Here is a 112855-nt window from a genome sequence, read left to right on the forward strand (position 1 = left end):
CACGGCTGTCGCCTCGCCCGGAATATTGACGAGGATCGCCGTGGTCGAGCCGCCGTACTGCGCCCCGTAATAGATGCCGGCGAGCATGATGAGCGCGCCGATCGGGTCGATGCCGAAGGTGATCGGCAGCAGCATGGTGATGGTGGCGATCGGCCCGACGCCGGGCAGCACGCCGACGAGCGTGCCGATGAGGCAGCCGAGAAGGCAAAGGCCGACATTCTGGAAGGTCAGCGCGGTCGAGAATCCGAGCGCCAGATGATCGAAGATCTCCATTGTCCGCCCCTCAGTAGTAGATGACGCCGGGAATGATCAGGGCGGGTATCGGCAGATTGAGCGCGTATTTGAACAGGCCGATGGAGAACAAGGTCACGAGGATCGCGAAGATGATCAGCTCCTTCAGGCGCGTTTCCGGCGAAGCGAAGCCGGAGATGACGGCCAGCAGCGGGCCGGCAAGCGCCAAGCCCACGGTGCGCACGGTGACCGCGAAGGCGAGAAGCCCCAGGCAGATGAAGAAGGGCCCGCGCAGATGCCAGCGTTCCAGTGGATCGCCGTGCTTGATGAAAGAGATGACGACGAGCGCCACGCCGCAGAGGCCGAGAAGGACGGCGACGGCGCGCGGCATCATGCCCGAGCCCATCGCTCTGAGCGAGCCTTGCGACAGGTCGCTCCCGGCCCACAGCGCGAAGAGCGCGATCGCGATCAGGCTCAACCCGCCCGCGAAATTTTGCGGGCCGCGGATCAATTGATGTCGTGATTCGGTGGCCGATTCTTCTTGCTGGGCCATTACCCCCCCTTCACACGGGTCAATTCTTCGTCCTCTTGCCGACGATGGTCTGCCGACGGCGCACCTTCCTCTGCAGTGAACCTGCCTTCCGCAAGTGAACCTGACCCGGAACAGGCAGGATAGACCTGTCTAAGTGATTTTCACAAAGATTCACTACGACCTTTGTCGGAGATGATCGTCAATGAACCGGAGCGATTTGCGCCCGACGAGCGCCACACGGAGACGATATCCCGACCGTAGCAGCCACCACCATGTAGCGGAGCATTTCGAAGACGGAGGTGTAACGCGTGCCGACATGGGTGCCAGGAACGCATGACGCAGCGCCTGGCCGTCACCCGGCAACCCGCTCGCCGCCGATCCACACGCCGCGAACGTCAAGATCGTCACCGAGATGCAGGATGTCGGCGCGACGGCCGGGCATGAGCCGGCCGTAGCGGGTCGAGATGCCGAGCGCCATGGCCGGATAGAGCGATGCCATGCGCAGCGCCTCCTCGAGCCCGACGCCCACCGTCTCGACCATGAAGCGCACGGCGCTCAGCATGACGAGATCGGAGCCGGCGAGCGTGCCGTCTTCCAGCGTCAGCCGGCCGTCCTTGCGCGTCACCTTGCGGCCGTTCAGCGTGAAGCTGTTCTTCTCCGAGCCGGCCGTTGCCATGGCATCGCTGACGAGGAAGAAGGGCAGGCCGCGTTTGGCCCGCATGGCAGCGGCCAACGTCGCCGGATGAACGTGATGACCATCGGCGATGATGCTGCACCAGAGCTGTTCGCTGGCGAGCGCCGCGCCGACGACGCCCGGCTCGCGGCTGGTGAGTGGGCTCATGGCGTTGAAGAGATGGGTAACGCAGCGCGCGCCGGCGGCGGCCGCTGCCATGACCTCGTCATAGCCCGCATTGCTATGGCCGATCGAAACCGTGATGCCGGCCGCGACGAGCGCGGCGATCTGCTCCGGGCCGACCACCTCCGGCGCGACGGTGACGAGAAGATGCGGCAGGCCGGTGCGCGTCAGGCGCAGCTGCTCGCCCTCGTTCAGTGACCTGAGATGCGCGGGGTCATGGGCGCCCTTGCGCTCCGGCGAGAGGAACGGCCCTTCCATATGGAGACCGAGGCAGCCCGGAACGCCCTCGTCGATCGCCTGGCGTACGGCCGTTACCGCGCCATAGGTCACGACCGGATCATCGGTGATGACGGTGGGCAGCAGGGCCGTCGTGCCGTGGCGGGCGTGAGCGGCGGCGATGGCGCGAATACCTTCGGCGGTCGGCTTGGCATTGAGCTGCACGCCGCCGCCGCCATTGACCTGGAGATCGACGAAGCCCGCCGTGAGCAGGCCTCCGTCGAGGTCGACGGTGGTGAAGTCGGCGGGAATGTCGCGCGCTGGGCTCAATCCCAGGATCTGCCCGTCCTCGACTATCAGCGCCTGGTCGTGGTGACGCGTTCTGCCGTCGAAGACTTCGGCACCGATAAGGGCGAAACGGCTGGAAGCGGCCGTCATGGATAAACTCCGATGATCTAACTGTGGATGCGCGATCACCGACCGCCCGTCAACAGAAAGGGCGTTTCTTGCCTGACAGGCGACCACGGCACGGATGACATCACCACAGGAAAGTTGAGATACTCATGCCGCAGACGCTTAAAGCACGGCATGCTACGACGGCGGCGTGAATCGCTATTCGGTAGGAGGCGACAGTGGCGGTGATCGAGCTTGAACCGAGGCAGGCCTCCATGATTCTGCGCCTGAACAGGCCGGAGGCTCTCAACGCGCTCAACGCCGAGACGCTCCTTGCCCTCGGCGATGCCATCGACCAGGTCGCCGGCATGGACGAGATCAGGGCCCTCGTCATCACCGGCGCGGGTCCCAAGGCCTTCTGCGCCGGCGCCGACATCAAGGAATTCGTCGGCCGGACGGCGATGGACATGCGCCGCGCCGCCGAGCGCGGCCAGACCACGTTCGCCAAGCTCACCGCACTGCGCATTCCCTCCATTGCGGCGATCAACGGCTTCGCCTTCGGCGGAGGACTGGAGCTCGCACTCGCCTGCACCTTCCGCGTCGCTCACGTGTCGGCGCGGCTCGGGCTGCCCGAGGTGAAGCTCGGCCTGCTTCCGGGCTTCGGCGGCACGCAGCGCCTCTCCCGCCTCATCGGCGAGGCGCGCGCTCTGGAGCTCATTCTAAGCGGACGCTTCGTCGAGGCGGCGGAGGCGGATCGCCTCGGTCTCCTCAACCGCCTGGTCGACGACGACGTGGTCGAGGCAGCCGTCGCCTTCGCCGGGGAATTCACCGGCCTGAGCCTTATGGCGCAGGCACTCGCCCGGGCTGCCGTCGTGCGCGGCGCAGCGCTTCCCCTGGACGAGGGATTGCGCATCGAGGCGGAGCTCTTCGCACTCGCGGCCACCACCGAAGATGCCCGTGAGGGCTGCACGGCCTTCGTCGAAAAGCGGCCGGCGGTTTTCAAGGACCGCTGAGGTTGTATTGTTCCGTTCCAGCAGCGTCCGCTTCATCGTTCCAGGGGTGACCATGACATCGTTTCTGCACCGACTGTCCGGCGGTTGTCGTGCCGCCATCCTGGGCCTTGCCCTTGCCGGGGCAGCGACTGCGCCCGCCTGGGCGGACGACGGCTTCAATCTTCAAGCCAAGGCCTTTCTCGCGGCCCTCAATGGGGAGGCGGGGCTCTCCTCGACCAAGCAGCGCTTCGTCATCGACAAGACGATGGCGGCGCCGGACGGCAGCTCGCTCATCTTCTTCTCCGGTGGAGACTGCGTGAAGGGGCAGGGGCATGCGACCCGCCAGACGGTGCTGCTGACCTTTTCAGTGACGATCAAGGACTCCTGCCGCGATCCGTCCGCGAGTGTGGCACCCTATCTCCGCGCCATCGTCGCGGTGCTCGAACCGACGCTCATACCCGGTCAAATCGGTCCCTCGGTCGATGCGCTTCTGACGGCGGCGCGCGCCAATCCCGGCAAGCTTGTCCTGCGGCCCATCGGCGGGCGGCCCTATGGTGCTGCCTATGATCCCGAGGCGGCGCTCACCACCTTCATTCCTTATCCGACGATGAACTGAGCATTTCGCCCGGTGCCGCAGTATTCGGATTCGCGTTTGCTCGACCTCGCCATGGCGGCATTGACCGGGCGCGTTTTGATGGTCGAGTGATGGTTACGAGCGACGGGTGAGCACCCGTCTGGCAGCTGCCCCTTATTCGGCAGCAATTTCAATCGGGGAGTGAGGGATGAAAATCGCATTTTTGGGCCTCGGCGTGATGGGAGCTCCGATGGCGCGGCATCTCGCTGCGAAGGGCCACGAGGTCACGGTCTATAACCGCACCGCGGCGAAGGCCGAGGCCTGGGTCGCCGCCCATGGCGGACGCGTCGCCAGGACGCCGGCCGACGCCGCGGCCGGCCAGGAGATCGTCATGAGCTGCGTCGGCAACGACGACGATCTGCGGGTGGTCATGCTCGGGCCGGATGGCGCGCTTCAGGCCATGGCCCAGGGCGCAATCCTCGTCGACCACACGACCGCCTCCGCCGATGTCGCCCGCGAGATCGCCGCCGCCGCCAAGGAGAAAGGCGTCGGCTTCATCGACGCGCCGGTTTCCGGCGGCCAGGCGGGTGCGGAAAACGGCGTGCTCACCGTGATGTGCGGCGGCGAACCCGACATCTATGCCCGGGCCGAGCCGGCCATCCAATGCTTCGCGCGCGCCTCGCGCCTGATGGGGCCGGTGGGATCGGGCCAGCTCACGAAGATGGTCAACCAGATTTGCATCGCCGGCCTGGTGCAGGGTCTGTCGGAGGGCATCCATTTCGGCCAGAGCGCCGGTCTCGACATCGAGGCGGTTCTGGACGTCATTTCCAAGGGCGCGGCGGGCTCCTGGCAGATGGAGAACCGGGGCAAGACGATGAACCAGGGCAAGTTCGACTTCGGCTTCGCCGTCGACTGGATGCGCAAGGACCTGTCGATCTGCCTCGGCGAGGCGCGGCGCAACGGCGCTTCGCTCCCGGTGACGGCGCTCGTCGATCAATTCTATGCTGATGTGCAGAAGGCGGGCGGCAGCCGCTGGGATACCTCGAGCCTCATCACGCGGCTCAAGAAGGTGGGGTGAGGGGAGCCCCTCACCCCTGAACTCACCGTGTCAGGCCGCGGGCGGCGATGCGCACCATCTTCGCGTCGCTTCCGCCGTTGTGAACCAGGATCTCGTCGTGGAGATTGACCACCACGCAGACGTGGTTCGGGATGATGCGCAGGCGCTCGCCGAGCGCCGGCTTCTCCTTGCACGCCGATAGGTCGATGATGCCGTGCTCCTCGTTGAGCTTGACGATCACCGCCTCGGGATAGTCGCGCAGGAGGCCATAGCCCCGCGCCGCGCCGCCCGCCGTCAGATCGCTCGACAATGTCTTCGACCCGGCATCGATGATGGCGCGGTTCTCGGTCGGCCGGCTGACGACGGTCGCCTCGATGTGGAGCGCGCAGTCGTCGAGGCCCGCCGCCCCAGCGTCCACGGTATTGCGGTCGTTGTAGATATAGGTGCCGACGCGCAGCTCGGTGACGCCGGGCACATTATGCGCCGAGAAGGCCGTGGGCGTGCCGCCGGCCGAGATCGAGGGGATCGCGATCCCCTCGACCTCGAACAGGCGCTTCGCCTCGACGAGGAAGGCAGCCGCCCGCTCGCCGAGCGGATAGGTCATGAGGCCCAGGAAATCGAGCCCCGGCGTTTGCGTGATCAGCCTGGCGAGCGCCAGCGCCTCCTGCGGTGACTGCACGCCGACGCGCGCCCCGCCGCTCTCGAACTCCACAAGCACGCCGATGCGCGCTCCGGCATCGCGTGCAGCAGCCGCTGCCGTCTCGATACCCATCGGGCTGTCCGCCACGATCGAGATATGCGCGCGCTTGGCGAGGGCACCGAGCCGGCCGACTTTCGACGCGCCGATCAGCGGATAGGAGATCAGGATGTCATCGATGCCGGCATCGGCCATCACCTCGGCCTCGCCGATCTTCTGGCAGGTGATGCCGACGGCACCCAGCGCCAGCTGCCGGCGGGCGAGATCCGGGATCTTGTGCGTCTTGATATGCGGACGCAGCTTGAGGCCGTGCTGGTCGCAGTAGGCCTGCATGCGCCTCAGATTGGCCTCGACGATGGCGAGATCGACCACCGGCATGGGCGTGTCCGGCGCATGCGATTGGAATGTCATGAATTCATCTCCGACGGCATAACTGGCCGCAGAATGCGCCAAACTTCGGCACTTTGGAAGAAACGACGAGCACTTTCGGCGCCTTGCCGAGGTTTCGTCGGAAGGACTCTCCAGGTATCAGGCCCTGTCGGATGGGCCTGCGACGAAAAGGAGACGGTGTGCCGCCAATCTGCGGGCCGGGCTCGCGCTCTCTTGATCTCCGCCGTCGGACCTGCAAGCTGTGCGGCTCATGGAGAGCGCGTCCGGCATGCGGTCTGATAGTCTTGCGTTGACGTCGCGTGCTCCAGATGCGCGGCAGCGGGTCGTCCGTGACCTGCGCTGTCGGCGGCGTCCCCGTCCCGCGGCCGCTGGCCTTTTGTTAGCAATAGGACTGTTCGGCCTCGCGGCCTGCGCCGGGACGCCGAAGGGCGTGCTGCTGCCGGTGGCGCAACGGGCGCCGGGCACATCCGAAGTGGCGATGATCGTCGCCACCACACGCGGCGTGGCGAGCGACCCCGGCGTGATGTTCTCCGGAGAGCGCGGGGCCGATCCCCATTTCGCGGAGATCACGGTCTCCATCCCGCCCGACAGCGGCCGCAAGATCGGCGAGGTCCAATGGCCGCGCAGCGTCCCGGGCAATCCAGCCACCGACTTCGTCACCGTGAAAGCCGAGACGGTGAGCCGCACTGAGGCACTCGCCTGGTTCAATCGCACCGTGAAGAAGACGCCGAAGCGCGCCGTGCTCGTCTTTGTCCACGGCTTCAACAACCGTTTCGACGATGCGGTCTTCCGCTTCGCGCAGATCATCCACGATTCCGGCGCCGACGTGACGCCGGTGCTCTTCACCTGGCCCTCGCGCGGCAGCATTTTCGCCTATGGCTACGATCGCGAGAGCGCCAATTATTCGCGCAATGCCCTGGAAAATCTGCTGCAGGCGCTGACGCGGGATCCGGCGGTCGGCGAGGTCTCCGTCCTCGCCCATTCCATGGGCAATTGGGTGACGCTCGAAGCCCTGCGGCAAATGGCCATCCGCAACCGCCGCGTTTCGCCGAAGATCAAGAACGTGATGCTCGCGGCCCCCGATGTGGATGTGGACGTCTTCCGCACGCAGATGGCCGACATGGGCAAGCCGCGGCCGAACTTCACGCTCTTCGTGTCGCAGGACGACCGGGCGCTGGCCGTTTCCCGCCGCGTCTGGGGCAATGTCGCGCGGCTCGGGGCCATCAATCCGGAAGCGGAACCTTACAAGGACGAACTGGCGGGCTATAAGTTCACCGTGCTCGATCTCACCAAGCTCAAGGCCGGCGACAGCTTGAATCACGGCAAATTCGCAGAGAGCCCGGAAGTGGTGCAGCTCATCGGCCAGCGTCTCGCGGCGGGCCAGACCATCACCGATTCCCGCGTTGGCATCGGCGACCGGATCATCGAGGTGACCGCCGGTGCGGCGGCGACGGCGGGCACGGCCGCAGGCCTCATCCTCTCCGCGCCGGTCGCGGTGGTCGATCCCCATTCGCGGGACAATTTCGGCGGCCAGGTGGAAGTGCTCGGCAATACGATCTCCGACACAACCAATTCGGCCGGTGATCTTCTCACCCACGCGCCTGCCGAGGCGCTACATACGACCCGCACGACGACCCGGAACACGAAGCGGCCTTGAGCCGCCGCGCGTCATCGGCTACATCACCACAACCAGGCCGGGCCCCTCTGGCAGCTCCCGCGAGCTGTGATGTCGGACTGGACGTCTGACGGAGTGGCCTGCGGCGCGCTTCCTCACCAGTGGCTGGACCCTGCGAGCGAACCCACCCGACTGGGTCCTGGCGGTTGGCCGCGAGGGATATGGATCCCCGTCGGGCGGGCCACTCTTTCCCATGAGGTGAAAGAGGATACCCTGTGATGAGCGAACTTCTGACGAGCGAGGCGCTGACCGCGTTCCTGCAGGTCATCATGATCGACCTCGTTCTCGCCGGTGACAATGCGATCGTCATCGGCCTGGCGGCCGCCGGCCTGCCCAAGGCGCAGCGCGCCAAGGCAATCCTTATCGGCATCATCGCCGCGACCGTACTGCGCATCATCTTCGCCGCGCTGACGACGCAGCTTCTGCAAATCGTCGGTCTGCTGCTCGCCGGTGGCATCCTCCTCCTGTGGGTCTGCTGGAAGATGTGGCGCGAGCTGCGCACCTCTCATCAACACGAGCAGGCCGCCGCGGAGGCGCTGGCCAAGGCGGATCTCAACGCCGACGGCACGATCGCCACCGGCGCACCGCGCAAGACCTTTGCCCAGGCCGCCTGGCAGATCGTCATCGCGGATGTGTCGATGTCGCTCGACAACGTGCTCGCCGTGGCCGGGGCTGCCCGCGAGCATCCGGTCGTGCTCATCTTCGGGCTCGCCCTTTCGATCGCCCTCATGGGTATCGCCGCGAGCTTCATCGCGCGCCTTCTCCAGCGCCACCGCTGGATCGCCTATGTCGGCCTCGTCATCATTCTCTATGTGTCGCTCGAGATGATCTACCGCGGCACGGTCGAGGTCTGGCCGCTGTTCGCCGCGACCTCTTAAAGCGGCTTCGGGGGAGGGGCGCGACGGGCGCCCCTTCTCTCAGAAGAGGCTTCGGATGAGGTAGAGCGCGCTCTCGACGATCGCCCAAACGACGCCCGAGATCACCGCGAGCGACACGACCGTGAGGGTCGCGCCGACGAGGACGGCGAGGCCGTCACGCTCGAGAATGCCGAGCGCGAAGAAGCAGACCGCGAGCGCCGGCAGCATATTGCCGAGCGGTATCGGCAGAAAAAGCACGATCGAGAGCAGCAGACAGACGCCGCCGATGATCCGCTCCAGCGAGGCATTGGCCATGAAATCGAGCCGCGGCTTGAGCATGCGCTCGGCTTTGGCGATCCACGGCGCCACCCGGGCGATGAGCGCGGCAAAGTCTTCCCGGGCCATCGAGCGATCGGCGATGATCTTCGGCAGCCAGGGCTGGGCCTGGCCGAGGGTAAGCTGGGCGGCCAGAAAAAGAAGCGGGATGCCGAGAATGGCCGACGTGCCCGGAGGCGTCGGGATCACATTCGGCACGGCGAAGATGAAGAGAAGGGCGCCAAAGGCACGGTCGCCTATGGCGAGAAGATCGCGCAGCGAGATCCGGGCGCGCGTCGTGTCCGCGGCGATCGCCTGGAGGATCTCCGATAAGCTGGTCTTGTGAGATCCGTCGAGCTCTGGCGACGGTCGCGTATCGGAAGGCCTATGGGCGGGCGCTGGCGTCGCGCGACTGACGTTGTCAAGCTCGTACATGCGATCATCGTTGGCCGGGCACGGTGAGGCCGCGCCGCTGGGGCTACAAGAAAGAGGGCACCGGATCCGTCCGGTGCCCCGATCGTCATAGCATATGGGCCTAATATGAGGGAATTACGATGGCCGCGCCCGCGATGATCGCAAGCGGCGCGCGCCCATGGTCGTCGCCGGTTTCACTCCTCGCGCTGGCCCGTGAAGTGCAGCAGCAGCTGGAAGATGTTGACGAAATTGAGATAGAGCGAGAAGGCGCCGAATACGGCGAGCTTCTGCTGGGACTCGGCGGAGAAGTTCTCGGCATAACGCTCCTTGATCGCCTGCGTATCCCAGGCGGTCAGGCCGACGAAGACGAGGATGCCGATGACCGAGACGGCGAACTGCAGCGCGCTCGACTGCAGGAAGAGGTTCACCAGGCTCGCGATGATGACGCCGATCAGCCCCATGATCAGGAAGGAGCCGAACTGCGAGAGATCGCGCTTGGTGGTGTAGCCGTAGAGGCTGGTTGCGCCGAACATGGCGGCGGCGATGAAGAAGGTGCGCGCGATGCTCGCCCCCGTGAACACGAGGAAGATCGAGGCGAGCGACAGGCCCATCACCGCGCAGAAGGCCCAGAAGGTGGTCTGTGCCGCCGAGGCCGACATGCGCTCCATGCGGAAGGAGAAGAAGAAGACGAAGGCGAGCGGCGCCAGCATCACCACCCATTTGAGCGGCGTCTGGAAGATCGGCACATAAAGCGCCGGCGTGGTCCCGACCACATAAGCGACGATGCCCGTCACGACGAGACCGAGGCTCATGTAGTTGTAGATCTTGAGCATATGCCGCCGCAGGCCCTCGTCGAAGAGAGCACCCGTCCGAGCGACGGCGGGATTTTGCCAACTGTAGTTCGCGTTCATCGATGTGTTCTCCAGGTGGATCAGTACAGGCTGTTGGCGAGCGTTTTCGCGGCCGCGTCGAGATCGCGATCGGCGGCGGCGGTCAGCGCATAGGCGGTGTCGCCGATCTGCCAAAAGGCGACCGCTTCGTTGCTCTTGCGGGCGATGGCCGGCGGGGTCACCGCGAAGCGGTCCATGCGCGCAGCGAACAGGAAGGCCCGGCCCAGGCCTTCCGTCTCGAAGGCGAGTTCGACGCTGGGTCCCGCCGATGACGGCACGACTTGCACGTCGATGACGCGCCAGCCCTTGGGCAGCGCGGGCATGGCGATATCCGTCGCCGCGCGGATCTGGGCGGGGTCATAGGTGGCGCTCAGGGCTTGCGGCCGCGTGCCGATGCGTAGCGCCTCCGCCTGACGGGCGGAGAGCGCATCGTCGACGAAAGCCGGCGTCGGCGCCGCCACGCTCTGCGAGGTGCCGAATTCGGCATGGGCGAACCAGCCGGCCGCCGCGATCACCGCGGCCGTCGCGAAACGCCTGAGCCGGCCGAGCACGCGAGCCCGCGCCAGGCCGCGTTCCAGCCGGCGGGCGGCCTCCATCGTCTCGGCGCGCATGGCCGAGGCCGGATCGGGAAAGGCCAGCCTGAGCGTGTCGCGCGTGCGCATGTCGGCCATGACGCGTGCAGCGATCGTCGGGTGGTGGGCGAGATGGTCCTCCACCTCGATGCGCCGGGCCATGTCGAGCTGGTCGTCGACATAGGCGTCGAGATCGAAGGCCGTGATCGGATCATTCGGTCTGTTCATCGGAGCCTCCCACGACGCGCAAGTGGTCGGGCCGGCCATGAGCCGGCTGTGATGTCGGGGTTTTGAAGGATTTGACCGCCGGCTCCCCGGCATTGCCGTCCTCGAAGGCACGCAGCGCCGCCCGTGCACGGCCGAGGCGCGACATGAGCGTGCCGGTCGGAATGCCGAGCGTCGCGGCCGCCTCCTGGTAGCTCAGTCCCTCGATCGCCACGAGATGGAGCGCGCTGCGCTGCTCGTCCGGCAGGGCCATGAAGGCCTGCGCCACCTGCGCGAGCCGCACGCTGTGGTCCTGTTCGGGCGGCGTGGACGTCTCGGTCACGTGCTTTGCGCCTGTGAGGCGCAGCACCTCCGCCCGCTGCTTGCGCAGACCGTCGATGAAGTGGTTGTGCAGGATCGACAGGAGCCAGCCGCGCAGGTTCCGGCCCGGCCGGAAACCGTCGCGCTTCTCATAGGCCTTCACGAGCGTATCATGCACCAGGTCTTCCGCCTGGGCCGCGTCGCGCGTCAGGGCGCGCGCATAGCGGCGCAGGACCGGGAGCTGGGCGACGACATTCAAGCGAGGATTATCGCGCATCATGCCCCGTATACGAAGCCGGACTGCATCTTAATCCCGGGTGCTCGCGATTTTTCGCGCGAGGCGACCTGTGGCTCGCTCAAGGGGGCGACTACGGGTAAAAATGCCCGAACAAACGTATTTGACTTGGCATATATGTTCATGCAGCATTCGTTGCCAAGTGCCGCGCGCCGATGCTCGGCAGGCTTTGCCCCGACGGGGGCTGGAAAGCCCTTCCGCCTTCGACCTTGCTGCTTCGATGACACCTGTGTGACTGTCGCCAAAGTGTAATGCGAAACGCCGTATAAGGCGTCACCGTCGTAACGGGAGGGTCCCATGTCGTTGAGAGTTTCAGCTATTTTCGCCGCGGTCGCGGCTTGTGCACTGGCGCTCGGCCTGTCGCCCGCATCCGCCCAGTCGGGCAAGATCGTACTCTATACATCGCAGCCGGAAGCCGACGCCTCCAAGACGGTCGCTGCCTTCCGCAAGGCCCATCCCGATGTCGAGGTCGATGTCTTCCGCTCCGGCACGGTCGAAGTCATGTCGAAGCTGGCGGCCGAATTCGCCGGCGGCCAGCCGGGCGCCGATGTGCTTCTCATCGCCGATGCCGTCAGCATGGAGGCGCTGAAGCGTGATGGCCGCCTCTATCAGTACGACGGCGCCAAGATCGACGGCCTGCGCGAGGGCTCCTACGATCCGGGCAAGACCTATTTCGGCTCGAAGCTCATCACGACGGGCATTGCCTACAACACCGCAGCGGCGAAGAAGCCGACCTCCTGGGCCGATCTCGCCGATCCCGCCCTCAAGGGCCAGATCGTGATGCCGAGCCCGCTCTATTCGGGGGCTGCCGCCATCATGCTCTCCGCCTTCGCGGCGCGGCCGGACCTCGGCTGGAAATATTTCGAGGGGCTCAAGGCCAATGACGCGGTCGCGGTGCGCGGCAATGGCGCGGTGCTGAAGTCGGTCGCCGGCGGCGAGAAGTCCTACGGCATTCTCGTCGACTTCATGGCGCTCAACGCCAAGGCCAAGGGTTCCCCTGTCGAATTCGTCTTCCCCAAGGAAGGCGTGCCGGCCGTCACCGAACCCGTCGCCATCCTGAAGACCACCAAAAATCTCGACGCATCCAAGGCCTTCATTGATTTCATTCTCTCCGACGACGGCCAGAAGCTCGCCGTCTCGCAGGGCTATGTGCCCGCCAAGGCCGGCATTCCCAACCCGGCTTGGCTGCCTGAAGGCACCGAGATCAAGCTGATGCCGATCGACACCCAGGCGGTTCTGTCCACCACCGAAGCGGACAAGAAGCGCTTCGCCGACATGTTCGGCGGCTGAGGAGGCGTTCTCGTTCCATGGTCCTGGCAGCGGAATCCTCTGGGCGTCGCCAGGACCACGTCTTGCTCGTCGCGCTCTGCGCGATCGTCGCGCTGCTGTCGCTGCTGCCGCTGGCGCGGCTTGTTCTTGAAGCCCTTGCGCCCAGCGGCGTTCCATCCCTTGCGGCGCTCGAGGCGACCCTCTCCAGCTCGATCACCTGGACGGCGACGCTCAACAGCCTGGAGACGGCAATCGGCGGCACGCTGATCGCCGTCCTGCTCGGCAGTGTCGTCGCTCTCGTGGTGGCTCTGACGGATATCCGGGCGCGCAACGCCTTCGTCCTCTGTTTCGTGCTGCCGCTGATGATCGCGCCGCAGGTCACGGCCCTCGCCTGGCTGCAGGTGGTCGGGCCTGCCAGTCCGCTCTTGAAGCTTATCGGGCTAGCCCCGCCCATCGGCACCCGCAACCCGCTCTATTCGGCCGAAGGCATCATCCTTCTCCTCGGCATCCAATATGCGCCGCTCGTCTTCCTCACGCTGCGCGCGAGCCTCAGAAGCCTGCCACGGGAATTGATCGAGGCGGGGCTCGCGGCGGGAGCGAGCCGCTTCACCATCCTGCGCACCATCATTCTGCCGCTGATGACGCCGGGACTCGTCGCCGGCGTGGCGCTCGCCTTCGTCTCCTCGGTCGGCAATTTCGGCATCCCGGCCTTCCTCGGCATTCCCGGCCGCTTCGTCGTGCTGCCGACGCTCATCTATCAGCGCCTGTCGGGCCTCGGCCCCTCCGTGCTGTCGGAGGTGGCGGTACTGTCGATGCTGATCGGCGTCATCGCCATGGTGGGCATCCTCCTGCAGGACATCATGCTGCGCAGGCGGGACTTCCGCATCACCACGACCTCGATCGCCGCCCGGCCTTTCGCGCTCGGCCCATGGCGGCTGCCCGTCGAGATCGCCTTATGGACGATTGCGCTCATCGTCCTCGTGCTGCCGATGCTCGGGCTTTTCCTCACTTCGCTCGTGCCGGCCTATGGCGTGCCGCTCAACGCCACGACGGCGACGCTGGCCAATTATGCCTTCGTCCTCTTCGAACACGAGGGAGCGCGCCGCGCCTTCGCCAACAGCTTTGCCCTGTCGGCCACGGCGGCTGTCGTCATCATGCTCCTCTGCGTGCCCCTGAGCTATTTCCTGGTATGGCGCCGCTCGCCGCCTCTCAGAGCGCTCAATCTCATCGTGGAACTGCCCTATGCTCTGCCGGGCGTGGTGCTTGCCATCGCCGCCATCCTGATCTTTCTGAAGCCGCTGCCGATCCTGGGTTTCGGTCTCTACGGCACGGTCTGGATTATTCTCTTCGCCTATCTCGCGCGCTTTCTCGTGCTCGGCGTGCGCCCGACCGTCAGCGGCTATCACCAGATCGACCGGGCGCTGGAGGAAGCGGCCCAGGTCGCCGGTGCGGGTCTCCTATTCCGGCTGCGCACGATCATCTTTCCCCTCGTCGCGCCGGCCGCGACCGCCGGCGCTCTGCTCGTGTTCCTCACCGCCTTCAATGAGCTGACCGTCTCGGCCCTGCTCTGGTCATCCGGCTCCGAGACGCTCGGCGTCGTCGTCTTCTCCTTTGAACAAGGCGGCGATTCCAATTATGCCGCGGCGATCGCCGTCCTCACCGTTCTCGTGACATTGGCCCTGATGTTGTCGACGCTTCTCATGGCCAAGCGCATTCCTGCAGGGGTTCTGCCTTGGCGCGATTGACGCTCGACCGCGTGACCAAGATCTTCGGCACTTACAGGGCACTCGACCGGGTGAGCCTTGATATAGCCGACGGCGAATTCGTCGCGGTGCTCGGCCCCTCCGGCTGCGGCAAGACCACTCTGCTCAGGCTGGTTGCGGGCTTCGATCAGCTGGACGAGGGCGAAATCCGCATCGGCGATCGGCCCGTGTCCTCGACGGCCGGCCATCTCGCGCCGGAACGGCGGCGCGTCGGCATCGTCTTCCAGAACTATGCGCTCTGGCCGCATATGACGGTCGCCGAAAATGTCGGCTACAGCCTGAGGGTCGCAGGCGTTTCCGCCGCCGAGCGCAACAAGCGCGTGGCCGAGGCGCTGGAACTCGTCGATCTCGCGGGCTTCGGCGATCGCCGCCCGGCGCTTCTGTCGGGCGGCCAGCGTCAGCGGGTGGCGCTCGCACGCTGCCTCGTCGCCGCGCCCTCGCTCGTGCTGCTCGACGAGCCGCTCGCCAATCTCGACGTCCACCTGCGCGCCTCCATGGAGGACGAATTCGCCGATTTCCACCGCCGCACCGGCACGACCATGATCTACATCACCCATGACCAGGCGGAAGCCATGGCGCTCGCCGACCGCATCGCGGTAATGGACCAGGGCCGGCTGATGCAGCTCGCGACGCCCAGTGAGCTCTACCGCGAGCCGGCGACGGCGATGGTCGCTTCCTTCATCGGCCACGGCATGGTCGTGCCGATCACCCAGGTGTCGCCGGAGGGTGGGGGGCGTGCCTCCGCGAACTTGCTCGGGCAGCGCCTCACCTTGCGCTGCGCCGCGGATCAGCGCGCCGCGCCCTCGGGCGCCGTCTGCGTCAGGGCAGGCGATCTTGAGATCGCACCCGCCGGCACCAGCGGCATCGCCTGCCGGGTGATGCGCGTTGTCTATCGCGGCGGGCTTTTCCACGTCGAGGCCGCTGCGGAGGCAGCTCCTGAGGTGCGGCTCTGGCTCGATGTGCCCGAGCCGTCGTCGGTCGCGGTGGGCGATGCGGTGGCGATCGCCGTGAAACCCGGCGGCGGCTGGATCATTCCCGCGCCCGAGAGGGACCCGGCGCCCGCCGCGGCGGTCCAATGAGGCTGAAGCTCTACGGCGGCTTCGGTGGCAAGGGCGTCAGCGTGGGCCTGGAGACGGCGCGCACGCGGCTCATCATCGATATCGGCGTCAACACGAGCGCAACGGGCCGCGACTACTACCCTGCCATCAGTGCCGAGGAGCTCGGGCAGGCGGATGCCCTGATCGTCACCCATGCCCATGAGGATCATGTCGGCGGGCTCGGCTGGTGCCTCGCCCAGGGTTTTGGCGGGCGCATTCTGATGACGCCGGAAACGCGCGGCGATACCGAGGCCTGCCTCGCCGCCTATGCCGAGCCGGCGGATCGAGCGCTGGTGCGTGATGCTGTCATCGAGACCTTCGCGCCGGGCGAGACGCTCGCCATTGGCGATCTCACCATCCGCACGGGCCGCAACGGCCATGCGGTCGGCGGCGTCTGGTGCGCGGCGGAAGGCGAGGGGCACCGCGTGCTCCATTGCGGGGACATCGTTCCGGCGAGCGCCGTCTTCGCCTATGACGCGCCGCCGCCGAGCGATGTCGTTCTCTTCGACGCCTCCTATGGCAGCGACGACGTGCCCGCGACGCAGCGCGCCGCAGCCGTCGTCGCCTGGGTCGATGCGCATCCGCAATGCCTCTTGCCGACGCCGCTCGCCGGCCGTTCGCTGGAGCTGATGGCCATTCTCGACCGCCCGCTCGCCATCGCCGCCGGCATGCGCGATGGCCTCGCCGCCCAGATCGCCGACGAGCGCTGGCTCTGGCCGGGGGTCAAGGAGAAGCTTGCGCAGAAGCTCGCGCATGCGCAGGACTGGGGCGGCCCGGGCTGGCCCGACAGGCCGCTTCTCGCCCATGACGGCATGGGGCTGGCGGGACCCTCGGCGGAATTCCTGGCGCGCGCGGCGAAGGACGCCCATCCCGTGCTGCTCACCGGACATCTGCCGGCGGGCAGTCCCGCGGAGGTCATGCTGGCCGCCGGCCAAGCCGCCTGGCAGCGGCTGCCGACCCACCCGACGCTGGCCGAAAATATCGCGCTGCTCGCGGCCATGAAGCCGCGCATGAGCTTCGGCCATTCCTGTACGCTGGCCGAACTCGGGCCGATTGCCGCCCGCGTGCTCTCGCTTGTGGCAACCGCCGTCGCCGGGCAGACTTTCGAGCTTTAGACGTGAGCCCATGCGCATCCTGATTTCAAACGACGACGGCTTTACGGCTCCAGGCCTGGCGGCGCTGGAACAGGCGGTGCTGAGGGTCACGGAGGACGTCCATGTCATCGCGCCGGAGGTGAAGCACACCGCCGCGAGCCAGAGCCTGACGATCGCCGCGCCACTCACGCTGACGCGCCGTGGCCCGCGCCATTTCAGCTGCTCGGGAAGGCCGGCCGATTGCGTCGTGGCCGCCATGGCCTGGTTGTTCAAGGATGGCCCGAAGCCCGATCTCGTGCTCGCCGGCGTCAACGACGGCCGCAATGTGGGCGAGGACGTCGCCTATTCGGGCACGCTCGGCATCGCGCGTGAGGCGACCTTCTGGGGCGTGCCGGCCATCGGCTTCTCGCGCAACAAGCACCCGGAGGTTGCGCCCGGCGACGCCGCCTGGCTCGCCGAATTGATCGAGCGCCTGTGGACGGCGCGCAGTGAGTGGCTCGTCGAGGGTCATTTCCTCTCGCTGAACCTGCCGAGACGCCTGCCGGCGGAACTGCGCCAGGCCTTCATCACCCGCGACAAGATCGCGTCCAGCGCCGAGGTCGTCGCAACGGGTGATGAGGTGACCACGCTCGTGGTGCCGCGCGGCCGGCCGAAGACCACCTCGGCCGGCGACGAGAACAGCCTGATCGATGCGGGCTATGCCACGCTCGTGCGCTTCAGCGCTTTCGGTATGGCGCCGCTTCCGCCGGCCTTCGTCGCCCGAATGGCGCCCGAGGAATGAAGGCTGCCGGACTTTCGCAAGCCGTGCGAGCCGTTTAGACTGACCCCATGCAACAGGGGCGCCATTCGATGTCGAACCAGTTTCCACCCGACCTCAGCCGGATCGTGGACCGCGCCTTCCGCTTCTCGCCGGGCGACATCCGCCATGTGCTCGACCGCATCCACGCCCATGCCGTCGAACCCCGCATGTCGCCGGATGAACTGCGCGAAACCGTCCAGACCCTCGGCTATGCCTCCGTGCATGAGTTCGGCCGCGTCGTCGGCTTGCCCATGCGCACCATCGATGCCTGGATGCGGCTGGGCGTGCCGCAGGAATCGGCCCAGCTCGTGCGGGCCATGCTCGCGATGCGCGACCGCTTTCAACAGGCCGCCGAGGAGCTCGACCAATATACCAATGTCGGCTTGGCCGACTATCTCCGCGACAAGAAGCTTTGACTCGAGCTGACGGCGGGGCGGGGCAGGGGCGCGCATGGAACAGGACAGGCTGACCGCCATCGGGGTGATCAGCGGCACCTCGATGGACGGCATCGATGTCGCCGTGGCGAGGACCGACGGCGACCGGCGCGTCGAGCCGGGTGCCGGGCGCACCATCCCCTATCCCGACGCGGTCAGGGCCGAGCTTCTTGCGCTCATCGCGGAGCCCGAGCGGGCGCTCACCGAGCCGCTCGCAGAACTCGAACAGGCGGTGACCGACGCCCATATCGCCGCCGTCGAGACATTCATGGGGGAGGTCGGCCTCTCCAGGCGCGAGGTCGATCTGATCGGCCTCCACGGCCAGACGGTCTACCATCGGCCCGAACGCCGCTTCACACGGCAGCTCGGTTTCGGTGCGGAGGTGGCGCGCCGGCTCGGTATCGATACCGTCAATCGCTTTCGCCATGCGGATGTGGACGCCGGCGGGGAGGGCGCGCCGCTCGCCCCCCTCTATCATAGAGCCCTTGCGGCGGGCCTCGGCGAGCCGCTGATGGTGCTCAATCTCGGCGGCGTCGCCAATGTCACCTATCTCGACGGCGATGTGGTGATCGCCTTCGATACGGGGCCGGCGAGCGCGCTGATCGACGATTTCGTCCGCCGCCGGCGCGGCCTCGCCTATGACGCGAACGGCGAACTCGCAGCGAAGGGACTCGTCCGGGCAGATCTCGTCGCGGCCTTCCTGGGCAATCCCTTCTTCGCGCGTCCAGCGCCGAAGTCTCTCGACCGCAACGACTTCCACCGCCGCGCGGCCGACGTCGAGCACCTCTCCGATGCCGATGGCGCGGCGACGCTGACCGCCTTCACCGTCGAATCGGTCGCGGCGAGCCTCGCCCATGTGCCGCGGCGGCCGGCGCGCTGGCTCGTCACCGGCGGGGGTCGCCACAATCGTCATCTCATGACGCGACTCGCCGAACGCCTCGGCGTCCCTGTCGAGCCTGTCGAGGTCGTCGGCTGGCACGGCGACTTCCTGGAGGCGGAGGCTTTCGCTTATCTCGCCGTGCGCAGCCTGCGCGGTCTGCCTCTCAGCCTGCCGACGACGACGGGCGTGCCGCAGCCGATGCCGGGCGGCGATTTGCACCGGGCGGCCTGAGCCACATCATTTACGCTGATCGCCAAACTGGCTTACCCTGGCTTCATCTGAACAGGGAGGGCAGGGGTGGCCATGAAGATCTCGTCGCTATGGAGTTTGCCGATCGTCGGGCTTGTGGCGCTGCTGGCGTCACAGGCTTTCGCGGCCGACACACTGGCGCGCATCGCGGAGACCGGCACGCTCAGAATCGGCTTTCGCGCCGATGCCGCGCCCTATTCCTACCGCACCACGAGTGGTGACCCGGCCGGCTATATCGTCGACCTTTGCCGGGAGGTGGCCAACAGCGTCAAAGCCTCGCGCCAGCTGCCGAAACTCGCCATCGACTATGTCGAGGTGACCGCGGCAAACCGTTTCGACGTGCTGCGGGACGGCAAGATCGACCTTCTCTGCGAACCCACCTCCATGACCATGTCGCGTCGGGCGACCGTGGATTTCTCTTTGCCGACCTTCATCGACGGTGCCGGCGTGCTGTTTCGCACGGGGCAGGTGCACGGCCTCGAGGATCTGCGCGGAAAGCGGATCGGGGTTCTCGGGGGTACGACGACAGAGGAGACCTTGCGGACGACCTTGGGCCAGCTCGACATCAAGGCCACGATCGTGCCGACGAGCAATCACCCGGCGGGCGTCAAGCAGCTGACCAACGGCGAGATCGACGCCTATTTCGCCGACCGCGGAATTCTCAACTACCTGTTGGTGAACAGCCGCGATTCGGCGGGCCTCAAAATCTCGGATCAGTATTTCACCTTCGAGACCTATGCGCTCGCCCTGCCGCGCGGCGATGATATTTTCCGGCTGCTGGTCGATGCGACGCTTGCCGAACTCTACCGGACGGACCGCATCAAGAAGATTTATGCGCGCAGTTTCGGGTCTTTCCCGCCGGATCAGTTCATCAACGCGCTTTTCGTCATCAACGGCCTGCCGAAGTAGGCCTATCCGTCGTTTTCGGCCGAGAGCTCTTCCGGCCTCAGCCACTCCGCCGGCTGCCGACGCAGGCGAACGCCCGGTCCGCCGCTCGGGCTGGCCGCGCCGTCCTCGACAAAGACGACGCCAGCCCGTTCGAGGGCGCCGCGCAGGGCCGCGAGCGTCGCGTGATTCGGCACGGTCTTGTCGCTCTCGAAGGCGGAGATCGTGTTGCGGTGAACCTTGCTGTGCTCTGCGAGGTCCCGCACCGTCCAATTGACGAGTCCGCGCGCTGCCCGCAACTGTGCGCTGGTCACTGCTCTTACGGTCAACTCAATGCTCCTACCACTGTTCTGTGACAATCGCACAGAAGGGGCTCTTCGATCAACACAGTGTAGATTTGGGGGTAATGACCCCGACTTTCCATGTCGAACGTGACGAGCGTTAACCAAAGACGGCAGAGATGCGAGAAGAATGAAGCTTTTTCTGCCATGAAGTCTTGGCGCGTGACTTGTCCGGCACAACGGCCTGGATGATGGGCGGCGAGGCTGGGGCAGTGTTCGCAACCGCGGACATCATGGCTGACTGAACGGAGCAGGCGGGGCGCATGTCGGCGCAGAGCGCGGCGACGATATCGTTCCCCGGATCCACGCGATCGTCGTCATTCCTGTCGCTCGTCGGGTCATGTCGAGACGCACGCCCAGGAGCTCGGATCGCCATCTGAACGCGGCGAGCCGGGCATTTGCTCCACACGTTCAGCAGGGACGGCATATGTTAAATCCACGGTCGATCAAGAAGCGCCTCGGTATCCTGTTGGGGCTGTCGCTCGCCTGCGGCATTGTCGCGGAGGCTCGACCCGCAGCCGCGCAGACATCGCCGCTGGCCTCCGGCGAGATCGGCAAGCACATCCAGATCGGCCGGCTGCGGTGCGCGGTGGCGCCGTCCGTCGGCTTCGTAGTCGGTTCGCGCCAGGAGATGCAGTGCGAGTTGCGCACCGGCGGCATCCCCGGACAGCTGACCGGCGTCTATCGCGGTGTGATCAAGCGGTTCGGCATCGATCTCGGCGTCACCGGGGCCGGCATTCTCATCTGGGAAGTGTTCACCGTGACCAAGAACGTCGGTCCCGGCGATCTGGCCGGTGAATATGTCGGCGCATCGGCAGATGTCGCCTTTGCCCTCGGTCTCGGCGCCAATGTGCTCGTGGGCGGATCCAATCGCTCGGTCGCTCTTCACCCCAGTTCCGTCGAGGGCATGACCGGTGTCGATCTGGCAGTCGGCGTCGCGGATCTCACCCTGACACCCGTGACCCAGTGAGCGGCAGCCTCGCAGGAACAAGCGCGCCCCCGGTTTGTTAGCTTCGGCAGTCTCGAGCGATTGAAGCCGATGGCGCTCGAACTGCTCACGAAGCCGAGCACAGGACTTTCGCAAGGATGGTGCGAGGTCCTTGCCACGAAATCAGGGAGCCCTGCGACATGGCCAAAGAGAAAAATCTTGAAGTGCTGTTCGTCGAGACGCTGAAGGATGTCCTTCACGCCGAGAAGCAGATCCTGCGTGCATTGCCGAAGATGGCGCGGGGCGCTGCTTCTCCGGAACTCAAGCAGGCTTTCGAAACCCATAGGGACGAAACAGAAGCGCAAGTGGAGCGCTTGCAGCAGGTGTTCGAGCTGATCAACAAGCCGGCACGCGCCAAGACTTGCGACGCTATTCTCGGCATTATCGAGGAAAGCAAGGAAGTCATGGAAGAATTCGAGGGCTCGGAGGCGCTCGATGCCGGTTTGATCGCCGCGGCTCAGGCGGTGGAGCATTACGAGATCGCCCGCTATGGCACGCTCAAGACCTGGGCTGGCCAACTCGGCTTCAAGGAAGCGGCCGATTTGCTGGACCAGACGCTGCAGGAAGAAGTGAAGACCGACAAGCTCCTGACCAAGCTAGCCACCATGCGGGTCAACAAGAAGGCCGCCTGAGGCGGCGACTTTTTGATCGAGGCGGTGCCGATGATGGGCGGTGGTGCAGGCCGCCGCCCATTCGTCTTGCGCGGTTATTTGAACTCGTCGGGCGTGCTGTTCTTGCCGATGGCCAGGATGGCGGCCTCGCGGGTGGCATAGGGCCCGAAGAGCGGCGTGCCGATATCGTCGATCACCCACCATCCCGGGCCGATGCCCTTCGCGCGGGCTGTCTCCTCGTCATACAGGACGGCTTTCATCGCGATACTTCCCCATCTCACGTCCTAGGCTGTCCGAGGAGGGAACCGACGATCGCTCCTGCAAGTTCCCTCGAACAGCCTCGGCAGGCGCTGAGGCTCGGGAGCTCATCATGCCTACGCCGGACAAACTGCGCGACGACATCGACCGAGGGCGTACGGGCGACAAGGTCCGCATGCCCGATCCCGCCGCCGCGCCGCTCGGGACCGACGACGAGGCTGGAGGCGCGCCGGCGACGTATGAAGAGGTCGAGCTCGCGCGCCGAAGCGAGGTGAGAGCCGACCTCGGCCAGGCCCCGCACGACACCAACGAGCACAAGCGCGGCATCGGCGGCAGCGAGGAGAGCGTGCGGCGTATTCCGACGCTCGCCATATTGGCTGTTGTCTTGGTCCTTCTCGCTGTTCTCGCCATCGTCCTGAACTGATCGGCTCCGGCCGGCCGCGGATCGGCGATCACGGCTCTCCGCACGATCATTCACCGCCTGTTCGCCCGCTCGCGGCGGGGGAAGGGCGGTCGCGGCCAGATCGGAGGGCTGGCGATCAAAGCCGCCAGGTGCGAACCCGACTGTGGATATTGAATGACCGACCATGGGGTACGACATTCTTGAATTGGGCAGATCCGGCGCGGTAATGCGATAAGACTGACCTTCGTCGTCGCATCACAGTCGTCAGGAACGTCCGGTTGAGTGTCGATACCTCCACCTTGATCGCCTACAGCGTCGTATTGTTCGCCTTGATCGGCGCGCTCTTCCTGATCTTCTCTTTGAAGGAAGGGCATGGGCGGTTCCTGTGGCTGAGCCTGCCGTTCCTCATGGGCATGTGTGGCGGCGCCTCCTTGGTCGACCCCACGATCTTGCCCGGCCGATGGTCAGGGCGGCTGGCGGTCTGGTTCATCCTTCTCGCCTATGGCTTCGGCTGGCAGGCTGTCCGCATCCTCTACGGCCGGCCTGTCCTTCCCGGCCTCGTCATCCTCGTCGCGACCGTATGGCTCGTGCTCTCGGCCACCGTTTTTCAGGCCTTCGAGCTCGACACGACGAGTGCCGCCCTGCGGGCGTTCATCGTCGCCCTGTTCAACGGCCTGGCGGCCCGCGAACTCTGGCGAAGTCGCACCGAGGATCTTCCTTCGCGGTCGATCCTGCTCGGCGTCTTCACGGCCTATGCCATCCTTGCCGCCCTGCGCGTGCCCTTCGTAGCTTTTCTGCCGGCACCGCTCGGGTCGGCGCCCGGCGAGATATGGGCGACCGTCGTCTATAATCTCGCCGTGGTCACCCAGGCGCTCCTCGTCAGCGCCTTTCTCATCGCCCTCTCGCGCGAGCGAGTGGCGCTCGACAATTACCGCATGGCGATCCTCGATCCGCTCACCGGCGTCCAGAACCGGCGCGCCTTCGAGGAACGGGCGGACGCCTGGACGCGCAGCCGCCGAACGGCGGCGTCGCCCTTCGGCCTGCTGGTGGTGGATATCGATGACTTCAAGGCGATCAATGACCGCTACGGGCATGACTTCGGCGACCAGGTGATTGTCATTGCCGCGCGCACGGCTGAAGCCGTCCTACGCAAGCGCGATGTGGTCTACCGCATCGGTGGCGAGGAATTCGTCTGTCTCTTGCCGGATACCCCGGCCGAGGATGCTTTCGTCGCTGGGGAACGTCTGCGCAAAGCCTTCCGCGCCGCAACCGAGACGGTGGCCGGACATAAGATCGGCGCGACCCTCAGCGTCGGCGTCGTATCGATGGACGAGCCAACGGACCTGCGCGATCTCCTGAACCGTGCTGACGAAGCCCTTTACGAGGCCAAGCGCGCGGGCCGCAATCGCACTATTCTGGTGAACAGATCGTCGGGCCTGGCGGCTATTTGACAGCTGGGCCGGGATGTCCCGCAAAGCGGCGGAGCATATCGTCATAGGGAGGGCTGAGGCGGATGGTACAGCTGCCCCGGCTTGAACGGGGGACCTCCTGATCCACAATCAGGCGCTCTAACCAACTGAGCTACAGCTGCACGCGGCTGCGAACGCGACGCCAGAAGCGGCGCATGTCCATCAGCGGCCGGAAACTATGCGCATCGACGCGTGAATGCAAGACCACGCGTCGGCGGTTTTCGATCAGGCGCCGGGGCGCGTGGGTCCCTTGGCGAGAGGCGCGGTGGCCTCCTGCGCGAGCCGCGATGCCGTCTCCGCGATATCCTTCACCCGCGTCGTCGTATTCTCGTATTGGCGGCGCAGTTCGCGGGTCTGCAGTTCGACCGCTTCGGCCACGGAGGTCACGTCGAGCAGCGCCCGCCAGAGCCCGAGCGTTGCATCCGTCTGACTGCGGACGAGGTCGAGCACCTTGCCGTTGATCACGGTGGCGGCCTTGGTCGTCGCATTGGCGCTGGCCACGAGGCTGCGGTTCCAGGCTTCCCGCTGCTCCTGGACGGTGGCGAAGGTTTGCCTGGCCTGTGCGAGACCTGTCTCGGTCAAGGCAACGAGAGGCGCGGTGGGCGGCTCCGCGGCGACCCGTGCGGGGGGTGGCGAGGAGATCGGCCGTGGCGGGGGCGGGGCGGCCGTTTGGGGCGCATGCTCGGCAGCCTTCACAGCGGCTTTCGCCACCATTTGACCGACTTGGGTCGTTGCGGCTTTGCCGCCATCGAGGGCGGTCTCGACAGTGCGGTCGGCAACACCTGTGGACAGCGCAGCTGCCGGCCCGACCTTCGGTTTTGGCGCAGCAGTGCGCGCTTTTGTCGGTTTCGTCGCAGCCAGCGTCTCCGCCACCGAGGTCGTGGCGGCAGGCAATGGCGCCGGCGCGGCTTTCGCGGGGGGCGCGGCCTTCTCCTGAACAGCTTTGCTTGGAGCAACCGCAGGTTTGGCGATTGCGGTGGACGCCGGCTTCGGAGCGGCCGATCGTGGGGAGCTTGTTTTCGCCACCGCCTTTTGCGGCTGCGGCTTACCCATCTGCTTTGGCTTGTCCATGCGTCATTTCCTCGTGGATCAGCGTCGCTGGAAGAACTGTCGGGCGGCCACCCTGTTCAGGGACGGCTGAGCTCTGAGCCCGTGCTCAGACCGCCTTGCCGGGCGCGCCGGTGCCCGGACCCGTCGGGCCCTTGCCGCTTCCATTGCGACCGGTCGGTGTCGACCCGCCGGTTACATCTTCGCGCACCTTGTCGACGGCCGCCGTGAAGTCCTTGAGCTGCTCCTGCAGAGACGCCACCTGGGCGTGCAGGTAGTCGGACTGGTGCTTCAGCGCCTCGTTCACGTCGCGCGCCTGCACCAGCTTCTGCGCCAGATCGAAGGCGGCCGTGACATTCTGCTCCGCATAGGCGAGCGTACGCCGCGTCACTTCGCCGGCACCAGGCAATGGCGTCGAGCCGCCGAAGACCTCTACGGCCTTGTTGGCCGCATCGAGAAAGCCGGTGAAGGCTTTGCGCGCCTGCTCCACATTCTGTTCCGCGAGGCGGCGGAACTCGGCGGGGATCTCGTAATTGGGCATTCCTGGATTGATCATCTTGCGCTCCTTGGATAGCGTGGCGTTGTTGTGCGGCGCAATATACATGTTGCAACGCACAAATGCAAGGATCGGCGATCGCGCGGGAGGCGGCAGCTGTCCACAGCCTGGCCAGAAACCCGCTTGGCTTTTCGAGGCTTATGTTAACTTGCCCCGCGACCGATTAACACTAACATCAGGTTAGTGCGGATAGGCTGGGCATGTGCCGTGACGGCTCGCGGCCATGCCTGTTATTAAAGCTTCGTTAGCCATTGTCGGCGCGAGGCGGCGGTGACGGGCGGGGCGCAAGTTTGATGGAGTTCAGTGCGGTGATAGCCGATCTGCGACGCGACCCGTCGCTGGCGCCGTTCTTGAAGCCGAAGGCGGCCGTGGTCGTGTGGTCGGCCGCCGATGCGCATGCGTTGTGGGCCTCCCCCGAAGCCATGCCGCTCGTCGGCGCCTTGACGGCGGGCGGACCGACCGCCGAGGCCGAACGCTACCTGCGGCCGCTGGCCGAGCGGGCGCCGGAGAACGGCATCCGGCTCGAGCGGTGGCGCATCATGGTCGGCCGACGGGCAGAACTCGTCACCGTGGCCTGCCGTAGCATCACCACTGCGGACAACGAGCGCGCGGTGCTGACCGCCGTCGTCGGATCTCTGCCGAAAAGCTTCGCGACGCTCGATTTCCCTGCCGTACCTGCGGTTGCCGGGACCGACGGGGAGCCGCGAGCCGACGAATCCGTGGCTGAAATCGCTGAGCCGGCAGCGGACTCGGCCGAGCCTTCGCCGGCCGAGCCCGAGGTTTCGCCGGAGACGGCCGACCTTCACGACCAACGCGCGCAACTGCGGCATCTCGCCGCGATGCGCCGCACCATGCGTTTCGTCTGGGCCTGCGACGGCACCGGGCTCATCACGCGCGTCTCGCCGGAATTGGCTGAGGTCGTCGGGCCGGATGCGGCGGCTGTCGTCGGCCGGCAATGGAGCGAACTCGTCGGTGATATCGTCCGCGATCCCGCCGGCAGCATCCTGGAGGCCCTCAGCCGCCAGACCACATGGCCGCGCTGCACGGTGTCCTGGCGGGTGGGGCAGGGTGAGGCCTACGTCCCCGTGGAACTCGGCGCCGTGCCGGTGCCCGGTGAGACGGGCGACGCCTATCGCGGCTATGGCCTCTGCCGCCTGAGCGAGGTCGAGGAGGCGCCCGCCGCGGTTTCGCCGGTGGTCGCAGACGCTGTACAGGGCGAAGACGGCGAGGAGACCGCTGTTCTCCACGACCCGGACGAGACCGAACAGGAAACCGCCAGCGCGATCGAAGACGAGCCACCTGCCGAGGCAGAGATGGCAGAGCTCGACGCGGCCGAAGTCGCCGCCATCGTGGCGACCGCCGAAAGTGCGTCCCATCTGGATGAGTCGACCGCCTTCGAGCCGGGGCAGCCGGAAGAGCGCGATGCGGACGATCGGACCGACGAGGCCGCCTTCGTCACTGCCCCGTCCGAGCAGGACGAGACCGATGCGCCGGCTGAGACAATCGCGGCTGAGGCAATCGCGGCGGAAGAGGCCCCCTTTGAAAGCGGGCTCGACGATCAGCGGCAAGCGGAAGACCTGACCTCGGGCGAGGGCGGCGAGACGACGGTCGAAAATGAACCGGCGGAAGCAGCAGTCCAAGACGCTGAGGCGCAGGACGCTCAACTCCAGAACGCTCAACAGCAGGACGCTCACCTGCAGAGCATCCAGCCCCAGGACATTCACGTCCAGGATAGGGATATCCAAAACCCCGAAGTTCAAGAGACCGAGGTTCAAGACACGGGGCCTCAGGACGACGCTGCCGAAGGTGCAGCGGAAGGCGCCGTCGTCGAAGACGTAGAATCGGTGGCCGAAGACGCCGTGGGCGACGAGCCCGCTCCCCTAGAAGCCACGGCCGAGGAGGCGGTCGTCCAGGACGTCGCCGCCGACCTGCCCGTCGCGCAGGACACCGCCGCTGAAGAGCACATCGCCCCGGAAGCCACGGCCGAGGAGGCCGTCACCCAGGAAGCCACGGCCGAGGAGGCGGTCGCCGCCGACCTGCCCATCGCGCAGGACACCGCCGTTGAAGAGCACGGCGCCCCGGAAGCCACGGCCGATGAGCCCGTCGCTCAGGACGCCGCAGCTGAAGAGCCGGTGGTTCCGGAGCTCTTAGTTGAGGATGCTGTCGCCTTCCAAGCCCCGGTCGGCGAGGAAGCGCCTCAGGAAGAGGCTCCCGACCAGATCGACGCGCAAACCGAGACGGGCACGCCGGAAGAAGCGGCGGAGCACGCGGACATGGCCGAGACAGAGGCACAAACCGAAGCGGACGCCGATGTGCCCGCGCCCGCCGCGGCGGACAAACCGAAGGCGGGCGAGACGGAGGCCGAGGTCACGCCCGGGCCTTTCGCGCCGGTCCGCGGCCATGTCGGCGCCACGCTCGGCGCGCCCAAGGTGGTGCCGCTGCGTGTGGTGGAGACGAGCCGCGGCGGCGAGGCCGAGGCAAACGCTCCGAGCCGCCCGAGCCTGTCGCCGAACGAGCGCAACGCCTTCCGCGAGATCGCCCGGGCGCTCGGCGCCCGCTATCTCGGCGAGGAAGAGCCCGGTGGCCCGCCGCCGAAAAGCCGGGATGCGGAGCCGGCGGCCGCCCCGCGCGCCGATGCGGCGCCCGAATCGCCGGCGCCGATCGCCCCGGCGCCCGAATCGGTCCCGCGAAGCGTGCCGGACGCCGCCGCCAAGGCCCGTCAAGCCGCCCGGCAGGTCACCTTCACCGGCGATCGCCCGTCCTTTGCGCCGCTCACGGACAAGTTGCCGATCGGCATTCTCGTCAGCCGCGGCGACGACATTCTTTATGCCAACCGCACGCTGCTCGACTTCTTGGGCTACCAGGACGTTGCGGCGCTGGCCGAAGTCGGCCTGTGGAATCTCTTCGCGAGCCGCGCGCAGGTCGGCGACGGCGCCGCGCCCATCGCGCTCAAGGCGGCGAATGGTGCCGATCTCGCCGTCGATGCCCGGCTCTCGACGCTCGAATGGAACGGCGCGCCGGCGACGCTGCTCTCCTTCCGCCGCGCGCATGAGCCGGAGATCGCCGACCGCATCCGCATGCTCGAAGAGGAGCTCGTGTCGCACGAGGCACGGGCGCAGGAGCTCAGCCTCATTCTCGACACGGCGACGGACGGTGTCATCGTGCTCGACGAGGGCGGCCGCATCCTCTCGCTCAACCGCTCGGCCGAGGCCCTGTTCGGCTATGAGGAAAGCGATGTGGCGGGTGAATTCTTCACCCTTCTGCTCGCTCCCGAAAGCCACGTGGTCGCCGTCGACTATCTCGAAGGGCTGAAGGCGGGCGGCGTGGCGAGCGTCATGAACGACGGCCGCGAGGTCGTGGGCCGCGTGCGCCAGGGCGGCCGCAGCCCCCTGATGATCACCATGGGGCGCATCAGCGAGCCGCCGCATCGCAAGTTCTGCCTCGTCGCCCGCGACATGACGGCCTTCAAGAAGGCCGAGGCCGATCTTCTCAAGGCGAAGAAGGCCGCGGAAGATGCGAGCGCCCAGAAATCCGATTTCCTCGCCAAGATCAGTCACGAGATCCGCACGCCCCTGAACGCCATCATCGGCTTCGCCGAGGTGATGCAGGAGGAGCGCTTCGGCCCGGTCGGCAACGAACGCTACAAGGAATATCTCAAGGACATCCACGTCTCCGGCGGGCATGTCATCAGCCTCGTCAACGATCTGCTCGATCTCGCGAAGATCGAGGCGGGCCGGCTCGAGCTCAATTTCGTCAGCGTCAATCTGAACGAGATCGTGGCGAGCTGCGTGGCGCTGTTGCAGCCGGAAGCGGCGCGCGGTCGAATCGTGCTGCGCACGTCGCTTGCGCCCAAATTGCCGCCGGTGGTGGCGGACGAGCGCGCCATGCGCCAGGTCGTGCTCAATATTCTGTCGAATGCGGTGAAATTCACCGATGCCGGCGGCCAGGTCATCGTCTCGAGTGCGCTGACGGACCGCGGTGAAGTGGCCTTGCGCGTCCGCGATACCGGCATCGGCATGACCGATACCGAAATCGAGCAGGCGCTGGAGCCCTTCCGGCAGCTCGCGACCGCCCGCCGCCATGGCGGCACGGGCCTTGGCCTGCCGCTCACCAAGGCGCTCGTGGAGGCCAATCGCGGCGCTCTCTCCATCACCAGCGCCAAGCGCGAGGGCACGCTGGTGGAAATCGTCCTGCCGCGCACGCGCGTGCTGGCCGAGTGACATTCGAGCCGCCCGCCGAAGCAAGGCGTCGTTGGGGATAAGAAGAGCTTCGAAGAGTAGCCGTCACGATTGCTTTTATACAGGGTCGACGTGGCCGGCCGGTCCTTCCCGGCTTAAATGCCCCTTAGTACAAGCCTTTAGTCTGTGGCATGTTTACATCGCCGTTCCGTTGCCGGTGCGTGTAGCGCTCCATGCCCGGTGTGGTGCGCAAGTCGCCACGCTGATGGGCCGGTGATAGCCCACTGTCGCGTTATTCCCAGTCTGCGTTCGTCGATTCTGACCGCCTTGTCGTGTTGCGATGCGTTTCGCAGCGACTGAGGCAGTGCGGGTGTCTGTGGTTTCGCCCGTCGCGTTTCCGAACATTGATCGTCGACAGGAGAGCCCTAAGGCTCCCCCCGGATTTCGATAATAAGGAGATTTTCAGTGGCAGCTATTCGAAAGAGCCCGCCGAAGCGGCGCGGACAGGACAAACGCATTGCGACGAAGAAGAAGCCCATGCATCTGCGTTATGCGGCCGCGGTGCTCGGCAGCGTGAGTGTCGCGACCCTCGCCTGCGCGCTCGGCGCAAGCCCGGCGATGGCGCAGGTGAGCGGCACTTCCCCACTGGTAGGAGTTACGGCAACCCAAGGTGCCGACGGAGATATCAATACTATTACTATTACTGACAAAACCAACGGCTCGACGCTCGACGCCAGCACGCTTACGGATACCACGACGACCGACTTCAAGGGAAACGGCGTCACGATCAACGGTGGCACTGCCACCGGCGCCGATGACGACGTGCTGACGGTCACCGGCACAACGAATGTCTTGAACGACGGCAGTGTTACCAAGGCGGCGATCACCGGAACAACGGACTCGGCGACCGATACACTTACATTGACGAATGCCAGCGAGCTGAACAGCGTCAAGATCGTGTCCAGTAGCACCGCCCAAAGTGGCCTAACCCTGACGGGTGACGAGACCGTCAACAAGCTGAACAACGCCATTATGGAAATGGCCACCGTCAAGAATGTGGGGATCGGCGCTTCGGCTGCCGATGTCGGAGCGGCAACCAATACTTTGGTGATGACCGGATCGAACACGATCAATGCGTCGAAGCTCAACAATGTTGAAGTCACCGATGGTACGCCGACCCTCGCGGCCGGTTTGAAGCTCGTGGGCAATGCGAACGTTCTCGATGCGGCAGTAATTACCAATTCCAACATTGCGGATTCCCAGATTGATAATCTGACGGCCAGTAACGCCACAATTAATACGGTGGCGATCAACGGAACAACTAATGATCAGACGATAGACAAGCTGCACGTGACCGGCGACAATACGATGAAGACGTCGCTCATCGACAACGTCATCGTGCAGGCAACTGTCGGAAGTGGCCTCATTGTCGGCCCGCGCACCGGTGGGAGTAGCGCCGCCGATAATGCCATCGCCGTGGGTGTGAACGCCAATGCGGCGGGCGCGTCGAGCGTTTCGATCGGCCAGAACTCCCATGCCGAAGGTCTGAACGCCGTAGCCATCGGCAAGGGCGCTGGCGCGACTGAGGAGGGGGCGGTCGCCGTCGGCAACGCCTCGGCGTCGGCTCTGCACTCGAGCGCCCTCGGCGATGGCGCCACGGCTTCGGGGCAACGGGCCTCTGCTCTCGGAAACAATTCCCAAGCCACCGAGGCCGACGCCACCGCTCTAGGCTCGAATGCAATAGCAACGGCCACCAATGCCACGGCAGTCGGCACCGGTGCTGCAGCATCGGCTAGTGACGCGACAGCCCTCGGCGCCGGCGCTGCGGCCAGTGCTGCCGACGCGCTTGCCGTCGGTGATGCAACGGCTGGGGCGGAGAAAGCACTTGCATTTGGCAAAGACGCGAACGCGTCCGCCGAAGGATCCATCGCGCTTGGAGCGGGGTCTACCGCAAATGGCGTCGGCGCTCTTGCACTCGGCCGCTCGGCCACTGCGTCGGCGGACGACGGTGTGGCCGTCGGCCGTGGCAGCAAATCGAGCGGAGTCGGTGCGATCGCGCTGGGCGCTGGCGTGAATGCCGCCAAGGATGGGGCAATCGGCATCGGCCAGAATGCTGGCGGGACGAGTGGCGGCGGTCAGGATAGCGTCGTAATCGGTGCCAACGCTGGCAGGGTAACGGCAGGTGATGGCGCGGTGCTGCTCGGTGCGGACACCGGGGGGCAGACGAACGCCGTGGCTCTCGGCATCAATGCACAAGCTCTTTCAGCCTCATCGGTCGCTATCGGCGAGGGCTCCGGTGTGGGAGCGCAGGGGCAAGGCGGCGTTGCGATCGGCCGCAGTGCCACCGCTTCCGGTCCCAACTCGATCGCATTGGGCGCCGGGTCGGTCGCCGGTGAGGCGAATACCGTCTCGGTCGGTGATGGCACTCTGCAGCGCCGTATTGTCAATGTCAGTGCAGGCACGGCGGATAACGATGCGGTCAACTACCAGCAGTTGAAAGTGGAGAGAACGAGGATCGACGGTCTCGAACCGGATGTTCAAAATCTAAACGCCAATGCATTGCAGTATACAGGTGGCACGTTTAATGCCATTCGGAACGGCGTCGCGCAACGTATTACTGGAGTTGCTACTCCGGTCAACACTACCGACGCTGCCAACAAGGGTTACGTCGATACCAAAGTCGATGATTTCGCCGCAAATTATGGTGATGCCCTGGTCTATAAGCAAGGTAAAGATTACTATGGTCAGAGCCAAAAGCTCTTTGATGCCTCGCGGGCAGTGAGCGGTAACGGCAATCCGCAGCCGAGAAAGATCATTGGCGTGCAGGCTGGTGCCGTAGAGAAAGACAGCAATGAAGTTGTCGTCGGTAGCCAGTTGTATCAAACCAATGAAGATGTCGCGACTTTACAGACCCAAATCGGTAACTCACTCAGCTATGATGCGAGTGCAACGGGCGGCGCTGCGTACTCGGCTTATCGCGATGTCGGCGGCAGCAAGCAGGAGACGCGGATCACCGGCGTGGCCGATCCTCTCGAACAGTCTGATGCCGTGAACCTGCGGAAGTTCACGGATCTGGAAAACGCTGTAGGCCAGCTCACGGCTGGGGAGGCCATAGTCGGCACCGTCGTCGGCACCGACTCCTTCGGTAGAGGCGTATCCGCGAGCACCACCGGCAACTACAGCACCGCGTTCGGCTCCTACGCCCAGACCTTTGCGGACAGGGCCTCCGCTTTCGGCTCCCATGCGACGGTCGGAGTGGGTGCGGACGACAGCGTGGCGATCGGCGCTTTCTCCGTCGCCGACCAGGCGAAGACGGTCTCGGTGGGCGACGGGAACACCGGGCTCTACCGGCGCATCACCAATGTGGCTGAAAGCCAGGGCGACCACGACGCAGTGACGCGTGGTGAGGTAAGAGGCTGGTTGAGCCAGGCCGGAGTCGATATCGATAATGGCGGTGGCGCCAATGGCGGTGGCGGTGACGGCGGTGGCGGTGGCGGTGGCGGGGTTCCCGGCGGGGTCGTCGTCGGCACGGCGACCGGCACGGAATCCGTGGCCATCGGCGGAAGATCTGTCGCAAGCGGCGATTACTCCACGGCTTACGGCTACAACGCCCAGGCGCTCGGCGGGGGCGGAACGGCCATCGGCCACAGCGCCTATGCTGCGGGTCCCGGCGATATCGCCATCGGCCATAATGCACGGGTCGAGGCCGACAACTCCATTGCGCAGGGCACGAACGCCCTCGTGACGGCGAGTGCCCCGCGGGCCGTGGCCATGGGTGCCGATAGCATTGTGAGTGCGCCCAACTCCGTCGCTCTCGGTGCGGGTTCGGTGGCGGACCAGCCCAACACCGTGTCAGTCGGTGCGCCGGGCGCCGAGCGCCGCATCACCAATGTGGCGCCTGGCATCGCTCCCAACGATGCCGTGAACGTAGGGCAGTTGTACACCTATACCCAGAGCATGCTGAAGGAGACCCGGCGGGGTATCGCGGCGACGGCAGCCCTCTCGCCGGTCATGACCCCCTCAGCTCCGGGCAAGACCACCGTTTCGGCCTCGGCGGGCTTCTACCGCAGCGAGTTCGGCTTCGGCGTGAGCCTGGCGCATCGCCTGGACACGAATATGCCGGTAATGATCCATGCCGGCTATGCCAACGGCGGCGGCAAGGAGCATGTGGGACGCGTCGGCGTCGCGGTGGAGTTCTAATCGGGAATACGCAGGAGCCGTCCAAGACGGCTCCTGCGTCGCTCTAGTCTCCTGTGAGGCGGGTGCTTCTTCGTTTTCCTGGTTCGGGACCATCGAACGGCGTGTCGTCGGCGCGATGGCTTCGACCGCTGCCAAATCAACTGAGCCGTGCCGCGAGGCACGGCCTTTTTTGTGCGGACAAAGAAGGGGCGGCCGTTCCGTAGNAAGACTGTGCCATCAACCTCTCGCTGCGATCTGGTGCGTGTCTAACCGACGCCCTGCCCGAGACCTGAGCTTCGCTGCTCAAATAATAATCACAAGTTAAGAATATTGTCGCCGGCAAAAGAACCCTCGCGCTTCACGCATCCGAGAGTCCCCTGTCCCAATAGGGCGTTGGCCCGTAAAGCTCGGCGAGATAGTCGATGAAGGCGCGTACCTTGTGCTCCAGATGGCGACGGCTCGGGTAGACGGCATAGACCGCGACCCGGTGCGAGCCGCCGTAGTCCGGCAGCACGGCCTTGAGGCGCCCGGCCTGCAGTTCCGGTCCGATATCCCAGGTCGAGCGCAGCGCGATGCCGATGCCGGCGAGCACCGCCTCCCGCACAACCTCGCTCGAATTGGTCCTGAGCGGCGCCTTGATCGGCACGACGACCGGGCCCGCCGGCCCGTCGAGGCGCCAGTGGTCGGCGTTGTGCACGAGGAGGCGATGGCGGGCGAGATCCTCGACTGCTTCCGGCGCCCCGTGCCGGGCGAGATAGTCGGGGGTGGCGCACAGCACGCGGTTGTTGGGCGCGAGTCGCTTGGCGACGAGGCTCGAATCTTCGAGATCGGCGATGCGGATCGCCAGATCGAACCCCTCGCCGACCACGTCGACGAAGCCGTCCGACAGGTCGAGATCGACGGTCACGGCTGCATAGCGGTCGAGAAATGCCTTGAGATGCGGCGCGATATGCAGTCGCCCGAAGGAGGTGGGGGCGGAGACGCGCAACACGCCGCGCGCCACACTGCTGCCGCGCGCCACCCAGGCCTCCGCCTCCTCGATGCTCGACAGGATGGAGACGACGCGCTCGTAGAAGCCCTGGCCGGCCTCGGTCAGCGAAATCTGCCGCGTTGTCCGCTGGAGAAGGCGCACCCCGAGCCGCTCCTCCAGGCGTCGGATGCGCTTGGACACGACCGCCGCGGAAAAGCCGAGCTCGCGGCCGGCGGCCGACATGCTTCGGCTCGCAACGACACGTGCGAAGATATCGAGATCGCCCAAATGGTCCATAGCGCGTGACATTCTTTCCAAAAGGGAAATAATGTCTCTCAGCGTAGCATCCTGTCAAAGCCCGACAGCGTCGGTTAGACTCGCTGGGTCGATGCTGCGCATGGAGAACCGCGGACCGTCGAGCAGCCGCGGACCAGGAGGACATCATGACGGCCATCGCTTTTCCCACGCCCGATGCGTCCGTTCTCGCCCGGCGCGATGCGATCATTGCCGGGCTCGCGGCGCTCGTGCCGGCGGGCAGCCTCATCACCAGCGAGGACGAGCGGCGCGCCTTCGAGACGGATGCCTTGACGGCCTACCGCCGCCTGCCGCTCGCCGTCGTGCTGCCGACCTCCACCGCCGAGGTTTCGGCCGTGCTCGCCTTTTGCAACGCGCAGGGGGTGAAGGTTGTCCCGCGCGGCGCGGGCACCTCGCTGGCCGGTGGCGCGATCCCGCAGGAAGATGCCATCGTGCTGGGCACGTCCAAGCTCAGCCGCGTGCTCGCCGTCGATTTTGCCAACCGCTCCGCGCGCGTGCAGGCCGGCATCACCAATCTCGCTATCAGCCAGGCAGTCGCGCCGGAAGGCTTTTTTTACGCGCCCGATCCGTCGAGCCAGCTCGCTTGCACCATTGCGGGCAATATCGCCATGAATTCCGGTGGGGCGCATTGCCTGAAATACGGTGTCACCACCAACAATCTCCTCGGCGTCACCATGGTGCTGCTCGACGGCACGATCGTCGAGATCGGCGGGGAGGCGCTCGACAGCGCGGGCTATGATCTTCTCGGCCTTATCACCGGATCGGAGGGCCAACTCGGCGTCTTCACCGAGGCGACCGTCCGCATCCTGCGTCAAGCCGAGGGCGCGCGGCCGGTGCTGATCGGCTTCTCGTCGAACGAGACGGCGGGGGCCTGCGTGGCCGCCCTCATCGGCGCCGGCATCATTCCCGTGGCGCTCGAATTCATGGACAGGCCCGCCATCACCATCTGCGAGGCCTTCGCCCAGGCGGGTTATCCGCTCGATGTCGAAGCCATGCTGATCATCGAGGTCGAGGGCTCCGACGCCGAGATCGACGATTCCTTGGGACGCGTCTGCGCCATCGCCGAACGCTTCTCGCCTATGGTGATGAAGGTGTCGCAGTCGGAGGCCGAGAGCGCCGCCATCTGGAAGGGCCGCAAATCCGCCTTCGGCGCCATGGGCCGCATTGCCGATTACCTGTGCATGGACGGCACCATCCCGACCGGGCAATTGCCCTACGTCCTGAAGCGCATCGACGAGATCGTCACAGGCCATGGGCTCAAGGTCGCCAACATCTTCCACGCCGGCGACGGCAATCTCCACCCGCTCGTGCTCTACGACATCAACAAGCCGGGCGAGCTCGAAAAGGCGGAGGCGGCGGGCGCTGAGATCCTCAAGCTCTGCGTCGAGGTGGGCGGCTGCCTCACCGGGGAGCATGGCGTCGGCATCGAGAAGCGCGATCTCATGAGCACGCAATATACTAAGGCCGACCTTATCCAGCAGATGCGCGTGCGCCGGGTTTTCGACCCGGACTGGCTGCTCAATCCTGCCAAGGTCTTCCCGCTTGAGGGCAGGGTTGGTGTGAGCCAATAACGCACATCCTAGGGCGTGCCTCTCCCCGCGTGCGGGGAGAGGGTAGGGTGAGGGGCGGCGAAACAAGGGGACGGATAGTGCGTGGGGCGAATTCAGCTGCGATCGGCCGCGCGAGATATCTCCGTCGGACACAAACGAATGTTGAACGGAAACTTTGGTACCGGCTCAACAACCGTCAGCTCGCCGGACATAAGTTCGTTCGTCAGGAGCCTATCGGGCCTTATATCGTCGACTTCGTCTGTCGCGAGCGCAGGCTGGTCGTAGAACTCGACGGCAGTCAGCATGCAGAGAGCCGGCACGACCAAAAGCGGGACATGTATCTTGCCGCCCAGGGCTTTCGGGTCGTGCGTTTCTGGAACCACGAGATCAATCAGAATTTGGACGGGATTTTGGAGACGATCTTGCTAACGCTTCGCCAAACGGAGCTGGCCCCTCACCCCACCCTCTCCCCGCAGGCGGGGAGAGGAGATGCTGCGGCCGCGTCGTGAACGCTCTGATCCCTGGCACCGAAGCTGAAGCCGCTGGGTTCGTTGTAGAGGCCGCGCGTGTGGGCACCCCACTCACGATTCGCGGCGGCGGGACCAAGGCTCGCATGGGCCGGGCCGCCACGCAGGAGATGGTCCTCAGTTCCAACGGCCTCACCGGCATCACGCTCTATGAGCCGGCGGAACTGGTCGTCGCCGCCCGCGCCGGCACTCCATTGCATGCGGTGGAGCAACTGCTCGGCGAGAGGGGGCAGGAATTGTCCTTCGAGCCACCAGATCTGCGTGGCCTTCTCGGCGCCACCGGCGAGCCGACAGTCGGCGGTCTCGCCGCGGCCAATCTCTCCGGCCCGCGCCGCATCATGGCCGGCGCCTGTCGTGACAGCCTCATCGGCATCCGGGCGGTGAACGGTCGCGGCGAAAGCGTCAAGTCCGGCGGCCGCGTCATGAAGAATGTCACCGGCCTCGATCTCGTGAAATTGCTCGCCGGCTCCTGGGGAACGCTCGCTTTCCTGACAGAGGTCACCTTCAAGGTTCTGCCGAAGCCGGAACGCCGCGCGACACTTGTCTTCACCGGCCTCGACGACCGGACCGCCGTGGCGGTCATGGCGGCCGCCTTGGGCTCGCCGTTCGAGGTGAGCGGCGCGGCTCATCTGCCCTCGGGTATTGGCGACCGCGCATCTCGTACTTATCTGCGCACTGAAGGATTTGCGTTTTCCGTCCGCCACCGGGTGGAGGCGCTGCAGGGCCTGCTTCAGGCCTTCGGCCGGGCCGATCTTCTCGACGACGATGCGGCCTCAGCCGTGTGGCAGGGCATCCGTGATGTCACCGCTTTCGTCGGGTCGGATGACGTCGTCTGGCGCATTTCGGTGGCGCCCTCGCGTGGACCGGACATGGGCGAGGCGCTCGCCGCCATTCCCGACGCCCGCTGGTTCTATGATTGGGGCGGGGGGCTCATTTGGGCCGCCGTCCCGGCCGTGGGGGATGTCGGCGCAGCGACGATCCGGCAAGCGGTCGCGGCCGGTGGCGGCCACGCCACTCTGGTGCGGGCCCCGGCCGAGATCCGCAGCGCCGTTCCCGTGTTCCAGCCGCTGGCAGAGCCCTTGATGCGGCTGACGCACGGCATCAAGCAGGCCTTCGATCCCGCCGGCATTTTCGAGCGCGGGCGGATGTACGAGGGCCTGTAAAGACCTGCGCTCGCGCTGGCTCTCCGAGCAAGCCCGATTTTGTCACCCCTGATCGAGACTTCGATGCAAACCAATTTCCGTCCCGAGCAGCTCCGCGAACCGCAGATGCAGGAATCCGAGAAGATCCTGCGCACCTGCGTCCATTGTGGCTTCTGCACGGCGACCTGCCCCACCTATCTTCTGCTCGGCGATGAGCTCGATAGCCCCCGGGGCCGCATCTATCTCGTCAAGGACATGCTCGAATCGGGCAAGCCGGCCACAAAAGAGGTGGTTACTCATATCGACCGCTGCCTGTCCTGTCTTTCCTGCATGACGACCTGCCCCTCGGGCGTGAATTACATGCATCTGGTCGACCATGCCCGGGCCTATATCGAGGAAACCTACCACCGGCCGTGGCATGATCGGCTGCTGCGCGCCGTGCTCGCGGCCGTTCTGCCCTATCCCCGGCGCTTTCGGCTGGCGCTGAGGGCAGCGCATCTGGGCAAGCCGCTTGCTTTCCTTCTCGCGAAACTGCCGAGCATCGGCCCGCGGCTAGCCGCCATGCTGGCGCTCGTGCCCGACCGGCTGCCCCCAGGGGCAGCTGAAGGGCCGCGCGTCATCCCGGCGCAAGGCGAGCGGCGGGGGCGCATCGCGCTCCTCGGCGGCTGCGCGCAGCCCGTGCTCAATCCCGACATCAACGAAGCGACCATCAGGCTGCTGACCCGCCACGGCATCGAAGTCGTGCTGGCGGAAGGCGAGGGGTGCTGCGGCGCCCTTGTGCACCACATGGGGCGGGAGGAGGCGAGCCACGCTTTTGCCGCGCGCAACATCGACGCCTGGACGCGGGAAATCGAAGGCGAGGGGCTCGACGCGATCGTCATCACCGCCTCCGGCTGCGGTACGACCATCAAGGATTACGGTTTCATGTTCCGCGACGATCCAGCCTACCGGGACAGGGCCGCGCGGGTCGCAGGCCTCGCCAAGGACATCACGGAATATCTCGCAACCCTTGATCTTCCGCGGACGACACGGGGCAACGGGCTCGTGGTCGCCTATCACTCAGCCTGCTCCATGCAGCACGGCCAGCAGATCAAGGATACGCCCAAGACCCTGCTCAGCCGCGCCGGCTTTACCGTGAAGGATGTCCCCGAGGGGCATATCTGCTGCGGCTCGGCGGGAACCTACAACCTCCTGCAGCCGGAGCTCTCCGCCGGATTGCGCGAGCGCAAGACCGCGAATCTGTTGCGGACGGGAGCGCCGATTGTTGCGACCGGGAATATCGGGTGTCTGGAGCAGCTCCGGAAGGGTTTCGCTGAGCGCAACGCCGGTATGATTTTACTGCATACAGTCGAGCTGCTCGACTGGGCTGATGGTGGGCCGTTACCGCCCGCCATGGCCGGCGTTGCGGGCTCCGCAACAGCCTGAGCCTTTTGGCCCGGCGATAAAACTTTCTGATTTCACGCAACGTTAACCATATACCGCGGCATTATGCCCACTGCGCGCGGGTTCCGCGCTCGCGGTTTTTCAAGCGGTTCAAAAGTCCGTGACAGGCACTGCCGGCGGATCCAGCAGCAACGGTTACCAGCTCGCACTCGGCATTTTCCGTGACCGAACGACTTGTCATTCCTCCAGATTTGGCGTGTTAATAATTTGTTAACCATGTTCTCAGAAAGAGGCGGCTATGGCCACGACCACCGAAAGCTTGAAGGAATTCGTCGCTGCCAATGCAGGGCAGCTGGCGACTGTTGACTATGAAAAGATGCGCGGCGTTGCGAAGGCGGTCTATGAAGACACGTCTCTCCTCGCTGCCTTCGAGAAGGATCCCGAAGGAACGGCACGGGCCATCAATGGCTTCGAGGTCCCCGAAGGGTTCCACATCCACATCGCCGACGCGAACAACAACTTCATCCCCGCAGAAGAGCACGGCGTCTTCGGTGACGACGCGGTCGACACCTGGGGCCGGATCGAGACGCGCGCCGGCTACAAGACGGTCAGCCTCGTGATGTGCTGCGCCCCGGCCTAAGTTGGCGGTCGGCGTCGGTGCACGGGGATGATCGGGGGGCTCTTGCCGTCTAGTGCGCCACAAAACGGTAGGACACCGCTCGGAGGGGGCGGCAGCCTTAGGGCAAGCTGGCTGTATGCGGGTGGGAACGGATGAATGTTCCCACCCGCATCTTTTTGAGACGTCTACTCCGGAATTCGGGCGGCAACCGCAGACGGCCAAAGCCCGGCTTCTTTCGAGGGAGCTACAACATCTCAGCCATGTGAACACTGCCCCAAAGCTGACCGCAGACGAAAACGGGGGCGGCGATCAGCTTGGTTGGCGCGATGCGGCCGTCGCTCATGTGGCGTTGGAACAGCGTGACCGCATAGGGATTGCGGTTGCGGGCGGAGACGAGCATCTTCGACCGTTCCATGATGCGCTTGTTGCGGGAATTGAGGTCGTTCCAGTCGTGCTCTCCCGGCCGCTGCGGCAGGGAGTATTGCGGGTGATGTACCGGCACATAGGAATTGCGGTCGCAGGCGAGAACGAAAAGGCTCCCGGGGCAGAATTCCTTTGATCGTTCGTAGATCGGCGGCAGCACGCGCTCGTAGAATGCGGTCGCATTCGTTTCGTATTGCACGGGGTCGGTGCCCGCGATCCGTCGGTAATCCACGGTTAGCAGGTCCTCGAGCGCGACTTCCCCGGCCGCCATTCCGTTCTCGAAAGCAACACTGATTTCGCCGGCTGCCAACTGCACGATCTCGATGAGCGGCAGGGTGGCGCGGTGAACGGTTTGGATCACCGCCTCAATGCGGGCCAGAATCGGATCGGTGAGGTTCTCGAAGCGGATATGAGCGCCATCGTCGCTGACGGCGACCACGGCGACATCGACCGGCCCGATGCCATCCGGCTCCAGGCAGCCTGTCATGCCCTTCTCGAGAGCGATCCTGTTGGATTCCAGCAGCACGCCACCTTTGGAGAGATCGAGCACGCGAACGGGATAGGTGTCGCCACCAAGTGTCAGCATCGCCGGGATCGCGACGGGCACGCGCTCGTAGCGACGGCGGTTGCCGATCGGCGTGTCGCGCAGAGCGGCCATCGAGCGCTGCGTGAGCCAGCCGAGCGAGCGTTCCATATTGCCGGTCGCGCTGCCGGCGCTGCGGCTCGCGGCGCGGGCGAGCTCGGTCATGTCCTGCATCGTCTTGGCGCTGGTGGACACGGAGCTCACGAAATTGAGGCTCTGCATCGCCCGGTCGGCGACATCGCGCGTGCCGGCGATTTGCGCGGAGACCGCGTCGCGCACCGAGCCCAGCACCGGGTCGAGCCGCCGGATCAGCGTCGCGATGCGGTCGACCGCCTCGTGGCTTTCGCTCGCGAAGGTCTGCAGCATAGTGATCTGTGAAGAAATATCCCCGGTTGCTTCCTGCACCTCGTTCGCAAGTAGCTTCACTTCGGTCGCCACCACGGCAAATCCCCGCCCGGCAGGACCGGCGCGCGCCGCCTCGATGCTGGCATTCAAGGCGAGCAGGTTGGTCTGCCGGGCGACGGTGCCGATCACCGCGACGATATTGGCGATGCGCTCCACCGCCGAGCCGAGGCGCTGCATGCGGCTCGTCACGTCGCTGGCAAGTGCATGCGCCTCGCGGATGAAGTCGTCCGTGCCGGCGATGTCCCGCTCGATGGCGTGGCTCGCCTGATCGAGCCGCTCGGTCGTGCGCACGAGCCCGGTGGTGACGTCATGCGCCGTCGCCGATAAGGCAGACAGCTCGGAGCTCGCATTGCGGATGCGGTCGACGAGGGCGACGCTTTCCTCGACCTTTGATTGGACCTGTTCAGCCGAATGGCTGATGATCCGCATGGTGAGACGCGTGTCGTTCTCGAGCTGCTTCAGCAGCTCCTCGATATTGGGAGCGATCTGGACATGCGTCGGCTCCGGCGCCGGTGCTTCGGGCACGGGCGCAGTCATCTCCGCCTCGGGGCGGCGAAGCCGGAACAGGCTCACTATAGCCACGCGTCCTCGCGAAAATACGCAACGAGCCCGCAGGACTGCGGATGTCTCATTGATATATCCCTTCTCTGTTTCTGCCTAGTAAATGGATGAACACGACCCGGTGTCCGGCGGGGTGTTACGTTTGCGGGTCGCCCCGCTTTTTCCAAACCGGCACAAATGATGGTCCACTCCCGAGCTTTCCTTCACAAGCCGATTGGCGGACACTTCGTAGAGCCCGTGTAAGGATGCCGCTGCGGCGTCCGCATTGCATCCAACCGTGATGGTCTTGAGGAGACGCGCCATGTCCCAATCCGATCAAACCCACACCATGCCGGCCGGCGTCGCCGTGACGGGAGAAGCCGTCACCGGCACGAACGAAATACTGACACCGGCAGCGCTTGCTTTCCTGGCCGATCTCCATCGCCGGTTCGATGCCACGCGGCGGCGCCTTCTCGCCCTGCGGGTCGAGCGGCAGAAGGCCTTCGACCAGGGCCAGACACCCGACTTCCTGGCGGAAACCAAGCATATCCGCGACGGCGATTGGAGCGTCGCGCCAATCCCGCGCGATCTGCTCGACCGGCGTGTGGAGATCACCGGTCCAGTCGACCGCAAGATGATCATCAATGCCCTCAATTCCGGGGCCAAGATGTTCATGGCCGATTTCGAGGATGCGTCCTCGCCGACCTGGGCCAATATGGTCGAGGGCCAGCTCAATCTGCGCGACCGCTGGCAGAAGACGATCGATTTCACCGATCCGACCTCGGGCAAGCACTACAAGCTCTCCGAACGGCCGGCGACGCTCATCGTGCGGCCACGCGGCTGGCATCTCCTGGAGGATCACGTCACCGTCGACGGCGAGCCGATGTCCGGATCGCTCTTCGATTTCGGGCTCTATGTCTTCCACAATGCCAAGGCGATCCTCACCCAGGGCGCGACGCCCGCTTTCTATCTGCCGAAGATGGAGAGCCATCTCGAGGCGCGGCTGTGGAACGACGTCTTCACCCATGCCGAGGAAGTGCTCGGCGTGACCAAGGGCAGCTTCAAGGCGACCGTGCTCATCGAGACGCTGCCAGCCGCCTTCGAGATGGATGAGATCCTCTACGAGCTGCGCGAGCATATGGCCGGGCTCAATTGCGGCCGCTGGGACTATATCTTTTCCTTCATCAAGCGGCTCGGCAAGAATCCGGCCTTCCTGACGCCTGATCGCGGTGCCATGGTGATGGGCAAGGCCTTCCTGCGCGCCTATTCGCTCTTGCTCATCAAGACCTGCCATCGGCGCGGCGCCTTCGCCATGGGCGGCATGGCCGCGCAGATTCCGGTCAAGAACGATCCGGCCGCGAATGAGGCGGCCTTTGCCAAGGTCAAGGCCGACAAGGAGCGCGAGGCCGGCGACGGCCACGACGGCACCTGGGTCGCCCATCCCGATCTCGTGCCCGTTGCCATGGAGGTCTTCGACCGGCTGATGCCCGGCCCGAACCAGCTCGACAAGCGCCGCGAGGATGTTCAGGTCACCCGCGAGAACCTGCTCGAGGTCCACGAGGGCACGCGCACCGAAGCGGGCCTGCGGGAGAATATCCGCGTCGGCGTGCAGTATATCGAGGCCTGGCTCCGCGGCCGCGGTGCGGTGCCGCTTTATAATCTCATGGAGGATGCGGCGACCGCCGAGATCAGCCGGGCGCAGATTTGGCAGTGGCTCTATCACGGCGCCGCACTTGACGACGGCCGCACGGTGACCCCGGAGCTCTTCAAGGCCCTGCTCGACGACGAGATGGCGACGCTGCGCGGCGTGCTCGGCGCAGCCGTCTACGACAAGGGCCGCTTCCCCGAAGCGATCAAGCTCTTCGCGGACATGTCGCTCGCCAAGGAGTTCGAGGAATTCCTGACACTGCCGGCCTACAAGCTGATCGCGTGAACCTCAGCCGGTCATCCCGGGGCCGAGCGTAGCGAGGCGCCCGGGATCCAGAACCGATGCCGGGCGAAAAAAGCAGAGGTCTGGCCGGCGCGTCCAATCTCTATACTCATCGGTTCTGGACGCCGGACCGCGGCTCCGCCGCTTCCGGGGTGACAGCCGCGTGATTGCCTTACCTCAACTTACCGTTTCTCTTCAAAAAACCGCCGCAGCAGCTCTGCCGCTTCGCTCTCGCGCAAGCCACCGTAGACCTCCGGAGCGTGGTGGCAGGTGGGCTGGCCATAAAGCCGCACCCCGTTCTCCACCGCGCCGCCCTTCGGATCGTAAGCGGCGAAATAGAGCCGCCGGATGCGCGCGAAGGAAATCGCCGCCGCGCACATAGGGCAGGGCTCGAGCGTGACATAGAGGTCGCAGCCCGTCAGTCGCTCGGCACCGAGTGCCGCGCAAGCTGCCCGGATGGCGAGGATTTCCGCATGCGCGGTGGGATCGTTGAGCGCACGCGTGCGGTTGCCAGCCGCGGCGAGCAGGCGCTCGCCATGCGCCACGGCCGCACCGACCGGCACCTCGCCGCGGGCCGCCGCCGCCCGCGCCTCATCGAAAGCCCGGGCCATCGGATCGAGCCTCTGCGTCACATCGCCTCCGATCTGCGTCGGTCCGTCATTCCAGTGCCAATCGCTTCAGCCGTCCAATCGCTCATGCCGTGTCTTGACGCGTGGAGAACTCTCGCGCCGCCTGCATCACTCTGCTATCAGGGCAGTCATGAATGACAAGCCGGAAGACGAGCGCCCGAAGGGGCGCGGCCGCCGGGACGCGCCGCGCGGCGCCGGTCCTCGTGCCAGACAAGGTGCCGACAAGCCAGCGCCCCGCTTCTCCGCTAAGGGTGAGCGCGACGCTGCCGCGCGCGCCGAGCGCCCGCGCACCGGCCGCTTCAAGGACAAGCCCGCTGACCGCCCGCCGGGAGAGGCGGGGGAAAAACCTCGCGCCGGCCGCAGCTTTGCCAAAGGCGCGGCGTCCCAGGGCCGAGTCACCGGCGGGCGTGGTGCCGAGGACAGGTCGCGCGGGCCCGCCAAGTCTCGTTTCGAATCGAAGCCGCGCTATGACGAAAACCCGCGCTTCGAGGGAAGGCCCGCTGGCGAAGCGGCCCCGCCTTCTGGGGGCCGGACACGCAGCGGCCCACGGACAGCACCCGACAAGCGGCCGGGCGCGAGCCGTGATGGCGAGCGAGCCTCGGCACCTCGCGCCTCGGGACCTCGTGGCGAGGCCCGCCCGTCCAAAGCGCCCACAGGGGGCGATAAGCGTTTCGGGACCGGCGAGCGTCGCGGCGGCACGAGCCGCTTTGCCAAGAATGACCGCGTCGACAACGGCGAGCGGCCTCGTAGCCGCGCCGCCACCGCCCCCTCCGGCGCGGCGGTCAGGATGCGTAAGCCCCCACGGCCGGCGTCTGCCGCCCCCGCCGCTGACGCGGGCCACGACGACGGCCGCGATCGCATTGCCAAGGCCATGGCGCGCGCCGGCGTCGCATCGCGTCGCGACGCAGAGGTGATGATCGCCGAAGGTCGCGTCTCGCTGAACGGCGAGCCTGTTTCGACGCCGGCGACGCTGGTCGGCGCAGAGGATCGCATCGCGGTCGACGGGGTTGAGATCAGTGCACGCGAGCGCACCCGCCTCTGGCTCTTTCACAAGCCGCGCGGCCTCGTCACCACGGCCCGTGACCCGGAGGGCCGTGCCACGGTGTTCGATGCCTTGCCGGCGGAGTTGCCGCGTGTCGTGACGATCGGGCGCCTCGACATCAATACGGAGGGCCTCATCCTCCTCACCAATGACGGTGGGCTCGCGCGCGTGCTCGCCCATCCGGCGACCGGCTGGCTACGGCGCTACCGCGTGCGCGCCTATGGCGAAATCGACCAGGCGACGCTCGACCGCCTCGCCGACGGCATCACCGTCGACGAGATGCATTACGGGCCGATCGAGGCCAAGCTCGAACGCGTGCAAGGCGACAATGTCTGGCTGACGCTCGGGCTGCGCGAGGGCAAGAACCGCGAGGTCAAACGGGTGCTGGAGCATCTGGGGCTTCGCGTCAATCGCCTCATCCGCGTCTCCTTCGGTCCCTTTCAGCTCGGCGATCTCGGCGAAGGCGCGGTTGAGGAAGTCCGCACCGCCGTCCTGCGCGATCAGCTAGGGGATAGGCTCGCCGCCGAGGCCGGCGTCGATCTCGAAGGGCCGGCACCAGCTGTAGAGCCGAGCCGCGCCACGCCGCGCAGCGGCGCCGAAGCTTTCGAGCAGCGGGCAGGCGGCAAGGGCAGGGGCCGCGACGACCATGGGCGCCCGGCCCGCAGCGTGTGGCGCGATTCGGAGACGGAGGAGAGGCGGCCGGTCAGCACCAACACCCGCGTTCCGCGGCGTGGTGCCGATCCGAAGACCGCACGCGAGGAGAACGCGGCGCGCGAACATCGCCGGGAGAGCCCGGTGACCGATCCGAAGGGGCGCCGCGTCCGCGTCGAGCGCATCGTCAGCACGCCGGCGGAGGCGAAGCCCGCGAGAAGCGGTCCGCGACGACCGCCGCGCGATACGGCCGAGGCGCCGGAGCGTCGCGAGGGCAGGGGCTTTCAAGGGCCGCGGGCTAGGGGTGGAGCGGATACCGCCGGCCGACCCGGCGGTGCAAAGCCGCGTGGGCCGAAGCCGGCCGGCGAAGGCTTCCGGCCGAGATCGCCAGGCGGTAAGGGGTTTGGCGGCAAAGGGCCCGGCAGCAGGGGGCCCGGCAGCAGGGGGCCCGGCGGCAAAGGGCCCGACGGCAAGGGCCCCGACAGCAAGAGCCGCGGCGACCGCCCGGGTGGGCCGCGCCGGCCACGATCCTGATATCCGGGTTCTTTCCGGCCATGCGCATCATCGGCGGGCAGCATAAGGGACGTCGCCTCGCGACGCCGAGGTCGAGCGCCGTGCGCCCGACCTCCGACCGCCTGCGCGAGACGATCTTCAACGTGCTCGCCCATGCCTATGATGATCCCGTCCGGGGCGCGCGCGTGCTCGATCTTTTCGCCGGCACCGGCGCCATGGGGCTGGAGGCGATCTCTCGCGGGGCCGCCTTCGCCGTGCTCGTCGATGACGGAGCCGAGGCCCGCGGCCTCATCCGAGCCAATGTGGAGGCGCTCGGGGCCGCCGGCGTGACCCGCATCTTCCGCCGCGATGCGACGAAGCTCAGCCCGGTGACGCCCTTCGAGCCCTTCTCGCTCGTCTTCTGTGATCCGCCCTATGGTAAGGGCCTGGCTGAACGGGCGCTCGCCTCGGCAGCGGCCGGCGGCTGGCTCGCGCTCGGCGCGCTCGTCTTGGTCGAAGAGGCCGCAGGCGCCGAATTCACCTTGCCCGACGGCTTCGAGCATATCGAACGCCGCGACTACGGAGAGACGGAAGTCGTCATTGCTCGCTTCGGTGCGTGAGCCGGATATTGGTCCACGCCTACCGCCGGCCGAACAGGCGCTCGATGTCGGCGAGCTTGAGCTCCACATAGGTGGGGCGGCCGTGGTTGCACTGGCCGGAGAAGGGCGTCGCCTCCATATCGCGCAGCAGCGCGTTCATCTCCTCCGCCGTCAGCCGCCGGCCGGAGCGCACCGAACCATGGCAGGCCATGGTGGCGAGCACATGGTCGAGCTTTTCTTCGAGGGCGCGGGTGTCGCCCCATTCGGTGAGGGCGTCCGCCACATCCATGACGAGCCGGCGGATGTCGCCGCCGGCAAGCGCCGCCGGCACCTCACGCACCGCAACGGCTTCCGGCCCGAAGCTTTCGACTACGAGCCCGAGCGCCGCTAGCGCCTCGGCATGGGTATCGAGCCGGTCGACCTCGGCGGGGTCGAGCTCGACCACCTCCGGGATGAGGAGAAGCTGGCGAGCGATGCCGCGCTCGGCGCGCTCCCGCTTCAGCCGCTCATAGACGAGCCGCTCATGCGCCGCATGCTGATCGACGATCACGAGCCCCTCGCGCGTCTGCGCAATGATGTAGTTCTCGTGGATCTGCGCCCGCGCCGCGCCGAGCGGCTGGTCGAGGGCTCCCTCCGGCATGGGCGTAGCGCCAGCACGCCCGTCCGCGGACGGGGCGAGCCCGGCGAAGCCCCTTTGCGGTTCGGCGAAGCCTTGCAGCGGCGACTGCCAGCCTTCCGGGGCCTGGGCCGCGACCGCCGGTGCGGGGAAAGCAAACCCATTGGAGGGTGACGCGGCCGGGCGCTGCGAGGGGTTGAGCACGGACCTCAAGGCCGCCAGCGTGCGCGCGCCGCCGGTGGTGGCCGCCCGGTGCCCGGCGCGTGCCAAGGCCTCCTTCAGCGCGCCGACGACGAGGCCACGCACGAGGCCGGGATCGCGAAAGCGCACCTCCGTCTTGGCCGGATGCACATTGACGTCCACCTGCCTCGGATCGCAGCCGATGACGAGCCCGATGGCCGGGTGCCGGTCCGATGGCAATACGTCCATATAGGCGGCGCGGATGGCGCCGAAGAGGAGCTTGTCGCGCACCGGCCGGCCGTTGACGACCGCATGAATATGCGCGGCCGTGCCGCGGTGGAAGGTCGGCAGGCCCGCATAGCCGCCGAGCTCGACCCCCTCGCGAGCCGCGTCGATGCGGATGGCATTCGGGTGGAAGTCGCGCCCGAGGACGCGCGTCAGGCGGCCGAGCAGCGCCTCTTCGCCACCGGTCTCGGCGGGCAGGTCGAAGCCGGTGAGGTGCTCGCCCGACAGGACGAAGCGCACAGAGGGATGGGCAAGCGCGAGGCGCTTCACGACCTCGGCGACGGCCTGCGCTTCGGTCCGGTCGGTTTTCAGGAATTTGAGGCGCGCCGGCGTTGCCGAGAAGAGATCGGTGACCTCGACGCGGGTGCCGGGATTGGCCGCTGCGGGGCGGACCTCGCCCTTGCGGCCGCCGTCGACGACGATCTGCCAGCCGTTCGCGGCATCGCGCTGGCGCGTGGTGATGGTGAGGCGCGCGATGGCGCCGATCGACGGCAGCGCCTCGCCGCGAAAGCCGAGGGACCGGATGGCGAAGAGATCGGCTGTCGGCAGCTTCGAGGTCGCATGCCGCTCGACGGCGAGCACGAGATCCTCGGCCGACATGCCCGCGCCGTCGTCGGTGATGCGGATGAGCCGCCGCCCGCCGCCCTCGATCACCACCTCGATGGTGGAGGCGCCCGCATCGATCGCATTCTCGACGAGTTCCTTCACGGCCGAAGCCGGCCGCTCGACCACTTCGCCCGCAGCGATCTGGTCGATCAGCACAGGTTCAAGCCGCCGGATCACCTTGGCTGGCCGTTCGACGATGAGGACGGAACTGGTCACCCGGCCATCTTAGACGATTCGATCGGCGGGCGGGATGGTGGATATGTAGTCGATGAGGCCGAACCCGATGGTGACCTCATCGGCCTTCCAAGCCACCCCACCCCGTCTCGCTTCGCTCGCCGACCCTCCCCATCGAGGGGAGGGTCCACGCGTTGCCTCGCTTCTGGATCAGTCTTCGCCGTGACGCATGGCAGCCAGCGCCTCCGTCGCCCCTCCCCCTTGTGGGGAGGGGTAAGGGGTGGGGGCTTTGGGAAAGTCCATACCGACTACAGCCCCTGCGGCCGCCCGGCGACGACGACGAGGGGATCGCCTTGGCCGAAAAGGCGCCGCGCCACGCGGTGGCTGTCGTCCATGGTCACGGCGGCGACCAGCTCGTTGCGCCGGTCGATATAGTCGATCCCGAGACCGTCCATGGCGATCTGCACGAGCTGGCGGGCGATCTTGGTGGACGTATCGAAGTGCAGGGCATAGGAGCCGATGAGAAACTGCTTGGCCTTGGCGAGTTCCTCCTGGCTCGGACCGTCGGCCATGAGCCGCGCCATCTCGCCCTTGATGACCGAGAGCGATTCGGCCGCGCGCTCGTTCTTGGTCGCCGTGCCGCCCATGAAGAGCGGGCAGTGGCGCAGCGGATGGAGCGAGGTCCAGACACTATAGGCGAGGCCGCGCTTCTCGCGCACCTCCTGGAACAGCCGCGAGGTGAAGGAGCCGCCGCCGAGAATGTGGTTCACCACATAGCCCGCCATATAGTCGTCGTCGCGGCGCCCGATTCCGGGCAGGCCGAAGCGCAGCACCGACTGCGGCACGTCGAGATCGACGATCGCATGGCTGCCGAGCTCGCCAACGGTGGTCGGCGTCACCGCCGCCATGGCGGCCTCAGCGGGCAGATCGCCGAAAACCTCGTCCAGACGACGGCCGAGCGTGGCTGCATCGATCGCTCCGACCACCGCGACGATCAGATTGTCGCGGGCAAAGCTCGCCCGGTGCAGCGTGACGACGTCGTCGCGGCCGATGCCGGGCAGGCTCTCCAGCGTGCCACGGACCGGATGGGCGTAAGGGTGTCCGGCGCAGGCATGGGCAAAGAAGGCCCGGCTCGCCATGCTCTCGGGGTCCTTGGCCTCGTGTCGCAGGCCGGCGAACATCTGTTCGCGGACCCGCTCCATGGCATCGTCGTCGAAACGTGGACGGGTGAGGGCCAGGCGAAAGAGGTCGAAGGCCCCGTCGGCATGCCGCGCCAGAGTCTTCAGCGCCGCGTGCCAGCTATCCCGGTCCGCATGGAAATGGATTTCGATCGCCCGATCCGCCAGGCGCTCCTGAAAGCTGTCGGCATCGAGATCGCCGGCGCCTTCGTCGAGCAGGCCCGCCATCAGCGCGGCGGTGCCGGCCTTGGCGTCCGCGTCCTGGGTCGCGCCGCCGAGAAAGGCGACCTCCATGGCGATCAGCGGGATCGCATGTTCTTCCACGAGCCAGGCTTCGATGCCGCCCGGTGAGATGACCCGCTGGGCGGCGCGCGATGCGGCGGTGGTTTCAACAAGCGTCATGAGGCGACTCGCTCTCGATGCGGATGATCAGGCGCGGTGGGGCTCGAGATAGCCCGAGACCGGACGGCCCTTGAGGAGATAACGCTCGCCGACGGCGCGGATCTCATCGGCGGTGACCGCCTCGATCCGTTGCGGCCAAAGCACGACGTCCTCGACGCTCTCGCCGATGGCGAGCGAGGAGCCGTAGAGGCGGGCGAGATGCGCCTGGCTGTCCTGCGCATAGACCATCTCGGCGACGAAGCGGGTCTTCGCCCGCTCCAATTCCTCAGTGGTTACGCCGCGCGCCAGGAATTGCGCGACGGCCTCGCCGATCGCCGCTTCCAGCGCCTCGAGGGTAACCCCCGGCCGTGGCGCGGCGTGGATGCCGAAATGGGCGGCATCGAGCATGGTGCCGTAGTAATAGGCGCCGGCCGAGACCGCCACTTCCTTCTCGAGCACCAGGGTCCGGTAGAGCACCGAGGTCTGGCCGCCGCCGAGGACCTCGCCGAGGAGTTCGAGCGCATAGCTTTCGCTGCCCTCCTGCGTGCGCGACGAGGGCACGAGAAAGGCCTGCTGCAGGTAAGGCTGCTCCACCTTCTCGTCGGCCACGGTGACGCGGCGGGAGGCATTGAGCACGGGCTCGCGCGGCCTGCGGCGTTCGGGCCGCTCACCGCGCGCGGCAATGCGGCCGTAGGTCTCTTCCGCGAGCGCCCGCACCTCATCGGCGCCGATATCGCCGGCAACCACGAGGATGGCGTTCTCCGGCGTATAGAAGCGCCGGTAATAGGCGAGGGCGTCGTCGCGGGTGAGCCCCTCGATCTCGTGCATCCAGCCGATGATCGGCGTGCCGTAGGGGTGGTGCACATAGAGGGCGGCGGACAAAGCCTCGGAGAGTTGCGCGCCGGGATCGGTCTCCACCCGCATGCGCCGTTCTTCCAGCACCACGTCGCGCTCGGGGCCGACGACCGCCTCGTCGAAGGAAAGCCCGCTCATGCGGTCGGCCTCGAACTCCATCATCGTGCCGAGGTGTTCCTTGGCGACACGTTGGAAATAAGCGGTGTAGTCGTAGGAGGTGAAGGCATTTTCCTGGCCGCCGAGGCTCGCCACGACCTGCGAGAACTCGCCCGCGGGATGTTTGTCCGTGCCCTTGAACATCAGATGCTCAAGAAAATGTGCGATGCCGGATTTCAGCGGCGGATCATCGGCCGAACCGTTGCGGTACCAGACCATATGGGTGACCACCGGTACGCGCCGGTCGGGAATGACGACGACGACGAGCCCGTTGTCGAGGGTAAAGGAGGTGACATCCGGGCCGCCCGCCGTGGTTGGGGACGAGGCGACGGGCGTGAGTCCGGCGAGCGGGCGAAAGCGCATCGAGATCTCTTGATCAGGGCTGGGTCGCGACAAAGCCAAGTGAGGCTCGCAATATCACCGGTAAAAGGCAAGCCTGCAGAAATGCCTGCGGCGAGCCTGAAGGGCTCGCCGGCAGAAAGCGTGGGAGTGAAGGTTCGCTTAGCCTATCTCTGCCCGGCCTGCTGGCGGATGAACTTATGCGTGTCCGCCTCGTCCTCGCGCACGATCGGGCTTCCCCGGCCGTCGCCGAGCGGGGCGTTGGCGGAGGGCATGCGGTAGCCCTTCGGCGGGTCGGCGAGGGTGCTGCGCTCCGGCTCCTGACCATAGGCGAGATTGGATTTCTCCGGCCCGATACGGCCGTTGTTGCGCAGGAAGTCGGGGCTGAGATAGAGCCGGCAGTTGTCGCCGGTGCAGCGGTCGGGGTCAGGCGTATTCACCACCTGGGCGCCGGGGCGGCGGCCCTTGCGGATCTCGTCCACCGAGAGCACGGTCGCGCCGTCGTGATCGTTGCGCACCTTCGCCGGGCGGTTCGCCTCCTCGCGAGCGCGTCGGGCGGCGGCGACGTCCGGGTCCTTCGGCCAATTGGCCGGACGGGCCGCGCCGACGCTGCCCGGCGGGGGCAGGTCGAGCTTCGGCGGAATGACGAGCGGCGCCCGATCCTTGTACTCGATCGGCGGCGCTTCCTCATCGATAATGCCGAGCTTGCCCAGGACGTCCTTCATGAACACGCCCGAGCCTTCCTGTGCGAGCGCCGGCGTCATGCCGGCCGCAAGCCCGACCACCAGGGTGGCGATGGATAGTGCCCACGTCTTTCGGTCGTGGTGAATCATGATAGCGGTCCCACTCTTATCGGCCGATCCTCGACGATCAGCCTTGCTGTCTCGGTGCGGCGACAGTGAGGCAGTATCCGCGAAATCTGCGGCAACCACCACAACCGGCCCCCCTCGATGCACCATGACGGCGCCTTACTGCTGGGCAGCAGGCCATCAGATCTCTTAATAGCAGCCTAAGCGCGGATCGAGAAGCCCGAGCCCGCCGCTGTCCCCGCCTCAGGTCCCGCTGGCACCCGCCGCCGCCTTGTTGCGGCGCGGTTCGAGCACGAGCGCATCGTAGAGCAGGCCAATGACGCCGGCGACGATCGCCGCATCGGCGACATTGAAGACATACCAACTGTAGCCGAAGGCATGCAGATGCACGAAGTCGATCACCGCCCCATAGACGGCGCGGTCGAGCGCGTTGCCGAGCGCGCCGCCGATGATGAGGCCGATGGCCGTCGCCACGAGGCGCACATGGGTCCGCGCGAGCCAGACCGACAGACCGATGCTGGCCACGATCGACAGGCCGACGAGGAGCCAGCGGCCGAACCCGCCGTCCTGCTGCAGGAGCCCGTAGGAGATGCCGCGGTTCCATACGAGCATGACATTGAAGAAGGACGTGACCTCGATCGGCGGCCGCGCCCCGATGTCGACGACATGGTAGAGCCAGTTCTTCGTCGCCTGATCGATGACGAAGGTCAGGACAGCGACGAGGGCGCCGAAGCGGGTCGCGGACATGGCGCTCGTCATGCCCGCTTATGCGCCGCGTCCCATTCGCGCAGCGCTGCCGCATCCCGCGGCGTGACGTCCGGATAGTCGGGGTCGCTGCCGACCGCAGGCGAGATCTTCCAGGACCGCGCGCATTTGCGGCCGGCGGCGAGCCCAGGCATGACGGCGACACCCGGCACGTCGTCGAGGCGGAAGGCGTCGGCGGGGCCGGGCCCCGGCACCACGGCGATCGCCGAGGTGATCGCGACCTCGGCCAGGTCGATACCCTTGAGCGCGGCCGTCAGTTCCTCATCCGCGATGAAAACCGTCGGCGCGGCATCGAGGCTCGACCCGATGCGTTTGTTGGCGCGCTCGATTTCGAGCGCCCCGGTGATGACACGCCGCACCCGCCGGATCTTGTCCCATTTGGTCTTCAGGTTCTGGCTGCGCCAGTTCGGCGGGATCTGCGGAAAGCACTCGACATGCACAGAGCCGGTCTCGGAGGGAAAGCGCGCGAGCCAGGACTCTTCCGCCGTGAAGGGCAGGATCGGCGCAAGCCAGGTCACGACGCAGCGGAAGACCTGGTCGATGACGGTGAGCGCGCTGCGCCTGACGACGCTGGACGCCGGGTCGCAGTAGAGCGCGTCCTTACGCACGTCGAAATAGAAGGCCGAGAGATCCGCCGTCATGAAATGCATGAGCGTGGTCACGACGCGCTTGTAGTCGAAAGCCGCATAGGCGCGGCGGACCTCCTCGTCGACCTCGACGAGGCGGTGCAGCATGAGCCGCTCGAGCTCGGGCATCTCGCCGACAGCCACGATGTCATGGCCGTGGAAATGGTGCAGGCTGCCGAGCATCCAGCGGATCGTGTTGCGCAGCTTGCGATAGGTCTCGGCGAAGGTCTTGACGATCTCCGGGCCGATCCGCATGTCGTCGCTATAGTCGCTCGCCGCGACCCACAGGCGCAGGATGTCGGCGCCCGAGGTCTTGATGACGTCCTGCGGCGCGGTGACATTGCCCTTCGACTTCGACATCTTCTCGCCCTTCTCGTCGAGAATGAAGCCGTGGGTGAGGACGACGTCGTAGGGCGCACGCCCGCGCGTGCCGCAACTCTCCAGAAGCGATGAGTGGAACCAGCCGCGATGCTGGTCGGAGCCTTCGAGATACATGACGGTGTCGTGGCCGCCGTCGATGCGGCGCTTGACCTTCAGGTCCTCGCGCTTCTCGAGCGTGAAGGCATGGCTCGACCCTGAATCGAACCAGACGTCGAGGATGTCGGTGACCGACGTCCACGCCGAGGGGTCGGGCACCAGGCCTTCGAGGAAGCGGCGCGGATCGGCCGCAAACCAGGCATCCGCCCCTTCCGCCATGAAGGCTTGGGCGATGCGCTCGACGAGCTTCTCATTGCCCTTGAAGGCTGGGCCGGGCGCCAGTTCGAGCACATTGCCGGCCTCGTCCTCCCGGATGAAGACCGCGATCGGCACGCCCCAGGCGCGCTGGCGCGAGACCACCCAGTCCGGCCGGTTCTCGATCATGCCGTTGATGCGGTTGCGGCCGGTGGGCGGCACCCAGGTGGTGTCGGCGATGGCCTTGAGCGCCCGGTTGCGCAGGGTGTCGCCCGGCTTGCCGAGCGGCTTGTCCATGGCGATGAACCACTGCGGCGTGTTGCGGAAGATCACCGGCGCCTTGGACCGCCAGGAATGCGGATATTGATGCTTCAGCCGGCCGCGCGCGACCAGCATGCCGGCCGCTGCCAGCGCCTTGATCACCGCGTCGTTGGCGTCGCCCGTCTTGCCCTTGTCGTCGATGACGCGTGCGCCGGCGAACAGGGCGACATGACCGTAATAGGCGCCGTCGGGCCCGACGGTATGCGGCACCTCTGTGGTGCCGGCCTTGGCAAAGACCTCGCGGTTATTGATGAAGGTGATGTAGTCGTCGGCGCCATGGCCGGGGGCGGTGTGGACGAAGCCGGTACCCTGGTCGTCCGTGACATAGTCGGCCGCGACCAGCGGCACGTTGAAGTCATAGAAGGCGTTCGCCCCTTCGACCCCCCGCAGCGGATGGGCGCAGACGATTTGGCCGAGCGCGATCGCCGGCACGTCGCCGTGCCGCGTCCAGCTCTCGACGCGGGCGGCCTTGAACATCTCCTCGGCGAGCTTGTCGGCGATCACATAGCGGTCGCCGGGCTTGGCCCAATTGTCCTCGGGCGCGGCCGTCACCTCATAGAGGCCGTAGGTGATCGTCTTGGAAAAGGCGATGGCGCGGTTCGCCGGGATCGTCCAGGGCGTCGTTGTCCAGATGACCACCGACGTGCCCGAGAACGCGGGATCCGTGCTTTCGACGACCGGGAACTTTACATAGATCGTCGCCGAGGTGTGCTCATGATACTCCACCTCAGCCTCGGCGAGCGCCGTGCGCTCGACCACCGACCACATCACGGGTTTCGAGCCGCGATAGAGCTGCCCGGTCTCCGCGAATTTCATCACCTCGCGGGCAATCTGCGCCTCCGCGTCGAAGTCCATGGTCGTGTAGGGGTGCTGCCAGTCGCCCTCGACGCCGAGCCGCTTGAACTCCTCGCGCTGCACGGAGAGCCAATGATCGGCATAGGCGCGGCATTCGCGCCGGAAGGCGATCATCGCCGCGGAATCGGAGAGGTCCGGCTTCTGCCGGCCCTTGGCGCGGTAGTTCTCTTCCTCGATCCGCCATTCGATGGGCAGGCCGTGGCAGTCCCAGCCCGGCACATAATTGGCGTCATGGCCCAGCATCTGCTGCGACCGCGCCACCAGATCCTTCAGGATCTTGTTGAGCGCATGCCCGATGTGGATGTTGCCGTTCGCATAGGGCGGGCCGTCGTGCAGCACGAAACGGGGACGCCCCTTGCCGGCCTTGCGCAGCCGCTGGTAGAGGCCAATGCGTTGCCAGCGCGCCAGGATCTCAGGCTCGCGCTGCGGCAGGCCGGCGCGCATCGGAAAATCCGTCTGCGGCAGAAAGAGCGTCTCGGAATAATCCCGCTGCGTCGGCGGGACAGGCGTGTCGGTGGAAGAGTGGGTCATGGGCCAAGCCGGTTGAAGCACGCCAGGGCGCGCCAGCATGAGAAACGGTGCGGGGGGCCGCAATCGGCCCGAAGTCCCGGAGCTTCGCGAGTAGCGCGCCTGAGGACAAGGTTCCGGGAGACGGACGCTTCCTAAGACACGTGCTCAGGCGAAGGCCGGGCCGTTAATTCGCTTGATGTCGAACAGCCTGCCCATGAACCGTCTTCTAGAGCATGCGGCGTAAAAGGGGAAGCCGGTTTTCGCCCGCTGCGAGCCTTTTGGCGTTGGGTAAACACCCTGTCGGAACAAGGAGATAGAGAACATCGGGGTAGCCGCTACGATTGCCCCCGGCAGCGGTCGAGCCGGCTTTGCTCGCTCAGCCTGGGTTCGCGGTGGCGAGCAGCCGTTCGCAATGGCTGCGGAAGGTCTCCACGTCGCTAGTGAGCTTCTCCACGCTGCGCGCCATGCTCTCGCGCATGCGCAGGGTGTCCTCGGCCGTCCGCTCGACGAGCACCAGGGTGTCGCTGCGTTCGCCGGTGCCGGAGGCGGCCGCCTCGATCGAACGGGCGATCTCCTGGGTTGCGGAGCTCTGCTGGCCCACGGCATCGGCGATGATCATGGTCATGCGGTCCATGGAACTGATCGTGCCGGTAATCGAGCCGATGGCGGCGACGGCTTGCGACGTGGCCGCCTGCATCGAAGCGATCTGGCCGCGAATATCCTCCGTGGCGCGCGCCGTCTGGCTCGCCAGCGCCTTCACCTCCTGCGCCACGATGGCGAAGCCGCGACCGGCCTCGCCGGCGCGCGCCGCCTCGATCGTCGCGTTCAAGGCGAGGAGATTGGTCTGTTCGGCGATGGCGGTGATGAGCGTCACGACCTCGCCGATCTTGGCGCTCGAGCGATCGAGGGCACCGACGAGGGCGCTCGTGCCTTCGGCCTCGCGCACCGCACGGGCGGCAATGTCGGACCCCTGAGCCAACTGCCGACCGATCTCGTTGATGGAACTCGTGAGCTCGACGGCTGCGGCCGCCGCGGTTTGCACGCCATGGGTCGAGACATGGGCGGAACGAATGCTTTCGCGCATGCGGGCGATGACCGTTTCGCAGGTCTCGGCCGTTTCGCGCGCCTGCATGTCGATGGTGCGGGCCGCCTCGCCGACGGTCGAGGCAAGGCGCGACAGGCGATCGGCCGCACGCTGGTCGACTGCAATGCGCGTGTCGCGCGCCGCCGCCGCCTTTTCGCGCTCGAGAGTTTCGATTGTCGTCTGCGCCGATGCCAGTTGCTTGCGCACGCGCTCCAGGGCGCCGGCCAGCGCGGCCTCGATCTCCGCTTGGGAGCCGTTGCTTTCCGACGGGGGAATGGGCGTGGCGAGATCGCCGTCCGCCATGGTGATGAGGCGCTCGGCGAGCGCGTCGCGCCGGCGCATATTGGGCGCCGGAAGGAGAACGGCGATCAGCGCGAGCACCGCGGCGAGGGAGGGTATCGCGACGATATAGTTGATCCCGGTCGGCTCGGGCAACTCGCGCGCAATCACCAGCACCGCCGCGAAGACGACGAAAAGCAGGCCGAAGCGAATCAGGCGATCGCCGATCGTAGCCTTCGATGTCTTGCTGAAGCTCATTCTGTGGCGGCAACCGTTTGCAAACTGCGGTCAATCTATCCGCCAGGATTTAAGAAAAAGTGCAAAGAACGCGCTTTTGACAACAGGCGCGCTTATGGAAGGTGGGTCACGCCGCCCCGGCCTCGCTCTCGACCGACACGCCCGCGATCGCTTCGAGAAGCGAGGCGCAGTCCGCCTCCGGCATCGCAAGATGCCGGCGTGCATCGGCGGCATCACGTTCCATTTGTTGAACGAGCGCCGCTACGTCGGTGAATTTTTCTTCGCCACGCAACCAGGCCACGAATTCGACATCGAGTGGCGCTTCGTAGAGGTCGCCGTCGAAGGAAAAGAGATGGACTTCGAGCAGAGGAGCGCCGTTATCGAAGGTCGGGCGGCGGCCGAAACTGGCAACGCCGTCGAAGATGCGACCGCCGTGGCCGACGCGGACCGCATAGATGCCGTGATGCAGCTCACAATCGGCGGCAAGGTGGATGTTGGCCGTCGGGAATCCGAGGGTTCGCCCCCGTTTGTCGCCGTGCATGACCGTGCCGCTCACGAGCCATCGATAACCGAGAAGTTGATTGGCAGAAGCCACGTCGCCGCGCGCCAATGCCTCGCGAATGGCCGTGGACGAGACGCGGCCGCCGGCATCTCCCACGGGCGCAACGATGATCACCGGCACGCCGTGGTGGGCGGCCCGGCGGGTCAGATAATCCGGTGACCCCTCACGGCCTTTTCCGAAGTGAAAGTCTCCGCCCACGACAATGCCGGCCGCGCCGATCCGGCCGATGAGCAGATCGTCGACGAAAGCTTCGGCCGTCGTATTCGCCAGCGCCCGGTCGAAGGTCAGGACGATGGCACCGTCAAGCCCGAAATGCGCCATCAGCCTCAGCTTGGTCGGCAGAGGCGTGAGCGGAAACAGCCGCCGCTGCGGCGCGAAGAACAGGCTGGGGTGGGGATCGAAGGTCAGGGCTGCCGCCGGTCTCCCGAGATCCCTGCCGAGGATGACGGCCTTCGCGAGCACCTCCTGGTGCCCGCGATGCACTCCGTCAAAATTGCCGATCGCGAGAATCGGACGGGACAGGGCCGGCGTTCTCGGCGCGCCGCGTGCAATAATGAACGGCGCTTGGGGAGGGGGTGATAACGACATGGCGTTCCGGCATGGCGAGAACTGCGGCGACCGTCGCAGGCGGCGGGCGGACCCTGCCAAGAGGGAGCCCCTGAGGTCAAGCGGCACGTCCGTTCACGGCGTCTTTGTGCGGCCTCGCGGACGGCTTCACCGATGGTATGTTCGTTGCATTCACGGTAAAGAAGTAGTTGCGTCCGGCGCTGCTTACTCTATTAACGCGACGTGTGACTCCTCTGATTTTGCCGATGCCTGGAAACGGAGGAAATTCCGCGGTTTTTATGCGCGCCTCGCATCCCGCGGGGACGATCCGGGCCATGTGACGTATTCGTTTGGAGCCGGCTATGGCGCTTGATTTGGCAATGCCTATTCTCATAGTCGACGACTTCCAGACAATGGTCCGCATTGTCCGTAACCTCCTTGAACAAATTGGTTTTTATGACATTGATGATGCTCCCGACGGGGAGAGCGCGCTCGCCAAGCTGAAGCTCAAGAAATATGGGCTGGTGATCTCGGACTGGAACATGGAACCGATGAGCGGCTTCGAGCTCGTGCAACTGGTGCGCGCCAATCCGGCCTTCGATGACATGCGCTTCATCATGATCACGGCCGAATCCAAGACCGAGAGCGTCATCGCCGCCAAGCGCGCGGGTGTGGATAACTACATCGTCAAGCCGTTCAACGCTCAGACTTTGAAGGCCAAGATCGAGGCGACCTGCAGCACGGTCAATTAGAAAAGAAACGGCTGACCCTCGTCCACGCTCGCTTCGGAAACACACAATCCGGACAAAGGCTTAGTAGAGTTCGTTGAATCAAATATGGACCCTGCCTGCTGCGCGTTCGTTTGGGCGCGATACGGCCAGGGCGCCGATTGCTGGAAAACGTCTCGATAATTCAGGAAGATAGGATGTATTCCTGAATCAAAGTCGAAAGGGCTGGCTCGCCTTTTCCCGGCTGTCGTCAACCGGTCTCTACAGCAATGTAAATTGATGGACCGGTATGGTGTTAGCTCTATCCAATCTTGAGCTTAAAGGCGCACCACGAGACCGGTCTGTTCACGTGCCCTGTTGCGGCATTGCAGGAGGCTGCCCGCCTGGCAGTTTTCACCAGGTCAGCATTTCCATCATCATTGTCGGATGCACGCTCTGTTCGGTGATCCACTGGGCGAGCGCCATCTCGTCATGCGCGCCATGTGCGTCGGCAAATTCGCGCGCGTGAATGCCACGGGTGACGAAGAGAGCGTCCAATCCAACGCCACGCGCGCCGGTAATATCCGTGCGGATCGCATCGCCGATGGCGAGGGTGCGCGCCTCGTCCACCGGCCTCTGCCGGGCGGCGGCAGCCCGCGCCAGGGCAGCTTCGTAGATCGGGCGATGTGGTTTTCCCGCATAGGTGACCTCGCCGCCGCGCGCCTCGTAGAGCGCTGCGAGCGCGCCGGCGCAATAGACGAGGCGATGCCCGCGTTCGACCACCAGATCAGGATTGGCGCAGATCATCGGGAGCTTGCGGGCGCGCATGGCCTCAAGCCGGTCGTGGTAGTCTTCGGGCGTTTCATGGTCGTCGTCGAAGAGACCGGTCAGGACCACATAGCGCGCCTCCTCGAGCGGGACGCGTCGGCAGTCGAGGCCTCCGAAGAGTGGTTCATCGCGTTCCGGCCCCAGGTGAAACAGCGGCTCGCCCGGGCGTGCCGTGATGCTGCGCCGGGTGACGTCGCCGGAGGTGACGATGTCGTCGTAGGCGTCGCGTCGAGCGCCCAATTGGTCGAGGAGCGGCAGAACGTCGCTGCCCGGCCGCGGCGCATTGGACACGAGCACGACCGTGCCGCCCTGCGCCCGAAAACGGCTTAGCGCCTCGCCGGTCTCGGGGAAGGCGCGGATGCCATCGTGCAGCACGCCCCAGATGTCGCAAAGAATGACGTCATAACGGTCGGCGATCGACGACAGGCCGGCGATCACCGGGACGGGTCCCGAAGCGTCGGTCATGATCTCTCCCTTGGATAGCTGGCCGGGGCGGCCGGAATTGCGCTAAGGCGGCCCCGGCGCGGTGTCAACCGATCGCCGGCGCGGGCGACTGCTCCCGCTGCCGCCTTTATCCATCCGGCGCGGTTTTCGCATTTGAAGTTCCCGAGGGCCAATGCCATGAAAGCAGGGGACCCATGAAAGCTGGGGATCCACGAAGGCTGGGGGTCCATGAAGGCTAGGGGTTCTTGCACGCGAGATGGGACACGGCCGGTTGGCGGCCGGACCCGTCCCGCGCCCTGGCACGGTGCAACATGTCAACCACGGAGGATGTTCCATGTCCCTCGCTCACGACCAGGCCGGAGGGTCGGCCGCATCGGCGCCGAACGATCTCGAAGCTTTCTGGATGCCGTTCACGGCCAATCGGGCCTTCAAGGCGCGGCCGCGCGTGATTACGGGGGCCAAGGACCTTCACTATATCGCCAATGACGGCCGCAAGATCCTCGACGGTGCGGCGGGGCTCTGGTGCTGCAATGCCGGGCACAACCGCGACCCCATCGTTGCTGCCATCCAGCAGCAGGCAGCCGAGCTCGATTATGCGCCGGCCTTTCAGTTCGGCCATCCCAAGGCTTTCACCCTCGCTTCGCGGCTTGCGGCGCTCGCCCCCGGCGATCTCGACCATGTGTTCTTCGTCAACTCCGGATCGGAGGCGGTCGACACCGCGCTCAAGATCGCGCTCGCCTATTGGAACGTGCAGGGCAAGGGCTCCAAGACCCGCCTCATCGGCCGTGAGCGCGGCTATCACGGGGTGGGCTTCGGCGGCATTTCGGTCGGCGGCATCGTTTCAAACCGCAAGCTCTACGGCACGCTGCTCGCCGGCGTCGACCACCTTCCCCATACATATAACAGGGCCGAGCAGGCCTATTCCCGCGGCGAGCCGGATTGGGGCGTCCATCTGGCCGACGAGCTCGAGCGCATCGTCACCCTGCACGACGCCTCGACGGTGGCAGCGGTGATCGTCGAGCCCATGGCGGGGTCGACCGGCGTGCTGCCGCCGCCCAAGGGCTACCTCCAGCGCCTGCGCGAGATCTGCGACAAGCACGGCATCCTCCTCATCTTCGACGAGGTCATCACCGGCTTCGGCCGTCTCGGCGCGGGCTTTGCGGCCGAGCGTTACGGGGTCGTTCCGGACATCCTGACCTTCGCCAAGGGCGTCACCTCCGGCTCCGTGCCCATGGGCGGCTGCTTCGTGCGCAAGGGCATCTATGATGCCTTCATGCAGGGGCCCGAGCGGTCCGTGGAGCTTCCCCACGGCTATACCTATTCGGCCCATCCGCTCGCTTGCGCGGCGGCGCTCGCCACGCTCGACATCTATCGCGACGAGGGCCTGTTCGAACGCGCCCGTGCCCTTGAGCCGGCCTGGGCGGATGCGATCCACGGCCTCAAGGGTGAACCGAATATCGAGGACATCCGGACCATCGGCATCGTCGCGGGCATCGATCTCACGCCACGTGAGGGCGCGCCGGGCGCGCGCGCCTATGAGGTGATGGAGCGGGCCTTCCACGAATATGATTTGATGCTGCGCATCACCGGCGACACGCTGGCGCTGTCGCCCCCGCTCATCATCCGCGAGGCCGAGATCGGCGAGATCGCCGACAAGCTGCGGAAGGTCATCCGCGCCGTCGCCTGATCCATCCAGCGGGCGCGGTTTGCCATACGCATCGTGCCCGCTGCCGCCCTCGCCGGTCGGATTTTCGTCATGGCGTTCCTATATGGAGGGCAATGCCACGCGTGGCTGGACGACAGGTCGAGGAACAGAGCGATGAATCCGCAGGAAAAAGATGTCATCAACGGCATTTTCGACCGGCTGAGGCAGGTCGAAGGTCATCCGCGCGATCCGGAGGCGGAGGCCTATATCGCCGAGCGCGTCGCCGCCCAGCCCTACGCGCCTTATGCCCTCGCGCAGGTGGTGCATGTGCAGGAAGAGGCGCTGACCCGGCTGAAGGAGCAGCTCGACGGGCTGGAGGCCGAACTGGAAGAGGCCCGGCGCGGCGCCACTGCGCAGACAAGCGGCGGCGGATTTCTGTCGGGGCTCTTCGGCGGTGGCGCGAGCGAGCCGCCACAAGCGCCCCGCCCACCGGCCTCGTCCGCCCGACCGGGGCAGGCTGGCTCTCCGATGGGGCGCGGCGCTGGACCCGCATGGCAGAACGCCCAGCAACCCGACGCGATGGGCCAGGGAGCGATGTCCGCTGGGCCCTGGGGTGCGCGCATGGGCGGGGGAGGCGGCTTTCTATCCACGGCGCTGACCACTGCGGCGGGCGTCGCCGGCGGCATGGTCGTGGGCAATATGCTGGCCAGTGCCTTCGGGCTTGGCTCCCATGGCGATCAGACGGCGGAAGCGGCAAAGCCCGACGTCGCCAGTAATGCGAGCGATACGTCGCCACCCGAGGACAACGACGCGCGCATCGACCAGGCCGCCTATGATGACGGCAATAACGATGCCGATTTCGGCGCCGGTGACGATGCCGATTTCGGCGACGGCGGCTCCGACTGGGTCTGAGCGCCTCGGCTTGAATCAGCTCTCGGCGCGTTCGCGCCGAGGCTCATTTGTGCGCTGATCGCAAAGTGAGCCCCGATATGGCCGCATACATCGCCCTTTTGCGCGCCGTGAACGTCGGCGGGACGGGCAAGTTGCCCATGAGCGATTTGAAAGGCTTGTGCGAGCGCGCGGGCTTCGATGCGGTCCAGACCTATATCGCCAGTGGCAATGTCGTCTTCCAGAGCGCAGGCTCGGAGGACGAGGTCAAAGCGGCCCTTGAGGCGGAGTTGCAGGTGTATGCGGGCAGGCCAGTGGGCGTGCTCGTGCGAACGGCGGCTCAGATGGGCGAAGTGCTTGCCGATAATCCGTTCCCGGACGCTGCCCCGAACTGGACCGTGGCGATCTTCCTCGACGAGGCCCCCGCCCCCGACGCACTGACGAGCGTCACTGGCAGGGACGGCGAGGAACTGCGGCTCGGAAGGCGGGAGGTCTATGTCCGCTATGGCGAGGGGATGGGCCGCTCGAAGCTAAAAATCCCGGCGGCGCGAGACGGAACGGCGCGTAACATGAACACGGTTGCCAAGCTCGCCGCCATGGCGGCCGAGCTTGGCGAAACCGTTTGAGTCCGGCCTCTAGCTGACGATGACGGGCGCGCCGATCGGAACGCGGTTGTAGAGGTCGATCACGTCCTTGTTCATCATGCGGATGCAGCCGGATGACACGGCCCGGCCGATGGTGCTCGGCTGGTTCGTGCCGTGGATCCGGAAGAGCGTGTTGCCGAGATAGAGCGCGCGGGCGCCAAGCGGATTCTTCGGACCGCCCGCCATGAAGCTAGGCAGTTCCGGTTGGCGCTTCCGCATCGCCGCCGGCGGACGCCACGACGGCCATTCGCGCTTCATGCTGATGACCTGCCGGCCCTTCCAGGTGAAGCCCTCGCGGCCGACGCCGATGCCGTAGCGGATCGCCTTGCCGCCCGGCTGCACCAGATAGAGAAAGCGCGCGCGGGTATCGACGATGACGGTGCCGGGCTTTTCTCCGCCGTCATAGGCGACTTCCTGGCGCTGCAACTGCGCCGATACCGCTGCCTGGGGCGCCCAATCTTCGCGTCGGTCACGGCTCGGATCGGGCACGCGCGCGACGCGTGGACGGACCCGGCGGGGCGGCGGACGTGTCTCGAGCGGATCATCCATGAGCTCGTCATAGCCGTAGACCCCGCGCGGCGGGGCATGCGCGCCTGCAGCGAAGGGATCCTCCTCGATCGGCTCCGCATAGATGACGCCGGCCGGGCGCCGGGCCCGACGGACGGTCCGCGGCTGCGGTGCATAGACGGGCGGCGGCGCATATTCGGGAGGAGGGGCGTAGGCCGGGTTCCTACCGCCGGTGACCAGAAACTCGATCAGTCCGCCGCCGAGATCGCTCTGCGGCGCCTGCGCCATCGCGAGCGATGGCAGGACGAGACCAGCGGTCAGCACGACGGCCCTGAGGTAAAAGCTATGGCGCATCGGTGATCCTCGGTTGCCAATAATCACGAGGAGCTTAGTACCAGGTCCAGTGAATCGGAGCTTACAGCAATCGGCGGAAAACGGGCACTGGCTGCCCGTTCTGAGAATAGGGTTAGAAGTTGGTGATCACCTTAGGTTACCAGCACGTCACGCTCGCGGCATGAAACGCATCATCAGCACCTTGCGCAAGCCTCCGACATCGCAGGCGAGCACCAGCGCGCCATAGGCGACGGCGCCGCCAAGGCCGCCGGCGAGCATGATGGCGTTATGGTCTGTTCGGCGGAGAACCCAGAGCACCGCGGCAAGGGCAACTGCCGCAGCGAGGATAACGAGGATATCCCTGGCCCGCGGAAGCTCCGGCATCAGACGCAGGGCGAGCACCGCCGTAAGGATGAGCGCCGCGACCATGCCGCTCATCTGCGCGAGGGCGAAGCCGATCGCCCCGAAATGCCGCGGCAATACGAGGATAAGCGCGAGATTGACGAGCAGGCCGCATGCGGCCGCGGCGATGACCGGCGCCGTGCGCTCCTGGATCTGGAACACAGGATTGAGCGCAAATTGGAGGAGCGCGAAGGACAGCAGGGCCGGAATCAGCACCAAGCTGTAGGAGGCGAAGGGACCCTGGTAGGAGGCCGGCACGAAGAAGTGCTGGAAGATGGGCAGCAGCATGGCATAGCCGATGGCGAGCGGCGTAAGGAAGGCAAGGACCAGCACCAGATTGCGCGCCACCTGACGGTTCGCTGCCGCGCGCCCGTGCATGTGGTCGATACGCACGGCGAGCTGGAACAGGAAAATATCGACCGCCGAGCCTGCGACCGCGAAGATGCGGATGCCGAGATCTGCCGCCAAAGAGAAATAGCCCGCCTCCGCGAAACCATAGCTGCTGGCGACCCAGCTTCGATTTCCGATCGTCATGAGCTGGAAGATGGCACTGGCACCGACCAGCGGCAGGCCATAGGTGAGGAAGGTGCGCGTCAGCGGCCAACGGGTCGCGCGCAGGCCTATACCCGGGTCGCGTAGCGCCAGCCGGCCGATGAGGACCGCGGTCACGGTGCCCGCGGCAAAGCCGGCAGCCACCACAGCCGCATCCTTGAACAAGATCGACGCGCCGACCATCAGGACGAACATGGCGACATTCTTGACGATGACGAGATGCGCATAGGCGCGCTCCAGGAAGCGGGCCCGTGCCATGGCGGTATGGAAATCGAAGAGACCTATGGCGACCGTCATCGCGGCCGTCGCGGCGAGCAGGGCTGGCGGAAGGCCGAGCTCGGCGCCCGTGAGGACGAGGATGGCGGCTGCGGCGATGATGAGGAGCGCCATCGTCGCGAAGCTCGCTTCGAGCGTGGCGCGCACAGCCGGCTCCTCCTGCCGTGTACGCTCCGAATAAAAGCGCGTGGCCGACAGCCTGAGCCAATCGAGCAGGAGCGTGTTCACCACCGTCGCGACGGCATTGGCGATGGCATAGCGGCCGAACTCCTCCGGCCCGAGATATTTGGCGACGAGGAGGCCGAGCACGAAATTGAGGGCGGAATTGACGGCAAAAGTCAGAATGATCGTCATGCCGCCCGCGGCCACCGTTTCGAGACACTACGCGCCGCCAGCTTCCGGCGCGCTGCGCCATTGTTATGCTGGTTCGGCAGCGACGGGTAGAGGTTCCGCAGCGGGCGTGAAGGTGCCGTCGGCATTGCGCGCGATGGTCACGCGGCGGTCATGGAAGGCCTGCAGCGTCGTGCGATGCCCGATCGACACGATCGTCGTGTTCGGCAGTTTTTCCGCAAGCATGGCATAGATCGCCTTTTCCGTGGGCTCGTCGAGGGCTGCCGTCGCCTCATCGAGGAGGAGCCAGTCGGGTTTCGCCAGGAGCGCGCGCGCGACCGCGAGCCGCTGCTGCTCACCCCCGGAGAGCCGTTGCTGCCAGGTGTCGATGTCGTCGAGCCGGTCGATCAGATGCGGTAGCTGCACGGCGGTCAGCGCCTCCCGGATCGCCGCATCGTCATAGGTGCCGATCTCCGCTGGATAGTTCACCGCCTCGCGCAAGGTGCCGAGCGGGATATAGGGCTGTTGCGGCAGCACGAGCAGACGCTTGCCGGCCGGGATGGAGAGCTTGCCCTCGGCATAGGGCCAGATGCCCGCGATCGCCCGGAAGAGGGTGGACTTGCCGGAGCCGGAGGGCCCGACGATCAGCGTTTCCCGCCCGCCTTCGAGCGAAAGCGCCGGAACCGCGAGAATGGCCTCGCCGGATGGGGCCGCCAGCCGCACGCCTTCGAGCGTCACATGGTCAGCAGCCACCGTCTCGCGTGCGAGCTTCTCTTGTTCCGTGCCGACCTCCGTGGCGCGTTCCATGGTCTCGTCGAAGCCGGTGAGACGATCGACGACCGCCTTGTAGGCGGCGACCGTCGAATAGGCATCAACGAAGAAGGACAGCGCGTCCTGCACCTGGCTGAAGGCCTGGTTGGTCTGCATCAGATCGCCGAAGGTGACCCTGCCGGCGAAATAGTTGTGGGCGGTGAGCAGGAACGGAAAGATGACGGCCGCCTGGCCGTAGCCTGCGGTGAAGGCGGTCAGGATCTTCTGCACGCCGATCAGCTGCAGGAAATTGCCGACGACGAAGCCGAACAGCCCGCCGAGGCGCCTGCGCTCGGCGCCCGCGCCCTGCATGAGGGCGATCTGCTCGCCATATTCACGCACGCGCGCCATGCCGAAGCGGAAATCGGCTTCATAGCGTTGCTGCATGAAATTGAGATGGATCAGCCGTTTCCCGAAATAATGGGCGCCGATCGTGCCGGCGATCGAATAGATCAGCGCCACCCAGAACAGGAAGCCTGGGATGGTGGTATTGAGGAACGGCACCGTCATCTTCTCGGAGAGGCTCCAGAGGATGAAGGCGAAAGAGAATAAGCTGACGACCGAGGTCAGCAGGCCGAGGAAAAGCGTGAGCGTCGTCGTGACGAACTGGTCGATGTCCTCCTGGATGCGCTGATCCGGGTTGTCGGCGCCATGCCCGAGAAAGCGCATGCGATAATGCGCATTGCCGCGCATCCAGCGATCGAGATAGCGGTCGGTCATGACGCGCCGCCAGCGGATCGAGAGATAGGAGCGCACGACATAGGCAATGACCGCGCGGGTGATCCACACGGTCGCGAGAATGCAGAACAGGCCGATGAGCCGCCAGAAGGAGGCGGCATCCTTGGCCTGCAAGGAGTTGTAGAAGCTGTTCTGCCAGTAGGAGAGCACGACGCTGAGCGCGACACCTCCGAGCGCCAGCGCCACCACGGTGACGAGCATGAAGAGGCCGATCCACCGCTCTTGCATGCGGAACGTGCCGAAGGGCCATAGCCGCATTTCGCTGATTTCGCGGGAGGCGAAATAGGGCTTGGTCAAATGCCAGATGGCGACGAGGAAGGTCTTCAGTCCGTGCATCATGCTCATCTCGGCCGTGCGCCGGGCGCAGAGGGCCGCTTCCCCTTCAGTTGACGTATCAGCGCGATAGACCCGAACGTCACAATGCTCAATGGCCGCATTGTCGCGTTCGGGTTGCCGGTGCCATTCTGCCGTCCCGTTCCAGTTGGCGCGAGTATGCGCCCTTCACAATCTGGAGCCAGCCGGCTGTCGCGCTCGTTACGGGCTCCTTACGCTTTTTTCACGGCAAGCGGGAGATGCCGGCCGAAACAGTTCCGGCGCGGCGCGGGCTGTCAGCTCAAAGAGCCTGATCGGGCGGGAGCAATGGGCACAAGCCGATCAGCGGTGTAACGCCGTTCTCGATATCCGGGCGCAGGATGAAATCGTCGCGCTGAAGATCCTCCGGCTGGTGGCCCCAGATCATGAGCGAGCCCCCGTCCCGGGCGAAGGGAAGTGAGGTGCTTTCGCCTACGGACTTCATACGTGCCTGCAAGTGATCTTTATCAATAGCGTAAGCTGACAAATCGATCTTGTCGCCTTCTTCACGCTTGAAATCCATGACCATTGTAGTGGTATCGGGCTTGGGAACGAATCTATCCTTCCCCGTATCCCCCACCAGCATGCTCCAGTGACTGCCGGCGATGAGAACATCATCGTCGGCTGTTCCCATGACGAGATGACTTGATTTACTTATGTAAATACAGGATCCGTGTGTGAATCTATTGTCAATACTGTATTCATTAGAATAATTCATGATAAGATAATTCCACGAGATGATCTTGAAGTGGCAAGCTCATAGGCGACGGCCATTGCCTTGCCTCCTGGGGTGCGGCACGGCACAGGTGGGAGCTGTGCCGGCCGATTTTTTGGGTTGCGGCACCATCCTGTCGGGAGTGGTGCCGCGCCTGGCGAAGTGACCTCCGCCTGGGCGGAGGCGGTCGTGGCCTCAGCCTGGGTCGAGCGAGGCGATCTCCGTCGGTAGGGTCTGGCCGACAAGTGCCGCAGGGCCGATTTCGGTCTGTGCCAGCGAGACGGCAAGTGGGGAGGCGGCGGCGTTGTGAGCAGTTGGCGCAGTATCTACCCTGGGCGGTGCGAAAATAAAGTCGCTAAGTTCCAAGGTTTCGACCGTCTGACTTTCGATTTGGATAACCAGGCGGCCGTTCGGGGCGAGCGGGATTTCGACATGCGCGGCGCAGCCTTCGTCCTGATCCTTGTTCGTCGCGTACTTCAACAAGCTCAACATATCGGTTATGCCGATTCTTGAAACGTCGATCTTGTCGCCCTGCGTTCGGTCAAAGTCGGCAATCCAGTGCTCGCCCCCACCCATCATTCTGAATATGTCGGCGCCTCCTCGTCCCAAATAGACGCCAGACCCCGGACCGCAGTCGATGACATCGTCACCGCCTTTGGCATCGATAAATACTTGTCGTCCACGGCGTGTCAGGTGCTCGCCATCGTCTGTCCCATCGAGGAGCAAGACTGAAGGATCGCATCCATTTTTTGTGCTGCTCATGTGATCTCCGAGTTTCTGCATGAATTCAGACTCGGCCGGCTCCCGTCATTCGCGAGAGACACAGTGCACGTGCAAAACGGGATGCCTGCCAAGTTTCCTAAGGCGCTTCACGGCAAACTAGGCGAATCTCGGCGATATTTATTGAGATTCGATGTCTCTCGAAACCGTCAAGCCAACGTTTATTAGCACTAAGAAGTTATAAGTATATTTGTAATTCACGCATCCGTATTTCAGATCACGAACAATTCTTATGCTTTAAATGCTTAGGGTGGGTATGACTGAATATTTCCTTGTGGGTTGCGGTTGTATAGTTCCAAAGACGGATGCCCCAATCGAGGCGGTATGATCGTCGCCGCGCCGATGGGGCCGGGCAAACCCGCGCTCGGCGAGGCGGAGCGTATGGCGGCTCCCGCCATGGGACTCGTCTGATCGTGAGCTCGAACAAAAAAAGCGCGGCCAGAGCCGCGCTTCATTCTGAGCTGAACCCGAACCGGTGTTTCCGGCTCGGGTTCGCTGACGTGTCTATCGACTGAGCTTAGACGTGGACTTGACTTAGAAGTCCATGCCGCCCATGCCGCCGCCGCCCGGCATGGCCGGAGCGGGCTTGTCCTTCGGCAGTTCGGCGACCATGGCCTCGGTCGTCACCAGCAGGCCGGCGACGGACGCTGCATCCTGCAGGGCCGTGCGAACGACCTTGGCCGGATCGACGATGCCGGCTTCGAGCATATCGACATACTGCTCCGTCTGGGCATTGAAGCCGTAGGTCGCGGACTTGTTCTCGAGGATTTTGCCGACGACGATCGAACCTTCAACGCCCGCGTTCTCGACGATCTGACGGATCGGCGCTTCGAGGGCCTTGAGCACGATATTGATGCCGGCCTGGACGTCGGCGTTGTCGTCCTTCAGCTTGCCGACGGCAACCTTGGCGCGCAGCAGCGCGGTGCCGCCGCCCGGCACGATGCCTTCTTCGACAGCTGCACGGGTCGCGTTGAGCGCGTCGTCAACGCGATCCTTCTTTTCCTTCACCTCGATCTCGGTCGCGCCGCCGACGCGGATCACCGCGACACCACCGGCGAGCTTGGCGAGCCGCTCCTGCAGCTTCTCGCGGTCGTAGTCCGAGGTGGTCTCCTCGATCTGCGCCTTGATCTGACCGACGCGGGCCTCGATGTCCTTCTTCTTGCCGGCGCCGTCGATGATCGTCGTGTTTTCCTTCTCGATGCGGATGCGCTTGGCGCGGCCCAGCATGTTGAGGGTCACGCTCTCGAGCTTGATGCCGATGTCTTCGGAGATGACCTGGCCGGCCGTCAGCACGGCGATGTCCTCGAGCATGGCCTTACGGCGATCGCCGAAGCCGGGCGCCTTGACGGCTGCCACCTTCAGACCGCCCCGCAGCTTGTTGACGACCAGCGTGGCGAGCGCCTCGCCTTCAACGTCCTCGGCGATGATGACGAGCGGCTTGCCGGTCTGCACCACAGCCTCGAGCACCGGCAGCATAGCCTGGAGCGAGGAGAGCTTCTTCTCGTGGATGAGCACGAAGGGGTCCTCGAGCTCGGCGATCATCTTCTCCGCATTGGTGATGAAATACGGGGAAAGATAGCCGCGGTCGAACTGCATGCCTTCGACGACGTCGAGCTCGGTCTCGGCGGTCTTGGCCTCTTCGACCGTGATCACGCCCTCATTGCCGACCTTCTGCATCGCGCTGGCGATCATCTCGCCGATGGAGCGGTCGCCGTTCGAGGAAATCGTGCCGACCTGGGCCACTTCCTCCGACGACTTCACCTTCTTGGCACGCTTCTCGATGTCCTTGACCACCTCGGTGGTGGCAAGATCGATACCGCGCTTCAGGTCCATCGGATTCATGCCGGCGGCAACCGCCTTGGCACCTTCCTTGACGATCGACTGGGCAAGGACGGTCGCGGTCGTCGTACCGTCACCGGCGAGGTCGTTGGTCTTGGAGGCGACCTCGCGCACCATCTGGGCGCCCATGTTCTCGAACTTGTCTTCGAGCTCGATCTCCTTGGCGACGGTGACGCCGTCCTTGGTGATGCGCGGCGCGCCGAAGGACTTCTCGATGACGACGTTACGGCCCTTCGGGCCGAGGGTGACCTTCACCGCATTGGCGAGGATGTCGACGCCGCGCAGCATCTTGTCGCGCGCATCGGACGAAAACTTGACTTCTTTGGCAGCCATGGATCAGCTCCTGAGCAAAGCCTGAATGGGAATGAAAAGCGTCTGCAGGGCGGCATGCCGTCCCGCGCGGAATGACTTGCCCGCCAGCTTACTTGCCGATGACGCCCATGATGTCGGATTCCTTCATGATCAGGAGATCCTGGCCGTCGATCTTCACTTCCGTGCCCGACCATTTGCCGAACAGGACGCGATCGCCCTTCTTGACGTCGAGAGCGACGAGCTTGCCGTTGTCGTCGCGCGCACCTGGGCCGACGGCCACGATTTCGCCTTCCTGCGGCTTTTCCTTGGCGGTATCGGGAATGATGATGCCGCCCTTGGTCTTTTCCTCACTGTCGAGACGGCGAACGACCACGCGGTCGTGCAGGGGACGGAAAGCCATGAATGTAAATCCTCTCGGCGAACCTCGCCTGTGCATGTCGGCGGAGGTTGATGGGCCTTGCTAGCACTCAAGCAAACTGAGTGCTAATGGCCCTGGAAATACGCAACGGAGAGGCGCAAGTCAAGCTTTCCACAACGCTGGCCGTGGCAGGCGGCCGTAGCCGCGCTGATTCGATAAGTCGGTGGTTAATGTCTGGAGCGTCAGGGGTTATCAGAGCGAGCGGTCGGACTTCAGCACGCCGCCTTGCCCGACGAGAACAAGCTGGCCGCCGACGATGTCCCACCGCTGTGCCGTACGGAGCGCGATGAAGAAAGCGCGCTCGGTCGCCATGATGTCCTTGGCGCACTCGCGTTTGGTAATGGCGAAGGGACCGACGGCAAAGGACTGTCCCCTGAGGGGATAAGCCGTGGCCGAAAAGGTATTGCAGCCCCCGAAACCGCGCAGTCGGAGCGTCTGGTCGAGCGTGAAGGAGGGGCGTTTGTCGCCGCGCGGCAACTGCCTGTCGTTCAAGGTATCGGCCGCCCAGGAGGCACCGAGCGGAAACTGCTTTTCCTGCCGCGGCTGCTGCTGGGCATTGCCCGCAGGCGGCGCTTGCTGCGGACGCTGGCCAGCGCGCTGGGCGAGCGCCGGTGACGCAACCAGCAGGGCGAGGACGATCAAGGCATAACGACAATTCATGGATGCTTCCACCAGGTCACGGCGGGACACTAATCGCCACGCCTCCGATGTGCAATGTCGCCAGCGCGCCTTCACCGCAAATCCACGCCAGCGTGCTGTGCTCATCAACCGTGCGACCCGAGGGTGCATGACTACCTTCACTGAGTCCGTGGCAAAGACGTGGCAGCGGCGCGGGAGAAACGGTCGCAGCTGCCTAGCCGAGCCGCGCGAACAGGCGCTCGGCGAGCGAATTGGTGGCATGGAACACGGCATCGAGCCGCTGCACGGTCACCGGATCGGCGCCATTGGCCGAGAGGAGCTCGACGGCCGCGAAGACCTGCGTCGCCGGGACGTGAATTGCCACGAACCCGCGCTCATCCGACCCGCCGAAGGGAAACCGGCAGGAGAGCCGTTCTTCGAGCTCTGCACGCAGAGCAGCATCGAACTCCGGCAGCCGCGCGCGCAACTCGCGCGTGGTGCGCGCCTCTTCCTCGGCGGCGATGCGCGTGAGTATGGTGCGGGCCGCAGCTTGCGCTTCCGGGCTCCAGGGCGCCTTGAGCGAGGCGACGAGATTGGCTTCCGAGCGCAGGATGAGGCCGTCGTCCACCACTTTCAGGGCGTTCGCGGCGAGCGTCGAGCCGGTCGTCGTGATGTCGACGATGATCTCGGCGGTCCCCGAGGCGGGAGCCGCTTCCGTCGCGCCGAAGCTCTCGACGATGCGATAGTCGGCGATGCCATGTTCGGCGAAGAAGCGCCGCGTCAGGTTGATATATTTGGTGGCGACCCTGAGGCGGCGGCCGTGCCGGTGGCGCAGATCCGCCGCCACATCGTCGAGATCGGCCATGCTGCGCACGTCGATCCAGGCTTGCGGCACCGCCACCACCACATTCGCCTGGCCGAAGCCGAGCGGCGTCAGAAGCTCGACCACCGCATCCGCATCGGCGATGTCTTCGCGGATGAGATCCTCGCCGGTGACGCCGAGATGGGCGCCGCCGCTCGCGAGCTGCGCCACGATCTCGGCGGCAGAGAGGAACAGCACCTCGACATCGGGCACGCCGGCGATGACGCCGCGATAGTCGCGCGCCCCGCGCGACTGCACCAGATTGAGCCCGGCCTGGGCGAAGAAGCGGGCCGCATTCTCCTGCAGCCGCCCCTTGGAGGGCACGGCGAGAACGAGCGGTGTCATTGTCCCTCTCCAGCATCGGCCTCGTTGAGGCCGTTCAGGCGGTCGAGCCAGATGGCGAAGCCGACGGCGGGGATCGGTTCGGCGGCGCCGAGATGGGCGAGCAGACCGTCGTAGCGGCCGCCGCCGACGATCGGCTTGGTTTCAGGCCGTTGGCCGTCATGCGCCTCGAAGATGAAGCCGGTATAGTAGTCGAGATTGCGGGCAAAGTCGGCGGCAAAGACGAGGCTCCCCACGTCGACGCCGCGCGCCGCCATGAAGCCGGTGCGCGCCTCGCATTGGTCGAGTGCCTCGTCGAGGTCGAGCCCCGCGTCCCGGCAGAGCTTGCGGATTTCGGCGACGGCCGTGTCCGGATCGCCCGTGACGGCAAGATAGCGCGCGAGGATGTCACGGACCTCGCCGTCGAGATGGCTGTGGCGGTTGGCGGCGCGCGCCAGGAAGCGCTCGGCGATCTCCGCGGCCGAGCGCCCGCCGACGCTGACGATGCCGGCGATCGCCATGACGTCTTCCACGAAGGCGCGGGCGGCCTGCTGGTCCTGCCCCTCGATGGCGGCGAGCAGCCCGGCATGGTCATGGCCGTTGCGGCCCGTATCGTTGCCATTGAGGATGGTCTCGATATCGCCCTGCACGACGGCGCGCTGCACGCGCCGGCGCACGGCTGGCGGCAGGGCGAGCGCATCGAGCAGTGCCGTGAGGAGGCCGACGTCGCCGACCCGCACCACCGATTTGGCGATGCCGAGCGAGGCGAGCGCTTCGAGAGCGAGCGCGATGATCTCTGCGTCGGCGGCCTCAAGGTCGCCGCGGCCGAAGGATTCGACGCCCGCTTGCGGAAACTCGCCGGAGGTGCCGGCCCTCAGCCGAAAGACCGGGCCGTAATAGCTGAAAGCGGCCTGCTCGCCGGCGCGCGGCGAGGCGAGATAATCGCGGCAGACCGGGATCGTGTAGTCGGGGCGGAGGCAGAGCTCGTGGCCCGCGGCATCCTGCGTCACGAACATATGCCGGCGGATGTCCTCGCCCGACAGGTCGAGAAAGACATCCACGGGCTGGAGCACGGTGGGCTCGACGCGGGCATAGCCCGCCCGCGCGAACAGGGCGCCGAGCGCATCCGCCTGGTCGAGTTGCAGCATGATAAGGTCCATTCCTCTCGTGGCCGCGTCTTAGCAACTGCGGCGTGGCGAGGCGACCCAATTCTCCAAGGAGGGTGAACGGCGGCTATGGATTGGGCAGCGATTTGTCCCAGGCGCTTGTCATCTCCGGGCCGCGAAGGGCGAAGCCTGAGATGGCGCGAACGATGCCGCATCTCACCGTCGTCATCCCGGAAGCGCCGCAGGCGCTGTCCGGGATCTAGAACCGGTGAGGGCCATAGGTCGGGCGCCACCGGCGCGGCAATCCGTAACCGGCATCGGCTCTAGATCCCGGACACCTCGCTTTGCTCGGTTCCGGGATGACGATGCGGTTTCGGGGCCGATGATGCCTCACCGGTGCCGGGCTAGCACCTTCTTCACCGCCTCGATCGTCTGCGCCTCCGGAACGGCGAACTGCGCCTCGGCCTGGCGGGCGAGATAATCCTCGCGGTTCTTGTCGGCGCCCGCGAGTTCCGCACCGAGCACGAGATCCTTGATCGTCACCTCGCCCTTGGCGCGTTCGTCCGAGCCCTGGATCACCACGCAGCGGCTGCCGCGCCGGTCGGCATATTTCATCTGCGCCTTCATGCCGGAGGAGCCGAGATAGAGCTCCGATCGGATGCCGGCGGCCCGCAGCTGCCCCACGAGCTGCTGGTAGTGGGCGATCTCCGAGCGGTCCATGACGAGCACGACGACCGGCGCTTCGGCGCCGGCCGTTGCAACCAGCGGGCTGTTGATGGCCTTCAGTGCAGCGAGCAGCCGCGAGACGCCGATGGAAAAGCCGGTCGCCGGCACCGGCTCGCCGCGGAAGCGCGAGACGAGCCCGTCATAGCGCCCGCCGCCGGCGACCGAGCCGAAGCGCACGATTTGGCCTTCGTCGTTGGTGACCTCGAAGGTCAGTTCCGCCTCATAGACAGGGCCGGTGTAATATTCGAGGCCACGCACGACGGCGGGATCGATGACGACACGCCCGTCGTCATAGCCACCCGCGACAACGAGCGCGGCGATCTCTTTGAGTTCCGCGACGCCTTCCGTGCCGCGGGGGGAACCGGCGACCACTTCCGCGAGATTGGCAAGCGTCGCCTCGGCGCGTGCTCCCTTGGCGGAGGTGAAGGCGAGAACCCGGTCGATGGCGGCGATATCGAGTTCCGCGCCCTTGGTAAAGTCGCCGCTCGGGTCCATGCGGCCCTTGCCGAGGAGGTCGCGCACACCCTCCGGCCCCACCTTGTCGAGCTTGTCGATGGCCCGCAGCACGGTGAGCCGGCGACCGGCATTCTCCTCGCCGCCGAGGCCGATTGCCTCCAGCACCCCGTCGAGCACCTTGCGGTTGTTGACCTTGATGACATAGTCGCCGCGCTTGATGCCGACGCGCTCGAGCGTGTCGGCGGCCATCATGCAGATCTCGGCATCGGCGGCGACGGTGGCTGCGCCGACCGTGTCAGCGTCGAACTGCATGAACTGGCGGAAGCGGCCGGGACCGGGCTTCTCGTTGCGGAACACCCAGCCGGCGCGATAGCTGCGGTAGGGCTTCGGCAGCGCATCGAAATTTTCCGCCACGTAGCGGGCAAGCGGCGCCGTCAGGTCGTAGCGCAACGAGAGCCACTGCTCGTCGTCGTCCTGAAAGGAGAACACCCCCTCGTTCGGCCGGTCCTGGTCCGGCAGGAACTTGCCGAGGGCGTCGGTGAATTCGACGAAGGGCGTCTCCACCGCCTCGAAGCCGTAGAGCTCATAGGTCTCGCGGATTTTGGCGAGCATGCGCTCCGTCGCGGCGACGTCACCGGGCCCGCGGTCGGCAAAGCCGCGCGGCAGGCGGGCGAGCAGTTTTTGAGGCTTCGGCGTGTCGGACATCAATGTCGATCTGGTTGGAAAAAGTTGCGGGTGGTTCGATTTCCTGACCACCCGACACGCGTCCTACCGCAGGGGAGGGAGACTGTCATCCCCGAGCTTGTCCAGGCTTGTCCCGACCGTGGCGACGACACGCCGATGCATCATTCGGGCCGGAAGCCGCTCAAGCCCTCGGGTCTTGCGATTTTCACGCGCCTCGACAGACGAAGGTAATGCCTCGACAAAAACCTGTCCATAGTCTCTGTGGCAGCGCTGTATGCATGTAAGTCAGACAATAATGCCATGCAAAATCGGCCTTTCTGCTGGCATACAATATGCTGTTGAGGAAGGTACCTGCATGCACGAGCTATCTCCCGACGAGACGCGCGCGATCAACGGAGCAATGTCCACCTCAATGCTTTGCAAGCGCGGCGTGGTCGTCGGTGGACATGTGGTCGGCGCGGCAGTCGGAGTGGTATCGACAATCGTCATGGCGCTCAGTCCCATGGCGCCAGCCGCCATCCTCGTTGGGCCCGGTGTCGGGCTGATGTCGGGAGCCGTTGTGATCGCCGGGGGATCCTATGCCTGCGAAGCCGCATTCGACCCTTCGTAATGCGGCTTTTTGCCCGGCCGGAACGCGTCGGCTTGGCCAGCGCTAGCCAGGCGGTCTCAGCTCCGGGCTGTGAGATCGAGCTTCATCCCCACGTGGCTCGCGATGAAGCCGAGGCGTTCGTAGAACCGGTGGGCGTCCTTTCGCGAAGCGTGGGTTGAGAGCTGCATGAAGCGGCAGCCGACGCGGCGGGCCTCGTCGATCGCCCAGCGCATCATGACCTCGCCGAAGCCGCGGTTGCGGCAGTCGGCGGCGACGCGGACGCTCTCGATCTGGGCGCGCGTCGCGCCGCCATAGCTCAGCCCGGGAATGAAGGTGAGCTGGAAACAGCCGACCACGCGGCCCTCCGCGTCCAGCACGAGGAGCCGGTTGTTGGGATCGCGCGCGACCGCCGCGAAGGCCGCCGCATAGCCGGCGGGCAGCTCGTCGCCGAGGCTCTCGCGGCTCTTGCCGAGCGCGTCGTCGGCAAGAAGCCCGACGATGGCCGGGAGATCCTCGCGTCGGGCTTCACGTATAAAGGGCGTCATGCGCGGGCCTTCAGGAACGGAACCACAGCGGCCAGCACCTCCTCCGGTGCTTCTTCGGCCACGAAATGCCCGGAATCGACTTCAGCGCCTGTGATCTCCGCCGCAAAGCTCTCCTGCCAAGCTTGGAGCGAAGAGGCAAGCCCGCCGGCAAGGTAGCTGCCGCCGCAGACGAGAAGAGTCGGGTTGGCAAAACGCTTGCCGGCAGCGAGATCCTCCTCGTCCTGGCGGCGATCGGTCGTCGCGCCGGCGCGGTAGTCCTCGCAAAAGGCGTGGATGCGGTTCGGCTCGTTGTAGCCGGCGCGGTAATGGGCGAGCGCCCACGGGTCGAAGGCGGACAAGTCCTTTGCCTTCGACCACAGCGCGATCAGCCCGTCGAAGTAGGCGATCGGATCCTTCAGGATCTCGTTTTCCGGCTGCGGCGCGGGTTCGGCGAGGAAGCGCCAATGCGGCGCGATGCTCGCGTCCTCCGCCATGCGCTGCCATTGGATGAATGTCGGCACGATGTCGAGCAGCACGAGGCGGTCGATGCGGCCGGGCTCGTCGAGGGCCATGCGATAGGCGATGCGCCCGCCGCGGTCGTGGCCGACGATGGAGAAACGGGAATGGCCGAGCGCCTCCATCACCTCGATGACATCACGCGCCATGGCGCGCTTCGAATAGACCTCGCGCCCGCCATCGCCCGCCGGTGCCGAGGACCAGCCGTAGCCGCGCAGGTCCATGGCGACCACGGTGAAGTCCTCCGCGAGCCGTTGCGCGATCCGATGCCAGCAGACATGGGTCTGTGGGAAGCCGTGCAGCAGCACGACCGGCGGCCCGGACCCGGCCGAGCGCGCGAAGATGCGGCCCATCGCGACGTCGATCCAATGGGACTGAAAGCCGGGGAAAAGATCGGCGAGATCGGCCATGGGCGCCTCCTGTTGTCGCCGACAAGCTAGCCGTCGTCGGCCGCGGCGACAACGATGCTTGATCTCCGGGCTGCGAAGCCATAGGCCTTGCCGCAACCCGGCCGCTCGGCGGCCCACCCTCGATGATCACAGTGACTCATGACTGACACGCCACCGGTCGCGCGCCGGCGCACCTTCGCCATCATCTCGCATCCGGATGCCGGCAAGACGACCTTGACTGAAAAGCTGCTCATGTTCGGCGGCGCCATCCAGATGGCGGGGGAGGTGCGTGCCAAGCGCAACGGCAGCCAGACCCGCTCCGACTGGATGGCGATCGAGCGGGCGCGCGGCATCTCGGTCGTGACCTCCGTCATGACCTTCGAATATGCCGACTGCGTCTTCAACCTGCTCGACACGCCCGGCCATGAGGACTTCTCGGAAGACACCTACCGCACGCTGAGCGCGGTGGATTCCGCCGTCATGGTGATCGACGCCGCCAAAGGCATCGAGGCGCGTACCAAGAAGCTCTTCGAGGTCTGCCGGCTGCGCGACATCCCCATCATCACCTTCATCAACAAGCTCGACCGCGAGGCGCGCGACCGCTTCGACCTGCTCGACGAGATCGAAAAGACGCTCGCGCTCGACACTGCGCCGGTGACCTGGCCAATCGGCTCGGGCCGGAGCTTCGCCGGCACGCTCGATCTGCGGCGCAATCTCGTGCGCCGCATCGACACGGACGAGGAGCCGACGCCGGTCTCCGGGCCGGACGATCCCTTCATCGACCAGCTCCTGCCGGCGCATGAGGTGGAGGCTTGGCGCGAGGAAGCTTCGCTTGCGCTCGACGCCTGCCAGCCCTTCGACCTCGATGCCTTCCGCGAGGGCCATCTGACGCCCGTCTTCTTCGGCAGCGCGCTGAGGAATTTCGGCGTTCGCGATCTCATCGACGCCATCGCCGAGATCGCGCCGGCGCCGCGGGACCAGGCTGCCGACCAGCGCGTCGTCGCGGCCGAGGAGCCGCGCATGTCCGGGTTCGTCTTCAAGATCCAGGCGAATATGGACCCCAACCACCGCGACCGCATCGCCTTCATCCGCGTCTGCTCGGGCAAGCTGACGCGCGGCATGAAGGCGAAGCTCGTGCGCACAGGCAAGCCGATCACCGTCTCCGCCCCGCAGTTCTTCTTCGCCCGCGAGCGCGGCATCGTCGACGAGGCCTTCGCCGGCGATGTGGTCGGCCTGCCGAACCACGGCACGCTCAGGATCGGCGACACGCTCACCGAGGGCGAGGACATCGTCTTCCGCGGTGTGCCGAGCTTCGCGCCGGAGATCCTGCGCCGCATCAAGCTCAACGACGCCATGAAGGCGAAAAAGCTGCGCGAGGCGCTGCAGCAGATGGCGGAGGAGGGGGTCGTGCAGCTCTTCCTGCCGCATGACGGCTCGGGCGCCATCGTCGGCGTGGTCGGTGCCCTGCAGCTCGACGTCTTGAAGGAGCGGCTGCAGGCCGAATACGGCCTGCCGATCGACTACGAGCAGACGCGCTTTTCCATCTGCCGCTGGCTCCAGGCCAAGGACAAGGTGGATTACGAGAAATTTCTCAACGCCCACGGCTCGTCCATCGCCGATGACCTCGACGGCGACCCCGTCTTCCTCGCGGCCAATGCCTTCTCGCTGAAATACGAGCAGGACCGCTGGCCCGGCCTCAGCTTCACCGACGTGAAGGACTACCAGAAGAGCGCCAAGGCGGCGTGAGGCGGGCGGTCATCCCGGGACTGGTTCTACGGACCGTTCCGGAATGGCTCGCAACCAGGACAACCCTCAAGCCATCGGATCGAAGCCTCTACTGCAACAGGATCTTCATATTTTCAAAGTCGAAGGTTACTGCATAAGGCATGAAGAAATCGTGGCCGACCATGCCCGCGAGGTGGAAGCCAAAAAGGTTCTCCCAGGGGAATGGCCCATCGTAGAGGCCCGGTACGTTCTCTTCCTGCACGTCTCCCAAGGAGAGGCGATGCACGACGTAGGGCACGGTCTTCAGCGTCCCGCCAGCGCCGGCCCCTGAAGTCGCTTTGTCTTCCTCAAGTTTTATCCCGGCTTCCTTGATCACAGACGTCGCCAGCTTGACTCCCGCGCCAGCCAGCCCTGTGTCGACGAAGAGAAGCGTAGGTGGAAGCGTCCCCACGCGCCCCCGGGCCACCATGAAATGGTCGCCTGCAATCCAGAAAGGCACCGCGACGCTTTTGCCCGAGGCAGCCATGAACTCCTTGAGGTTTGCCGCGTTTTTCCGGCGGAGGACGAGCTCGCCGTTCGGAAAATCGAGGGTCGCAAGGAAATGGTAGAAGAGCGTGGTGCCAATGATACCGTCGATCTGCTTGGCTTGTAGACCTTCGGAGAGCTGGCGAAGGGGGAGCACCGCGACGGGCAGGTTCTTCACCGTCCAGTCGCCCATCGTGAGCGATTCGATCCGCCCTTGCTGAACCTCGGTGGTCTGGCCGCCGGAAAAAGTGCCTTGCACCGCTCCGAATAGTGGGACGCCAAGCTCCTTGGCGAAGTTCGTGTCGAGCACAACCTCCGAGCCCCCGGTGTCGATGAAGAAAGTGACCTCCTTGCCACCGTTTACGCGGACACTGACCAACGGCAGCGGATCTGTCCTCAGGAACTTGAGACGCATGATTTGCCCGTCGCCCTGCACCTCATAGGGTGTCTGGCCCTTGAAGCTCTGCAACTTCGCAAGGTTGAGTGTCGGATACTGATTGACGATCAACTGGTTGGTAGCCACGTCGACGCCATTCAGCGCAGCCGCCGCCTTTTCGAAATCGTCGCGGCGATAGTAGGCCTGGGCGAGCATGACCTTGGGGTCGGCCTCGCCGGGCCTGATGTCGCCGGCCTTTTTCAGCCAACGCTCGGCATCATCAAGCCGGTTGGAAAGCAGCGCGATCCGGCCCAACTGGAGCGTTGCCGAATAGTCATTGGGGTGGTCGGCGGTGATTTTGGCGTATTGTTCGCCGGCCTCAGCAAACTCCCCGGCCTTGAAGAGCCGGTCGGCGGAATCGATCGGCGATGGCTTCTCCGCCGCCGTCGCCTGTCCCGAGAGTGCCCAAGGCGCGAGCATCACCAGGAGCCCGAGGCAAATTCTGGCTGATTTCATTGTTTCAGACTCCGGCGGGGAAGCGAGCGAGGGGCAGTGCGATGAGCGAAGCTTATCAGCCAAGCGGCCGCGGCGGAACGAAATCGCTGCTGTTATGCCGTTCCTCTACCGCCAACGGAATTGAGACTCCTGTCTCAGCATTGCCACTCTTGGCGCTTTCTGGAAGTGGCTCCGACCAAGACTGACTTCCGGACATCAGTCCAAAGCAGACTCTCGTCAACCATCGCGCAACCTGTCTATAGGTTCATGGCCTAGCACCTACCTTTTTCGGACACCGTCCCCCATTGACGCCGTTGCCGATCGCGCTTTGATTGCCACGCAATAAAGGAGCCATCGCATGCTGACGATCTGGGGACGGGCCAATTCCACCAATGTGAAGAAGGCGTTGTGGACCGCCGAGGAACTCGGCCTCCCTTACGAGCGCATCGAGGCCGGCGGGCCCTTCGGCTTGGTGAATGAGCCGCATTACCGAGCCATGAACCCGAACGGCCTCGTGCCGACGCTCCAGGACGGCAACCTCGTTCTCTGGGAATCGAACACGATCGTCCGCTATCTCCTCGCCAAATACGGCGCCGGCAAGCTCTGCCCGCAGGACCCCGGCGAACGCGCCGCGGCCGAGAAATGGATGGACTGGGTCATCTCGTCGCTCGGCGGCCCTTATCGCGACCTTTTCTGGAACAAGGTGCGCTGCCCGCCAGCCGAGCGCAACGAGGCCGAGATGACCCGCGGCCTTCAGCGCTGCGCCACGCTTTTCACCATGGCCGATGCGGCGCTCGCCCAGCAGCCTTATCTCACCGGCCGCGACTTCGGCCTGGGCGACATTCCGCTTGGGCCTTACGCCTATGCCTGGTTCAACATGGATATCGAGCGCGCCGAACTGCCGCATCTGGCGGCCTGGTATCAGCGCCTGACCGAGCGGCCCGCTTACCGAACGGCAGTCATGACGCCGCTGACCTGAAGGCTAGCTGTTCTCCCGCGCCATGGCGCGCCAGCCGATATCGGTGCGGCAGAAGCCTTCCGGCCAGTCGATGACGGCGACCGCGTCATAGGCGTTGCGCCGCGCCTCGGCGACGTTCTTGCCGAGGCTGGTGACGTTGAGCACGCGTCCGCCGTCGGCGAGCAGGCGCCCCCCCGCCTGTTTGGTGCCGGCGTGGAAGACGAGGACATTCTCGACGGCTTCGGCGGCATCAAGACCGCCGATCTCGCTGCCGCGCGGATAGGCGCCGGGATAGCCCTTGCTCGCCATGACCACCGTGAGCGCGACCTCGTCCCACCAGCGCAGATCGAAGCTCTTCAGCTCTTCATCGACGGCGGCGAGCATGGCTGCGACCAGATCCGTCTTCATGCGCGGCATCAGCACCTGGCATTCCGGATCGCCGAAGCGGACATTATATTCGATCAGCTTCGGCCCGGCGGCGGTGATCATCAGGCCGGCATAGAGCACGCCGCGATAGGGCGTGCCGCGTGCCTTCAGCGTGGCGACCGTCGGGCGGATGATGCGTGCCATCACCTCTTCTTCCAGCGCCGGCGTCAGCACCGGGGCGGGCGAATAGGCGCCCATGCCGCCGGTATTCGGGCCGGTGTCGCCGTCGAAGGCGCGCTTGTGGTCCTGCGCAGAGGCGAGCGGCACGACATGCGTGCCGTCCGAGAAGGCGAAGAAGCTCGCCTCCTCACCCGTGAGATAATCCTCGATGACGACCTCGGCGCCGGCCGCGCCGAGCCCGCCCGCGAACATCATGGCGAGGGCGTCGTTCGCCTCGTCGAGCGTCTCCGCCACGACGACGCCCTTTCCGGCCGCGAGCCCGTCCGCCTTGATGACGATCGGCGCGCCCTTCTCGGCGACATAGGCGCGTGCCGCCGCTTCCTCCGTGAAGCGCGCGAAAGCCGCGGTCGGAATGCCGGCCTCGGCGCAGAGCTCCTTGGTGAAGGCCTTCGAGCCCTCGAGCTGGGCCGCTGCCTTCGTGGGGCCAAAGGCCTTGATGCCGGCCGCGGTGAGGTCATCGACGAGACCCGCGACAAGGGGCGCCTCCGGCCCGACTACGACGAGGTCGATCGTCTTGGCGCGGCAGAAGTCGATGATGGCCGCATGGTCGGTCACATCGAGTGCGACATTCTCGCCGCATCGGGCCGTGCCAGGATTGCCCGGCGCGGTGTAGAGCGCATCGCACAGCGGGCTCGCGCTGATTTTCCACGCGAGCGCATGTTCGCGCCCTCCGGACCCGATGAGAAGAATGTTCATTCGCTGCTCTTTCACGCCATGCCGCTTGTCGGCTCGCGATCTAATCCCTTGCCGAGATGGCGGCAAGGGCATGCCGATAAACGCGTTCGCAGCCTGCGCGATCCCGCTGATATATTTTCACTGCGGGCCCGTCATGGCGGTGCAAGCCACCCTTCTGCGCAAGCTGCAGTTCCATGGCAGGCCGAATCATCACGCGTCCGGCAGAACGGCGGTTCCGGCAAGACCATGATCCCACTTCGCCGTGGCGCCCGGCCGAGCCGGCCGCTCCGTCGATATTTTTTGGCGTGGATCCGTAGGAAGGCCACGGCGCGCATAAGCGGGACGGGCCGGCTCAGAGATAGGCGATGGCGCGGCCGGCGAGCAGCACGGTCACCCAGCTTCCCAGCGAGAGCGCCGCGAGCGGCCGGGCGCCCGCGAGCGGCTTCTCCTGTCGGAGCGCCGCGCCAAACCGCCAGTGGAAAAAGGCGATATTGGCGAGGCCGAGCACCAGCACCACCATCTTGAGGAGGAAAGCGGGATTGCGCGACAGCGCCACCGCCTCGGCCGAAAAGAGCACCACGCCGGTGACGAATTGGAGGACGAGGCCGACCGCCGCGACCGGGATGGCGGCGCGCGCCACGGCTCCCGCTAGCGCCGTCCCGCGCAGGAGCTTCACATCGAGCGCGACGATCGCGCCGACGAGAAGTGCCGCCCCGAGCACATGGCCGAGATTGGCGAGTGGATAGATCCAGGTCGCGTTGCGGGCCGCCGCCCCGAGCGCCGACTGCTCGATGGCGGTAATCGTTGGGAGAAGGTCGCTGAGCACTAACGCAGTTCGACGGTCTTGCCGGCCACGGTGATGCGCTCGGCGCGCATCTCATAGCGGTTGACCCGGGAAGGATAGCCCTCGATGACGACCTGCGTGCCCGGCTTCAGCATCGCCTCGGAAAGGCCGCGCGCCTGCATGCGGAAAAGAGGGGCGAGCGTCGCCTCCCACTGGTTGCCGTCGTAGGACACGACCATATGGGCGTGCGGGTTGCTCCAGGCGAGCCGCTCGACGGGCGAAGAGATAGTGAAGGACTTGGAGGCATCATAGCTGCCCCAGCCGTGGTGGGCCTGTGCCGCGCTAAAGGCCGCCGGTAGGACGACGGCTCCAACCATCGCGAAGCCCAGGACGGAGGTGATCTTCATCGGCCATGTCTCCGGTGGATTTCTCGGCCCCCATTACCTACGGCGGTCGTCGGCGCCCATCAAGCCGGCCCTTGATCACGATCGTGAGGACGCGGCCGTCTCACGATCAGCGCGGTGCAAGACCTATGGTGCAAGACCTATACGACCCCAGCCCGGCAGTTTCAGGGCAGGCCGGCGCATATCGATGCCGGCGACGAGGCCGAGCAGGTTGACCTCGATGCCTTCGACCCAGGCGACCGTCACGCCGATGGCGCCCAGAAGGGAAACTTGAAGCCCGCTGCGGCTCGGCGCCAGGCCGGCGAAGAACTTGCCCGCGAGGGCGCCTTCGGCGCGAAAATCCTTGCCGATGGCGGTCGGCAGAAGCGCCGGGGCGAGCTCCGGCGCATAGACGGCGAGATGGGCGACGAAGGTGTTGGAATTGGGACCCGGCCAGGCGGCATAGCTGTCGCGAAGGGCATAGGGATAGCGCGCGACCGCCGCCTCGATCCGGCCGATCGCCGCTTCGGCCGCCGGCCCGCGCAGCGTCAGCAGCACGCTCGGCTCGTTGCCGAACCAGCGGGCATCGGCCTCCCGGTGATTGGTGCGCAGGGGGTTGCCCCAGCCGACGACGTCATAGCGCGTGTAGCGCGGGGCTCCTGCCGGTTTCACGACCACCCAGCTGTGATGGGCGAAGATACCCCGCCAGCGGCCGACGCGTGCGGCGAGCACATGCACGACCGCCTCTAGTTCTTCCTCGGCGGCCGGCAGCAGCCGGGCCGAGCTCCAGTCGGCGGCGGCCCAGGATTGCGGCCATCCACGCTCGTACCACCAGGCGGCGTGGCTCGCGAGCGGCAGGACGAAGAGAAGCCCAAGGATGAGAACGATGCGTCTTATGGCCGGCCACGGACCGGTCTTGGGAACCCCCTTGCGCTCTTCGCGGCGAACCGGCCCAGCCGCTCCGGGCGACACCTCGCGCGCCTTCGAGGGGCCGAGGCAGGCGGATCGCAGCCGCTTCCACCGTGATGGCCGACCCGTGGGAGGGAGAAGCGAATCCTTCACGCCGGTCCTCAGATAAGCGGTCCGGCGAGCCGCAAGGCATTTTCCATGAAGCGCTCGGCGAAGGGGCGTCCCGACCAGGCGTTCCGGTCGAGCCTGATGGAATCCCTGATGTAGCTCTCCTGCAGCGCGCGCAGGTCGCGCGCGAAATCCCGATCATAGACGAAGAGGGCGACCTCGTAGTTGAGCCAGAGACTGCGCATATCGAGATTGACCGTTCCGAACATCGACAGGGAGCCGTCGACTGTGATGGATTTGGTGTGCAGCAGCCCGCCCCGGTAGAGGCAGATCTCCACGCCCATTTCGAGCAGCTCGTCGTAGTAGGAGCGGCTCGCGTAGCGGCTGAGGAAGGAATCCACCTTTTCCGGGACGACGAGAACAACCCTGGTGCCGCGGCCGGCCGCCGTGCGCAGCGCGCGCAGCACCGATTCCTCGGGGACGAAATAAGGCGTCGTCAGAACGATCTCGGTGGTCGCCGCGCCGATCAAGGCGAGCAGCATGAGGAGGAGCGCATCCTCTGTCTCGCCGGGGCCCGTCGCCATCACCTGCATGCCGGCGCGGTCGGCTCGCGCGAAGGTGTCGGCGAGCGCAGCCGCCGCACGACCGTCGCCCAGATCCTCGGCTGTCGCAGAGGGGCCCAACAGCGGCTGCGACCCCGGCGCGGCCGTGGCGAGCTCCTGATTGGCTTCAAGCGACCAGTCGCCGATCATGACGGCGGCGAGCGAGGTGACAACGCCGCCCTCCAGGCGCACCATGGCATCGATCCATTCGCCGACGCCCGCGTCCTTTTTGAAGAAGCGCGGGTCGACCAGATTCATGCTGCCGGTCCAGGCGATCGTCTGGTCGATAACGGCGATCTTGCGGTGCAGCCTGAGATCGGTCCGGCCGAAGATGCTGCGCAAGAGGCTCACCGGCAGCGCCTGGCGCAGATGCACGCCGGCTTCCCGCAGCCGTTGCGGCTGCGGGCTCTTCCACCACGGTCGCGCGCCCACCGCATCGATGAGCACCAGACAGCGCACGCCGCGCCGGGCCGCCCGGATCAAGGCCTCCAGCACTTCGTCGGCCGCGCCGCCCTGGTTCCAGATGTAGAACTCGATGAGAACGCTCGTCTTCGCCGCGTCGATATCGCGCGCGAGCGCGGCGAGCACCTCCTGGGTCTGGGCAAACAGGCGAAAGCCGTTGCCCGTCGCCATGTCGCTGCCCGCCGTGACGCAGCCCAGCCGATAAAGCCCAGGGGCCGCGGCGGGGAAGGGGCTCCAGTCGAAGCCCGTGGCCACCGTGGCTGCCGCCATATCCGCATTGCGCTCATAGGTCCGGCGCAGCCGCCGGAAACCGCGGATCCGGCGGCCGCTGATGCGCCGGTTGCCGATCAGGAAATAAATGAACGGGCCGACGAAGGGCAGGATGGCGACGAGCAGAAGCCAAGCCAGGGCAACGCCGGTGGCCGGTCTGCGCATGATCACATGGATGGCGACGGCCGCGACGACGATCGCGTGAATGACGAAGGTGAGCGATGCGGGCTGCAGAAAGATCAAGCTTGGATCACTCGGCGTTAAAAGGGCGAACCGGTTAGACATGCCATCGGCGATGCCGTTTGTCGTCGAAATTAGCTCTGCACCGCAGAAGCTTCCCACACCGACGCATGGGCGAGCCGCCGCATGGGCGAGCCGCCGGCAGCGAAGGCGCAAGCACAGCATCAACCATATCGGTAGGCGCTGGTCAGCCATGCTCGCAAGGCCCTAACGCTGAGGCCGGGAACATGCATAGTACAACTAACCAGTGAAACGCCCAGAAGGTGGCGGCGACAAGCCGCCCAGCCAAGATCGTGATCATTCCCACACAGGCGCGCGGAATGCTCTACGCCGTGCTCGCCAACCTGCTGTTCGCAGGCAGCGACACGCTCGTTAAGCTTCTTTCCACGCGCTACCCCGTTTTCCAGATCATTACCATGCAGGCGAGCACCGCCTGCGTCGTCGTTCTGCTGATCTTTCTGCGCGGTGGTTATGTCGCGCGGCGAAGCGGCCTCGTGGTCGATCGGAGCGTTCACAATCCGAAGCTGCTCGCCGCGCGCGGCTTTCTTGCGGGGGTGGGCACCACGTCGGCGCTCTATGCATTTTCGCTGCTTCCGCTCGCCGACGTCTATGCCATTACTTTCGCTTCACCGCTCCTGGTGACGGTCGCCTCCGTCCTCATCCTCAAGGAGGATGTGGGCCTGCGGCGCTGGGCGGCGGTGGTCACCGGACTCATCGGCATCATGGTCATGGTGCGGCCGGGCTATGCGCCTTTGTCCATCGGCCATGTGGCGGCCTTCGTCAGCATTTTCGTGTCGACGGCCGTCGTCCTGATCATGCGGTCCATCGGCGCCAAGGAGAACCGCAGCACCATGGTCGGGGCCGTGCTCGCCGGCCAGATGATCGCCGGGCTGCCGGGCACGTTCCTCATGTTTTCTCCGCCCACTCTGGCCGATACCGGCCTTGCGGTGCTCGGCGGCCTTCTCAACGTCGGCGCGCAGTTCCTTTTTCTGGAGTCTTTGCGGCTTGCGCCCGCCTCGAGCGTGGCGCCGATGCAATATACGAAGCTCATCTGGGCGCTGATCGTCGGCATGCTGCTTTTCAACGACCAGCCGACGCTGCATGTGCTGATCGGGGCGGCGATCGTCATCGGCTCGGTCGTCTATGTCTTTCACCGCGAGCGCCAGCGCGGCCTTGCTCCCAATGTCGGCTGAGGCGGTCCATCGGCGGCCGGTGCTCGCGCTGCGGCATTGCCGGGGCGCATTGGCGGGGTGACGGGGCTGAGGTGAAAGCCTATCTTGCCGCCATGAGCGATGTGACGACAGCCAGCAATCTGCAGGAATGGACGGTCTCCGGCCTCTCCGGCGCCTTGAAGCGGACGCTGGAGGATGCCTTCGGCCATGTGCGCCTCAAGGGCGAGGTGTCCGGCTATCGCGGCCCGCATGCCTCCGGCCATTGCTATTTCGCGCTGAAGGACGAGGGCGCCAAGCTCGAAGCGGTGATCTGGAAGGGCGCCTTCGGACGCCTCAAGTTCAAGCCGCAGGAGGGCATCGAGGTTATCGTCACCGGCCGCATCACGACCTTTCCGGGTTCGTCCAAATACCAGATCGTGGTCGAGACCATCGAGCCGGCGGGCATCGGCGCGCTCATGGCGATTCTCGAAGAGCGGCGCCGCAAGCTCGCCGCCGAAGGCCTGTTCGACGACGCCCGCAAGCAGCTTCTGCCCTTCCTGCCGGAGGTCATCGGCGTCGTCACCTCGCCGACCGGTGCGGTCATCCGCGACATCCTGCATCGCCTCGAGGAGCGTTTCCCGCGCCGGGTTCTCGTCTGGCCGGTGCGCGTGCAGGGCGAGACGAGCGCCGCCGAGGTCACGGCTGCCATCCGTGGCTTCAATGCGCTGCCGCCGGGCGGGCCCATTCCTCGCCCGGACGTCATCATCGTGGCGCGCGGCGGCGGCTCGCTCGAAGACCTCTGGTCGTTCAATGACGAGGCGGTGGTGCGCGCCGCCGCCGAAAGCGATATTCCGCTCGTCTCGGCCGTCGGCCACGAGACCGACTGGACCTTGATCGATCATGCGGCGGATCTGCGCTGCCCGACACCGACCGGCGCCGCCGAGAAAGTCGTGCCGGTTCGCCGCGACCTGCTGCTGCGGGTCGGCGATCTCGGCCGGCGCCATCTCGAAGCCATGACGCGCCTCGGCGAGCGCCGGCGCGCCGACGTCCGCGCGCTGGCGCGCGCCCTGATGCGGCCGCAGGATATTCTCGCCGTGCCGCGCCAGCGACTCGATCTCGCCGCCGGCAAGCTTGCCCATGGCCTGCGCGTCAATGCCCGCCGCCACGAGGTGGCGCTCGCCGGCGTTGCCCAGCGGCTCGCACGCGTCTCGCCGCATGTGCTGCTCGAGCAGTCACGCGCGCGGCTCGATCGCGCCGGGCAGAGCCTGGAAAAATGCTTCGCCGCCAATCACCACCGGCATGCACGTGATTTCACGCGCATCGCCGCGCGCCTGTCGGATCGGGCCCTGCGGGGGCGCGTCGAGCGGGGCCGTGAGCGGCTCGACGGCATGAACGAGCGTCTGGCACGCGCCTATCCCGCCCTCGTCGCCCGCAAGCGCGTGCAGTTCGAGGGCGTATGGAAGCTCATTCAGAGCCTCGGCCATATGGGGGTGCTGGCGCGCGGCTATGCGCTCGTGCTCGACGAGGAACGGCGCCCGCTGCGCAGCGTGGAAGCCGTTTCGCCCGGCATGCGGCTCGGCATCCTCCTGGCCGACGGCGAGTTCGGCGCCGTCGCCGGGGAGGGCGGGGCGCCGCCGGCCAAGCCACGACGCGGCAAGCCGGCGTCGACACGCGAGAGCGAAGCAGCCCAGAGCAGCCTGTTCGACGGCTGAGCGGGCTTCTGTTAGGAATGCGCATGATGTTCGACCTGTCCAAGGGGGCCGGCCGGTGAACCGCCACGATCATCCATTTCCCGGCGGCAACGAGGCGACGGTCCAGTACCTCGATGCGGATTTCCGTATCGTCAGGCCCGGGGCCTATGTCCGCTGCGCCGTCACGGGCCAGCCCATTCCGCTCGAACGGCTACGCTATTGGAGCGTGGACCGGCAGGAGGCCTATGCCTCGCCGGAGGCCGTGCTCGAGCGCCTCAAGAGCCTTCACAAGGTCTGACGCGCCGCCGCGATGCGTTGCGCCAGGAAAGCGGCGAGCGCGGCTCCGTCCGGCGGGACGAAGCTGACGGGCAGGATGACAAGGCCGGGCACCCGCTCTGTCAGCGGGCCGAGCCGCGCCGCATCCTTCTCGGTCGTCACGGGAATGGCGCCGCGCCCCTCGGCGCGCGTGGCGAGCGCCGCCAGATCCGCCTCGCGATAGGGCTGGTGATCGCCGAAGCCGACCGCGTCCACCACCTCCGCGCCGATCTCCCGAAGCGTCGCGAAAAACTTCTCCGGCCGACCGATCCCGGCGAAAGCGAGGACGCGCCGGCCGGCGAGCGCGGCCGCGGTGCTCTGATCGGGCACGAGATCGCCGGCGAAGACCGGTCGGCTCCCGGCGGCTGCAACCACCCGGTGGTGGGCCGCGCCCCTGCCCACGGTGATCAGGGCATGCACATGCGGCAGTTGCGCTGGAAGCGGCGCGCGCAGCGGCCCGGCTGGGATCGCGAGGCCGTTGCCGATCCCCGTGGCCGCGTCGATGACGGCGAAAGCGGCGTCCTTGACGAGCGAAGGGTTCTGCAGCCCATCGTCCATGAGGAGGACGTTGCCGTGTCGCGCCGCGAGCCCCGCCCCTGCGATCCGGTCGCGTGCGACGACGACGGGCGCATGGCGGGCGAGGAGAAGCGGCTCGTCGCCGACCGCGCTTGCATCATGCCGACCGGGGTCGACGAGGACCGGGCCGGTGAGGCCTCCGCCATAGCCGCGGCTCAGGATGACCGGCGCCTCGCCCCCGGTGCGGAGCAAAGCCGCGAGTGCGATGGTGACCGGCGTCTTGCCGGCGCCACCGGCCGTCAGATTGCCGATGCAGATCACCGGGAGCGATGCGCGTATTCCGCTGCGGCCCATCCGTGCAGCGGTCACCGCCCCATAGACATGGCCGATCGGCGCCAGGAGACGCGCGAGCGGGCCGGGCTTTTCAGCCCACCAGAAGCCCGGCGCGCGCATCATCCTCCGCCGCGGGCCGAGCGGCTCACGGGCGCCTCTCCAGATGCATCTGCAGCACATAGGGCTCGATGGCATCCATGGTCCGCTCAACCGCACCGCCGAGCGACTCCACGGTCGAGGCCGCCGCCCGTGCCATGGATCGGGCGCGAGCGCCGTCCGAGAACAGCATCAACAGCGCCCGCGCCAGCGTGTCCTCGTCGCTCACCGGCATGGCCCCGTCGCGCCGGTCGATAGCCGCATAGACATCGGCGAAGTTATGCACGTAGGGCCCGTGCAGGATGGCGGTGCCGAGCTTCGCCGGCTCGATCGGATTCTGGCCGCCGAGCGGCACCAGCGAGCGCCCGATGAAGGCGACCGGCGCAAGCCGGTAGAACAATCCGAGCTCGCCCACCGTATCGGCGATATAGACGTCGATGCGCCGGTCGGGCAGGAGCCCGTGTGAGCGCAGAGCCGCGCTCAGGCCGGCCGCCTTCATGATCGCCGCGACCGCCGGCCCCCGTTCCGGGTGTCGCGGCGCGATGATGGTCAGGAGATCGGGCTGGCGGCTCGCCACCATGCGGTGGGCCGTGGCGATCATCTCTTCCTCGCCGCCATGGGTGCTGGCGGCGACCCAGACCGGGCGGTCGCCGATCATACCGGTCAATGTCGCGAGCGAGGCCGCATCGGCCGGTGGCGCCGGCACGTCGAATTTGAGATTGCCGGCGATATTGACGCGCGGCGCGCCGAGAGAGGCGAGCCGTTCCGCATCGGCCTTGGTTTGCGCGAGGCAGAGATCGAAGCTCTCGAGCAACCTGCGGGCGCTTTTGGGAAAGCGGCGCCAGCGACGCATGGCGCGCTCGGAGATGCGGGCATTGACCAGGATGAGCGGAATGCCACGCCGGCGGATCTCCCCGATGGCATTGGGCCAGAGCTCCGACTCGGCGAAGAGCACGAGGTCGGGCTGCCAGTGGTTCACGAAGCGGCGCATGTAGCGCGGCACGTCGAGCGGCATGAATTGGTGCAGCACCCGTGGCGGCAGACGGCGGGCGAGGAGCTTCGCCGAGGTGATCGTGCCGGATGTGACGAGCACGGTGAAGCCGCGCCGGGTGAGGCGCTCCATGATGGGCAGAAGTGAAATCGTTTCGCCGATGCTCGCGCCATGCAGCCAGGCAAGCCGTCCCTGCGGCCGCGCCCGGCCGGGAAAGCCGCGCCGCTCGGCGATACGGGTGGGGTCCTCCTTGCCGCGTCGCTGGCGCATCTTCAGGGCGAGAGCGGCCGCCGGCTCCGACAATGCCATGCCGATCGTATAAAGCCGTAGCGGAAAGCTGTAATGCTTGCTCATGCAAGCCGCCTCCGGTTCGACTTTTCCAGATATTTCACGCCTTGATCATCCAAATGTTGCAGTTCGAATACTTGGTATAACTAGAAGGTGCTGCACCGATGGGGAGTGAACTGTCGCCTATAACATATGTTAACAAAAGACAAGCCTGTAGAAGAGCGCCCGAGACGAGGGGCCGTTCACGCCGCGTGGGTCTTCGCTGCAGCCGCGGTCCGCCGCAATCCCGGATCCGCGGAACCGACTAGAGCATAGGCGCGGGCGTGCACCGCATCCAGCTCCCGTTCGATCTTTAGCCGTTGCGCCTCGATCATCGATGAATCGGCATCCCGCGGCACGCGAATAGCATCGCCGATGACGATGGCGCCGCGTCCGAAAGGTAGGCCCATCGAGGCGCTGTCCCAGCTTTTGAAATCGATGCGGCGGCTCGTCACCACCGCGATCGGCACCACGGGCCGGCCGGAGAGGCGCGCGAGCGTGACGATGCCCTGGCCGCAGACGCGCGACACCTTGGGGATATCGGCGGTCATGACGACCGTCTCACCTTGTTCGAGCGCCTTGAGGAGGCTGCGCAGGGCGGTTGCGCCGCCTTTCTCGCGGGCTTTCGCCGCCTGACGCGCGCCTGAGCCGCGAACGGCACGGATCCCGAGCTGTTGCAGCGCGATGGCGTTGAACTCTCCGTCGCCGCTCCGCGAAACGAGGGCCGCCGCGGGGTCCTGCGGACGCTTGGCGAAGGGCACCATGAAATGCTGCCCATGCCACATGGCGACGATGACCGGCATCGGCCCGACGCGCTCATAGGCATCCTCCGGCTCCCAGACGAAACGGTTCGTCCGTTCGACCAGGCGAAGATAGCCGGCGAGCAGGCGCCCCAGCGTGTTCTGCACCGGGCGCGAGCGCATGAGGCGTTTCGTCAATCCGGCCATGGCAGAACCGTTCGATCCCGTTGGTTGCGCGCCATCGCGCGGTCAGCTCGTCGCCGGGTCGAGCAGCCGGTGCAGATGCACGATGAAATACCGCATATGCGCATTGTCGACAGTAGACTGCGCCTTCGCCTTCCAGATCGCATGAGCACTCTTATAGTCGGGATAGATACCGACAAGATCGAGCTTCGACAAATCGCGAAAGTCTATGCCGTCGAGGTGCTCCAGCTCGCCGCCGAAGACGAGATGCAGAAGCTGCTTGCCGCCTGTTTCCGTCATTGCCTGCCTCCTTGCGGTGGGCCGCCCTCTGGGCGCCGTGGTCGAGTGAGCCTAGCGACGTCCGGCCAGCGCTGCGAGCGCTTCGGCATGCAGTTTCGGCGCGGCGGCGATCAAGACGCCGTGGGTCGGCTCGAGCTTGTTATAGACCGGCGCGCTGCCGTCGGCCTCCGAAAGGACGGCGCCAGCCTCGGTGAGGATGAGATCGGCGGCCGCGATGTCCCAGTCATGCGCATTGACCGAGGCAAGACCGAGATCGATCGATCCGTCAGCGACGAACGTCAGGCGCAGGGCCAAAGAGGGCACCTTCGGCTGGAGCATCAGGCCGGATGCATGCCGCGCCATCATCTCGACCACCGGCTTCGGTCCGGCGACACGCGCGGCATCGAGGGGAGGGGGATTAGAAAGACGCATCGGGCTGTCGTTGCGGAAGGCGCCGTGCCGCCGTGTCGCCTCGTAGCTGACGGCGAGCGCCGGGGCATGAACGATGCCGCCGATCGGCCGACCCTCGACGAGGAGCGCGATCGCCACCGCCCAGCGGGGGTCGCCTGCGGCGAAGGCGCGTGTGCCGTCGATGGGGTCGACCACCCAGAGAATGCGCTTTTCGCAGCGGATGGGATCGTCGACGGTTTCCTCGGAAAGCCAGCCCGCTTCCGGCAGCGCTTCCGAGAGCCGCTCCTTGAGGAAGCTGTCGACCGTGATATCAGCCTCCGTGACGGGCGATCCGCCGAGCTTGGCCCAGGTTCGCGCCGTCGTCTTGTTGCCCTCGCGGAAATGGTCGAGCGCAAGGCGGCCGGCCTCGTTCGCCACTTTCCGGAGAAAGGCGCGCAGCTGAAGAGGCTGGTCGACGAGGAGTGGCATCGTCCCTGGCGAAGTGCGGCGGTATCGGTTGCTCGGCTTCTACGACGCCCACGGTCGACCGGCAACAGGACAAGCCCGCGCCGGCCAAGCCGGTTCGGTTGCAGAAGAGATCATGCTGTCAACGCGAGAGGCACCCATTCGATCCCATCGCAGGTGGCCACCGCCCTCGCGTTCAAGGACGTGGAGCGCTCGTCCGATGCCCCTCGTGAATGAGGAGCCGGACCGGTCGGCAAGATTTCGTTGAGCATTCCGATCAGTTCCGTTCAGAAACGGCCTCTTAACCGAACACTTTAACCTGATATCACCAGAGCCGGATGCATGATCGGTGTGTCGATGCGAGGGGCTTCACTCAAGAAAGCTCGACCGCACGTCAAGCAGAAGGTGTCACAATGTCAGGCGTCCCGCCCCAAGCGGGCATGGCTGCCGGGATGGACCGCATCGAGCGGTCCATCCCGTGCAAGCTCGATCCCGCCATGCCCGGCCGCGCATCATCCGCCGCCGGCCGATCCTCTCCCCAACAGAAGCCCTGCGGCGTCGCCATCAAGGCGTGCGACGACAATCGCTTCGCCCTGGTCGTCATCCATCCCGCCCGGCTGCCGGAGGTCATCGGCATCTTCTCGTCCGAGGACATCATCGCCGCCTGGCAGGCCCATGGCGCCAAGACCAATCTTCCGCTGCTCCTGCATAACGGCAGCGGTTTCGAACTGCTCTACGAGAAGATCGGCGCGGTGCGGCTCGGCGCCATCACCATACGGCGGCGGCATGCCCTGCTCGCCGGGCGCAGGCCGCGCTTCCTGGTGCGCCGCAAGCCGAGCCGCATGCCGGAGCGGCCGGTGATCTGGCGCCGGCGCGACTGAGCCGGGCCGATCAGCCTGCGGCAATCAACGCATCGAGCACCAGGCCCGCGAAGAGCAGGAGCCCGGCGTCGCGGTTCGATTTGAAAAGCATCAGCGCAACCCGCTCGTCGCCGGGCGTGATCCGCCGGACCTGCCAGCCGAGATGGCCGGCAAAGGCGAGCGCGCCGAGATAGGACGGAATGCCCGCTCCAGCGAGCAGCAGTGCCCCCACCACCAATGCGACGGCCGCGCCGTAGCAGATGAGAATGCCGACCCGGGCATGGCGCCCGAAGAGCCGCGCCGAGGATTTGATCCCGGCGATCGGGTCATCCTCGATGTCCTGCAGGGCGTAGATGGTGTCGTAGCCGACAGTCCAGGCGATCGCTGCGGCATAGACGAGGAAAGCAGGCGTATCCAGTCGCCCGGCAAGGCCGGCCCAGCCCATCAGCCCGCCCCAGGCGAAGGCGAAGCCGAGAACGAGCTGCGGCATCGACGTCACCCGCTTCATGAAGGGGTAGATCGCAACGATGACCAGCGAGGCGAGGCCGACGAGTATCGCGAAGCGATTGAACTGCAGGAGCACGATCAGGCCGACGAGCGCCTGGGCCATCAGGAAGACCGCCGCCTGTCGCGCGGTGACCTGTCCGGAGGGCAGGGGGCGATGGCGCGTGCGCGCCACCTTCGCGTCGAGATCGCGGTCGACGATGTCGTTATACGTGGAGCCGGCGCCGCGCATGGCGATCGCGCCGATCATGAAGATGAGGAGCTGCCAGGGATCTGGCCCTTCCTTCCCCAGCGCAACGGCGGCAAGTGCCGCCGACCACCAGCAGGGCAGTAGAAGGAGCCACCAGCCGATCGGCCGGTCGATACGCGCGAGCCGCAGATAAGGCCGCCACGCAACCGGCGCATGCCGATCCACCCAGTTGCCGGCCGGAGCATCCGGGAGCGGCTGGTCCGCGCCGTGGGTCATCAAGCCTGTCCTGCGCGGTGGCGTTACAGCGCGCTCTTCGGAATCTGCATCGGCCCGGTCAGAATGTCGCCCCCGCGCGGAACGTTGAACGGCGATGCCGGCTGCTCGCGGGCGCGCTTTTCCGCGCTCGCCTGCTGGGCGGCAGCCTGGCAGGCCTTGCCTTTGAAGGACGCGGCCTTGGCGTTGTCGGCCTTGAAGCCGTTCACGAACTGGTCGGGAATCTGGCACCAGTCCTTGTTGCTGTCGACCCATTTCAAGGTCGTCGAGCCGTTGTTGACTAGCGTCGTGAACAAGCTGCAGGCCGCCTTCGCATTCGGGCGCTTGCCGAGCTTGTTGAGCCGCGTGACGATCGACTTGCGTTCATCGAGAAACGACTTGATCTTCTCGCACCCCGCCGCCTGTGCTGCCGCAGGCGAGACGGCGGGTCCGATGAACGGCGTCAGGACCACCGCAGCCACTAAGGCCGCGTGTAACGGCCGCGAGCCACCAGACCATTTCATCACTAGAACCCTCACATCTCACGATCGTCGATAAGTTACACTGCTGTATGCCGCAATCCTACCCGGTGCACCATCCCCCGAAAATGCTCTCGGAGTTTAGGCCGCAAAAGCTTTCACCGTGGTGACCAGGGAGCGGCCCGCAGGCCGCCTTCCTCCCTTTTGCAGCCAATTGTGGCGGTTTTCGTTAGCAGCCCATTGCATTAAGCCCGGTGATCGTGGCCGAACCCGCCGATTCGATCGTCTGCCGAGAGTCTCATAGCTGGGGCGCTCGTTTCAATGTCCGCTCGATCAAAAAGCTGTTGGGTCACCCTGTATGGCAGCAAGGAGGCAAGAATGACTGCGCCCGCGAAAGCCCCTCGCCTTTACGTGGATGTCGCGCTCGCCCCCGGCGCCGCCGTGCCGCTCGACCGGGGGCAGACGAATTATCTGGGAAATGTCCTGCGCCTTCAGGCGGGTGATCCCGTGCTCGTCTTCAACGGCCGCGACGGCGAATGGCTCGCTGCCATCGAGCCGGTCGGTCGCAAGGCGCTTCTGCTCGTCGTGCAGTCGCAGACCCGGCCGCAGAGTGCGCATGGCACGATCCATTATCTCTTCGCGCCGCTGAAGCAGGCACGGCTCGATTATGTGGTGCAGAAAGCGGTGGAGATGGGGGCGGCCGTCATCACCCCCGTGCTGACACGCCGCACCCAGGTCACGCGCCTCAATCGCGACCGGCTCCAGGCCAATATGATCGAGGCGGCCGAGCAATGCGGGATCCTCGCGGTGCCGCGGCTGGCGCCGGAGGCGCGACTTGCTGCCGCGCTCGACGCGTTGCCTCCCGGATGGCTCCTCGTTTTCTGCGACGAGGAGGCGCCGGAGGCCGACCCCATCGCGGCGCTGCGTGCCGCCGGCGCGCCGCCTGGCGTTGCCGTCCTGATCGGGCCGGAAGGGGGCTTCGACGAGGATGAGCGGCGCCTGCTGCTCGCCCGCACCGACGTGCTGCGCCTGTCGCTCGGGCCGCGCATCCTCCGGGCCGATACGGCCGCGGTCGCGGCGCTCGCCCTCGTGCAGGGCGTGCTCGGCGACTGGCGCTGACCCGTCCGACCAGGGCACCACTCCGGCACCATTGCCGACCGACGCGGGGCGATCTATCTAAGCCGCGACTGTCATCGTGCCCGGCTGCGGGCCCTTCAGGAAAGATGGCCCATGGCCCGCGATTCGTCCGACTCGACGCCCATCGCCTCTCGCGATGCGCTCGTTGGCTACATGGCCTCGGGATGCAAGGCGCCGGATCAATGGCGGATCGGCACGGAGCACGAGAAGGTCCCCTTCTACGTCAAGGACAAGCAGCCGGTGCCCTATGAGGGGCCGCGCGGCGTGCGCGCACTCCTCGACGGCATGCAGGGCTTGCTCGGCTGGGGGCCGATCATGGAAGACGGCCACCCCATCGGCCTCGAGGACGTAACCGGCGGCGGTGCGATTTCGCTGGAGCCCGGCGGCCAGTTCGAGCTTTCGGGCGCGCCGCTCGAGACGCTGCACCAGATGTGTTGGGAGACCCATGCGCATATGGCGCAGGTCCGCGAGATCGCCGAGCCGCTGGGCATCGGCTTTCTCACCCTCGGCATGAGCCCGCAATGGACCCGTGCCGAAACCCCCGTCATGCCCAAGCGCCGCTACGAAATCATGCGCCGCTACATGCCCAAGGTCGGCGGCCACGGGCTCGACATGATGTTCCGCACGGCGACTGTGCAGGTCAATCTCGACTTTGCCTCGGAAGCCGACATGGTGGAGAAGCTGCGCATCGGCTTGGCCCTGCAGCCGCTGGCGACCGCTCTCTTCGCCAATTCGCCCTTCACCGACGGGCGTCCGAACGGCTTCAAGTCCATGCGGTCACAGATCTGGCTCGATACCGACGGCGACCGCACGGGCATGCTCGCCTTTGCCTTTGAGGACGGGATGGGCTTCGAGCGCTATGTCGACTGGGCGCTCGACGTGCCGATGTATTTCGTCAAGCGCGGCGACGTTTATCACGACGTGGCCGGCGCCTCCTTCCGCGATCTCATGGCGGGGCGGCTCGATGCGCTGCCGGGCGAGCGGGCGACGCTATCCGACTGGGCGAACCACCTCTCGACGCTCTTTCCCGAGGTGCGCCTGAAGCGCTACATCGAAATGCGCGGCGCCGACACGGGAGCCACCCCCTTTCTCTGTGCGCTGCCAGCCTTCTGGGTGGGGCTCCTCTACGACAAGACGGCGCGCGACGGCGCTTGGCAGATCGTCAAGACCTGGACGGCCGAAGAGCGTCAGGCGCTGCGCAACGACGTGCCGCGCCTTGCGCTCGATGCGGAGATTGCTGGCCGGCCTCTGCGCGCGGTGGCGCGCGAGGTGCTCGCGCTGGCCCATGAAGGGCTCGCCCGCCGCGCGAAGCGCGATGTCCGAGACCGCAACGAAGAGCATTTTCTGGCGCCGCTCGACGAGGTGGTCGAGACAGGCCTGGTGCCCGCCGACCGCATTCTCGCCCGCTACGAGACGGAGTGGAAGGGCAGCCTGGCGCCGCTGTTCGACGAATTCGTCTACTGACCGGGCGCTCGGCCACCGGCCGCAACGCCCGGCCTTTACCGGTCATATACCCTGGCGATGAGTTCTCGCCGCCAGGCTCGTCCCGTTAACGCCATCGTGAGACCGCCCCGCGATCCTGCCCGCAACACAGGAGAGTGGCGATGGGCAAGGCGTTTTTGCGGGACAAGAAGGGATCGACCACGATTGAATACGGCGTCATCGCGGTCTTCGTCATCCTCGGCATCATCGCCAATCTGACGATCATCGGTCCTGCAGTCGCGCGCCTTATCGGCAGCACCCACTTGCCCTAATGAGCGGTTGTCCCTTCGCCAAGCGAAGCCCCGCGCCGCGTCGTGGGCCGGTGATGGACATAGGCGGTATCCGGTGCTGCCGCCATTCTGGATGGTGCGGGAAGCGAAGCCGCCTCCCGCTGCATCTGATCTGGCTGTAGAGTAGCCAAAACAGCTGTAACTTAGCTCTCTATAAGCCAAAGGTCATTTCATAATGGGATGCCGACGGCGGTATAAGCGCGACAGTGTCTGGTATAGCGGCGTCAGGATAAAGCTGGGCGTCAGGATCTATGACGCCAATCCCTGATGGATCCCAGGTCGGAGGGGCGCCGGTCGTGTATTCGGGCGACGAAAATCTGGTCGCCACCCAATGTCCGAACCCGGATAGTCCCGATGACAGGGTGTCGATGATCTCGCCGCCGGTGTGAACGGTCGCGTCGAAGGCGCTGGCAACTGTTTCGGCGCCCGCGCCGATGCGGTCGGCGGCTTCGGGCAACAACTCGCCACGAACGTAGTCGATGGCGCGGGAAAACGTCTGACCGATGGAATCGATGACACCGGGAATGAAGCCGCTCACGGATTTAAGATCAACAAACTGGGTCATGACAATTCTCCTTCTTAAATTCACGGGCGTCAATGCACCGTTGCATAACCCTGGAGAAAATTATCGCGTTTGGAAATCGTATATTTCTCAAGATAAAAGTATATTTGATATATAATTATATGAAATTCGTCGTCTATTTGAAGACGAGCCTGCCTGATCATTGTCCGAGCCGCCGGAATCGCGGAAATTTCTTTCAATGGGATACGCTTGTCCCGCGCCATGTTCGGCAGCCGAATGAGAAACCTTGAGGTGCACCCCGGCGCGGGGCGCTCTTTCAGGGCGAGAGCGTCAAGGCCGGAATTCAGAGCGTAGCACGGCCGCGGCAGACGCAGGTTCGCTATTCCGCCGCTGCGACCTCGACATAGTAGCGCTCGCGGCGCAGGTTATCGAGGCTCTGCACGATGTGCTCGGCCAGAGCCGCGCTTAGGTTCGACGCCGCCCGCTGGTTGCGCACGAGGCCGATCTTGCACGAGGGCAGGGCGGGAAAGCCGTCCGAGGGGCCGAGCACACGCATGCCCGGTCGCACCGCGCTTTCCGGCAGGACCGCGACCGCGAGACCCGCAAGGACCGCAGCCCCCACCGCGGTGGAATTCCAGCTCGAATACAGCACCCGGTAGGGCCTGCCAGCGACCTCGAGCGCCTCGGCGGCGCTTTGCCGCCAATTGCAGGTGGAGCGCCCGAGCGCCAGCGGAATCGGTGTCTCCTCGTGGATGCAATGGCGCATCGAGGTCACCCATAGCAGCTGCTCGACGCGCACAACCTCGGCCAAATGCTGGCGACCCTCGATATGGGTGATGATCGCCAGATCGAGGTCGCTCGCCTGGATCCGTTCGAGCAGGATCGGCGTCGGCTCGCAGACGACCGTTACCTCGACCTTCGGGTTCGAGCGCGAGAAGCGGGCGAGAATTTCCGGAAGATAGCGGTCCGCATAATCGTCCGGCAGGCCGAGGCGCACGCGCCCGACGAGATCGGCCTCGCCGAAGCTCGCAAGGCATTCGCGGTTGAGCTGGATGATGCGCCGGGCATAGTCCAGAAGCCGCTCGCCTTCCTCGGTCAGGCGCGAATGCCGCCCGTCGCGCTCGAAGACGGGAATGCCCAAACGCTCCTCGAGCCGCTTCATCTGCATCGACACGGCCGATTGCGTCTTGTGCACGGCCTCGGCGGCGCGCGTGAAGGAGCCCGTATCGGCAATCGCGACGAAAGTCTTGAGCTGGTCCGTGTCGAGAAGGTGAGACATGGGAGCCTCCGGCATTCCTGACGTCATTCAATCATAATCCATGATGAATTCAATTCAAAACATTCACTGGGATGATTCGTCGCTCTGCAGTATATTCATCGCTGTTCCAAGATCGTGACCAGGCATCTCGACCCGCTCACCCGGCCTCGCCCCGAGGCGCGGCAGCGCTCGGCTGTGCGGTCACCCCAGCATAAGGGATTGAACCATGGGCGAGATCGTTTGTCCAAAGCCCAATACCTTCGGCCATCGGGTGTCGGAGGGGCCCTCCAGCCTCCGTTCCTGGATCGAGCGGCTGCGCATTCATACGGCGAGCGCCTTCATCGCCCGCACGGTGCGCGCCATGCGGCACCGGCGCGAGGTGTGGCAGCTTGCCGACTATGACGAGCGGGCCTTGCACGACATCGGCCTCGTGCGCGGCGACGTTCTCGGCGCGCTGTCGGAGCCCTTGCACTGCGATCCTTCCGTGATCCTGGCGGAACGGGCCGAGAAACGGGTCCGCCGGCCGATGCGCCGCCCATGAAGGACGGGCGACATACTGCCGGCCGATGGGCTGACATAATGCATAGCGATCGAACGGGCCGTTGATATCAATCACCGGCCCGTTCTTTTTTGGCCGATCGTCCCCGGTGGGTGATCCCTTCAGGCGAGGCAAGGCGGCTGCGCATCCCGCCAAAAGTCTTCTTGTGCGGCGCCGGTTGCCGTCTTATTGGGCAGACGCCACCACTGGCGGCCGAACTGCCCTTCCCGTCGCCGAGACGAACGCCAGCCCGCGAAAGCCTGATCATGACCTCAAAGGTGACGGCGCCGTCCGTTTCCTCCGCAGCAAATCCCGAGCCGACGCTCGCCGACGAACTCCTGCCGGAGGCCGAGCTCGTCGATGCCGCGCCGTTGCCGGAGGCGGGGCCGCGGCTGCCGCTGTGGTGGCTTGCGATCGTCCTGGTGCTGGTCTCAATCAATCTGCGGCCGGCCCTGTCGAGCGTCGGCGCGGTGCTGCAGGAGTTGATGCGCGACACCGGCGCGTCTCCGGTCTTCGCCAGCGTGTTGACGACGCTGCCGGTCGTCTGCCTCGGCGTCTTCGGGCTTTTGGCGCCGCCGCTCGCCCGGCGCTTCGGCACCGAGCGCGTCGTGCTCTTCATCCTGCTCGTCATGGCGGCCGGACTCGGCTTGCGGGTCTTTCCCAATTTCACCGCGCTCCTGGCGAGCGCCGTCATCGCCGGCGCGGCGATCGGCATCATCGGCGTGATCATGCCGAGCCTCGTCAAGCGCGATTTTCCGGGGCAGGCCAGCCTGATGACCGGCGTCTATACGATGGCGCTGTGCACCGGCGGCTCGCTCGGCGCAGGCGCCACCGTGCCGCTCGCTCGCGCCTTTGACAGCTGGCCAATGGCGCTCGCCTTCTGGGCGGTGCCGGCGGTGGTCGCGGCGCTCTTCTGGTGGCCGGCGATCCCGCGCCGGAAGGGCGAGATCAAGCGGCCGCATTACGTGGTGCGGGGCCTGTGGCGCGACGAGCTCGCCTGGCAGGTGACGCTCTTCACAGGGCTACAGTCGCTGCTCGCCTATATCGTCATCGGCTGGCTCGTGCAGATCCTGCGCGACCGCGGGCTCGAACCCTTGAACGCCGGCTTCATGGTCTCGGCCTCGATCCTGGCGCAGGTGCCGGCGGCGCTCATCACGCCGATCCTGGCCGCGCGCCGGCCCTCGCAGGCGGTCTCCGTCGTCGTCATCATGACGCTCGGCCTCATCGGCATGATCGGCTGCCTGTTCGCGCCGCTCAGCAGCATGCTCATATGGGCGGTTCTGCTCGGCATCGGCCAGGGCGGCAATTTCGGGCTGGCGCTGCTCGTCATCGTGCTGCGCTCGCCGGATTCCCATGTGGCGGCGCGGCTTTCCAGCATGGCGCAGAGCGTCGGCTATACGCTGGCCGCCGCCGGCCCGCTGCTGACCGGCCTGCTGCACGACTGGACGGGCGCCTGGGACAGCGTCGCCGTGCTCTATCTCGTGGTCACCATCGTCGGCATGGCGTGTGGGCTCGGGGCCGCCCGCCCGCGGCATGTGGCGGTGACGGCGGAGCAGGCGGGGTAGGAAGCGGGTTGGGCGGGGTGTCGGGTCGAGCGTGCTAACCGACCCAATCCGTCCAGGCGGATCTTGAGCCCAGGCACCCGATCCTCCCGCCGAGGGAGCTCGCTTTCGAGCCCCTTTTGCCCGCAAGGGGAGGCTGCGCTCTTGTCCGCCGCAATTGACGCCGGCGCCTCACGCCTTGTTGTCTGCTCCGACGGCATCTGCAATCGAGAGTGAACGTTGCCGGAACTCGGCCGTTATTCCGGTGTGCACCGTCGCGCTGGGTACCGTCGGACGAGGTCTTCATGTTCGGACTGGTGATCAATCCGCCCGTGTTCTTTGGTTCCGTGGCCGTTACGGCCGCCTTTCTCGGGATCGGCGTCTTCTTTCCCGGACAGGCCGAAGCGATCTTTGCCGCGGTACAGAGCTGGATCCTCGATTCCTTTGGCTGGCTCTACCTGCTGTCCGTCGGAATCTTCATCGGTTCGGTCATCCTCTTCGCCGCGAGCCGCTTCGGCAATCTGAAGCTCGGGCCGGATGAGTCCACCCCCGATTTCCACTACATGTCCTGGGTGGCCATGCTCTTTGCGGCGGGCATGGGGATCGGGCTCATGTATTTCGCGGTGGGCGAGCCGATCACGCATTTCACCGCTCCTCCGGAGGCCGATCCGCGCACCATCGCAGCACAACGCCAGGCGATGAGCGTGACCTTCTTCCACTGGGGCTTTCATGCCTGGGCGATCTATGCCGTGGTGGGCCTGTCGCTCGCCTATTTCGGCTATCGCTACAACCTCCCGCTCACCGTGCGGTCGGGCCTCTATCCGTTGCTGAAGCATCGTATCGACGGGCCGATCGGGCACGCGGTCGACATCTTCGCCATATGCGGCACGCTCTTCGGCATAGCAACGTCCCTCGGCTTCGGCGTTCTGCAGATCAATGCCGGGCTCAACCATCTCCTGGGGCTGCCGAATGCCGTCTCCGTCCAGCTCATCCTGATCGCGGTCATTATCGCCGTCGCGACCATCTCGGTCGTGACCGGCGTGGACAAGGGCATCCGGCGATTGAGCGAGCTGAACCTGATCCTTGCGATCCTGCTCATGCTCTTCGTGCTGGCGGTCGGTCCGACGGCGCAGCTCCTGCGGGATTTCGTCCAGAACCTCGGCTTCTATCTCGACTCGATCGTATTGCGGACCTTCAACATCTACGCCTACGAGCCTCGGCCCTGGATCGATGCCTGGACGCTCTTCTACTGGGCCTGGTGGATCTCCTGGTCACCCTTCGTCGGCATGTTCATCGCCCGGATCTCCCGCGGCAGGACGGTGCGCGAATTCGTCGTCGCCGTGCTCTTCATCCCGGCGGGTTTCACCTTTTTCTGGATGACGGTCTTCGGCAACACCGCGCTCTATATCGACACGACGGTGGCGAACGGCGCCCTGTCCACTGCGGTGGCTGCGGATCTGTCGGTTGCGCTCTTCCAGTTCTTCCAATATTTGCCGCTTCCCTCCGTCACCTCTTCGCTGGCGGTCTTGCTCGTGGCGGTGTTCTTCATCACCTCCGCCGATTCCGGCTCGCTGGTCGTGGACACCATCGCTGCGGGCGGCGCCACCGAAACCACGACGGTTCAGCGCGTGTTCTGGTGCGTGCTGGAAGGCCTGATCGCGGCCGTGCTTCTCATGGCGGGCGGACTTGCAGCGCTGCAGTCGGCGACGATCGCCACCGCGCTGCCCTTCTCGCTGATCATGCTGGTTCTGATCTGGTCGCTCTTCAAGGGGATGCAAGCCGACCTTGCGCAGCGGCAGGTCGGCCACGGGGCGATTCAACCCCACGCCTCTCCGGCCGCCGGGCTCACGTGGCAGCGCCGGCTGGGGCTGATCATGAACGCCCCGACCGAAAAGGAGGTGACCGAGTTTATTGCCAAGGTCGTCACGCCGGCGCTGGAAAAGGTGGCGCAGGAGATGGAGACGCGCGGCCGCTCGGCGTCCATATCCCGCGAGGACGGCGAGCATTCCGTCTCGCTCACCGTTCCCGCCAACGGCGTGCGCGATTTCGTCTACGGCGTCCAGCCGGCTGCCTATCGGCTGCCGGCCTTCTCGGCGCTCGAAGCGGCCCAGGGAGACCTGCGCTTCGAGGCACGCACCTTCTTCAGCGACGGCAGCCGCGGCTACGACCTCATGGGCATGGCGCAGGAGCAGATCATCGCCGATGTGCTCGGGCAGTTCGATCGCTACCTCCAACTCATCCAGTCGCCGGAAGCCTCGCTGGTGATCGCCGCGCCGGGGCATGTGCCGGACGTGCCCGCGCGCCAATAGAGCCTCCAATATCATGGGGAGGCGAAATCCGGGCGCTGCCGGGAGGAAACCTCGGGCACCATCCTCATGACGTCGGCCGCGTCGGAGTCGGCTGTTGCGCCGCTCGGCAGCATGCTCATCGGGGCGATCCTGCTCGGCATCGGCCAGAGCGGCATTTTCGGGCTGGCATTGCGCGTCATCGTGCTGCGCTCGCCGGATTCCCATGTGGCGGCGCGGCCCCAGCATGGCCCAGTGGGCTACAGGCTGGCAGCGGCCAGCCCGTTGCTCACCGGTTTGCTGCACGACCGGACGGGCGCCTGGGACAGCGTCGCCGTGCTCTATCTCGTGGTCACCATCGTCGGCATGGCGTGTGGGCTCGGGGCCGCCCGCCCGCGGCATGTGGCCGTGACGGCGGAGCGGGCGGACTGATCGGCCCTCAGCCACGGACCGCCCTCGACCGCCAACGGCGGCGCTGATGCCTTCGCGCGCCATCATAGCGGCCCCGGTGGTTTGCGCGTCAGCCTCGGCTGGTGCGCAAAAGCTCCTCGCGCTGGGCCTTCAGCCGCTCCAGGTCCTCCTCCTGCTCGGCGATGCGGCGCGACATCTCCTCCTCGTCGGCGGCGCCGGAATAGGCGGCCGCATGCTCGATCAGCTCGCGCAAATTCTCGCTGACGATCGCGATGCGCTCTTCGATCTCGGCGAGGTTTTGGGCAGATGACATCGGTGACCTCCTGTGGCGGACCGACGGCGGCTCGGCCGGCGCGCGGGTGCGGAGGCATTATAGGGCAGATTGGGGTGGGGCACTGCATAACCACCATTGCCGCGCCGCTATCGAGCCTCGCACGTCGTGCCGTTAGTTTAACGATCGGGCCGCCCGCGTATAGCGCCTGCCCACGACAAGATCGGGCCTGTCAAGTTCCGGCGCGATCTTCGACGTCGTGAAAATGATCTGATGCGGCAGATCAAATTGGGCGGACTTTCGCAGAATTAATCTCTGAAAGTTCCACGAACGCTCTTCGACCATTCCCTTATCCTCAATGTTGTCGAACAGCATCCATCGCGGAAGTTTGAACTCTTTGTCGATCAGCGAGCTAGTGAGCATCCCCAAGGCGAAACTGTTCTTCAAAATGACCATGCCGCTGGCGCTTCCGGCGCGGTTTTTTTCACCGTTGATCGCTACCCAGTCTTCGGTGAACGAGAACGAGACGTGCTCGATGTCGCCGAAGTCGCTGTGCTCCTGCAGATCCTGGTCAAGCAGGTCCTTCGTCTGCCTCGAGACCAATGTGTAGGCCGAAAGCTTACGTGTATTCTGGGCACGCTGGATCGCCTCGATCTCACCTTTCAGCCTACTGATCCGATGGTTTAGCTCTTCCTTCGCGATGGAGGCGGCGTCGATGCGCCGGGAGAGTTCGAGCCGTTTCTGAAGCCCCTCGAGTTGGCTGTCGATGAAGCCGATCTTTCGGCTCAACTCGGCGATCGCGCTTTCGCGCCCGGTGACGGCGCCCGCGCGGTCGAACTCGACCGCCGAGGTCGCGCGTCGCAAGGCTTGCCGGGCGACGCGCAGCGCGGCCCGCTTCGCGGAGAGGTCGGCCTCCCGGTCGGACTGAAGCGCTTCAGATTCCTTCAACTGCATCTCTAGGTCCAGGCGAACCGCGAGAGTCCGGGAGTCCTCTTCGCCGTCTGTGCGCTTGGCGTTACAGAGCTGGCAGTGTCCGATTTCCTTCGGTTCCACAGGCGCGAAGCAGGATGGACAAAACTCAAACGCGAGATGTCCGAGCGCAGCGAAGGTCAAAGCGGCGTCGTCGAAGTCTGAAATCGATTGCTTTAGATGCTTGATAAACTCCTCTGAGTCCGCAATCTCGTATTCCAGCGTCTCGATCTCGCTCTCCAGGCGCGAGACGTTGCGACGCGCGACGTTGTATGCCTTGGCGTTCTGTGACCGAAGGGACTGTACTGTGGCATGATCGTCAGGATCGACCTGCGGCGCAGTCAGCACTTCGATCGAATTCAGGAGCGCAGTTCTTTCCTCGTCCATCTGTGCGATCGCAGCGGTGATGTGCTCAATGAGAATGTTCTCGCCGTAGCCGGAGGCGACCGCCACGAGGCTGCGATAGTTCGTGACCGCCTCTTTGTATTTCTGCTCCGTCTCCCTCAAATCGATTTGTTTATCGAATAGGTCATAGCCGCCAATCCCGAGAAGGAGATCGCCGACGGCTTGTCGCGTCTGCCACGTATCGAAATTTTCGACCCGAAAGATACGCTGCACGGGGGTCAGTTGATCCACGTAGAGCAACCTAAGAATCTGATGCATCGTGATGTTGCTGGAGCCGTCGCTGATCGATTCCGGCAACCCTATGGCCTTGAACAACACCTGGCTGAAACTATAGCCGTGCTCCGGGCGACGATAAGGAAGGTGCTGCCAGCTCTCCATCGCGGCGACCAAGCCATCGTTCATGCAGCCGAAGAAGATCGACATGGGCCGAGCGGGATCTATCGAGACCTCGCGCCTTAACGTGAGTGTCCCGGAGGGAGTAGCGACCTGGAGGTATACCTTTTCGGCGCGCGACGCCGACTCCTTCCATTCCCGCAGATCTCCACCCAGCCCGAAAAAAATGAAGTCGGCGATGGACGATTTTCCGGATCCGTTCGAGCCGTGAATGATGTTCACGCCGTGATGAAACGCTTCGTCGTAGAGCACGTGCTGCCCTCGCGTGACGAGCATGCGTTCGATCTGAAGCGATGCGATCATGTCACCGGACCGCGCGACGGCAGACCGGCTCGCCGGACAAGTCCTTGGCTGCCAGACATGGGCAGAACGCCAAGCTCCTCGACTAGGAACCGCATCAGTGGCTCGGCCGCCTCGTTCTGGGCTATCGCGTGCCGAAGAAGTTCGGCGGGCGCCTGCGAGCGGTCGATACTGGCGTTGCGGTAGCGCAGATCCTCGCGCTTCAGCACGCCGAGTCCCGCCAGACGTTTCACCGCCGTTAGCTGATAAATCTGCAGATCCTGCCAGACCGAAGCGGTGCCAGGGAGGCGCACGAAGGTCTTTGTTGGCAGCTCGATCTGTAGGCGCCGGAGTCGGTCCCGCAACGCAGATGTCAGATTCAGTCGATGCAGTAATGAGGGAAACATTAGGAACATGTCGAGGATCCGAAGCTGCTCAAGTGGGATCGGCCCGCGTTTCGCTTCAAGCAGTCGGATCATGCGGAAGATGCAGTGATATGGGTCGCGCGAAGCGTACCAGACGCGATAGTCAGCCATGGTCCCACGCCAGATGGCAATTGCCCGCGAGGTAATAAAGCGCGCCGTCGACAAGCCCGGCAGTCGTCGGCTCGTCCTTTAACGAGTTAAGTGCTGCGCAGGGGGAGATCACGTCGTTCTGGATGATTCCGTCGATCATCGCATCGCAGGCTCCAGCCGCTATCGCGCGTGTCACATGGCGATTGAATCGACTTTCGACCTCCGACATCAGGCGCGTGTAGCGCGTCACCGCCGCCGGCTGAGCGATGTGGCGCCGCAGTGCCATGTTGAACCGCTCCTTCTTCCGGTTCGCGTCGCGAATGGCGTAGCCCCGCCCAACATCGGTGAGCTTTTGCGCCAAGTCGCGACGATCGTCTTCCGCGACGGTCGTGAAGAATTTGTAGTCTTGCAGGACGTCAGCAGACAACCCCTCTGGCGCGTCCGCCGGCAGGCTTTCGCAGAGGAGCGCGTGACCGTCCGTTTGGGAGCTTCCGTAGGGAGATCCCGCGACGCCTGCGCTTGAGGGCGAGCTGTTATCCTTCAGCAGCTTACGGATCAGCGCGCACACCGATTTGAAGACCGGCGACATCTCGCTTTCCGGCTTGCAAATCTGAATGTGGTCAGACTGAACGGGGATTGGTTCGCTGCCGAGCACGCCGGGATTGGCCGTCACCTTGTCGACGATGTGAACGCCATTGGTTTTCTCAGTTTCGTAGTAGGAGCGGACCGTAATGGATTGGAGATTAGCATTGGAGCGGAAATAATCGTTCAGATCGACCAGGAAGTCTTCGCCATGGACGAGTTGCTTGACCTGCTTGGTCATGAAACGGTGGAGTAGTTGATCGAGCGCCGAAGCCAGCGACGCTCCCTGATGGGGCGTGCCCAGGAAGGCGACCCCGACGACCGAGCGGGCGAGATCTTTGTAATCTGGGTCAGCGGATTCCGCACAGCGGCGCAGCATCTGTTTCACTATCAAGCCACCCAGACTGTGGCAGATGAACAGCGCGTGCGGTGCTGCGTGCTCGCGGCTCAGCAGAGCGTCCGCCAGCATCAGGGCGAGGTCGTGGAGAGAGGCACCGGCGCCAGTCAGGAATCCTGCGAGCTTCTTGGAGTCGAAACCGAAGCTGAACACTCGGCAGTTCGGAAACTTCGCCGCCAACCATCGCGGCCAGAAGCTCTTCGGTCCGGTTTGCCAAGTCTCGATCGGGTCTCCTCCGAGCCCATGGACGAAGAAAATGTCAAGGGCGGACGAAGCCGGCGACGCGAACGCGCCGTCCGCAAAAATTTCAGTGATCCCCTCAGACAATACCTGCGACCTCCCCCCAAAGGTGCGTGGATTATGTGATAAATGCCTGCCGTTTTCCAAGGACAATCTGAAGCTGTACAAGATAAATTCGTCGCACCCGCCCGCACCTAGATCGCCACATGGCAGTGCTGTCCGGCTCGCGACGAGCACGCCCTTGGGAAGGCCCCCCTCCCCAAAACACAGGCGCGGCCTCCGCCCGTTCCGCGCCGAGTTCGGCTTGTCGCTACCGTTGGGGAGCATCATCA

General features: G+C 65.7%; 102 protein-coding genes and 1 tRNA gene (2 of these 103 cut by a window edge). 46 read left to right on the forward strand and 57 right to left on the reverse strand.

Annotation, left to right across the window (positions count from 1 at the left end):
- From ACFQU1_RS19135 to nagA, 3 genes are all read right to left on the reverse strand, one after another.
- On the reverse strand, window positions 1–273 hold the beginning of the coding sequence (locus tag ACFQU1_RS19135; protein ID WP_378135619.1) for a tripartite tricarboxylate transporter permease. 1227 nt of this gene lie to the left of the window's left edge; only the first 273 of its 1500 coding nucleotides appear in the window; its start codon is at window positions 271–273; the stop codon falls past the left edge of the window.
- A 10-nt stretch (window positions 274–283) separates the two neighbouring features.
- Window positions 284–784, reverse strand: coding sequence for a tripartite tricarboxylate transporter TctB family protein (locus ACFQU1_RS19140; protein ID WP_378135621.1), 501 nt, complete (start codon window positions 782–784; stop codon window positions 284–286).
- A gap of 331 nt (window positions 785–1115) precedes the next feature.
- Window positions 1116–2273, reverse strand: coding sequence for an N-acetylglucosamine-6-phosphate deacetylase (nagA, locus tag ACFQU1_RS19145; RefSeq protein ID WP_378135623.1), 1158 nt, complete (start codon window positions 2271–2273; stop codon window positions 1116–1118).
- Between the two features lie 230 nt (window positions 2274–2503).
- Between nagA and ACFQU1_RS19150 the strand changes: the two genes are divergently transcribed.
- The 3 genes from ACFQU1_RS19150 (at window position 2504) to ACFQU1_RS19160 (ending at window position 4872) form a co-directional block, all read left to right on the forward strand.
- Window positions 2504–3241, forward strand: a complete 738-nt coding sequence (locus ACFQU1_RS19150; protein WP_378135625.1) for an enoyl-CoA hydratase/isomerase family protein — start codon at window positions 2504–2506, stop codon at window positions 3239–3241.
- A 52-nt stretch (window positions 3242–3293) separates the two neighbouring features.
- Entirely contained in the window at window positions 3294–3836 is a 543-nt protein-coding gene (locus ACFQU1_RS19155) for a hypothetical protein (protein ID WP_378135627.1), read from the forward strand.
- 166 nt (window positions 3837–4002) lie between these two features.
- Window positions 4003–4872 carry an NAD(P)-dependent oxidoreductase gene (locus ACFQU1_RS19160; RefSeq protein WP_378135629.1) on the forward strand — a complete coding sequence of 290 codons (870 nt, stop codon included), beginning with the start codon at window positions 4003–4005 and terminating at the stop codon, window positions 4870–4872.
- 22 nt (window positions 4873–4894) lie between these two features.
- Here the strand turns inward: ACFQU1_RS19160 and ACFQU1_RS19165 are convergent, their stop codons facing one another.
- Complete coding sequence (locus ACFQU1_RS19165) at window positions 4895–5959, reverse strand: D-TA family PLP-dependent enzyme (protein ID WP_378135631.1); 1065 nt, start codon at window positions 5957–5959, stop codon at window positions 4895–4897.
- A 247-nt stretch (window positions 5960–6206) separates the two neighbouring features.
- Here ACFQU1_RS19165 and ACFQU1_RS19170 point away from each other — a divergent pair, with 247 nt between their 5' ends.
- Both ACFQU1_RS19170 and ACFQU1_RS19175 read left to right on the forward strand, forming a co-directional pair.
- Window positions 6207–7595 (forward strand): alpha/beta hydrolase, encoded by a 1389-nt coding sequence (locus tag ACFQU1_RS19170; RefSeq protein ID WP_378135633.1) that lies wholly within the window; start codon window positions 6207–6209, stop codon window positions 7593–7595.
- A gap of 236 nt (window positions 7596–7831) precedes the next feature.
- On the forward strand, window positions 7832–8491 hold the full coding sequence (locus ACFQU1_RS19175) for a TerC family protein (protein WP_378135635.1): 660 nt from the start codon (window positions 7832–7834) through the stop codon (window positions 8489–8491).
- A 39-nt stretch (window positions 8492–8530) separates the two neighbouring features.
- Here the strand turns inward: ACFQU1_RS19175 and ACFQU1_RS19180 are convergent, their stop codons facing one another.
- The 4 genes from ACFQU1_RS19180 to ACFQU1_RS19195 all read right to left on the reverse strand — a co-directional run bounded on the left by ACFQU1_RS19180 (window position 8531) and on the right by ACFQU1_RS19195 (window position 11466).
- Complete coding sequence (locus ACFQU1_RS19180; RefSeq protein ID WP_378135637.1) at window positions 8531–9220, reverse strand: exopolysaccharide biosynthesis protein; 690 nt, start codon at window positions 9218–9220, stop codon at window positions 8531–8533.
- Between the two features lie 173 nt (window positions 9221–9393).
- Window positions 9394–10110 carry a Bax inhibitor-1/YccA family protein gene (locus ACFQU1_RS19185; RefSeq protein WP_378135639.1) on the reverse strand — a complete coding sequence of 239 codons (717 nt, stop codon included), beginning with the start codon at window positions 10108–10110 and terminating at the stop codon, window positions 9394–9396.
- Window positions 10111–10130: 20 nt separating this feature from the next.
- The gene (locus tag ACFQU1_RS19190; protein WP_378135641.1) at window positions 10131–10889 is read right to left on the reverse strand and encodes an anti-sigma factor family protein; all 759 of its coding nucleotides are present in this window, start codon (window positions 10887–10889) and stop codon (window positions 10131–10133) included.
- Window positions 10873–11466 (reverse strand): sigma-70 family RNA polymerase sigma factor, encoded by a 594-nt coding sequence (locus tag ACFQU1_RS19195; protein WP_378135643.1) that lies wholly within the window; start codon window positions 11464–11466, stop codon window positions 10873–10875. Before ACFQU1_RS19195 ends, ACFQU1_RS19190 begins: the two co-directional genes overlap by 17 nt.
- A 312-nt stretch (window positions 11467–11778) precedes the next feature.
- On the opposite strand from ACFQU1_RS19195, the gene ACFQU1_RS19200 reads away from it, so the two are divergent.
- The 8 genes from ACFQU1_RS19200 to ACFQU1_RS19235 all read left to right on the forward strand — a co-directional run bounded on the left by ACFQU1_RS19200 (window position 11779) and on the right by ACFQU1_RS19235 (window position 19975).
- Window positions 11779–12771 carry an ABC transporter substrate-binding protein gene (locus tag ACFQU1_RS19200; protein WP_378135645.1) on the forward strand — a complete coding sequence of 331 codons (993 nt, stop codon included), beginning with the start codon at window positions 11779–11781 and terminating at the stop codon, window positions 12769–12771.
- Window positions 12772–12788: 17 nt separating this feature from the next.
- A complete protein-coding gene (locus ACFQU1_RS19205) occupies window positions 12789–14495 on the forward strand; it encodes an ABC transporter permease (RefSeq protein ID WP_378135647.1) in 1707 nt (568 codons plus the stop codon).
- A complete protein-coding gene (locus tag ACFQU1_RS19210) occupies window positions 14483–15592 on the forward strand; it encodes an ABC transporter ATP-binding protein (RefSeq protein ID WP_378135649.1) in 1110 nt (369 codons plus the stop codon). The genes ACFQU1_RS19205 and ACFQU1_RS19210 overlap by 13 nt, the downstream gene beginning before the upstream one ends.
- Entirely contained in the window at window positions 15589–16725 is a 1137-nt protein-coding gene (locus tag ACFQU1_RS19215; RefSeq protein WP_378135651.1) for an MBL fold metallo-hydrolase, read from the forward strand. The genes ACFQU1_RS19210 and ACFQU1_RS19215 overlap by 4 nt, the downstream gene beginning before the upstream one ends.
- A 10-nt stretch (window positions 16726–16735) precedes the next feature.
- A complete protein-coding gene (locus ACFQU1_RS19220; protein WP_378135653.1) occupies window positions 16736–17485 on the forward strand; it encodes a 5'/3'-nucleotidase SurE in 750 nt (249 codons plus the stop codon).
- A gap of 68 nt (window positions 17486–17553) precedes the next feature.
- The gene (locus tag ACFQU1_RS19225; protein WP_378135655.1) at window positions 17554–17919 is read left to right on the forward strand and encodes a hypothetical protein; all 366 of its coding nucleotides are present in this window, start codon (window positions 17554–17556) and stop codon (window positions 17917–17919) included.
- Window positions 17920–17953: 34 nt separating this feature from the next.
- Window positions 17954–19048: an anhydro-N-acetylmuramic acid kinase gene (locus ACFQU1_RS19230; protein ID WP_378135657.1), complete on the forward strand. Its 1095-nt coding sequence runs from the start codon at window positions 17954–17956 to the stop codon at window positions 19046–19048.
- Window positions 19049–19120: 72 nt separating this feature from the next.
- Entirely contained in the window at window positions 19121–19975 is an 855-nt protein-coding gene (locus ACFQU1_RS19235; RefSeq protein WP_378136769.1) for an amino acid ABC transporter substrate-binding protein, read from the forward strand.
- Window positions 19976–19977: 2 nt separating this feature from the next.
- On the opposite strand, the gene ACFQU1_RS19240 is transcribed toward ACFQU1_RS19235, so the two are convergent.
- The gene (locus ACFQU1_RS19240; protein WP_378135659.1) at window positions 19978–20280 is read right to left on the reverse strand and encodes a helix-turn-helix domain-containing protein; all 303 of its coding nucleotides are present in this window, start codon (window positions 20278–20280) and stop codon (window positions 19978–19980) included.
- Between the two features lie 439 nt (window positions 20281–20719).
- Here ACFQU1_RS19240 and ACFQU1_RS19245 point away from each other — a divergent pair, with 439 nt between their 5' ends.
- Together ACFQU1_RS19245 and ACFQU1_RS19250 are read left to right on the forward strand one after the other, a co-directional pair.
- Complete coding sequence (locus ACFQU1_RS19245) at window positions 20720–21262, forward strand: DUF992 domain-containing protein (protein WP_378135661.1); 543 nt, start codon at window positions 20720–20722, stop codon at window positions 21260–21262.
- 158 nt (window positions 21263–21420) lie between these two features.
- On the forward strand, window positions 21421–21912 hold the full coding sequence (locus tag ACFQU1_RS19250; protein ID WP_378135663.1) for a ferritin-like domain-containing protein: 492 nt from the start codon (window positions 21421–21423) through the stop codon (window positions 21910–21912).
- Between the two features lie 74 nt (window positions 21913–21986).
- On the opposite strand, the gene ACFQU1_RS19255 is transcribed toward ACFQU1_RS19250, so the two are convergent.
- Entirely contained in the window at window positions 21987–22151 is a 165-nt protein-coding gene (locus ACFQU1_RS19255) for a hypothetical protein (protein WP_378135665.1), read from the reverse strand.
- A 110-nt stretch (window positions 22152–22261) separates the two neighbouring features.
- On the opposite strand from ACFQU1_RS19255, the gene ACFQU1_RS19260 reads away from it, so the two are divergent.
- Complete coding sequence (locus tag ACFQU1_RS19260) at window positions 22262–22573, forward strand: hypothetical protein (RefSeq protein ID WP_378135666.1); 312 nt, start codon at window positions 22262–22264, stop codon at window positions 22571–22573.
- 257 nt (window positions 22574–22830) lie between these two features.
- Entirely contained in the window at window positions 22831–24003 is a 1173-nt protein-coding gene (locus ACFQU1_RS19265; RefSeq protein WP_378135668.1) for a diguanylate cyclase, read from the forward strand.
- 63 nt (window positions 24004–24066) lie between these two features.
- On the opposite strand, the gene ACFQU1_RS19270 is transcribed toward ACFQU1_RS19265, so the two are convergent.
- Window positions 24067–24143: transfer RNA gene (locus ACFQU1_RS19270), tRNA-His, on the reverse strand.
- A gap of 103 nt (window positions 24144–24246) precedes the next feature.
- On the reverse strand, window positions 24247–24603 hold the full coding sequence (locus tag ACFQU1_RS19275) for a phasin family protein (protein WP_378135670.1): 357 nt from the start codon (window positions 24601–24603) through the stop codon (window positions 24247–24249).
- A gap of 202 nt (window positions 24604–24805) precedes the next feature.
- Here ACFQU1_RS19275 and ACFQU1_RS19280 point away from each other — a divergent pair, with 202 nt between their 5' ends.
- Window positions 24806–24958 carry a hypothetical protein gene (locus tag ACFQU1_RS19280; RefSeq protein WP_378135672.1) on the forward strand — a complete coding sequence of 51 codons (153 nt, stop codon included), beginning with the start codon at window positions 24806–24808 and terminating at the stop codon, window positions 24956–24958.
- 219 nt (window positions 24959–25177) lie between these two features.
- Here ACFQU1_RS19280 and ACFQU1_RS19285 read toward each other — a convergent pair whose 3' ends face one another.
- Entirely contained in the window at window positions 25178–25624 is a 447-nt protein-coding gene (locus ACFQU1_RS19285; RefSeq protein WP_378135674.1) for a phasin family protein, read from the reverse strand.
- Window positions 25625–25932: 308 nt separating this feature from the next.
- Here ACFQU1_RS19285 and ACFQU1_RS19290 point away from each other — a divergent pair, with 308 nt between their 5' ends.
- On the forward strand, window positions 25933–29844 hold the full coding sequence (locus tag ACFQU1_RS19290) for an ATP-binding protein (protein ID WP_378135676.1): 3912 nt from the start codon (window positions 25933–25935) through the stop codon (window positions 29842–29844).
- A gap of 423 nt (window positions 29845–30267) precedes the next feature.
- On the forward strand, window positions 30268–34002 hold the full coding sequence (locus ACFQU1_RS19295) for a YadA family autotransporter adhesin (protein WP_378135678.1): 3735 nt from the start codon (window positions 30268–30270) through the stop codon (window positions 34000–34002).
- Between the two features lie 337 nt (window positions 34003–34339).
- Here the strand turns inward: ACFQU1_RS19295 and ACFQU1_RS19300 are convergent, their stop codons facing one another.
- Window positions 34340–35248, reverse strand: coding sequence for a LysR family transcriptional regulator (locus ACFQU1_RS19300; RefSeq protein WP_378136771.1), 909 nt, complete (start codon window positions 35246–35248; stop codon window positions 34340–34342).
- A 146-nt stretch (window positions 35249–35394) separates the two neighbouring features.
- On the opposite strand from ACFQU1_RS19300, the gene ACFQU1_RS19305 reads away from it, so the two are divergent.
- From ACFQU1_RS19305 to ACFQU1_RS19325, 5 genes are all read left to right on the forward strand, one after another.
- Window positions 35395–36837, forward strand: a complete 1443-nt coding sequence (locus ACFQU1_RS19305) for an FAD-linked oxidase C-terminal domain-containing protein (protein WP_378135680.1) — start codon at window positions 35395–35397, stop codon at window positions 36835–36837.
- Window positions 36838–36914: 77 nt separating this feature from the next.
- Window positions 36915–37325, forward strand: a complete 411-nt coding sequence (locus tag ACFQU1_RS19310) for an endonuclease domain-containing protein (protein WP_378135682.1) — start codon at window positions 36915–36917, stop codon at window positions 37323–37325.
- On the forward strand, window positions 37322–38506 hold the full coding sequence (glcE, locus tag ACFQU1_RS19315; protein WP_378135684.1) for a glycolate oxidase subunit GlcE: 1185 nt from the start codon (window positions 37322–37324) through the stop codon (window positions 38504–38506). Before ACFQU1_RS19310 ends, glcE begins: the two co-directional genes overlap by 4 nt.
- Window positions 38507–38569: 63 nt before the next feature.
- Window positions 38570–39910, forward strand: coding sequence for a glycolate oxidase subunit GlcF (gene glcF / locus ACFQU1_RS19320; protein ID WP_378135686.1), 1341 nt, complete (start codon window positions 38570–38572; stop codon window positions 39908–39910).
- Window positions 39911–40166: 256 nt separating this feature from the next.
- Window positions 40167–40508, forward strand: coding sequence for a hypothetical protein (locus tag ACFQU1_RS19325; RefSeq protein ID WP_378135688.1), 342 nt, complete (start codon window positions 40167–40169; stop codon window positions 40506–40508).
- A gap of 223 nt (window positions 40509–40731) precedes the next feature.
- Here the strand turns inward: ACFQU1_RS19325 and ACFQU1_RS19330 are convergent, their stop codons facing one another.
- Window positions 40732–42435, reverse strand: coding sequence for a methyl-accepting chemotaxis protein (locus ACFQU1_RS19330; protein ID WP_378135690.1), 1704 nt, complete (start codon window positions 42433–42435; stop codon window positions 40732–40734).
- Window positions 42436–42760: 325 nt separating this feature from the next.
- On the opposite strand from ACFQU1_RS19330, the gene aceB reads away from it, so the two are divergent.
- Window positions 42761–44371, forward strand: a complete 1611-nt coding sequence (gene aceB, locus ACFQU1_RS19335; protein WP_378135692.1) for a malate synthase A — start codon at window positions 42761–42763, stop codon at window positions 44369–44371.
- A 179-nt stretch (window positions 44372–44550) separates the two neighbouring features.
- On the opposite strand, the gene ACFQU1_RS19340 is transcribed toward aceB, so the two are convergent.
- Entirely contained in the window at window positions 44551–44979 is a 429-nt protein-coding gene (locus ACFQU1_RS19340) for a nucleoside deaminase (protein WP_378136773.1), read from the reverse strand.
- 805 nt (window positions 44980–45784) lie between these two features.
- On the opposite strand from ACFQU1_RS19340, the gene ACFQU1_RS19345 reads away from it, so the two are divergent.
- Window positions 45785–47224, forward strand: coding sequence for a pseudouridine synthase (locus ACFQU1_RS19345; protein WP_378135694.1), 1440 nt, complete (start codon window positions 45785–45787; stop codon window positions 47222–47224).
- Window positions 47225–47244: 20 nt separating this feature from the next.
- Complete coding sequence (gene rsmD / locus ACFQU1_RS19350; protein WP_378135696.1) at window positions 47245–47802, forward strand: 16S rRNA (guanine(966)-N(2))-methyltransferase RsmD; 558 nt, start codon at window positions 47245–47247, stop codon at window positions 47800–47802.
- A gap of 19 nt (window positions 47803–47821) precedes the next feature.
- On the opposite strand, the gene mutL is transcribed toward rsmD, so the two are convergent.
- The 8 genes from mutL to ACFQU1_RS19390 all read right to left on the reverse strand — a co-directional run bounded on the left by mutL (window position 47822) and on the right by ACFQU1_RS19390 (window position 59859).
- Complete coding sequence (gene mutL, locus ACFQU1_RS19355; protein WP_378135698.1) at window positions 47822–49684, reverse strand: DNA mismatch repair endonuclease MutL; 1863 nt, start codon at window positions 49682–49684, stop codon at window positions 47822–47824.
- A 266-nt stretch (window positions 49685–49950) separates the two neighbouring features.
- On the reverse strand, window positions 49951–51222 hold the full coding sequence (locus ACFQU1_RS19360) for a M16 family metallopeptidase (RefSeq protein WP_378135700.1): 1272 nt from the start codon (window positions 51220–51222) through the stop codon (window positions 49951–49953).
- A 27-nt stretch (window positions 51223–51249) separates the two neighbouring features.
- Window positions 51250–52575: a M16 family metallopeptidase gene (locus ACFQU1_RS19365; protein WP_378135702.1), complete on the reverse strand. Its 1326-nt coding sequence runs from the start codon at window positions 52573–52575 to the stop codon at window positions 51250–51252.
- 143 nt (window positions 52576–52718) lie between these two features.
- Window positions 52719–53384 carry a hypothetical protein gene (locus tag ACFQU1_RS19370; RefSeq protein ID WP_378135704.1) on the reverse strand — a complete coding sequence of 222 codons (666 nt, stop codon included), beginning with the start codon at window positions 53382–53384 and terminating at the stop codon, window positions 52719–52721.
- Window positions 53385–53603: 219 nt separating this feature from the next.
- The gene (lspA, locus tag ACFQU1_RS19375) at window positions 53604–54107 is read right to left on the reverse strand and encodes a signal peptidase II (RefSeq protein ID WP_378135706.1); all 504 of its coding nucleotides are present in this window, start codon (window positions 54105–54107) and stop codon (window positions 53604–53606) included.
- Window positions 54108–54115: 8 nt separating this feature from the next.
- A complete protein-coding gene (ileS, locus tag ACFQU1_RS19380; RefSeq protein ID WP_378135708.1) occupies window positions 54116–57130 on the reverse strand; it encodes an isoleucine--tRNA ligase in 3015 nt (1004 codons plus the stop codon).
- Window positions 57131–57485: 355 nt separating this feature from the next.
- Window positions 57486–58730 carry a methyl-accepting chemotaxis protein gene (locus ACFQU1_RS19385; RefSeq protein WP_378135710.1) on the reverse strand — a complete coding sequence of 415 codons (1245 nt, stop codon included), beginning with the start codon at window positions 58728–58730 and terminating at the stop codon, window positions 57486–57488.
- Window positions 58731–58836: 106 nt separating this feature from the next.
- Window positions 58837–59859, reverse strand: a complete 1023-nt coding sequence (locus ACFQU1_RS19390; RefSeq protein WP_378135712.1) for a bifunctional riboflavin kinase/FAD synthetase — start codon at window positions 59857–59859, stop codon at window positions 58837–58839.
- Between the two features lie 320 nt (window positions 59860–60179).
- Here ACFQU1_RS19390 and ACFQU1_RS19395 point away from each other — a divergent pair, with 320 nt between their 5' ends.
- Entirely contained in the window at window positions 60180–60569 is a 390-nt protein-coding gene (locus ACFQU1_RS19395) for a response regulator (protein ID WP_378135714.1), read from the forward strand.
- 369 nt (window positions 60570–60938) lie between these two features.
- Here the strand turns inward: ACFQU1_RS19395 and ACFQU1_RS19400 are convergent, their stop codons facing one another.
- Window positions 60939–61817, reverse strand: a complete 879-nt coding sequence (locus tag ACFQU1_RS19400; protein ID WP_378135716.1) for a TIGR01459 family HAD-type hydrolase — start codon at window positions 61815–61817, stop codon at window positions 60939–60941.
- A gap of 313 nt (window positions 61818–62130) precedes the next feature.
- On the opposite strand from ACFQU1_RS19400, the gene ACFQU1_RS19405 reads away from it, so the two are divergent.
- The 3 genes from ACFQU1_RS19405 to ACFQU1_RS19415 all read left to right on the forward strand — a co-directional run bounded on the left by ACFQU1_RS19405 (window position 62131) and on the right by ACFQU1_RS19415 (window position 64955).
- The gene (locus ACFQU1_RS19405) at window positions 62131–63483 is read left to right on the forward strand and encodes an aspartate aminotransferase family protein (protein WP_378135718.1); all 1353 of its coding nucleotides are present in this window, start codon (window positions 62131–62133) and stop codon (window positions 63481–63483) included.
- A gap of 132 nt (window positions 63484–63615) precedes the next feature.
- Complete coding sequence (locus ACFQU1_RS19410) at window positions 63616–64353, forward strand: DUF2076 domain-containing protein (RefSeq protein WP_378135720.1); 738 nt, start codon at window positions 63616–63618, stop codon at window positions 64351–64353.
- 77 nt (window positions 64354–64430) lie between these two features.
- On the forward strand, window positions 64431–64955 hold the full coding sequence (locus ACFQU1_RS19415) for a DUF1697 domain-containing protein (protein ID WP_378135722.1): 525 nt from the start codon (window positions 64431–64433) through the stop codon (window positions 64953–64955).
- A gap of 9 nt (window positions 64956–64964) precedes the next feature.
- Here the strand turns inward: ACFQU1_RS19415 and ACFQU1_RS19420 are convergent, their stop codons facing one another.
- The 11 genes from ACFQU1_RS19420 to hisS all read right to left on the reverse strand — a co-directional run bounded on the left by ACFQU1_RS19420 (window position 64965) and on the right by hisS (window position 78130).
- The gene (locus tag ACFQU1_RS19420; protein ID WP_378135724.1) at window positions 64965–65834 is read right to left on the reverse strand and encodes a L,D-transpeptidase; all 870 of its coding nucleotides are present in this window, start codon (window positions 65832–65834) and stop codon (window positions 64965–64967) included.
- A gap of 147 nt (window positions 65835–65981) precedes the next feature.
- A complete protein-coding gene (locus ACFQU1_RS19425) occupies window positions 65982–67397 on the reverse strand; it encodes a lipopolysaccharide biosynthesis protein (RefSeq protein WP_378135727.1) in 1416 nt (471 codons plus the stop codon).
- A gap of 63 nt (window positions 67398–67460) precedes the next feature.
- Window positions 67461–69260 (reverse strand): ABC transporter ATP-binding protein/permease, encoded by a 1800-nt coding sequence (locus ACFQU1_RS19430; RefSeq protein ID WP_378135729.1) that lies wholly within the window; start codon window positions 69258–69260, stop codon window positions 67461–67463.
- 274 nt (window positions 69261–69534) lie between these two features.
- Window positions 69535–69990: a hypothetical protein gene (locus ACFQU1_RS19435; RefSeq protein WP_378135731.1), complete on the reverse strand. Its 456-nt coding sequence runs from the start codon at window positions 69988–69990 to the stop codon at window positions 69535–69537.
- 192 nt (window positions 69991–70182) lie between these two features.
- Window positions 70183–70770 carry a hypothetical protein gene (locus ACFQU1_RS19440; protein WP_378135733.1) on the reverse strand — a complete coding sequence of 196 codons (588 nt, stop codon included), beginning with the start codon at window positions 70768–70770 and terminating at the stop codon, window positions 70183–70185.
- A 531-nt stretch (window positions 70771–71301) separates the two neighbouring features.
- A complete protein-coding gene (gene groL, locus ACFQU1_RS19445) occupies window positions 71302–72939 on the reverse strand; it encodes a chaperonin GroEL (protein WP_378135735.1) in 1638 nt (545 codons plus the stop codon).
- Between the two features lie 88 nt (window positions 72940–73027).
- Window positions 73028–73318: a co-chaperone GroES gene (gene groES, locus ACFQU1_RS19450; RefSeq protein ID WP_378135737.1), complete on the reverse strand. Its 291-nt coding sequence runs from the start codon at window positions 73316–73318 to the stop codon at window positions 73028–73030.
- Window positions 73319–73528: 210 nt separating this feature from the next.
- A complete protein-coding gene (locus ACFQU1_RS19455) occupies window positions 73529–73996 on the reverse strand; it encodes an META domain-containing protein (RefSeq protein WP_378135739.1) in 468 nt (155 codons plus the stop codon).
- A 193-nt stretch (window positions 73997–74189) separates the two neighbouring features.
- A complete protein-coding gene (hisG, locus tag ACFQU1_RS19460; protein ID WP_378135741.1) occupies window positions 74190–75161 on the reverse strand; it encodes an ATP phosphoribosyltransferase in 972 nt (323 codons plus the stop codon).
- Complete coding sequence (locus ACFQU1_RS19465; protein ID WP_378135744.1) at window positions 75158–76285, reverse strand: ATP phosphoribosyltransferase regulatory subunit; 1128 nt, start codon at window positions 76283–76285, stop codon at window positions 75158–75160. Before ACFQU1_RS19465 ends, hisG begins: the two co-directional genes overlap by 4 nt.
- Before the next feature lie 348 nt (window positions 76286–76633).
- Window positions 76634–78130: a histidine--tRNA ligase gene (hisS, locus tag ACFQU1_RS19470; RefSeq protein ID WP_378135746.1), complete on the reverse strand. Its 1497-nt coding sequence runs from the start codon at window positions 78128–78130 to the stop codon at window positions 76634–76636.
- Between the two features lie 334 nt (window positions 78131–78464).
- Between hisS and ACFQU1_RS19475 the strand changes: the two genes are divergently transcribed.
- Complete coding sequence (locus ACFQU1_RS19475; RefSeq protein ID WP_378135748.1) at window positions 78465–78719, forward strand: hypothetical protein; 255 nt, start codon at window positions 78465–78467, stop codon at window positions 78717–78719.
- Between the two features lie 56 nt (window positions 78720–78775).
- On the opposite strand, the gene ACFQU1_RS19480 is transcribed toward ACFQU1_RS19475, so the two are convergent.
- Both ACFQU1_RS19480 and ACFQU1_RS19485 read right to left on the reverse strand, forming a co-directional pair.
- Window positions 78776–79243 (reverse strand): GNAT family N-acetyltransferase, encoded by a 468-nt coding sequence (locus ACFQU1_RS19480; RefSeq protein ID WP_378135750.1) that lies wholly within the window; start codon window positions 79241–79243, stop codon window positions 78776–78778.
- Window positions 79240–80148, reverse strand: a complete 909-nt coding sequence (locus ACFQU1_RS19485; protein WP_378135752.1) for an alpha/beta fold hydrolase — start codon at window positions 80146–80148, stop codon at window positions 79240–79242. Before ACFQU1_RS19485 ends, ACFQU1_RS19480 begins: the two co-directional genes overlap by 4 nt.
- A gap of 138 nt (window positions 80149–80286) precedes the next feature.
- Here ACFQU1_RS19485 and ACFQU1_RS19490 point away from each other — a divergent pair, with 138 nt between their 5' ends.
- The gene (locus ACFQU1_RS19490) at window positions 80287–81873 is read left to right on the forward strand and encodes a peptide chain release factor 3 (protein ID WP_378135754.1); all 1587 of its coding nucleotides are present in this window, start codon (window positions 80287–80289) and stop codon (window positions 81871–81873) included.
- Between the two features lie 88 nt (window positions 81874–81961).
- Here the strand turns inward: ACFQU1_RS19490 and ACFQU1_RS19495 are convergent, their stop codons facing one another.
- Window positions 81962–83269, reverse strand: coding sequence for an aspartyl protease family protein (locus ACFQU1_RS19495; RefSeq protein ID WP_378135756.1), 1308 nt, complete (start codon window positions 83267–83269; stop codon window positions 81962–81964).
- Window positions 83270–83606: 337 nt separating this feature from the next.
- Here ACFQU1_RS19495 and ACFQU1_RS19500 point away from each other — a divergent pair, with 337 nt between their 5' ends.
- Window positions 83607–84227 carry a glutathione S-transferase family protein gene (locus ACFQU1_RS19500; RefSeq protein ID WP_378135758.1) on the forward strand — a complete coding sequence of 207 codons (621 nt, stop codon included), beginning with the start codon at window positions 83607–83609 and terminating at the stop codon, window positions 84225–84227.
- Window positions 84228–84230: 3 nt separating this feature from the next.
- Here the strand turns inward: ACFQU1_RS19500 and purD are convergent, their stop codons facing one another.
- From purD to ACFQU1_RS19525, 5 genes are all read right to left on the reverse strand, one after another.
- Window positions 84231–85508: a phosphoribosylamine--glycine ligase gene (purD, locus tag ACFQU1_RS19505; protein ID WP_378135760.1), complete on the reverse strand. Its 1278-nt coding sequence runs from the start codon at window positions 85506–85508 to the stop codon at window positions 84231–84233.
- Window positions 85509–85839: 331 nt separating this feature from the next.
- Window positions 85840–86313, reverse strand: a complete 474-nt coding sequence (locus ACFQU1_RS19510; protein WP_378135762.1) for a hypothetical protein — start codon at window positions 86311–86313, stop codon at window positions 85840–85842.
- On the reverse strand, window positions 86313–86678 hold the full coding sequence (locus ACFQU1_RS19515) for a DUF6152 family protein (protein ID WP_378135764.1): 366 nt from the start codon (window positions 86676–86678) through the stop codon (window positions 86313–86315). Before ACFQU1_RS19515 ends, ACFQU1_RS19510 begins: the two co-directional genes overlap by 1 nt.
- Before the next feature lie 123 nt (window positions 86679–86801).
- Window positions 86802–87626, reverse strand: a complete 825-nt coding sequence (locus ACFQU1_RS19520) for a DUF3750 domain-containing protein (RefSeq protein WP_378135766.1) — start codon at window positions 87624–87626, stop codon at window positions 86802–86804.
- A 98-nt stretch (window positions 87627–87724) separates the two neighbouring features.
- Complete coding sequence (locus ACFQU1_RS19525; RefSeq protein WP_378135768.1) at window positions 87725–89248, reverse strand: phospholipase D-like domain-containing protein; 1524 nt, start codon at window positions 89246–89248, stop codon at window positions 87725–87727.
- A gap of 317 nt (window positions 89249–89565) precedes the next feature.
- Here ACFQU1_RS19525 and ACFQU1_RS19530 point away from each other — a divergent pair, with 317 nt between their 5' ends.
- The 3 genes from ACFQU1_RS19530 (at window position 89566) to ACFQU1_RS19540 (ending at window position 92385) form a co-directional block, all read left to right on the forward strand.
- Complete coding sequence (locus ACFQU1_RS19530) at window positions 89566–90438, forward strand: DMT family transporter (protein WP_378135770.1); 873 nt, start codon at window positions 89566–89568, stop codon at window positions 90436–90438.
- 92 nt (window positions 90439–90530) lie between these two features.
- On the forward strand, window positions 90531–92108 hold the full coding sequence (xseA, locus tag ACFQU1_RS19535) for an exodeoxyribonuclease VII large subunit (protein WP_378136775.1): 1578 nt from the start codon (window positions 90531–90533) through the stop codon (window positions 92106–92108).
- A gap of 55 nt (window positions 92109–92163) precedes the next feature.
- Window positions 92164–92385, forward strand: coding sequence for a DUF2093 domain-containing protein (locus ACFQU1_RS19540; RefSeq protein ID WP_378135772.1), 222 nt, complete (start codon window positions 92164–92166; stop codon window positions 92383–92385).
- Here ACFQU1_RS19540 and lpxK read toward each other — a convergent pair.
- The 5 genes from lpxK to ACFQU1_RS19565 all read right to left on the reverse strand — a co-directional run bounded on the left by lpxK (window position 92373) and on the right by ACFQU1_RS19565 (window position 96746).
- Window positions 92373–93371 carry a tetraacyldisaccharide 4'-kinase gene (gene lpxK / locus ACFQU1_RS19545; protein ID WP_378135774.1) on the reverse strand — a complete coding sequence of 333 codons (999 nt, stop codon included), beginning with the start codon at window positions 93369–93371 and terminating at the stop codon, window positions 92373–92375. The genes ACFQU1_RS19540 and lpxK overlap by 13 nt on opposite strands.
- Before the next feature lie 25 nt (window positions 93372–93396).
- Entirely contained in the window at window positions 93397–94692 is a 1296-nt protein-coding gene (locus ACFQU1_RS19550) for a 3-deoxy-D-manno-octulosonic acid transferase (RefSeq protein WP_378135776.1), read from the reverse strand.
- Between the two features lie 176 nt (window positions 94693–94868).
- A complete protein-coding gene (locus ACFQU1_RS19555) occupies window positions 94869–95588 on the reverse strand; it encodes a lysophospholipid acyltransferase family protein (protein WP_378135778.1) in 720 nt (239 codons plus the stop codon).
- Between the two features lie 66 nt (window positions 95589–95654).
- Window positions 95655–95888, reverse strand: a complete 234-nt coding sequence (locus tag ACFQU1_RS19560) for a DUF4170 domain-containing protein (RefSeq protein ID WP_378135780.1) — start codon at window positions 95886–95888, stop codon at window positions 95655–95657.
- Between the two features lie 51 nt (window positions 95889–95939).
- The gene (locus ACFQU1_RS19565; protein WP_378135782.1) at window positions 95940–96746 is read right to left on the reverse strand and encodes a 3'(2'),5'-bisphosphate nucleotidase CysQ; all 807 of its coding nucleotides are present in this window, start codon (window positions 96744–96746) and stop codon (window positions 95940–95942) included.
- Window positions 96747–97135: 389 nt separating this feature from the next.
- Here ACFQU1_RS19565 and ACFQU1_RS19570 point away from each other — a divergent pair, with 389 nt between their 5' ends.
- Window positions 97136–97603 (forward strand): DUF6101 family protein, encoded by a 468-nt coding sequence (locus ACFQU1_RS19570; RefSeq protein WP_378135784.1) that lies wholly within the window; start codon window positions 97136–97138, stop codon window positions 97601–97603.
- A 10-nt stretch (window positions 97604–97613) separates the two neighbouring features.
- Here the strand turns inward: ACFQU1_RS19570 and ubiA are convergent, their stop codons facing one another.
- Window positions 97614–98552, reverse strand: coding sequence for a 4-hydroxybenzoate octaprenyltransferase (gene ubiA / locus ACFQU1_RS19575; protein ID WP_378135786.1), 939 nt, complete (start codon window positions 98550–98552; stop codon window positions 97614–97616).
- Between the two features lie 23 nt (window positions 98553–98575).
- Complete coding sequence (locus ACFQU1_RS19580) at window positions 98576–99010, reverse strand: hypothetical protein (protein ID WP_378135788.1); 435 nt, start codon at window positions 99008–99010, stop codon at window positions 98576–98578.
- Between the two features lie 375 nt (window positions 99011–99385).
- Between ACFQU1_RS19580 and ACFQU1_RS19585 the strand changes: the two genes are divergently transcribed.
- From ACFQU1_RS19585 to ACFQU1_RS19595, 3 genes are all read left to right on the forward strand, one after another.
- Complete coding sequence (locus ACFQU1_RS19585; protein WP_378135790.1) at window positions 99386–100126, forward strand: 16S rRNA (uracil(1498)-N(3))-methyltransferase; 741 nt, start codon at window positions 99386–99388, stop codon at window positions 100124–100126.
- A 111-nt stretch (window positions 100127–100237) separates the two neighbouring features.
- Complete coding sequence (locus ACFQU1_RS19590; RefSeq protein WP_378135792.1) at window positions 100238–101608, forward strand: glutamate--cysteine ligase; 1371 nt, start codon at window positions 100238–100240, stop codon at window positions 101606–101608.
- Window positions 101609–101748: 140 nt separating this feature from the next.
- The gene (locus ACFQU1_RS19595) at window positions 101749–101898 is read left to right on the forward strand and encodes a Flp family type IVb pilin (protein ID WP_378135794.1); all 150 of its coding nucleotides are present in this window, start codon (window positions 101749–101751) and stop codon (window positions 101896–101898) included.
- A 169-nt stretch (window positions 101899–102067) separates the two neighbouring features.
- Here ACFQU1_RS19595 and ACFQU1_RS19600 read toward each other — a convergent pair whose 3' ends face one another.
- Window positions 102068–102481, reverse strand: a complete 414-nt coding sequence (locus tag ACFQU1_RS19600) for a hypothetical protein (protein WP_378135796.1) — start codon at window positions 102479–102481, stop codon at window positions 102068–102070.
- Between the two features lie 337 nt (window positions 102482–102818).
- A complete protein-coding gene (locus ACFQU1_RS19605) occupies window positions 102819–103718 on the reverse strand; it encodes a LysR family transcriptional regulator (protein ID WP_378135799.1) in 900 nt (299 codons plus the stop codon).
- A 205-nt stretch (window positions 103719–103923) separates the two neighbouring features.
- Between ACFQU1_RS19605 and ACFQU1_RS19610 the strand changes: the two genes are divergently transcribed.
- The 4 genes from ACFQU1_RS19610 (at window position 103924) to ACFQU1_RS19625 (ending at window position 108493) form a co-directional block, all read left to right on the forward strand.
- The gene (locus tag ACFQU1_RS19610; RefSeq protein WP_378135801.1) at window positions 103924–104238 is read left to right on the forward strand and encodes a DUF1127 domain-containing protein; all 315 of its coding nucleotides are present in this window, start codon (window positions 103924–103926) and stop codon (window positions 104236–104238) included.
- 263 nt (window positions 104239–104501) lie between these two features.
- Entirely contained in the window at window positions 104502–105800 is a 1299-nt protein-coding gene (locus ACFQU1_RS19615) for a CynX/NimT family MFS transporter (RefSeq protein WP_378135803.1), read from the forward strand.
- Between the two features lie 281 nt (window positions 105801–106081).
- Window positions 106082–108085, forward strand: coding sequence for a BCCT family transporter (locus ACFQU1_RS19620; RefSeq protein ID WP_378135805.1), 2004 nt, complete (start codon window positions 106082–106084; stop codon window positions 108083–108085).
- 66 nt (window positions 108086–108151) lie between these two features.
- Entirely contained in the window at window positions 108152–108493 is a 342-nt protein-coding gene (locus ACFQU1_RS19625) for a hypothetical protein (RefSeq protein ID WP_378135807.1), read from the forward strand.
- A gap of 88 nt (window positions 108494–108581) precedes the next feature.
- Here ACFQU1_RS19625 and ACFQU1_RS19630 read toward each other — a convergent pair whose 3' ends face one another.
- The 4 genes from ACFQU1_RS19630 to ACFQU1_RS19645 form a co-directional block, all read right to left on the reverse strand.
- Entirely contained in the window at window positions 108582–108785 is a 204-nt protein-coding gene (locus tag ACFQU1_RS19630) for a hypothetical protein (RefSeq protein WP_378135809.1), read from the reverse strand.
- Window positions 108786–108917: 132 nt separating this feature from the next.
- Window positions 108918–110813: an AAA family ATPase gene (locus tag ACFQU1_RS19635; RefSeq protein WP_378135811.1), complete on the reverse strand. Its 1896-nt coding sequence runs from the start codon at window positions 110811–110813 to the stop codon at window positions 108918–108920.
- Entirely contained in the window at window positions 110810–111325 is a 516-nt protein-coding gene (locus ACFQU1_RS19640; protein ID WP_378135813.1) for an ABC-three component system middle component 5, read from the reverse strand. The genes ACFQU1_RS19635 and ACFQU1_RS19640 overlap by 4 nt, the downstream gene beginning before the upstream one ends.
- Window positions 111318–112855, reverse strand: the 3' portion of a protein-coding gene (locus ACFQU1_RS19645; protein WP_378135815.1) for an ABC-three component system protein. Its footprint extends 364 nt past the window's final position; 1538 of the gene's 1902 nt are visible here — the last part of the coding sequence; its start codon lies beyond the right edge, outside the window — the gene reads right to left on this strand; the stop codon is at window positions 111318–111320. Before ACFQU1_RS19645 ends, ACFQU1_RS19640 begins: the two co-directional genes overlap by 8 nt.

The organism is Chelatococcus sp. GCM10030263, assembly GCF_042666455.1.
Classification (GTDB): domain Bacteria; phylum Pseudomonadota; class Alphaproteobacteria; order Rhizobiales; family Beijerinckiaceae; genus Chelatococcus.

Excerpts from the sequence above, each read along its gene's own strand:
- ACFQU1_RS19195 (WP_378135643.1), bottom strand. The coding sequence starts at position 11,466 with ATGATGCGCGATAATCCTCGCTTGAATGTCGTCGCCCAGCTCCCGGTC.
- ACFQU1_RS19615 (WP_378135803.1), top strand. The coding sequence starts at position 104,502 with ATGACCTCAAAGGTGACGGCGCCGTCCGTTTCCTCCGCAGCAAATCCC.
- ACFQU1_RS19560 (WP_378135780.1), bottom strand. The coding sequence starts at position 95,888 with ATGACGGAAACAGGCGGCAAGCAGCTTCTGCATCTCGTCTTCGGCGGC.
- ACFQU1_RS19260 (WP_378135666.1), top strand. The coding sequence starts at position 22,262 with ATGCCTACGCCGGACAAACTGCGCGACGACATCGACCGAGGGCGTACG.
- ACFQU1_RS19200 (WP_378135645.1), top strand. The coding sequence starts at position 11,779 with ATGTCGTTGAGAGTTTCAGCTATTTTCGCCGCGGTCGCGGCTTGTGCA.
- ACFQU1_RS19515 (WP_378135764.1), bottom strand. The coding sequence starts at position 86,678 with ATGAAGATCACCTCCGTCCTGGGCTTCGCGATGGTTGGAGCCGTCGTC.
- hisS (WP_378135746.1), bottom strand. The coding sequence starts at position 78,130 with ATGTCCGACACGCCGAAGCCTCAAAAACTGCTCGCCCGCCTGCCGCGC.
- ACFQU1_RS19370 (WP_378135704.1), bottom strand. The coding sequence starts at position 53,384 with ATGATTCACCACGACCGAAAGACGTGGGCACTATCCATCGCCACCCTG.
- ACFQU1_RS19395 (WP_378135714.1), top strand. The coding sequence starts at position 60,180 with ATGGCGCTTGATTTGGCAATGCCTATTCTCATAGTCGACGACTTCCAG.
- glcF (WP_378135686.1), top strand. The coding sequence starts at position 38,570 with ATGCAAACCAATTTCCGTCCCGAGCAGCTCCGCGAACCGCAGATGCAG.
- ACFQU1_RS19550 (WP_378135776.1), bottom strand. The coding sequence starts at position 94,692 with ATGAGCAAGCATTACAGCTTTCCGCTACGGCTTTATACGATCGGCATG.
- ACFQU1_RS19625 (WP_378135807.1), top strand. The coding sequence starts at position 108,152 with ATGACGTCGGCCGCGTCGGAGTCGGCTGTTGCGCCGCTCGGCAGCATG.
- ACFQU1_RS19555 (WP_378135778.1), bottom strand. The coding sequence starts at position 95,588 with ATGCGCTCGCGCCCGGTGCAGAACACGCTGGGGCGCCTGCTCGCCGGC.
- rsmD (WP_378135696.1), top strand. The coding sequence starts at position 47,245 with ATGCGCATCATCGGCGGGCAGCATAAGGGACGTCGCCTCGCGACGCCG.
- ACFQU1_RS19430 (WP_378135729.1), bottom strand. The coding sequence starts at position 69,260 with ATGATGCACGGACTGAAGACCTTCCTCGTCGCCATCTGGCATTTGACC.
- ACFQU1_RS19595 (WP_378135794.1), top strand. The coding sequence starts at position 101,749 with ATGGGCAAGGCGTTTTTGCGGGACAAGAAGGGATCGACCACGATTGAA.
- ACFQU1_RS19360 (WP_378135700.1), bottom strand. The coding sequence starts at position 51,222 with ATGACGCTTGTTGAAACCACCGCCGCATCGCGCGCCGCCCAGCGGGTC.
- ACFQU1_RS19480 (WP_378135750.1), bottom strand. The coding sequence starts at position 79,243 with ATGACGCCCTTTATACGTGAAGCCCGACGCGAGGATCTCCCGGCCATC.
- ACFQU1_RS19570 (WP_378135784.1), top strand. The coding sequence starts at position 97,136 with ATGTCAGGCGTCCCGCCCCAAGCGGGCATGGCTGCCGGGATGGACCGC.
- lpxK (WP_378135774.1), bottom strand. The coding sequence starts at position 93,371 with ATGCGCGCGCCGGGCTTCTGGTGGGCTGAAAAGCCCGGCCCGCTCGCG.
- ACFQU1_RS19160 (WP_378135629.1), top strand. The coding sequence starts at position 4,003 with ATGAAAATCGCATTTTTGGGCCTCGGCGTGATGGGAGCTCCGATGGCG.
- ACFQU1_RS19155 (WP_378135627.1), top strand. The coding sequence starts at position 3,294 with ATGACATCGTTTCTGCACCGACTGTCCGGCGGTTGTCGTGCCGCCATC.
- ACFQU1_RS19490 (WP_378135754.1), top strand. The coding sequence starts at position 80,287 with ATGACTGACACGCCACCGGTCGCGCGCCGGCGCACCTTCGCCATCATC.
- ACFQU1_RS19415 (WP_378135722.1), top strand. The coding sequence starts at position 64,431 with ATGGCCGCATACATCGCCCTTTTGCGCGCCGTGAACGTCGGCGGGACG.
- ACFQU1_RS19325 (WP_378135688.1), top strand. The coding sequence starts at position 40,167 with ATGGCCACGACCACCGAAAGCTTGAAGGAATTCGTCGCTGCCAATGCA.
- ACFQU1_RS19475 (WP_378135748.1), top strand. The coding sequence starts at position 78,465 with ATGCACGAGCTATCTCCCGACGAGACGCGCGCGATCAACGGAGCAATG.
- ACFQU1_RS19390 (WP_378135712.1), bottom strand. The coding sequence starts at position 59,859 with ATGTCGTTATCACCCCCTCCCCAAGCGCCGTTCATTATTGCACGCGGC.
- ileS (WP_378135708.1), bottom strand. The coding sequence starts at position 57,130 with ATGACCCACTCTTCCACCGACACGCCTGTCCCGCCGACGCAGCGGGAT.
- ACFQU1_RS19285 (WP_378135674.1), bottom strand. The coding sequence starts at position 25,624 with ATGATCAATCCAGGAATGCCCAATTACGAGATCCCCGCCGAGTTCCGC.
- ACFQU1_RS19230 (WP_378135657.1), top strand. The coding sequence starts at position 17,954 with ATGGAACAGGACAGGCTGACCGCCATCGGGGTGATCAGCGGCACCTCG.
- ACFQU1_RS19585 (WP_378135790.1), top strand. The coding sequence starts at position 99,386 with ATGACTGCGCCCGCGAAAGCCCCTCGCCTTTACGTGGATGTCGCGCTC.
- ACFQU1_RS19165 (WP_378135631.1), bottom strand. The coding sequence starts at position 5,959 with ATGACATTCCAATCGCATGCGCCGGACACGCCCATGCCGGTGGTCGAT.
- xseA (WP_378136775.1), top strand. The coding sequence starts at position 90,531 with ATGAGCGATGTGACGACAGCCAGCAATCTGCAGGAATGGACGGTCTCC.
- ACFQU1_RS19250 (WP_378135663.1), top strand. The coding sequence starts at position 21,421 with ATGGCCAAAGAGAAAAATCTTGAAGTGCTGTTCGTCGAGACGCTGAAG.
- ACFQU1_RS19245 (WP_378135661.1), top strand. The coding sequence starts at position 20,720 with ATGTTAAATCCACGGTCGATCAAGAAGCGCCTCGGTATCCTGTTGGGG.
- ACFQU1_RS19630 (WP_378135809.1), bottom strand. The coding sequence starts at position 108,785 with ATGTCATCTGCCCAAAACCTCGCCGAGATCGAAGAGCGCATCGCGATC.
- ACFQU1_RS19345 (WP_378135694.1), top strand. The coding sequence starts at position 45,785 with ATGCGTAAGCCCCCACGGCCGGCGTCTGCCGCCCCCGCCGCTGACGCG.
- ACFQU1_RS19185 (WP_378135639.1), bottom strand. The coding sequence starts at position 10,110 with ATGAACGCGAACTACAGTTGGCAAAATCCCGCCGTCGCTCGGACGGGT.
- nagA (WP_378135623.1), bottom strand. The coding sequence starts at position 2,273 with ATGACGGCCGCTTCCAGCCGTTTCGCCCTTATCGGTGCCGAAGTCTTC.
- ACFQU1_RS19400 (WP_378135716.1), bottom strand. The coding sequence starts at position 61,817 with ATGACCGACGCTTCGGGACCCGTCCCGGTGATCGCCGGCCTGTCGTCG.
- ACFQU1_RS19220 (WP_378135653.1), top strand. The coding sequence starts at position 16,736 with ATGCGCATCCTGATTTCAAACGACGACGGCTTTACGGCTCCAGGCCTG.
- ACFQU1_RS19530 (WP_378135770.1), top strand. The coding sequence starts at position 89,566 with ATGCTCTACGCCGTGCTCGCCAACCTGCTGTTCGCAGGCAGCGACACG.
- ACFQU1_RS19590 (WP_378135792.1), top strand. The coding sequence starts at position 100,238 with ATGGCCCGCGATTCGTCCGACTCGACGCCCATCGCCTCTCGCGATGCG.
- hisG (WP_378135741.1), bottom strand. The coding sequence starts at position 75,161 with ATGACACCGCTCGTTCTCGCCGTGCCCTCCAAGGGGCGGCTGCAGGAG.
- ACFQU1_RS19485 (WP_378135752.1), bottom strand. The coding sequence starts at position 80,148 with ATGGCCGATCTCGCCGATCTTTTCCCCGGCTTTCAGTCCCATTGGATC.
- ACFQU1_RS19435 (WP_378135731.1), bottom strand. The coding sequence starts at position 69,990 with ATGAATTATTCTAATGAATACAGTATTGACAATAGATTCACACACGGA.
- ACFQU1_RS19440 (WP_378135733.1), bottom strand. The coding sequence starts at position 70,770 with ATGCAGAAACTCGGAGATCACATGAGCAGCACAAAAAATGGATGCGAT.
- ACFQU1_RS19405 (WP_378135718.1), top strand. The coding sequence starts at position 62,131 with ATGTCCCTCGCTCACGACCAGGCCGGAGGGTCGGCCGCATCGGCGCCG.
- ACFQU1_RS19610 (WP_378135801.1), top strand. The coding sequence starts at position 103,924 with ATGGGCGAGATCGTTTGTCCAAAGCCCAATACCTTCGGCCATCGGGTG.
- aceB (WP_378135692.1), top strand. The coding sequence starts at position 42,761 with ATGTCCCAATCCGATCAAACCCACACCATGCCGGCCGGCGTCGCCGTG.
- ACFQU1_RS19175 (WP_378135635.1), top strand. The coding sequence starts at position 7,832 with ATGAGCGAACTTCTGACGAGCGAGGCGCTGACCGCGTTCCTGCAGGTC.
- ACFQU1_RS19180 (WP_378135637.1), bottom strand. The coding sequence starts at position 9,220 with ATGTACGAGCTTGACAACGTCAGTCGCGCGACGCCAGCGCCCGCCCAT.
- ACFQU1_RS19465 (WP_378135744.1), bottom strand. The coding sequence starts at position 76,285 with ATGCTGCAACTCGACCAGGCGGATGCGCTCGGCGCCCTGTTCGCGCGG.
- ACFQU1_RS19455 (WP_378135739.1), bottom strand. The coding sequence starts at position 73,996 with ATGAATTGTCGTTATGCCTTGATCGTCCTCGCCCTGCTGGTTGCGTCA.
- ACFQU1_RS19600 (WP_378135796.1), bottom strand. The coding sequence starts at position 102,481 with ATGACCCAGTTTGTTGATCTTAAATCCGTGAGCGGCTTCATTCCCGGT.
- ACFQU1_RS19410 (WP_378135720.1), top strand. The coding sequence starts at position 63,616 with ATGAATCCGCAGGAAAAAGATGTCATCAACGGCATTTTCGACCGGCTG.
- purD (WP_378135760.1), bottom strand. The coding sequence starts at position 85,508 with ATGAACATTCTTCTCATCGGGTCCGGAGGGCGCGAACATGCGCTCGCG.
- ACFQU1_RS19640 (WP_378135813.1), bottom strand. The coding sequence starts at position 111,325 with ATGGCTGACTATCGCGTCTGGTACGCTTCGCGCGACCCATATCACTGC.
- ACFQU1_RS19255 (WP_378135665.1), bottom strand. The coding sequence starts at position 22,151 with ATGAAAGCCGTCCTGTATGACGAGGAGACAGCCCGCGCGAAGGGCATC.
- ACFQU1_RS19495 (WP_378135756.1), bottom strand. The coding sequence starts at position 83,269 with ATGAAATCAGCCAGAATTTGCCTCGGGCTCCTGGTGATGCTCGCGCCT.
- ACFQU1_RS19365 (WP_378135702.1), bottom strand. The coding sequence starts at position 52,575 with ATGCGCTTTCGCCCGCTCGCCGGACTCACGCCCGTCGCCTCGTCCCCA.
- ubiA (WP_378135786.1), bottom strand. The coding sequence starts at position 98,552 with ATGACCCACGGCGCGGACCAGCCGCTCCCGGATGCTCCGGCCGGCAAC.
- ACFQU1_RS19140 (WP_378135621.1), bottom strand. The coding sequence starts at position 784 with ATGGCCCAGCAAGAAGAATCGGCCACCGAATCACGACATCAATTGATC.
- lspA (WP_378135706.1), bottom strand. The coding sequence starts at position 54,107 with ATGTCCGCGACCCGCTTCGGCGCCCTCGTCGCTGTCCTGACCTTCGTC.
- ACFQU1_RS19150 (WP_378135625.1), top strand. The coding sequence starts at position 2,504 with ATGATTCTGCGCCTGAACAGGCCGGAGGCTCTCAACGCGCTCAACGCC.
- ACFQU1_RS19305 (WP_378135680.1), top strand. The coding sequence starts at position 35,395 with ATGACGGCCATCGCTTTTCCCACGCCCGATGCGTCCGTTCTCGCCCGG.
- ACFQU1_RS19205 (WP_378135647.1), top strand. The coding sequence starts at position 12,789 with ATGGTCCTGGCAGCGGAATCCTCTGGGCGTCGCCAGGACCACGTCTTG.
- ACFQU1_RS19190 (WP_378135641.1), bottom strand. The coding sequence starts at position 10,889 with ATGAACAGACCGAATGATCCGATCACGGCCTTCGATCTCGACGCCTAT.
- ACFQU1_RS19500 (WP_378135758.1), top strand. The coding sequence starts at position 83,607 with ATGCTGACGATCTGGGGACGGGCCAATTCCACCAATGTGAAGAAGGCG.
- ACFQU1_RS19605 (WP_378135799.1), bottom strand. The coding sequence starts at position 103,718 with ATGTCTCACCTTCTCGACACGGACCAGCTCAAGACTTTCGTCGCGATT.
- ACFQU1_RS19330 (WP_378135690.1), bottom strand. The coding sequence starts at position 42,435 with ATGACTGCGCCCGTGCCCGAAGCACCGGCGCCGGAGCCGACGCATGTC.
- ACFQU1_RS19565 (WP_378135782.1), bottom strand. The coding sequence starts at position 96,746 with ATGCCACTCCTCGTCGACCAGCCTCTTCAGCTGCGCGCCTTTCTCCGG.
- ACFQU1_RS19300 (WP_378136771.1), bottom strand. The coding sequence starts at position 35,248 with ATGGACCATTTGGGCGATCTCGATATCTTCGCACGTGTCGTTGCGAGC.
- ACFQU1_RS19425 (WP_378135727.1), bottom strand. The coding sequence starts at position 67,397 with ATGACGATCATTCTGACTTTTGCCGTCAATTCCGCCCTCAATTTCGTG.
- ACFQU1_RS19170 (WP_378135633.1), top strand. The coding sequence starts at position 6,207 with ATGCGGTCTGATAGTCTTGCGTTGACGTCGCGTGCTCCAGATGCGCGG.
- groES (WP_378135737.1), bottom strand. The coding sequence starts at position 73,318 with ATGGCTTTCCGTCCCCTGCACGACCGCGTGGTCGTTCGCCGTCTCGAC.
- ACFQU1_RS19340 (WP_378136773.1), bottom strand. The coding sequence starts at position 44,979 with ATGGCCCGGGCTTTCGATGAGGCGCGGGCGGCGGCGGCCCGCGGCGAG.
- ACFQU1_RS19420 (WP_378135724.1), bottom strand. The coding sequence starts at position 65,834 with ATGCGCCATAGCTTTTACCTCAGGGCCGTCGTGCTGACCGCTGGTCTC.
- ACFQU1_RS19635 (WP_378135811.1), bottom strand. The coding sequence starts at position 110,813 with ATGATCGCATCGCTTCAGATCGAACGCATGCTCGTCACGCGAGGGCAG.
- groL (WP_378135735.1), bottom strand. The coding sequence starts at position 72,939 with ATGGCTGCCAAAGAAGTCAAGTTTTCGTCCGATGCGCGCGACAAGATG.
- ACFQU1_RS19225 (WP_378135655.1), top strand. The coding sequence starts at position 17,554 with ATGTCGAACCAGTTTCCACCCGACCTCAGCCGGATCGTGGACCGCGCC.
- ACFQU1_RS19215 (WP_378135651.1), top strand. The coding sequence starts at position 15,589 with ATGAGGCTGAAGCTCTACGGCGGCTTCGGTGGCAAGGGCGTCAGCGTG.
- ACFQU1_RS19385 (WP_378135710.1), bottom strand. The coding sequence starts at position 58,730 with ATGAGCTTCAGCAAGACATCGAAGGCTACGATCGGCGATCGCCTGATT.
- ACFQU1_RS19235 (WP_378136769.1), top strand. The coding sequence starts at position 19,121 with ATGAAGATCTCGTCGCTATGGAGTTTGCCGATCGTCGGGCTTGTGGCG.
- ACFQU1_RS19620 (WP_378135805.1), top strand. The coding sequence starts at position 106,082 with ATGTTCGGACTGGTGATCAATCCGCCCGTGTTCTTTGGTTCCGTGGCC.